Origin of the sequence: Microbacterium sp. MEC084 (assembly GCF_004514465.2) — a bacterium.
Classification (GTDB): domain Bacteria; phylum Actinomycetota; class Actinomycetes; order Actinomycetales; family Microbacteriaceae; genus Microbacterium.
Map to the genome: position 1 here is coordinate 1 of NZ_MYFP02000002.1, position 114,844 is coordinate 114,844.

Here is a 114,844-nt window from a genome sequence, read left to right on the forward strand (position 1 = left end):
TCAGCGGCAGGAACATCGGCGAGTCCCCGGCCTGGCCTGCTGTCAGCAGCGCGACCAGCGGGAGCCCGTTGCCGTCGACGAGCTGGTGGATCTTCGTCGACAGGCCGCCTCGGGAGCGGCCGACCGCGTGATCAGGCGGCTCGACGCCCGGATTCGTGCAATTCGATCCAGCCCCCTGTGAGGCGCTTCGTGTTCGTCGCGTGCTGATGCGCGCGGGCGATCGTGGAGTCCACCGACAGCGACCACTCCACCAGCCCCGCCTCGTCCGCGGCGGCGGTGAGTGTGGCGAGCACCTTGTCCCAGGTGCCTTCCGTGGCCATGCGGTGATGCCAGGTCCATACCGTCTGCCACGGCCCGAACACCTCCGGCAGATCCCGCCACGCGATCCCGCACCGATACCGGTAGACGATGCCCTCGACCATCAACCGCGCGTCCGCGAAGGGCCGTCCCCTGCGCCCGGTCGGACGCGGCAGCATCTCCTCGAGCAACGACCACTGAGCATCCGAGAGCACCTGAAACCGCGTCACGACCTCAGACTCTCAGCGCGCCGCCAAACTATTTGTCAGACACGCCCTAGGCTCGGGCGCATGATGGATCAGCGCCGGCTCCGGCAGATGGCGGATGCGCTCGCCGGCCTCCCGGGGATCGTCGCCGTGTCGCTCGGCGGCAGCCGCGCCCGCGGCACGCATCGCCCCGACTCCGACTTCGACCTCGGCGTGTACTACCGGGCGGGCGGGCTCGACCTCGCCGCCATGGGCGCGCTCGCCGCGCGCTGGACCGGCGAGTCCGTGCCGGTCGCGGGCCCCGGCGGCTGGGGCTCGTGGGTGGACGGCGGCGCCTGGCTCCGCGTCGATGGCACGCGCGTCGACTGGATCCTGCGCGACGTCGCCCGGGTCGATGAGCAGTGCGACCGCGCGGCCCGCGGTGAGTACGCGTTCCATCCGCAGCCGGGGCATCCGCTCGGCTTCCTCGACGTGTCCTACGCGGGCGAGGTGGCCACCGCGATCCCCCTGAGCGACGCCTCCGGCGTGCTGGCCGGGCTCGCCGCCCGTGTGACGCCGTACCCCGAGCCGCTGCGCAAGGCGATGCTCGACGGCCTGTGGCAGGCCGACTTCCTGCTCGAGGCCGCGCAGAAGGGCGCGCGTCGCGCCGACACGACCTACGTGGCGCTGTGCCTGTCGCACGCCGCGATGCTCGTCGCCCACGCCTGGCACGCCGCCGCCGGCGCGTGGGTCATCAACGAGAAGGGCCTCGTCCCGAGCGCCGTGCGCCTCGGTCCCGGCCCCCGCCGCTTCGTGGACGTCGCCACCGCCGCGCTCGCGCGCCCCGGCGCGACGCCCGAGGAGCTCGCCGCGACCATCGACGCGCTCCGCGCCGCGCCGCGCCCTGCCGCCTGAGCCGGACCCGGGCCACGCCCCACCGGTGCGGCGGACATGCGCCGAGGCTCGTCGCATTCCTCGCCTATATTGCATAAGTGGCCCGACGCGGTGATTCCGAGACCCTGAGCGCCGAAGCCCGTGAGCGTCTGCGACACGACATCCTCGCCGGGCGATGGGCGCCGGGAGACAAGCTCCAGCTGATCGCCCTGTCGGAGGATTACGGCACGAGCAGCACCGTCGTGCGAGAAGCGCTCACCCGCCTGACGGCCGTCGGTCTGGTGGAGTTGATACCCAATCGTGGGTTCTTCGTGCCCCGTCTCTCACTCGCGGAGCTTCGCGACTTCAACGAGCTTCGCTGTCGTTCGGAGGAGTTCGGCATCGCGTTGGCCATCGAACGCGGCGACCTCTCCTGGGAATCAGGGATCTTCGGAGCGCATCACACGCTCGAGCGCACGCCGCCGCTCGGTGTGGACGGGACGTTGAACGCGGACTGGGTCGCCGCCCACGCGGAGTTCCATCTGCACCTGATCTCCGCCTGTGGACTGCCCGTCCTGATCGAGCTTTCGCGGAGTCTGACCGACCGAGCGTCGCTGTATCTGCGCTGGTCCAGGGCCGTCACGCGCTCACTCGCCGACGCGACGAAGCGCGATCATCGTGAACTCCTCGATGCCGTGGCCGATCGCGACGGCGAGCGAGCGGGCACGCTGCTGCGCGCCCACTACACGCGGCTCACGGAGCACATCCTCGGCGAGGGCCTCATGCCGGAGGCCGCCGCCGGCTGAGCGGGCCGCGAATCAGTCAGGCGCGGTCGCGCCCGCGCCGCGGCAGCAGGAACGCGAGGCCGAACATCGCCCCGGCGCACACGGCCGATGCCGTGAACACCGCGGTCGACGAGGCGATCACCGTGCCGGCCGCGTGGACGTCGCCGCCGCGCGACGCGGCGATGCCGTTGGCGATCGCGCCCATCGCCGCGGCCAGCACGGCCTGGCCGATCGACCGCGCGAACATCACGGTGCCCGACGCGACGCCGCGCTCCTCCCACGCCACGCTGGACTGCACCGCGACGAGCGAGGGCACGGCCGCGAAGCCGAAACCGAGGCCCGCCGCGAACAGGATGACGGCCACGAGCGGGATGCTGGGCCAGCGCGCGACGAGCGCGATCGCGACGGCCGCCACGAGGACGAGGGCCGTGCCGCCGATGATCACGGGGCGGAACCCGAACCGCAGGTACAGCCGTCCCGACAGCGCGGCGGCCACCGGCCATCCGAGGGTCAGGGTCGCGAGCGCAAGCCCCGCGAGCAGCGGCGTCGCGCCCGCGCTGCCCTCGAGGTAGGTCGGGATGTACGCGGTGTAGCCGATCAGGACGCCGCCCAGGATCAGGTTCAGCAGCGCGGTCGAGGCCACGACAGGCCGCGTGAAGATCCACAGGGGCAGCACGGGCTCGGGCGCCCGGCGCTCGACCAGCACGAACAGCAGCATGAACACCGCTCCCCCGGCGAACACCGCGAGCGAGACCGGCGAGTCCCATGCCCACGCGACGCCGCCCTCGAGCACGCCGAGCAGCAGCAGCGCCAGGCCGACGGTGAGCAGCGCGGCGCCCGCCCAGTCGATGCGGTGATCCCGCCGCTCGAGGCGCTCGTGGTACGCGCGGGCGATGAGGACGTACGCCAGGACGCACAGCGGGACGTTGATGAAGAAGATCCAGCGCCAGATGTCGAACTGCGCGAACAGCCCGCCGAGCGTGGGGCCGATCACCGACGAGGCGCCCCACACGCTCGCGACGTAGCCCTGCACGCGGGCGCGCTCCTCGAGCGTGTAGATGTCGCCCACGATCGTGATGGTCATGGGCAGGATCGCGCCGGCGCCGACGCCCTGCAGCGCGCGGAACACGATGAGCGACGGCATGTCCCACGCGGCCCCGCACAGCACAGAGCTGACGAGGAACACCGCGATGCCGAGCAGCAGCACGGGCTTGCGGCCCAGCTGGTCGGCCAGCTTGGAGTACACGGGCGTCAGGACGGACTGGGCGAGCAGGTAGATCGAGAACAGCCAGGGGAACGCCTCGTAGCCGCCGAGGTCGGCCACAATCGAGGGCACGGCGGTCGCGACGACGGTGGCGTCGATCGCGACCAGCCCGGTCGAGACCATCACGGCGAGAAGGACGGGCCCGCGCTCGCTGCGAAGACCCACGGCGGCGGGGGATGTCACGCGTTCATCGTTTCATCTCGCGGAACCCCCGGGGCCCGTTCGCGCCGAAGTCTTCCGCCGATCCTCACGGCGCCGTGAGGAATCCATGAGGATCGCCCGGCGCCCTCTCGCGTGCGGAGTACGCTCAGCGCGGAGAGTGGAGGACCGGATGAGCGAGCGTGCGGTGAGGCTTCCCCGCGTGAGCACGGGGGCGCTCGGCCGGGGACGAATGACGGCGGGCTTCGCGGTGGCGCTCGCGGTCGGGCCGCTGCTGTCGTGGCTGCTGTTCACGGTCGCGCACGAGGAGACCCTCGCGGTCAACGTGCTCGCCTATCAGCTGCTCGTGGTCGTGGTCGCCCTGATCGGCGGCATCTGGCCCGCCCTGTTCACGGCCGTCCTGTCGGGCTTCACGCTCAACTTCCTGTTCCTGCATCCGCTGTTCACCATCACGATCGCCTCGCCGACGCATGCGCTGTCGCTCGTGTTCTACGTGGCGAGCGCGGTGCTCGTGAGCTGGATCGTCGACCAGGCCGCGCGCCGCGCCCGCGCGGCCGAGCGCGCGGCCGCCGAGGCCGAGCTGCTGGCGAGCATCTCGGGGAGCGTGCTGCGCGGCGAGAGCGCGGCGCAGGCGCTGGTGACCCGCGCGCGCGAGGCGTTCCACGCGACCGGCGCGCGGCTCGTCGACCTGGACGGCCGGATGATCGCGGCCGACGGCGAGCCGCCCCGCGACGGCCGCGCGCCGTACTCCGTCACGGTGGGCGCGGCGCGCACGCCTCGTGCGACGCTCGAGCTGCACGGCACGCGGCTGGGCGAGTCCGAGCGCCGCCTGCTCACCGTGGTCTCGGCCCAGCTGGGCGCCGCGCTCGAGCACCAGCGCCTCACCGAGGCCGCCCGCGAGGCCGACGCCCTGGCCGCGGCCGACTCCGTGCGCACCGCGCTGCTCTCCGCCGTGAGCCACGACCTGCGCCGCCCGCTCGCGTCCGCGGTGGCGGCGGTGGGCGGATTGCGCGCGCCGGGCAGCACGCTGTCCGAGGCCGATCGCACCGAGCTTCTGGCCACGGCCGACGAGAGCCTGCGCACGCTGTCGACCCTGGTCGCCGATCTGCTCGACGTGAGCCGCATCGAGGCGGGCGTGCTGGCGGTGTCGGCCGCGCCGCTCGACGCCGAGGAGGTCGTGCTCGCGGCCGCGGACGAGCTCAAGCTGCCGCCCGAGCGCCTCGACCTGGCGCTCGATCCGCACATGCCGCCGCTGTCCGCCGACCCGGTGCTGCTGCAGCGCGTGATCGTGAACCTGCTCGCGAACGCCGACCGGCACTCCCCCGCCGGCTCACCCGTGCGCATCGAGACGTACGCGTCGGGGCGGTGCGGGCGGATCCGCGTGGTCGACCACGGCCCGGGCGTGCCCGCCGGCAAGCAGGACGAGATGTTCGCGCCGTTCCAGCGGATGGGCGACACCGACAACTCCGCCGGCCTCGGCCTGGGCCTCGCGCTGTCCCGCGGCTTCACCGAGGGGATGGGCGGAACGCTCACGCCGTCGGACACGCCCCGCGGCGGCCTCACGATGACGGTCGAGCTTCCGCTCGCCGAGCCGCGCCCGCGGCACCCCGCGGCCGCGACCGAGCCTGGAGCCGACGAGTGAAGATCCTGATCGCCGACGACGACCCGCAGCTCATCCGCGCGATGCGCATCACGCTGGGCGCGCATGGATACGACGTGGTCACGGCGGCCGACGGCGCCGAGGCGATCGCGGTCGCGGCGCAGACGAAGCCCGACGTCGTGCTGCTCGACCTCGGCATGCCGCGCCTGGACGGCGTCGAGGTGATCCAGGCGCTGCGCGGCTGGAGCGACGTGCCGATCCTGGTCGTGTCCGGCCGCACCGGATCGGGCGACAAGGTCGACGCGCTCGACGCGGGCGCCGACGACTACGTCACCAAGCCGTTCCAGATCGACGAGCTCCTGGCGCGCCTGCGGGCCCTCGCGCGGCGGATGGGCACGCCGACCGGCGAACCGGTGGTGACCTTCGGCGAGGTGGTGGTCGACCTGGTGGCGAAGACCGTGACGCGCGGCGGCGAGCCCGTCCACCTCACGCCGACCGAGTGGCGCATGCTCGAGTTCCTCGCCCGCAACCCCGGCGCGCTCGTGACCCGCCAGACCCTGCTCAAGGACATCTGGGGCACGGATCAGGTCGCCGACTCGGGCTACCTGCGCCTCTACATCTCGCAGCTGCGCAAGAAGCTCGAGGCCGATCCGGCCCGCCCGCGCCACCTCCTCACCGAGCAGGGCATGGGCTACCGCCTCGTCGGCTGACGCTCCGGACGCCCGTGAGCCCTACTCCTTGACGGCGCCGGCAGTCAGGCCGTCGACTCCCGGACGTTGAGCGGAGCGAAGCGGAGTCGCGAAGCGTCGAAGCCGCCGACGGGCTACAGCCGCGCGACCTCGGTCACGCGCACCACGGCCGTGCCGAGCTCGTCGGACTCCGCCAGGTCGACCTCGGCGCGGATGCGCCAGTCGTGGTTCCCCTCGGGGTCGTCGATGACCTGCTCGACGGTCCACGTGCCGGGGGCCTCCGTGATCCGGCACAGCTGCGGCGAGCGCGCGGCGCCCGAGATGCCGATCGAGTCGTGCTCGGCGAAGTACGCGTCCAGCGCCTCGGGCCAGCCGGCATCCGGGTCCAGCTCGACCAGCTCGTCGTCGGCCTCCCGGGCCGCGAACTGCACGCGCCGGAACATCTCGTTGCGCACCAGCACCGTGAACGCGCGGCGGTTCGACGTGAGCGACGGCGGCGCGGGCGGCACCACCGGCTCGTCCGATCCGTGGGCGTCCTGCCCTGACACGAGCGCCTCCCACTCGTCCACGAGGCTCGAGTCGACCTGCCGCACCAGCTCGCCCAGCCACTCGATGATGTCGAGCAGCTCCTCCGTGCGCGCCTCGGCGGGCACGGTCTGCCGGATGGCGCGGTACGCGTCGCTGAGGTAGCGCAGCACGAGCCCCTCGCTGCGGCCGAGCTGGTACCAGGAGACGAACTCCGCGAAGCTCATCGCGCGCTCGAACATGTCGCGCACGACCGACTTGGGCCTCAGCTCGAAGTCGCGCACCCACGGCTGGCTGGTCGCGAACACCTCGAACGCCTGCGCGAGCAGCTCCGCGAGCGGCTTGGGGTACGTCACGTCCTCGAGCAGCGCCATCCGCTCGTCGTACTCGATGCCCTCGCGCTTCATGGCGCCGACGGCCTCGCCGCGCGCCTTGAACTCCTGCTGGGACAGGATGGCGCGGGGGTCGTCGAGCGTCGCCTCGATCACGCTGACCACGTCGAGCGCGTAGTGACCGGTGCCGGCGGATCCGGGCGCGTCCTCGGGATCCAGCAGCTCGATCGCGGCGAGCGCGAACGGCGACAGGGGCTGGTTGAGGGCGAAGTTCGGCTGCAGCTCGACCACGAGCCGGATGTCGCCCGCGCCCGTCACCTCGACGATCCCCGCGTCGCGGAGGGTGCGGAAGATCGCGATCGCGCGTCGGGCGAGCGCGTACTTGCGGGCGCGCGGCTCGTGGTTGTCGAACACCAGCGACCGCACGTTCGCGAACACGTCGCCGCCGCGTCCGATGACGTTGATGATCATGGCCGACGTGATCTGCAGCTGCGGCGTGAGGGGCTCGGGCTCGGCATCGACGAGCTTGTCGAACGTCGCCTCGCTCCACGACACGAAGCCGGCGGGCGCCTTCTTCCGCTGGATCCGCTTGCGCTTGGCCGGGTCGTCGCCGGCCTTGCGCAGCGCCTGCTCGTTCTCGATCTCGTGATCCGGCGCCATCACGACGACGTTGCCGTGCGTGTCGTAGCCGGCACGGCCCGCCCGGCCCGCGATCTGGTGGAACTCTCGCGCCGACAGGCGCCGCATCCGGGTGCCGTCGTACTTGGACAGCGCCGAGATCAGCACGGTGCGGATGGGCACGTTGATGCCGACGCCGAGCGTGTCCGTGCCGCAGATCACACGCAGCAGGCCGCGCTGGGCGAGCGTCTCGACCAGGCGGCGGTAGCGCGGCAGCATACCCGCGTGGTGCACGCCGATGCCCGCGCGCACGAGGCGCGACAGGGTCTTGCCGAAGTTCGTCGTGAAGCGGAAGCCGCCGATCGCCTCGGCGATCGCGTCGCGCTGCTCCCGCGTGGCGACCTTGACGTTCGCGAGCGCCTGAGCGCGCTCCATGGCGGCGGCCTGCGCGAAGTGCACGATGTACACGGGCGTCTCGCGCTCCTCGAGCAGGCTCTCGACCAGCTCGTGCGCGGCGCGCTTCTCGTACGAGAAGTGCAGCGGCACGGGGCGCTCGGCGCCCGCGACGAGGGCGGTCGTCCGGCCGGTGCGGCGGCTGAGGTCGGCGCGGATCTCCGTGGTGTCGCCGAGCGTGGCGCTCATCAGCAGGAACTGCGCGCGGGTCAGGAGCAGCAGCGGAACCTGCCACGCCCATCCGCGGTCCGTGTCGCCGTAGTAGTGGAACTCGTCCATCACGACCTGGTCGACGTCGGCGTCGGCGCCTTGCCGCAGGGCCAGGTTCGCGAGGATCTCGGCCGTGCAGCACACGATGGGCGCATCCGGGTTGACCGACGAGTCGCCCGTCACCATGCCCACGTTCTCGGGTCCGAAGATGTCGACGAGCGCGAAGAACTTCTCGCTCACGAGGGCCTTGATGGGCGCCGTGTAGTACGTCCGGCCGCCGCGCGCGAGCGCCACGGCGTGCGCCGCGATCGCGACCAGCGACTTGCCGGTGCCGGTGGGGGTGGCGAGGATCACGTTCGCCCCCGACACCAGTTCGATCACGGCCTCGTCCTGGGTCGGATAGAGGCTCAGGCCCTCGCCCTCGGCCCACTGCACGAACGCGTCGTAGATCCCGTCGGGGTCGCCGTCCGTCGCGCGCACGGACTCGAGAAGGGTGGAGGGCATCCCGTCGAGTCTGCCTCACGCGCCCCGCGATCGAGAATCGGTGCGGACCGGCCCTTCCGAGCGCTCACAAGGGCCGGACGGCACCGGGACGGCCCGGGTCACCCCTCCAGCGGCACCCCGCCGTTCTGGCACGTGGCGCAGTACTGCGCGTTGCCCTTGGAGCCCGGCACGTCACGCACCTCGTCGCCGCACACGGGGCAAGGCTCGCCCGTGCGCCCGTGCACGCGCATCGCCGCCACCTTCTCGGCCTTCTGCCGGTCGATCGGGATGTCCCGGCGTGCGACGAAGGCGCTGCCGAGCACCTCGCGGATCGCGGCGAAGAGGCGCACGCGCTCGTCCTCGGTGAGCGCCGCGGCGTGCGCCGTGGGGGCGAGCTTCGCGACGTGCAGGATCTCGTCCGAGTACGCGTTGCCGATGCCCGAGAGCGACTCCTGCTCCTGCAGCAGCGCCTTGAGCTGCTTGCGGCGGCGGCCCGTGATCCGGTCGAACGCCTCGCGCGTGAAGGCGTCGCTCACCGGATCAGGTCCGAGCTTCGCGATGGACGCCTCGCTCGTGGGGTCATCGGTCACCGTGAGGCTCAGCGACAGCCACTCCCCCGCGTCGCTCACGGCCAGCTCCGCGCCGTCCTCGAACCCGATCCGGGCGATCGCCGGCGGCGCGTCGTCGGGCTCGGGATCGCCGTCCTCGCGCCAGCGGGCCCAGCCCGCGCGGCCGAACCCGATCAGCAGGCTCGGCCCATCGGTGTCGAGCGCTACATGCTTGCCGAACCGCCGCACGCCGGTGACCCTGCGACCGTGCAGCTGCTCGGGGCGCCTCTCCCGCGACTTCCACGCGCGGAACTCCTCCAGCTCGATCCCGGCGATCACGCGGCCGGTCGCGGTCGCGCGCAGGAACCCGGCGAGCGCATCCACCTCGGGCGATTCGGGCATGCGGCCATCCTGCCCCGCCCGCAGCGCGCGGACCACCCCCGGTCGTCGAGCGGAGCGAGCGCCGGCGCACCGACGTCAGGCGGTGCACTCCCCCGTCGCCACGGGGGCGTCGAACCCGGCCATGCCGTCGAGCACGGGGCCGAGCTCGGTCGTGGTCATGGCGTAGCCGATATCGGCGCGGGCCTCGTCGCGCGCGAAGACCACGCCCGCGACCTCGCCCTCCGGGGTGAGCAGGGGCCCGCCCGAGTTGCCGGGAACGACCTCCGCGGCGAGCGCGTAGATCTCGCGGTCCGATCCGCCGCCGCCGTAGATGTCCTGGGCCGTGATGGTGCCGACCGAGACGACCGACGCGGGCTCGGTCTCGAACGGGCCGCCGTGCGGGTATCCCTGCACGGCGGCCGAGTCGCCCTCAGCGAGCGGGTCGACCACGGGCAGCGCCGCCGCGTCGACGTCGACCGCGATCACCGCGAGGTCGTCGGCCGGGTCGAAGTACACGACCACGCCGTCACGGGCCGGCTCGTTCGGCAGCTCCACGAGCACGGACTCGACGCCCGCGACCACGTGCGCGTTCGTCACGATCCGGTCCTCGGCGACGACGAAGCCCGATCCGGTCGAGCTCACGCCGCACGCGTACGCGACGCCCGAGATGCGGGCGACGGATCCGGATGCCGCGGCGAGCGCGCCGCTTCCCGGATCGACCGTCGGCTCGGGCACGTCCTGCCCCGGGTCCACGAGGCCGCCGATCGTCGGGATCGTGTCGTCCAGCACGACCGAGCGGAACTCGGCGAACGCACTCGCGAGGGCCGGAGGGGTCGCGCGGTCGATCGCGCGCAGCACGCTCGAGGACGCCACGGACGACGAGATCACCGGGATGCCGGCGGTGCCGATCGCGGTCCCCGCCGCTGCGAGCGCGAGCGCGGTCACGAGCACGCCGAGCGCACCGCCGAGCAGGCGCTCGACCGCCTTGAGCTTGATCTTGTCGGCGCCGAGCCGCAGCAGCCGGCCGACCGCGGTGCCGAGCGCCGCGCCGACCACGAGCAGCCCGACCACCGCGACGAGAACGGCCGTGCCGCGCCACTCGCGGTTGGTGACGGCGTCGTTCACGAGGGGCACGACCCAGGGGGTCGCGAGCCCGCCGAGGAACAGGCCTGCGAGCCCGCCGAGGCCCGCGAAGAAGCCGACGCGCGCGCCGACCACGAGCGCGCCGATCAGCAGCGCGATCACGACGATGTCGATCAGGTTCACGCGTCACGTTCCTCTCGCCGGGTGCCTCTCACGCTAGGCGACGCGGTTCGGATCGCGGCGGGAGGTTGCTGGGAACGCGTCAGGACGGATCCGCCGGCGGCGCGAGCAGCTCGTCGAGCAGCGCGAGCGCGGCCTCCTGCGGCGCATCCGGATCCAGCAGCCACTGGGTCTGCAGGCCGTCCGACGCGGCGATCGCGAGCGCCGCGACCGCGACCGGGTCCACGTCGGGCCGGATGCGCCCCTCCGCCTGATTGCGGCGGACCCGCTCGGCGAGGGTCTCGCGCTGCCGCGCGAAGCGCTCGGTCGCGAACTCCCGGGCCGCGGGGTGCTCCTCCTCCAGGGCGGAGGCGACGAGGGTCGAGTAGAGCTGCACGAGCCCGGGGACCTCGCGGTTGCGGGTGGCGGCGTCGCGCATAACCTCGACAGGGGTCGCCCCCTCGGGATGGCGCGGTCGCGCGCCGCCCGTCTCGGATGCCCGGTAGACCTCGACCAGAAGCTCGTCGAGCGAGCCGAAGTAGTGCTTCAGCGCGGCGTGCGTGACGCCGACCTCCTCGGCGATCGCGCGCAGGCTGGTGCGCTTCGAGCCACGCCGCGCGAACACCTCGATCGCCCGGTCCAGGATCTCCCGGCGGCGCGCGATCCCCTTCGGATAGGGGCCGCGCGCGGCGGATGCGGGCTGCTCGTCGGTCACGCCGTCATGCTAGCGAACTCAAATCCTCCATGTGGAGGTTTTTCTGCTACCGTGATGCCATCCGGGTCCCAGGGCCCCTGTCGAAGACGACCCACGAAGGAGCGCGACCGATGCCGGTCCAGACATCCATCCAGCTGTTCACCGTCAACGCCGCGCTCGAGGCCGACCTCGAGGGCACGCTCGCCCGGGTCGCCGCGCGCGGCTTCACGTCGGTCGAGCCCTACGACTTCGTGCGACGCGCCGAGCCGCTCGCCGCGGCGCTGCAGGCCCACGGCCTCGCGGCGCCGACGGGCCACGCTTTCCTGGCCTCGACCTCGTTCGTGAACCCCGACGGCAGCGGCACGACCGTGCCGGTCCCCTCGCCCGAGACGGTCTTCGAGGCCGCGAAGGTGCTCGGCATGCACACGGTCATCGACCCGTACACCGAGCCCGCACGCTGGCAGACCCGCGAGCAGATCGAGGAGACCGCGCGACTGCTCAACGCGGCCGCCGAGATCGGCGCGCAGCACGGCATTCGCGTCGGCTACCACAACCACGCGCACGAGCTCGAGGCGACTATCGACGGCAGGACCGGCCTGGAGGTGCTCGCCGACCTCCTGGACGAGCGCGTCGTGCTCGAGGTCGACCTGTACTGGGTGGCGCGCGCCGGCGTCGACTCCCCCACGCTGCTGCGCACGCTCGGCGACCGCGTGATCGCCGTGCACGTCAAGGACGGCACACTCGACCCCGAGCAGGTCGCCGCCTATCCCCCGGCCGACCAGGTGCCCGCGGGCCAGGGCGCCGTGCCGCTCGCGGAGGCGATCGCCGCCGCGACCGCACTCGAGGTCGCGATCGTCGAGTTCGACCACTACGACGCCTCGGCCCGCGGCGGCGACATCTACGACGCGATCGAGCAGAGCCGGGCGTTCCTGAGCGGTCTCGGTCTCGACGTGAAGGTCGACGCCTGATGGCCGCCCCCGTGGGCGTCGGCATCATCGGCGCCGGCAACATCAGCGACCAGTACCTGACGAACCTCACGAAGTTCCCGGATGTCCGCGTCCTCGCGGTCGGAGACCTCGTCGAGGAGCGCGCCCGCGCGCAGGCCGACAAGTACGGTGTGCCGCGCGCGGGCACGCCCGACCTCGTGCTGAACGACCCCGACATCGAGATCGTCGTCAATCTCACGATCCCGGCCGTGCACGTCGAGGTTTCCGAGGCCATCGTGGCCGCGGGCAAGCACGTCTGGACCGAGAAGCCGATCGGCGTGAACCGCGAAGAGTCGCAGCGCCTGCTCGACGCCGCCGCCGCGGCCGGCAGGCGCGTCGGCGTCGCGCCCGACACCGTGCTCGGCCCGGGCGTGCAGACGGCCAAGCGCGCGATCGCGCGCGGCGACATCGGCCGCCCGCTGTTCGCGCAGACGACGTTCCAGTGGCAGGGGCCGGAGATCTTCCACCCCAACCCCGCGTTCCTGTACGCGAAGGGCGCGGGCCCGCTGCTCGACATGGGTCCGTACTACGTCTCGACGCTCGTGCACGTGTTCGGCCCGGTCGCATCCGTCGCGGCGCTCGGCCTGCAGGGCACCCCGACCCGCTTCGTGCAGGTCGGCGAGTACGCGGGGCACGAGTTTCCGGTCGAGATCCCCTCGACACTGCAGGTGCTGATGGAGTTCGAGCAGGGCGGTCAGGCGCAGAGCCTGTACAGCACCGACTCGCCCCTGCTGCGCCACGGCATCGTCGAGGTCACCGGCACGGAGGGCACCCTGGTGATCCCCGACCCGAACACGTTCGGCGGCCCGATCACGATCACGCGCAAGCTGGAGCGCCACGTCGTGCCGCCCGAGCCCGTCGTGCAGGAGGTCGTCGAGGTGCAGCAGGAGGGCGTCCTGACCGGACGCGGCCTGGGCCTGCTCGACATGGTCCGCGCGATCCGCGACGACCGCCCGCACGTCGCCACGGGCGAGTTCGGCTTGCACGTGCTCGACACGCTGCTGGCGATCGAGGAGTCGGCCGAGGCCCGCGGCTTCGTCCAGGTGCAGAGCACGCTCACCGAGGTCGGCTCGCTCGGCGCCGACTTCGACCCCTTCGCCGCGACGCTGTAGCAGCCGCAACCATGAAAGCGGGCCCCCGCCGGATGGCGGGGGCCCGCTTCTCGTCGCGGCTCGCTCAGCCGATGTCGGACTTGCGGATCTTGCCGTGCACGCCGACCGTGCGGTCGACGACCTGCGACACGACGAAGTCGGCGGCGGCAGACAGGTACGCGTACGCGATCGCGCGGTCCATCCCGAGGTCGTGCTGCAGGAAGTCCAGCGCGTTCACGACCGCGCGGCGCATGGCGATGTCGAGGTCGTTGATCTGCCCGTCGACCGATCCGTTCGGATCCGACAGGCCGATCGGGATCCACAGGTCCTCGGTCTCGGCGAACGGGTATGTGAACGCGACGGACGGCGCGTCGCCCGAACCGGGCTTGCAGACCGTGAGCCGGAAGGTCCCGCGCAGCGATCCCTCCATCGCCGTGAGCGCGACCTCTCCGTCGCCCATCGCCATGTGCGGGTCGCCGACGTAGAACAGGGCGCCCTCGGCGCTCACGGGGACGTAGAACGTGGACCCCGGTCCGAGCAGGCTGATGTCGATGTTGCCGCCGCCGAGCGTCGGCGGGATGGAGTTCGCCTCCGGCGCGGTCGGCTCGGTGTTCTGCGAGAACGCGACGCCCATCATCCCGAAGAACGGGCGCAACGGGAACTTCGCGCGGCTCGCGCCCGAGCCGACCACCGCGCTGGTTCCCTGCACGCTGGCGAGCACCGACACGTTGCCGTACTCGGTCGGGATGCCCGTCGACCGCCCGTCGGTCTCGACCGGCGGCATGACCTCGTCGAGCGTGATGCCGGCGGGCGCCCCGTTCGACGTGACGGCGAGCGATCCCTTTCCGTGCCGGGACGAGATCACGCCGTAGGGCACGCGCGGGCGCGCCTCGAGCGTCTCGATCTTGAGCACGTCGCCCGGCTGGGCGCCCTCCACGAACACCGGCCCGGTGACGACGTGGGGCCCGTCGCGGTCGAAGTCGCGCGGGGTGCGCGTGTACCCGGAGGCGATCGCGACCGCGTCGTCGAGCACCTCGCGGCGCGAGAAGCCGTGCTCCGCGAAGTAGGCGACCGGGTCGCGCCCCTGATCCTCCAGGATGCCCTCGTGCGAGACGGCGTCGATCGTCACGGTCTGCCCCGACCGGATGCGCGCCGTCGGCGACGCGTGCACGGAGGGGACGTAGCCCCACAGCACCTCGTCCGGCTCCGAGCCGAGGTACACGTCCCCGTCGATGCGGCCCCGACCCGGCTGGAGGACGCCGGTGTACGCGTCCGCCCGTCCGGTGACCGGTGCGGCCGCCGCGGGCCGAGTCGCCCCCAGCGCGAGGGCGGTGCCCGCGCCGACGGCCGCCGCCGCCTGCAGGAGCCCGCGCCGGCCGATGCCCCGCTCGATCGTCTCCGCCGCCTGTCGGCCTTCGTGTTCCATCGCAGCTTCCTCTCTGCCGGGTCCCTCGTCGACCCCGACACCCGCGACGCTAGGAGCCGGCCGTTACCCCGGAGTCAGCCGCACGTGTCGGCGCGGTAAAACCGCTCCCACGCCGCCATCCGCCTGCTGAGCGCGCCCACTCGGCGCGCGTCCTACTCGACGGAGGGCGGGGCCGCGGCGCGTGCGACCTCATCCGCGACGCTCGCCGGGCAGCGCGCGGAGAGCGCGTAGCGCAGCAGGACCACGTCGCCGATGGGCCGGGTGTCGAGCAGCCGCGCGCGGTGGCCCTCGTCCCACGGGAACCGGCCGGGCTGCACGAACCGGGGCGCACCGGGCTCGCCCACGAAGAACGGGGCGACCACGAGCTGGAGCTCGTCGGCGAGCCGCTCGACGAGGAACTGGGTGTGGAGCCGCCCGCCCCCCTCGACCATGAGCCGGCCGATGCCCCGCTGCGCGAGGTCCTCCAGCACGAGCGTCATCGACACGTCGGCGCCGACCCCGACCACTGTCGCCCGCGAACCCAGAGTGCGCGAGATGCGCGCCGCCTTTCCGGCCGGGCAGTAGACCAGCTTCTCGACGTCACCCGCCGTGAAGAACGAGGAGTCGGCCGGCAGATCGCCGGTCGCGGTCACGGTGACCTTCACGGGTGACTCCGTCAGGCCGCGCTCGACTCGGGCGCGGCGCCGCTCCTCGCTGCGCACGAGCAGCCGCGGATTGTCCCGCCGCACGGTGGAGGCGCCGACCATGATGGCGTCGCTGTCCGCGCGCAGCTGATCCACGCGATCGAAGTCGGCCTCGTTCGACAGCGCCAGGCGATGCGGCGCGGCGGTGTCGACGCATCCGTCGAGCGACATGGCGCAGCTGAGCGTGACGTAGGGGCGGCTGCGACGGTCCGTCTCGCGCGATCCGGTCATGGTTCCTCCTCCCGGAGGGCGGACGAGATCCGCGTCACCGTGTCCCGCCAGCCGCGCAGGCGCGAGCGCGCGCGGACGGCCGCGTCCTTGAGCCCGCGCCGCAGCGCCGGATCCGACATCCACCGTTCCAGCGCGTCGGCGAGCGCGTCGACGTCGCCCGGCGGCACGAGGATCGCGGCGGCCGGGTCGACGGCCTCCGGGATCCCGCCCGTGCGGCTGGCGACGACGGGGATTCCCCGGCCCTGCGCCTCGGTGATCGCCATGCCGTACGTCTCGGTGCGCGAGGGCGCCACGAGCACGTCGCTGCGCCGGTAGATCCGGTCGAGCCCGGCGGCGGCCTGGACGCCGGCGAACTCGACGCGCGCCTCCACGCGACCTGCGCGCGCCCGCTCCCGTACCGCGCCGGCGAAGTCCGGATCCACGCCGGGCGCGCCCGCCAGCGTGCACCGCCAGCCCTCGACCCCGCCGAGACGCACCAGCGCGTCGACGAGCACATCCTGCCCCTTGTGCGGCGCGAGCACCCCGACGCACAGGAGCTCTCCGCCTCCCGGCGTGCCGGTCGCCACCTCGGCCCGGGCGCCGCCCGGCGCCGCCACGACGACGTCGCGGATCCCGCCCGCGGCGAACTGCGCCGCCGCCCACTCGCTCACGGCGATCACCCGGTGCGCCGCGCGCAGCGCGCGCCACTGACCGTCGACCGCGGCGGGATCGGCGTCGGGGAACGCGTCGACGACCATGTGCGCCAGGATGACCACGCGCACGCGACGGGCCCCGTCGTCGATCGCGCTCGCCGACGCCCCGGCGATCAGGCCGTCCACCAGCGCGACCCCGCCGTCCGGCACCGTCGCGAGGGCGCGACGCACGTCCCGATCCGCGCCCGGCGCGACCTCGGCCATCCGCACGTCCCAGCCCGCGTTCGCCAGACCGTCCCGCACATGGCGGTCGTAGACGTTCCCGCCGCTCACCCGCGCCGGATCGTCGATGCCGGTCGGCACGACGAAGGTCGTGGTCGCCATCACAGCTCCAGTTCGTACGACGCCCACGCGACGTGCGACTCGTGGAGCGTGACCGCGATCCCGTGCAGGTCGCCGGCATCCCTTCCGAGCGTTCCCGTGCGCGCCGCGGTCGCGAGCTGCTCCGCGATGAACTCGCAGAGCCGTTCTGTGGTCGTGTTCACGCCGGCGAAGCGCGGATCGTCGTCGAGGTTGCGGTAGGTGAGCGACGACAGGATGTCGCGCAGCACGTCGGAGGCCCGGCCGATGTCGACGACGACGCCGTTCTCGTCCAGCTCCGCCGCGCGGAAGGCGGCGTCCACGACGAACGTGGCGCCGTGCAGCCGCTGCGCCGGCCCGAACATGTCGCCGGTGAAGCTGTGGGCGACCATCATGTGATCGCGGACCGTGAGCGTGTACATCATCCGTCTCTCCAGTTGATCGTGTGGCACAACCCCGGGATGCCGCCGTCCGCGATGCCGGCCATGACCTCGGGCAGGTCGCGCCACGGCGACTCGCCGGTGAGGAGCGCGTCGAACGCCGGGTCTCGCAGCAGCTCGAGCGCCAGCGCGAGCCGTGTCGCGGGCGTCCGCGTCGCACGGCGGCGCGGGGCCACGAGGCCGACCTGGCTCGAGCGGATGGTGAGCCGTCGCGAGTGGAAGTCCTCGCCGAGCGGCAGGCTCACCTCGCGCGCGCCGAACCAGCTGGCCTCGATGATCTCCCCCTCGGTCGCGGCCGTCCGCAGGGCGAGCCGCAGCCCGTCCTCCGACGCACTGGTGTCGATCACGATGTCGCGCTCCTCAGGGGCGTCGTCCGGGGTCCGGAACGGGACCTCGAGGGCGGCGCAGGCGTCGGCCTTCGCGGTGTCGCGGTCCACCACGACCACGTCGGCGCCCGGGATGCCCTGCGCCAGCCGCGCGACCGCGCAGCCGATCATGCCGGCGCCGATCACCGTGATCCGGTCGCCGACGAGCGGAGCGGCGTCCCACAGCACGTTGACGGCCGTCTCCACGGCGCCCGCAAGCACGGCCCGCCGCGGCGGCACGCCGTCGGGGACGGGCGTGACGGCCGTCTCGGGCACGACGAAGACGGACTGGTGCGGGAAGAGCGTGAACACGGCCCTGCCCCTGAGCGCCGCGGGACCGTGCTCGACGACGCCGACGTTCAGATAGCCGTACTTGACGGGCGCCGGGAAGTCGCCCTCCTGGAACGGCGCGCGCATGCGCTCGCGCTCCCGCGCGGGCACCTCGCCCCGGAACACCGTCGCCTCGGTCCCGCGGCTGATGCCGGTGAACCACGTGCGTACGCGGACCTCGCCGTCGCCGGGTTCGCCCGCCTCGACCGTACGCAGCCCACCCCGCCCGGGCTCCTCGACCCAGAACGATGTCTCGCTCGCCATCTGCCGTCCCTCCGAGCCGGCGAAGGAGCTCCGACTCGCTCCCACTCTGTCCCCGGGACATGGCCTTGGCCAAGGGGTTGCGCGGGAGGGGCGAGGGCTGGCAGTGGCTCGCGGGGCCCGTCCATTGCAGGCCCGGCGTCGGACATCGCATCGATCTGCAGGACGCGGCCGACATGAGGCGAGGAGATCTGCACGGTTCAGCAGATTCGCGTGCGAGATCGTCCTTTGTTCTGCAGATCATGGACCCGGGTAGCGCGCCAACGAGAAAGCCCCGGATGACCGGGGCTTTTCTGCGGAGACGGAGGGATTTGAACCCTCGGTCCCCATTAAGGGGACTCCACCTTAGCAGGGTGGTGCACTAGGCCTGACTATGCGACGTCTCCTGGCCTTCGGGAGATCCCGAAGGACCGCGCGCCCTCGCGGGCGCAGTCCCTCCATAGTAACCGCTCGCCGCACGAGCGCGAAAACGGGGGTCTCAGCCGATGGGGTTGGAGCAGCTGGTGTCCTCGGCGGTGCGGCCCGGGGCGGGCGCGGCCGTGGCGACCGGGGGCTCGCTGACCTCGGGCGTCGGCGTCTCCGACTCGACCGGCGCCTCGGGCTCGGTAGGCTCCGGCGACGCGGCGACCTGCTCGTCCGGGATCACCGACTGGTTGGCCGCAATCAGGCCGAACAGCTGCGCCGCGGCGGTGTCGTCCGAGATCACGCGGTTGCGGTCGAGCGGGTCCTCGAGCACCGGGTACTGGAGGAACTCGATGTCCGACAGCGGCACCGAGCTCGCCGCCATGGCGATCTGGACGAGCGTGATGGGGGTGAGCTGGGCGCTGGGGTCGACGTTGCTCACGGTCGTCCGCGCGAGGCTGAGAAGCGTGCCCGGGTTCGTGAGCGTCTCGGCGCTCATGAGCTTGCGTGCCAGCGAAGACATGTAGACCTGCTGGTTGCTGATGCGCGCGAGGTCGCCGCCGCCGACGCCGTGGCGCGACCGCAGGAAGGCGAGCGCCTGCTCACCGACCAGCGTGTGCGTGCCCGGCTCGAGGTAGAGCATCCCGGCGTCCACGTCGTTGATCGTCTGGTCGACGCAGACCTCCACACCGCCGAGCGCGTTCGTGATCTCGATCACGCCGTTCCACGTCACGGTCGCGGCGTAGTCGATCGCGAGCTCGGGGTCATACTGCGTCGTGATGCTGTCGATCGACTTCGCGACGCACGCGAGGCCGCCGGCCGCGTAGGCCTCGTTGAGCATGCGGCGATCCGACGCGGGCGTGACCTCGCCGGTCTCCGAGTTGGTGCACTCCGGCATGGGGCCCATGAGGTCGCGGGGGAACGCCACGACCGAGACCTTGCGCGGCTCGGGCGAGATGTGCACGAGCAGGTTGACGTCGTTGAGGCCGGCCTCGAGCTGCCGCCCATCGTCGCCGTAGGCCGAGCGCTCGGTCGGGCAGCGGTCGCCGAACTTCTCGTGCGAGTCCCACTCGCAGATGTCGATGCCGGTGAGCAGCAGGTCGACGCCCTCGTCGTTCACGAGCTGGCCGATGTCGGGCGGCGAGGTGTCCTGGCCCTCGAGCTCCTGCGCGTCGGCCGCGAACGTGGCCGAGAAGTCCCAGGCGGCGTAGGCGGCGACGCCGACGCCGGCGACCAGCACGCACGCCATGGCGATGCCGAGCCAGCGCATCACGCGGCTCAGCAGGCTGGGCTGGGAGAGGTGTCCGTGGCGCGCGATGGTGCGCCGGCCGGGGCGCCGCGGGGACGTCTCGCTCACTCGGGTGTTCCTCTCATCGCACCGCTGGGGCGCGGTGATCCTGCCGGCGGCTCCCCCGAGTGCTCGCACCCCGCCGCCGTCATTCCGCGGAGGGTGTGGGATTCGAACCCACGGGACATTGCTGCCCACTGGTTTTCAAGACCAGATCCTTCGGCCGCTCGGACAACCCTCCTGGAGCAGGGTCTCCCCTGCCGAACAGGCGTCGAGTCTATCCGACAGGCCTTCTCGTCATTGTGCCCGCGAGCTCTGGGCGGGCCCTGAACGGCGCACGGGCATCCGCTGTGGACGAGCGGATGCCGGGCGATCACGCGTCGACGCGCAGCAGATCCCGCATCAGCGCCACGAGCAGCGCGGTGCGCTCGGGGATCTCGCCGACCATCACGTGCTCGTGGTCCGCGTGCGAGCCGCCGCCCACGGCGCCGAGCCCGTCGAGCGTCGGCACGCCGATGCCGGCCGTGAAGTTGCCGTCGGAGGCACCGCCCACCACGACCGCCTCGGGCAGATGCAGCCCGAGCCGGTGCGACACCTCGAGCGCCCGCGCCCACACGCCCTCGGCCGACGACCGCTCCATCGGCGGGCGGTTCACGCCGCCGTCCACGTGGATGACGGCGCCCGTCACCGGCGTCAGCGAGCGGATGGCCTCGTCGACGCGGTGCTGCTCGGCGGCCGTGAAGGCGCGCGCGTCCACCTCGAACGAGGCGTGCGCCGCGACGGTGTTGGTCGTGGTGCCGGCCTTGGCGACCGTGGGGACGACCGAGGTGCCGGCCGCCGCATCGGCGATCGCAGTGACGGCGCCGATCTGGTGCGCCATCTCGACGGTCGCGTTGATGCCCTTCTCGGGCTCTAGCCCGGCGTGCGCGGCGCGGCCCGTGATGTCGATGCGGTAGCGCGAGACGCCCTTGCGGCCGATCTTGAGCGCGCGGCCCTCGGCCGACTCGAGCACGAGCGACGCGACGCAGCCCAGCGCCTCCTGCTCGATCAGGTCGCGCGACGACGGCGAACCGATCTCCTCGTCGCCGGTCACGAGCAGCGTCACCGCCGCGTCGTCCATGTGCCCGAGCGCCGCGATGCCGTGCAGGCCCATCACCAGACCCGCGATCATGTCGTAGCACCCGGGGCCGCGCATGACGCCGTCCTGGATCGAGAACGGGTGCGTCTCGATGGATCCGAGCGGCCACACCGTGTCGTGGTGCGCGAGCACGAGCACGCGCGGCGCCTCGGGGGCCGGCGATCCGATGTGCCAGCGCAGGTGGGTGAACCCGTCGATCACGAGACGCTCGGGCCCGAAGCCCAGGATGCGCGTGCCGATCGCCGAGACGAGATCGGCCGATCGCGCGATCGCCTCCCGGTCGCCGGTGGGCGACTCGCACAGGATGAGGTGCTCCATGTCGGTGAGCATCTGCGGCAGGCTGTCGCGCGCCCACTCCAGCAGCCCGTCGACCTCGGCGGGCGCCCGACGGGCGAGGGCGGTGTCGCGATCCGTCATGTGTCGCCTCTCCTCGGTGCGCGTCAGGGTGTCCTACCGACGATATCCGCCGCACGCCGGGCGCGTGAACCGGGGCGGCTCGCAACGTCATGGAGCCAGGGCGGGAGTGGGAAGCTGGGGATATGCATCCGCCCGCCGACGTCGCCGCCGCGGCCCGCGCCCTCGCGGACGAAGCGCTCGCGCGGGCGGGCATCCTGCTCGAGGAGGCGCACGACGCGGCCGCCTGCCGGAGCGTGTCCGAGGTGCTCGGCCGGGTGTGGGGGCGCACGGGCGCCGAGATGCTCGATCCCGCGCTGCTGGTCGCGCTCACCCACGCCGGCAACCCCGTCACGCTGGCGCTGCGCGAGGACGAGCCGGTCGGCGCCGCGATGGGCTTCTGCGGGCCGCCCGGCACGCCGTTCCACTCGCACATCGTGGGCCTGCTCCCCGAGGCCGCCGGCCGCGGGGCGGGCCGCGCGATCAAGCTCGCGCAGCGCGCGTGGTGCCTCGAGTGCGGGATCGACGCCATGACGTGGACGTTCGATCCGCTCGTCCGGCGCAACGCGCACTTCAACATCCGCACGCTCGGCGCACGTCCGGCCGAGTACCTTCCGTCGCTCTACGGCGAGATGCGCGACGCGATCAACGCGGGCCAGGACTCCGACCGCATGCTCGTGCGCTGGGATCTGACGCGCACGCCGCCCGAGCGGGGCGGCGCGGTCGAGGTCGACGGGGCGCACGCGATCGCCGACGAGGGCGACGTCCCGTCCGCCTACGCGCGGCCGAGCGGCGACGGGCCCGCGCTCCTCGCCACGCCCACCGACATCGAGGCGCTGCGGCGCACGGATCCGGAGGCGGCCCGCCGCTGGCGCTCCGAGACCCGCGCCGCGTTCACCGACCTGCTCGCGACCGGATGGGGCGTCGACGGCTTCACCGACGCGGGGCAGTACGTGCTGCGCCGCGCCGACCAGCCCACGGAAGGAACCCCATGAAGCTCCGCTCGCTCCGGCTGCACCACCTCGAGATGCCGCTCGTCGCGCCGTTCACCACGTCGTTCGGCACGCAGACCGTCAAGCACTGCTTCCTGGTCGAGGCGCAGCTCGAGACCGCCTCGGGCGAGCTCGTGACCGGATGGGGCGAGAACGTCGCGCTCGACCGGCCGGTCTACTCCCCCGAGTACCTGGACGGCGCCGCCGACGTCATCGAGCGCTGGCTCGCTCCCCTGCTCGCCGCCGTGGACGACCTCACGGCCGAGACCGTGGCGCATCACCTGCGGCACATCGTGGGGCACCAGATGGCGAAGGCGTCAGTCGAGATGGCGGTGCTCGACGCGCAGCTGCGGGCCGAGGGCCGCTCGCTCGCGTCGTACCTCGGCGCGGTGCGCTCATCCGTGCCGTCGGGTGTCTCGGTGGGCATCCAGGACTCGGTCGACGCGACCGTGCGCGTGATCGGCGGATACATCGAGCAGGGCTATGCGCGCATCAAGCTCAAGATCCGGCCCGGGGCGGATGTCGCGCACGTCGCGGCCGTGCGGCGCGCGTTCGGCGACGACCTGCCCTTCCAGGTCGACGCGAACGCGGCCTACACGCTCGTCGACGCCGCGCACCTGCGCCGGCTCGACGAGTTCGGGCTGCTGCTGATCGAGCAGCCGCTCGGCGAGGCGGACATCCGGCAGCACGCGGAACTGGCGAGGCTGCTGCACACCCCGATCTGCCTCGACGAGTCGGTCGTGTCCGCCGAGGCGGCCGCCGACGCCATCGCGCTGCGCGCCGCCGCCGTCATCAACATCAAGCCGGGGCGCGTGGGCGGCTATCTCGAGGCGCGCCGCATCCACGACCTCGCCCGCGCGCACGGAATCGCGGTGTGGTGCGGCGGCATGCTGGAGACCGGCATCGGCCGCGCCGCGAACGCCGCGCTCGCGGCCCTGCCCGGCTTCACGCTGCCGGGCGACATCTCCGGATCCGACCGCTTCTACGCCGAGGACATCGTCACCGAGCCGATCCGGATGCACGACGGCGTCGTCGACGTGCCGACCGGCGCGGGCTTCGGCGTCGAGATCGACCCTGAGCGCCTCGAGCGCTTCCGCACCCGCCTGGTCGAGATCGCCCTCTGACGCTTGGGTTGCTTCAACGGTTTCGACTCGCTTCGCTCGCTCGAGCAGCACGGGCAGTCCCGCCCACATGTTGGTTGAGCGAGCGCGCCAGCGCGAGTCGAAACCCAGGTAACGTGCCGCCGCTCAGCTCGGCGCGGCCGCCGTCTCGAGCAGCGTGTCGAGCGCCTGCGCGACGCCGCCCTCGTAGACCGTTCCCGTGAGGTCCGTCGAGACGGCGATGACCTCATCCGGGGCCTGCCCCATCGCGAACGCGCGACCGCCGTGTCCCGACGCCCAGCGGAACATCCCAATGTCGTTGCGTCCGTCGCCGATCACCACGACATCCGACGGGGCGACGCCCTCCCACTCGCGCACCTGCTCGAGCGCGGTGCTCTTGTCGACGCCCTGCGGAGCGATGTCCAGCCACGCGGTCCAGCCCACGGAGTACGACACGTGGTGCAGGCCGATCTGCTCGACGAGGCTGATGAACTCGTCCTCGGAGTGCTCCGGCGACACGACCACGACGCGGGCGACCTGGCGACCCTTCATGTCGTCGATCTCGACGTGCTTCGCGGTGTCGCGCTCGAGGCCCCAGTCGTCGACGTAGTGCGTGTAGAGGCGCGATCCGTCGGCGAGCTCGACGAGGTACTTGGCGTCGGGCAGGTGCTTCTCGAGCAGCGTCAGCACCTCGGTCGGGTCGAACGTCTCGGTCGTGTGCCGCGCGTAGCCGGTCTCCTGCGTGGTGTCGCGGGACAGGATGGCCGCCCCGTTCGAGCACACGACGAACTCGGGCAGGATGCCGAGCGCGTGCAGGATGTACGACGTCGCCTCCCAGCTGCGCCCGGTCGCGATCGTCACGATGTGCCCGGCGTCGACCGTGCGGCGCACGGCCTCGCGCACGCGCGGGCTGAACGACTCGTCCTCGAGCAGCACCGTGCCGTCGAGGTCGAGCGCCACGAGGAGCCGGCGACCCGCCACGCGCTCGTCCGTCACGCGATCGGCTCCAGCACGTCGAGGCCGAGGTAGGGGCGGAGCGGCTCGGGCACGACGACCGAGCCGTCGGGGCGCTGGTGCGTCTCGAGCAGCGCGACGATCCAGCGCGTCGTGGCGAGCGTGCCGTTGAGGGTCGCGACGTGCTCGGTCTTCGCGGCGCTCTCCGGGCGGTGCCGGATGTCGAGGCGGCGCGCCTGGAACGTGGTGCAGTTCGAGGTGGACGTGAGCTCGCGGTACGCGCCCTGCGTCGGGACCCACGCCTCGGTGTCGTACTTGCGCGCGGCGCTCGAGCCGAGGTCGCCCGCGGCGGTGTCGATCACGCGGTACGCGAGGCCGAGCGAGCGCAGCATCTCCTCCTCGAGCGCGAGCAGGCGCTCGTGCTCGGCGGCCGCGTCCTCGGGCGTCGTGTAGACGAACATCTCGAGCTTGTTGAACTGGTGCACGCGGATGATGCCGCGGGTGTCCTTGCCGTGCGAACCCGCCTCGCGGCGGTAGCAGGTGGACCATCCGGCGTAGCGCAGCGGACCGTCCGACAGGTCGAGGATCTCGTCCTTGTGGTACCCGGCGAGCGCGACCTCGCTCGTGCCGACCAGGTACATGTCGTCGGCCTCGAGGCGGTAGATCTCGTCGGCGTGCGCGCCGAGGAAGCCGGTGCCGGCCATGATGTCGGGGCGCACCAGCGTGGGCGTGATCATCGGCGTGAAGCCGGCCTCGAGCGCCTTGCTGAGCGCGTAGTTCATGAGCGCGATCTCGAGCCGCGCGCCGACGCCCTTGAGGAAGTAGAACCGCGCGCCCGACACCTTCGCGCCGCGCTCCATGTCGATCGCGCCGAGCTTCTCGCCCAGGGCCAGGTGGTCGAGCGGGCCGTCGGGGAACTCGGCCGGGTCGAACGCCGGCACGTCGCCGACCTCGCGCAGCACGACGTAGTCGTCCTCGCCGCCGGCGGGCACGCCATCCAGCACGATGTTCTCGATCCGGGCGGCCGCATCGGCGAACGCGGCCTCGGCCTCGGTCACGGCCTGCTGCGCATCCTTGACCCGGTTCGCCAGGTCCTTGGCCTGTGCGACGAGCGCGGCCTTCTCGTCCTTCGGGGCCTTCGCGACCTGCTTGCCGAACGCGTTCTGCTCTGCGCGCAGCTCCTCGAACGCGGCGATCGCGGCGCGACGCGCCTTCTCGGCCTCGACCGCGGCGGTCACGGTCTCGGGCGAGTGCCCGCGGGCCACCTGCGAGCGGGTCACGAGGTCGGGGTTGTCGCGGAGCAGAGCGGGATCGATCACCCGCCCAGTCTAGGTCTCGCGGACGCGGGAGCTCCCTCTCCCCCGGTGCTGGTCGAACGACCCTCCTCCTCTGCTGGTTGAGCGAGCGAAGCGAGTCGAAAGCCCCGGAGCCCGGTCACGGCATCCCCCGCCCCACTACCGTCGAACCATGACGCCCGCTGCCGACGACGGGGCCGACCTCCGCCGCCGCATCCGCCGCGCGGTGCTGACGGTCGCGCTGCTGAACCTCGCCTACTTCTTCGTCGAGTTCGTCGTCGCGCTGCAGGCCCGCTCGGTATCGCTGCTCGCGGACAGCGTCGACTTCCTTGAGGACACCTCGATCAACCTCCTGATCTTCATCGCGCTCGGCTGGGCCCTCGCCCGTCGCGCGCTGATGGGCAAGGTCATGGCGGTGCTGATCCTGGCGCCGGCGGGGTTCGCGACGTGGGAGGCCGTGCAGCGCTTCCTTGCGCCCGAGGCTCCCGAGGTGCTGCCTGTGGTGCTCGCCTCGATCGGGGCGATCGTCGTGAACGGGCTGAGCGCCGTCCTGCTCGCCCGGGTCCGGCATCACGGCGGGTCCCTCAGCCGCGCCGCGTTCCTGTCCGCGCGCAACGACGTGCTCGTGAACGTCGCGATCATCGCGATGGCGGCGATCACGGCCTGGACGTCGTCCGGATGGCCCGACCTCATCCTGGGCTGCCTGATCATCCTTCTGGCGCTGCACTCCGCGTGGGAGGTCTGGGAGGTCAGCGAGGAGGAGCGCCTGGCGGCGAAGGTGCTCGCCGGCGAGGCCGTGGACTGATCCGCCTCCCTCCTCGTCTCTGTGCTGGTTGAGCGTGCCCCTCTGTGCTCGTTGAGCGAGCCCTCTGTGCTGGTTGAGCGAGCGAAGCGAGTCGAAACCGACCGAACCTCCCCACAAGATCTCTTGCAACATTCGAACATTCGTTCTATACTGGCTTCATGGCCACCAACCCGTTCGACCAGCGCTGGGATCTCTCAGACGCGCAGCGCGAACAGGTGCTGGCCATCAAGGCGGGCCTCGCTTATGTCGAGAGCGCCAAGGCGGGCCTGGCGGCGATGGAGGCGACCCTCCAAGCGCAGGCCTACGCGATCGCGCAGGACGTGATGTCGGCGATGCCGGGCCGCCCGTCCTCGTACCAGGTGCCGATCCGGTCGATGGCGGCCGATCTCGCGGCCGTCACGCGCGTGCCGGACACCTCGATGCGCGCGAAGATGGACGACGCCGCGATCATGATCGAGCGCTTCCCGGCGACGTTCACGGCCCTGGCGGAGTCCCGGATCACGGCCGCTCAGGCCCGCGTCGTCTGCGACGAGGGAGGCCGGTTCGACGACGGCGAGCTCCGCGCCCGGTATGAGGAGATCGCGCTCCAGTTCACCGACACCACCGCCGGCAGGCTGCGCCCGATCTGCCAGGCGATCGCCGAACGGCTGCAGCCGCAGACGATCGCGGAGCGCCACGAGGCGGCGAACGAGCGCCGGGGGATGTGGGTGACGCCCGAGCAGGACGGCATGGCGCTGATCCAGCTGCTCGTCGACGCGGCGCTCGCGGCCGGCATCGACGACCGGTCGAACGCGATCGCCCGCCAGGTGAAGACGGGCACCGGCGAGGGTGACGAGGATCCGCGCACGCTCGCGCAGATCCGGGCGGACGTCGTCACCGACATGCTCCTGACCGCGACGCCGACCGCGGCGGGCGAGGGCCTCGACGAGATCCGCGCGGTCGTGCACGTGACCGTGCCCGCCGAGGTGATCGCCGGGGCCGACGACCAGCCCGCGCACGCGACGCGCGTCGGCACCGTCGCCCCCGAGACCGCCCGCCGCCTGGCCGGCCGGGCGCACACCTGGGCGAGGCTCTTCCGCGATCCGCAGACCGGCGCCCTCACCGCCGTCGACACCTACACCCCCACGGCCGAGCAGCGCCGGTTCCTCACCGCGCGCGACGAGCACTGCCGCTTCCCCGGCTGCCGCCGCCCGGTCCGGCGATGCGACATCGACCACACGGTCCCCTACAGCGAGGGCGGCGCCACCGACGTCTGCAACCTGGCCGCGCTCTGCCGAGCCCACCACGTGCTCAAGCACCACGGCCGCTGGGGCTGCCGCAACGAGAACGGCGTCATGGTGTGGATCACCCCCACCGGCCAGGTGCTCCACGAACAGCCGCCACCCACGGTCCGCTTCGTCGCCACCGCCGCGGCGGACGGGGATCCGCCGTTCTGACGCAGGGCGCGATGGCGCCTACCCCGCGACGACGACGCAGCGGTAGCGCGCCCGCGTGAGCCCGACGTAGAGCAGGTCGAACCACGACAGTCCGTGCTCCCGCGCGAACGCGATGCCCGCGTCGCCGACGTCGGTCAGGATGACCGCCTCGGCGTCGAGACCCTTGAACTTGCCGATGGATCCCCAGCGCACACGTCCATGCGCGTCGCCGTCCGCCGCGCCCACGAGCGGCCGCAGCTGAGCACGCAGCCACTTCTCGTCCTTCGTGAAGTTCGGCGCGGCGAGCAGGCGGCCGACGAGCGAGTGCCGCTCGCCGAACGGGCTGAGGATCACCACGTCGTGCGCCTGATGATGCTCGAGCAGCTCGCGCAGGGAGCGCGCGAGCTCGGCGCCCGCGTTGTCGGTCCCGACGGGGACGATCGACAGGGCGCCCGTGTCGTTCGTGACGAGGCGGTGGCTGGAGTATCCGAACCGGCGGCTGAGCAGCTCCTCGGCACCGGATGCGAGCGCCGCGACCTGGCGCACGCCCTGGTCCACCGAGACGTGCATCAGTCCCGGGAAGTGCTCGCGCGCGACCGCGAACGGATCGACGTGCGTGGTCGACGGCCGCAGGATCTGCTGTCGCCGATCGCCGGCGAGCACCAGCTTCGCGTCATCCGCGACCAGTTCGTCGAGGAAGGCGAGGACGCCCGGCAGGCCCGCGACATCCTGGAACTCGTCGATGCACACGACGTCGTACGCGTGCCGGTCGGGCGCCGCGCGGAGCGCCTCGATCGCGAGCTGCGGCAGGCGCTCGGTGTACCAGGCGTTGTCCGCGTCGACCGGGTTGGCCTCGAGGCCGGCGATCCGCAGCATGAGCGCGTTCAGGCTCGTGGCGTGGATGGCCGCGTGGCGACCGAGACGGTCGCGCAGCTCGTCGGCCATCAGCTCGTTCCAGCATGCGGCGAGCACGCGCGCGCCGTGCCCCGCGTGGCGCTTCGCGGCGCTCATCACGAGGTGGCTCTTGCCGGTGCCCGCGGGGCCCTCGAAGTAGATCCGGTCGTTGCGGGCGACCGCGTCGAGGATGCGCGCCTGCGACTTCAGCAGTCGCTGCTCGTCGTCGAGCCGCTCGAGCTTGCGGTCGGCGAGCGTGCGCCCGCCCTCGAGGTCGCCGAGCAGGGCCCGCGCGATCGTCGAGACGTGATCGCCGGTCATCACGGCCGGGTCGTGCGCGACCCCGTCGACCGTGCGGTACCAGGCATCGTGCTCGGCGAGCACCTTCTCGATCAGCGCCTCCGGGCGGCGCAGGTCGTCGCGGAACGCGAGCTCCCACTCGAAGAACTGCATGTCGCCGTGCGTCTCGAACTGGTGGCGCCCGAGCGAGGTGAACCACACGAGCCGCGCGATCGGCTCGGATCCGACGAGGATCTCGCGCCGAGCCAGGAACCCGCGCAGGCTCCGGATCGCCCCGTCGACCTGATCGAACGGGCTCTTGCCCGGGTTCGGCACCCGGTCCAGCATCCACTCGCCGTCGCGGTACGAGACGTACTCGGGGCTCTTGGCCTCGATCACCACGATCCCGCGCCCGGGCACGAGGACGAGGAAATCGGCCTCTCCCTGGAACTGCGTGGCATGCCGTCGCAGCTGCAGGCTGTGGATCACGATCCAGTCGTCATGCCCGCGGACCGAGGCGAACGCGTCGAACACCCGCCGCTCGGATCCGTTCGTGCCCTTGCGGGGGCGGGCGGGGATCATGTGGGGAGGCATGACTGTGCCCGGCGCCTCACGCCCGCGAGGCGAGGTAGGACTCGAAGACGGGGAGGAACTCCGCTTCGGTGACGACCGGGATGCCGTGGCGGGCTGCTGTCTTGGCCTTGCCCGACTGGCTCGCGGGGTCCTCGGCGACCAGCACTGCGCAGTTCTTCGTCACGCTGCCCGTGATGAAGCCGGCCTCGGCGATGGCCCGCGCCCACTCCTCGCGGGGCCGGCTCAGCGTGCCTGTGAACACGACACGGCAGCCGGGCGTCAGCTCGAAAGCGGCGCCGGTCGCGGGCGGCTCCTGACCGACGGCGACCAGTGCCCGCGCCTTCGTCGCGATGGGCGCCTCCGTTGAAGTGGCGGAAGCGACTGACACCGTCGCTCCGAGGGCCGGGAGGTCCGGGACGGGCAGATCGAGGACGGTCGCGATCTGCGTGAGCTCGCGACGCTCTGAGTCCGTCACCGCCCCGTCCGCCGCCGCCTCCGCGAGAGCGGCTTCGAGGTAGCTCCGGTGGAGGTCGGGAAGCCGGTGCGAGGGAAGCTGGGCGACCTCGGCGATCGCACCGAGCTGCCAGTACTCCGCCGCGGAGATGAGGCCATCGCTCAGGACGTCCGCGAGCAGTTCCAGGTAGACGCTCGCGCCGGGATCGTGCGCCTCGCCCGCGATCGTCACGCGTTCCCACAGCGGACGATCGGCCGTGTCGAACAGTGCTGACGGAGCCGCGACCTCGGCCGTGGATTCCGAGGTGGCAACGCGCGTGGCGATCCGCATCTCCGCCAGCTCCCCGCGCACGACCAGGGGGAACCCGGCCCCCACGACATGCGAGCGCCACTCCGCGGTGTGCCCGGCCGTGCCGATGAGCGAAGCGAGGACCGCGGCCGCCGCGCGGGCGTCCTCGAGTGCCGAGTGCGCGTTGCGGTGCTCGATCTCCAGGAGGGCGCAGATGTCGGCCAGCTTCGCGGCGCCGAACACGCGCTTCGACCAGAGCATGGTGCACAGCGCCGCGTACGAGCCGTGCAGTTCATGGCCATGGGCGGCCAGCTCGGCCTGGAGGAAGCGCAGGTCGAAGGCCTGGTTGTGCGCGACGAGGGTGCGACCGCTCAGGAGGTCGATGAGCGCACCCGCGATGTCACCGAACGTCGGGGCGCCCACCAGGTCGGATGCGCGGATGCCGTGAACGTGGGTCGGGCCGACGTCGCGCCGGGGGTCGACCAGCGTCGCCCATTCGTCTTCGATGCGTCCGGACTCATCGAGCAGCACCACGCCGACCTCGATGATGCGATCGCCGCGCACGGGCGAGAATCCGGTGGTCTCCAGATCGATGACGGCGTACGGCATGCGCTATTCCTTTTCACAACGGGACGAAGTCACGGCCGCACTGCGAAAGCGCATCCCGCGTGTGGATTCTGGCAGAGGCAGGCGACATTCCGCCCACTTGGCGATGAATTCGCGAGGATCTATTCCGACCACTGGTGACGCACGACATGCTTCCGCCTGAATCAGCGCCGGAGACCGGCTGTCACTCGATCACCTCGAAGGCGGGGAGTTCCGCGATCAGACGCTGCGTCTCGAGGCTCACCGTGACGAGCGAGCGGATCAGGTCGACCACGTAGCGGGGGTTCTCCTGCTCCCGCAGCCAGGCGTTCGGGTCGTTGACGATGCCCGAGGCCTTGTCGGTGCTGAGCTTGTAGCGGTCGATCACCCATTCGAGCGGGCTGCGGCCGCCGACCTTGTACTCGCTCTCGTTCTCGGGGATGCCGGTGATCGTGAGGTGGGCGTTGTACCGGATGGCGGTGTGGTCCTTGCGCGAGACCCACGCGAGCTTGTCGATGCGATAGAGCTCGTAAGGATCCGCCGGCGGGTCGATGGACGTGATCTGCTCGCCGAGCTCGGCGGGAGCCACGCTCTCGTAGTTCACGTGCAGGTCGGCGAGTTCGCGCCCGATGCGCGCGTAGTCAGCGAAGCCCTTCACCACCGGGATCCGCGGGAGCATCTTCTGCAGGTCGGCCGCGAATGACTCGCGGTAGGTCGGGTGGTGCAGAAGCGCGTACACCGAATAGAAGATGTCGTCCTTCGCCCTGGTGTCGTCGTCCAGCAGGACGCCCGGGAGCGCCTCGCGGTAGCGGGCGAGGGTGGCATCGGTGATGTTGTCGACGCGGCGACAGCCGCCGACGACATCGTCCGCGTCTTCATCGAGGGAGTCGAAGTCGAGGCCGCCGCTCGGGTTGCCAACAGGTTCCCAGGTGTAGCGCGGGAATACTTGGTTGCCACCGTTCGGTGTGAGAGCTGGAGCGACATCAGTCATCCAATGCGTGAAGTCGGCGGCGGAAGGACCTTGGGGTGCAACGATTGCGACATTGCGATGGCTCGAGGTCGGCCATGCCCGTGCCGAGATTCCCGGCAACTCGACGATCTGTCGATCGAACGCGAGCACTTGCTTCACAAATGGTCGGTACAGCGCAACTCGCAGATCTGAACCAGGTCTACTCATGCGCTTCCGGGCGCGACGCCTGGCTTCCATGGATCGAGACCAGGCCACCCTTGACGCGTCTATCTCCCTGGACGGATCGTCGACCAACTTGTTGAACTCCTCGACAGTCGCTTGGGCGCTTCGCGCAACCTCGGCAAGCGAGAAGCCGAAGACCCACGCGTCGCGCGTCGATTCCACGCCTCGGGAGTAGTCCCTAAACACTGCCCGCGCCGTTTCCCGCCCCTTGGCCGCCCTGTCACCCATCGGGCAGAAGGATTCAAAGCGCTCGTCCCTCTGATTGATCCAATCGCCCGCCGCATTCGGCGCAATGATTTGGAATCGCCCAGCCCGCTGCGTACCGTCAATGGATCGCTCCGCGACCAGACGGTCCAGCTTCTCCTCGCGGCTCAGATAATCGCCAACGTCGGCATAGTGGATGCGGGCCGGGCCGGTGCGACTGGGGTCCTTCACCAAGATCGTGATTGCTACGCCTGTCTGCGAGCCCTCACCGAATACCTTACCGCCCTCAGCCTGCCAGTTCTTTACCCGCTGGTTACCGCGCAGGTTTAGTACAATGATCTCAGCGAATTCCGAGATCCAACTAGCACGTACACCCGCTGACATATCGCCATCGAGGAAACTATTGTTCGACACCATGGCGATGGCGCCGCCCTCGGCGCGCAAGCGATCCGTCGCCCACCGAATGGCTCGATAATAGGAGTCGTAGAGACCGTTCTTATTTGTGGCTTTCGAGAACTTCGCGTATGTGCCGACAATCCGGCCGTCAACGAGCGAATACTTCGCATTCTGGGCGTTGTCGTTCGCGCTAGCCTGCTTCCCGCGATACGGCGGGTTCATCACGATCACGTCGATCGGCGTCGCGCGCTGCGCCTCGACCCGCGCTGTGTTCTCCGGGAAGACGCCCACGGCGAGCTCGCTCGCGCGCTCGTCCATCGCGAAGGTGTCGGTCAGGGAAATGCCGGGGAATCCGTCAGCCGGAAGCGTCGTCCCCTCGGGCAGCTCACCGGCGGCGACCGCCTGGTCGATGCACTCACGGAAGACGCTCTCGATGTTGACCGCGGCGATGTAGTAGCTCAGCAGCACGATCTCGTTCGCGAAGAGCTCGTGCTGGTACTTGCGTGCGAGATCCTGCGGCTTGATCAGCCCCGTCTGCGCCAGGCGCGTCACGAACGTTCCCGTGCCAGCGAAGGGCTCGAGGATGTTCACCCCCTCGTCGGTGAGGTGCTTGCCGAAGTGCTGCGCGAGCGCGACGTCGGCCGAGCGCAGGATGTAGTCGACGACCTCCACCGGCGTGAAGACGATGCCCATCGCGTCGGCGAGCTTCGGGAACGCCTTCGAGAAGAACTTGTCGTACAGCGTCACGAGCATCCGCTGCTTGGCGGTCACGGAGTCGAGCCCCCGGATGCGCGACGTGACGCTCGCGTAGAAGGCGTCGAGCGGCTCGCGCTCGCGCTCGAAGGCCGCGTTCTCGTGGAAGGCATCGAGGACGCGCTCCATCGACACCGACACGGGGTTGTCTCGCGTGAAGCTCCCCTCGGGGAACATCGCCTCGAACACCGGCTTCGTGATGAGGTGCTGCGCGAGCAGCTCGATCGCCTCGGCCTCCCCGATGCTCGGGGTCACCGTGGCGCGCAGGGCCTTGACGAAGTCCTCGAACGGGGCGCGATCGTTGCCTTCGGCGCCGAGGTGCGCGGTGATCAGCGCGATGAAGCGCTGGGCGATCTGGCCGATGTCACCGGCCCAGTCGTCCCAGTACATGCGGTCGCCGACCTTGGCGACGAGCTTCGCGAAGACCGAGTCCTTCCAGGCCGCGGCGCTGTCGATCAGGCCGGGCAGGGTCGGCTGGATGTGCGCCGGCCCGGCCGGGTCGGTGTCGACCGGCGGATCGCTCGGGGTATCGAAGGGCGACGCCTCGCGCGGCTTGGGCTTCGTCAGGCTGACGCGCTCGATCAACACCTGCTCGGGCAGGTTACCGGTTACTTGTGCCCGCTGGATCGCCGCGTCCAGTCGCTCGTCGTGAGCCCGCAGCGCCTGCAGCACCTGCCACACGACCTTGTAGCGCTCGTTGTCGTTGAGCGCCTCTTCCGGCGAGATGCCCGCCGGGATGGCGATCGGCAGAACGATGTAGCCGAGGCGCTTGCCCTCGGCACGGCGCATCACACGCCCCACCGCCTGCACCACGTCGACCTGGCTCTTGCGAGGGCTCAGGAACAGCACCGCGTCGAGGCTCGGCACGTCGACGCCTTCGCTCAGGCACCGCGCATTCGTGAGCACCCGCGCGACCGGGCGCCCGTACTCGTCCTGCTCTGGCGCCGCCTTCAGCCAGTCCAGCAGCTCCCCTCGCCGAGTCGCGTTCATCGTCCCGTCGACATGCGCGGCCTGGACCGTCAGGTCATCGGTCAGGTCGTCGTTCTCGATGTTCGACAGGTGCCCCTCGACGAGCGCGGTGAAGTCGCCCGCCACGCCCTTCGAGGTCTTGATGTCCTTCGCGAATGCGACCGCGCGCCGCATGGGGGCGACGTCCGATCCGAATCCCTCGGCGATGGCGCCGGCGTTGCGCTTGGCCAGCGCATTCCAGCAGCCGATCAGCTTGGCCACGTCGGTGACGGCGAGCTCGCGGCCCTCGTGTGCGAGCTCCTGCTGCAGGGTTTCGACGATCTCGTCCTCGCTGATCCCGAGCACGACCACCTTGTAGTCGGTCAGCAGCCCCTTGCGGACGGCCTCGTCGAAGCCGATGCGGTAGAGCACGGGACCGTACAGCGACTCGTCGTCCATGGAGACGAGCTCGGCGTCCTTCTGCTTCGCCGCGTTCTTCACCTCCGGCGCGAAGATGCGCGGGGTCGCGGTCATGTAGACGCGCTTGGTCGCGGCGATGAAGTCGTTGTCGTGGATCTTGACGAAGTGCGACTCGTCCTCATCCGTGAGCGTCACGCCCGTCGTGCGGTGCGCCTCGTCGCAGATGACGAGGTCGAACTCGTCGCCGCGGATCCGCTGCGCCTCGGCGACCGCCTCGATCGACTGGTAGGTCGAGAAGACGACCGTGAGACCCTCGTGCTCCTCGTCGGCGTCGCCGAGGAGCTCGGCGAGCCGCTTCCCGTTCGTCGTCGCGGGTGCGCCGAGGTCCTCCATCATCACGCTGGTGAGGTCGTCGTTCTTCCGGCGCCCGATGTTCGTGTCGGATCCGACCGCGAAAGCGCGGAACCCGAGTTCCGGATCCTTCTCGCGCGACCACTCGTCGAGCGTCTGCTGCAGCAGGGCCAGCGACGGCACCATGAACAGCACCGTCGCCGATCCGCCGGCGCGCTCGGCCGTCCAGCGCTCGGCGAGCTTCAGTGCGGTGAAGGTCTTTCCGGTCCCGCAGGCCATGATGAGCTTGCCGCGGTCGGCCCCGCCGTCCGCCGGCAGGCCCTCCATCACCGCACGGATCGCCTCGTGCTGATGCGCACGCAGCGTCTTGCGTTCGTGCAGTTCAGGCGCCCGCTCCGGCTTGAGCAGCTCGTAGCTCGACCAGTCGATCAGGCTGTGACGCAGGTCCTCCCGGCCGATGCGGCGCACCGGCTTGCTGCGGTTCTTGAGCGCCTCGGCCGCGTTCGCCGACCAGTCCCCGACCGTGGTGTCGATGACGAGACCCTCGGTGAACGGCTCACGCCCCAGAGCCTCGAAGAACGAATCCAGGTCACCCTTCTGCATCCTGTGAGTCGCGGCGTAGAACTTCGCCTGCACCGCGAGCAGACCGCCACCCTGGATCTCGGCGACGATGTCGATCCCGGTGTCCGGAAGACCGTTGCGCCCGGGCCAGTCCTTCCACAGCCACACCGCACCCAGCTGATCCGCCCACAGCGGCTCGGCCTTGAGATAGTGCGCGACGAGCTGCTCGAAGTAATTGCCCTTCATGCGGACGCTGTCGGCCAGACGGTCGAATTCACCGAGAAGTGCTTCGAGCGGGAACTCGACTTCGAGATCGGACTGCTCTTCGGACGGCGTGAATGTCAGGGTCACGAGATGACGGTACATGTACCCGGTGACATACGCCCTGGCACGTCCCACCGGGCACATTCAGGCTGTTCCGGTGGCCCGCACTCCGTCCCCCGCTGCAGCCGTCATCGGCGAGAACATCAGGGGTGCACGCGACGCGAAGAACTGGACGCAGGATCAGCTCGCGGCCGCCACGGGAATCGACTCGTCGAACATCCGCGCGTACGAGACGGGACGCTCGCTGACGAACCTGCACTCGCTGATCCGGATCTCCGAAGCCCTCGGCGCGGATCCCGCGGATCTCCTGCGGGATGTCACGTCCGACATGTTCGTCAGCCGCGCCGACGACGGCCGTCGCACGCGCACGCATCGCGCGAGCGGCTCCAGCGCCGCATAGCCGCCCGGTCGTTGCCCCGATCTGTCGATTCGAACCGGCAGCTCGCGGCAAGGACGTCCGACCACCCCGAATACCCTGATCCACGTGGATCCCCTCGACGCCGTCGACTGGCCGCTGCGCACGGAGCGCCTGGCCATCCGGCGCGCCGCACCGGAGGACGCCGAGCCCACGTGGCGGTGGCGCAGGCTGCCTGAGGTGGGCGAATGGATCACCCGCGCCCCGACCGAGTTCGAGACCTACCTCGAGCAGTTCGTCGACCCCGAGCGGCTGCGCATACAGCTCGTGATCGAGCGCGAGGACGAGCTGATCGGCGACGTCATGCTCCGGATCGAGGACGGCTGGGCGCAGGCCGAGGTCGCCGAGCAGGGCCGCGGCGTGCAGGCCGAACTCGGCTGGACCCTCGACCCCGCCCACCAGGGGCGCGGCTACGCCACGGAGGCCCTGCGCGCCGCGATCGGCGCCTGCTTCACGCAGCTCGGGCTGCGCCGCGTCCACGCCGGATGCTTCGCCGCGAACGAGCCGTCGTGGCGGGTCATGGAGCGCCTCGGGATGCGGCGCGAGGAGCACAGCCGCAAGACCGGCCTGCACCGCTCGGGCGAGTGGATGGACGGCATGAACTACGGCCTGCTCGCCGAGGAGTGGCGCGGATGAGCTTCCTCGGCCTCGACTTCGACGGCCACACAGACCGCGGCATGGGCGACCTGACCGTCCGGTCGAACAGGACGTGAGGGACGCGGCCTCCGACTTCACGATCACGCGCGACGAACGCAAGCGGATCACATCCGCCACGGGTGCCATCCCCTTGAAGCGGACATCTACCGACGCCGCCTCGATCCGGCGCAGCTCGTCGCGGAGACCCAGTCGATCGTCGCCGGTTTCCACGCCTACCTCGACGCCCTCCATGAGGTCGGCTGAAGTGGCTACAATGGCCTCATGAATGTGGCCACAGTCGGGATCCGGGAGCTGCGCGACGGACTCAGTCGCCATCTCGCCGAGGTGCGCGAGGGCACTGAGATCACTGTCACGGATCACGGAAGGCCGATCGCCAAGATCGTGCCCATCGGCGACGAGTCCGGGCTCGAACGGCTCATTCGCGAGGGATACGTGCGACTGCCGACGAGCCCCCGGCGTCCGCTGCCGCCGCCGATCAAGGCGAACGGCACCGTCAGCGACCTCATCGCCGACCAGCGTCGCTGACGTGCTCGCGTACTTCGACACATCCGCCGTGGTCCCGCTGCTGATCGACGAACCGGCGAGCGAGCGGTGCGCCAGGGCGTGGGATTCCGCGCACCGGATCGCCAGCACGGCACTCACGTACGTCGAGGTTCATACCGCGCTGGCGCAGGCGCACCGGCGCGATCGTCTCTCCGACCCGCAGCACCTCGCGGCGATCGACGCGTTCGAGGAGCTATGGAGCCAGGTCACATCGATCACCCCGTCGGATGCGCTCATCCGGCACGCGGCTGCGCTGGGCGCCGCGCATGCCCTGCGGGGCTACGACGCGGTGCATTGCGCGACCGCCGTGCTGATCATGAGCGATGACAGTGTCGCGGTCAGCGGGGATCAGGACCTCCTCCGCGCTTGGCACACGGCGGGGCTCCACACGATCGACGTCTCGTCGTCGGCACACTGAGAACGACGCCGCCTCGCGGCCTAGGCTCATCCTCATGACGACCGCGCCGGCGCCGCTCGAGGGCCTCCTCGTCGCCGACTTCTCGCGCGTGCTCGCCGGCCCCCTGGCGACCATGACCCTTGCCGACCTCGGCGCCCGGGTGATCAAGGTCGAGCGGCCCGGCGCGGGCGACGACACCCGCGCGTGGGGCCCGCCCTACAGCCCGCACGCCGCGACCTACTTCGAGGGCGTGAACCGCAACAAGGAGTCCGTCGCGCTCGATCTGAAGGACCCGGCCGATGTGGAGCGCGCGCGGCGCCTCGCGGCGCGCGCCGACGTCGTGATCGAGAACTTCCTTCCGGGCACTCTCGACCGCCTCGGCCTCGGCTACGACGACGTCGCGCGCGACAACCCCCGCGTGATCTACGTGTCGGTCACGGGCTTCGGCTCCGCGGGCGGCGCGCGGATGCCCGGATACGACTTCGTGGTGCAGGCCCTCGGCGGCCTGATGCACATCACGGGCGAGCCCGACGGCGACCCCATGAAGGTCGGCGTCGCCCTCGTGGACGTGCTCACGGGCAAGGACGCCGTGATCGGAACGCTCGCCGCGCTGCGCCGGCGCGACCTCACCGGCACCGGCTCGCGCATCGAGGTGTCGCTGCTCTCGAGCCTGCAGGGCGCGCTCGCGAACCAGGCGTCGGCGTACCTCGGCGCGGGCGTCTCCCCCACCCGCCTGGGCAACGTGCATCCGTCGATCGCGCCGTACGAGCTGCTGCGCTGCGCCGACGGCCCGCTCGCGATCGCGGCGGGCAACGACGCTCAGTTCGCGAAGCTCGTCCAGACGCTCAGGATCCCGGAGCTGGCCCAGGACGACCGCTTCCGCACGAACCCGGATCGCGTCGCCCACCGGGCCGAGATGCGGGACGCCCTTGAGACGGCGCTCGCGACGGCGACCGCGGCCGAGTGGCAGGAGCGCCTCACGGCGGTGGGCGTCCCCGCGGGACAGGCGGGCGACATCGCCGAGGGCCTCGCCTTCGCCGAGCGGATCGGGCTCGAGCCCACGATCGAGGTGGTCGACGACGCGGGCGTCTCGCACGGGCGGCAGGTGCGCCATCCGGTGCTGTGGCACCCGGCGTTCGAACCGCCGCGCCGGGCGGCCCCCGCGCTCGACGAGCACGGCGACGACGTGCGCGCGTGGCTCGACGCCCCCGAAACGGCCGATGGCGACGCCGTCGGATAGCGTGAGATCGACACCCCCGCCACCGAAGGAGATGGCCCCATGAGCGGCCCCGCCGACCTGCTCGACCTCGACGATCTGCTCACCGAGACGGAGCTCGCCACCCGCGATGCCGTCCGTGCGTTCGTCGACGAGCACATCCGTCCGAACATCGCCGACTGGTACGACCGCGCGCACTTCCCGACCGAGATCATCCCCGAGCTCGGCCGTCTCGGCGCGCTCGGCATGATCTACTCCGGCTACGGATGCCCCGGCCGCGGCGCGGTCGAGTACGGCCTCACGGCCCTCGAGCTCGAGGCCGGCGACTCGGGTCTGCGGACGTTCGTGTCGGTGCAGGGATCGCTCGCGATGTCGGCGATCCACAAGTTCGGCTCCGAGGAGCAGAAGAACGAGTACCTGCCGCGGATGGCGAAGGGCGAGCTCGTCGGCTGCTTCGGCCTGACCGAGCCGACCGCCGGATCCGACCCCGGCAGCATGAAGACGTTCGCCCGCCGCGACGGCGACGACTGGGTGCTCAACGGCGCCAAGCGCTGGATCGGGCTCGCCTCGATCGCGGGCGTCGCCGTGATCTGGGCTCAGACCGACGAGGGCGTGCGCGGCTTCGCGGTGCCGACCGACACCCCCGGCTTCACGGCGACGCCGATCGCGCCGAAGATGTCGATGCGGGCGTCGATCCAGTGCGACATCACGCTCGAGGACGTGCGCCTGCCCGAGTCGGCCCGGCTGCCCGAGGCGCGCGGCCTGCGCGCCCCGTTCTCGTGCCTCAACGAGGCCCGCTACGGCATCGCGTGGGGCGTGCTCGGCGCCGCGCGCGACAGCTACCTGACGGCGCTGCACTACGCCCAGGAGCGCCGCCAGTTCGACCGCCCGATCGCGTCGTTCCAGCTCACGCAGGCGAAGCTCACGGACATGGCCGTGAAGATCACGCAGGGGCAGCTCGTCGCCCTGCGCCTGGGCCGCCTCAAGGAGGCCGGCAAGCTCGAGCCGCACCACATCTCGGTCGGCAAGCTCGCCAACACGCGCGACGCGATCGCGATCGCGCGCGAGGCCCGGACGATCCTCGGCGGCAACGGCATCTCGGCCGAGTACTCGCCGCTGCGGCACGCGAACAACCTCGAGTCGGTGCGCACCTACGAGGGCACGGACGAGGTCCACACGCTCGTGCTCGGCCGCCACATCACGGGGCTCGAGGCGTTCCGCTAGGAGCCGCGGCGGGCGTCGGGACGTTTCGACTCGGTCGCTTCGCTCCCTCGCTCAACGACCATAGATTTCATGGTCGTTGAGCGAGCGAAGCGAGTCGAAACGGCAGCGACTCACCCGAACAGGTCGGGCCGCCGGTCGCGGAGGTACGGCTGCGGGGCGCCCGTGAGGTCGGCGATCAGCAGCTCCTCGCCCTCGGCCGCGGCGAGCGCGAGCACCGAACCGTCGGCGCCGCACACCGTGCTGAGGCCCGCGTAGACCTGCTCGCTCCCGCCTTCGAAAGACTCCGTGCCGCAGTAGTTGGCGTAGGCGAGCGCGACGCCGTTCTCGTACGCGCGGGCCCGCACGAGCACGGTCGACACGATCTCGTACGGCACCATGTTCGCGGTCGGCACGAGCACGGCCTCGGCGCCGTCCAGCGCGAGCGAGCGCACGGCCTCGGGGAACTCCACGTCGTAGCAGATCAGCATCCCGATCCGGTGTCCGCGGAACTCGAACGCCGCGGGCCGCTCGGTCGCGGGCGCGAAACGCTCGGTGTCGAGCCCGCCGAACAGGTGCGCCTTGCGGTGAGCGCCGACCACGCGCCCGCCGTCGATCAGCTGCGCGGCGTTGGCCACCGCGCCGTCGGGCAGCAGCTCGGGGTACCCGTACGCGACCGCGACCCCGGTGCGCCGCGTGATCTCGGCGACGGCGGCGGCGATCGGCCCGTCCGCCGGCTCGGCGAGCGCGCGCGTCCGCTCGGCGCCGATGTCGTATCCCGTGACGAACATCTCCGGCGTGACGAGAACGTCCGCGCCCTCGGCCGCCGCACGCTCGCACGCCGCCTCGAGCCGCGCCAGGTTGCCCGCGACGTCTCCCGGCAGCGAGGCGCACTGCCAGACCGCGACGCGCAGCGGGGTCATCCGATCACTCCGGCAGCGCCACGGGCGCGAGCTCGTCGAACCGGTCGCCGGGGCCGGGGTTGTCGGGGTGGCTCGCGCCGCCGAAGTGGCGCATCACGCCCCACACCGCGTTGAGCGCGGTCTGCACCGCGCCCTCGGCCCACGCCGGGGTGAACGACACGTCGTCGCCCGCGATGAAGATGCCGCGCTCGTCCGCGGGCGCGTCATCCTGCATGAAGTGCGTGTACATCCGGTGGTTGTACCGGTAGTGGCCCGGCAGCGCGCCCTTGAACGCCCCAAGGAAGTACGGATCGTCCTCCCACGTGACCGTGACGGGGTCGCCCACGATGTGCGCGCGGATGTCGACATCCGGGTAGATCTTCGTGAGTGCGTTCAGCGCCAGGTCGACGCGGCGGTCGACCGAGTGCGGGAGCATCTTCAGCGAGTCCGACATCCACGAGTACGACAGGCAGATCACCGCGGGGCGGCCCGGTCCGTTGTCGAACAGGTAGGTGCCGCGCGTCAGGCGGTCGGTGAGGGTCATGCTCATGACGTCGCGCCCGGTCTCCGGATCCGTGCGCTTCCAGAACGGCTCGTCGACCATCACGAAGGTCTTGGTGGACTGCATGTAGCGCGTGCGGTCGAGCGCCATCCACATGTCCTGCGAGAACAGGCTCTCGTCGCAGTCGATCTCGGTGGTCAGCAGCCAGCTCTGGCACGTCGCGACGACCGCGTCGTGCGTGCGCTCGGTGCCCCAGCGGTCGCGCACGACGAACCGGCCGTCGTCGGCGCGCGAGATCGCGGCCGCGGCGGGGAGAGTCGCGCCGCCATGCAGCGACGCCAGCGTCGTGCCCTCGGGCCACGGGCTGCCCGCGCGAACGGGCAGGTCCCACAGGCCGCGGGGCAGCTGCTCGACGCCGCCCTCGATCAGGCGCTGGTCGGTGTCGCACTCGAGCACGGCCACCCGCAGGATCTCGAGCATCGAGTTGGGGAAGTCCGAGTCCCAGCCGCCCGTGCCGAACCCGACCTGGCCGAACGCCTCACGGTGCCGGAAGCTCAGCTTCGAGAACGCCTGCGAGCTCGCGATGAAGTCGTAGAACGTGCGGTCGTCCCACGTGGCGACCAGCTCGTCCCAGTGCCTCTTGAGCGCGACGGCGTCGCGCGCGCGGATCGCATCCTGCAGGGCCGTGAAGCCGATCTCCTCGAGCGCCGCGTCCCACGCGTCCGAGACCTCGCGGAAGAACTCGGGCAGGTCGTCGAGCGTGCGGCCGTAGTGGGTCTCGCCCCACAGGTCGATCACGGTGCTGCCCGCGGCGTCGGTGAGCGGGTTCGGGAAGGGAAGGTGCGTCAGCCCCAGTGCGTCGGCGTAGTGGAAGAACCCGCGCCCCGAGATCGGGAAGCGCATGCCGCCCAGCTCGGCGATCGCGCCGTCGCCGCCCTCGAACCGGTGCGTGCGCAGCCGGCCGCCGATGCGCGTGGGCTCGTAGATCACGGGAGCGAGGCCCAGGCTCATGAGCTCGTACGCCGCGACCATGCCGGCCAGGCCGGCGCCGATGACGGCCACCTCGCGGCCGTGGGCCTCCGGCGGGATCTCGCCGAGGCCGGCCGGATGCGAGATCCAGTCGTCGAACGGGAACGGGAAATCCGGGCCGAACATCGTGATGCCGGCGGGTTCGCCGGGTCCGGTCAGGAAGCCTTCGTCGGGTGGCGTCGTCGTCACGTCCGGAGTCTATCCGCCGGCTGTCAACCCGCCGCCGCGACCCGGCCGCGGCCCTAGGCTGGCGGCATGAGCGATGACAGCACCGCCCAGGACCCCGCCCGCCGCCGCGCGGCGCTCGTGTTCAACCCCATCAAGGTCGACGGACCGACGCTGTGCGCCCTCGTGGAGCGCCACTCGGCCGAGGCCGGATGGGAGCCGCCGCTGCTGCTCGAGACGTCGGTCGAGGACCCCGGCCAGCACACCACGCGCGAGGCCCTCGAGGAGGGCGCCACGGCGGTGCTCGTCGCGGGCGGCGACGGCACGGTGCGCGCCGTGACCGAGGCGATGCGCGGCTCCGGCGTGCCCCTCACGATCATCCCGAGCGGGACCGGGAACCTGCTGGCCCGGAACCTGCTGCTGCCGCTCGACGGCCAGGACACCATGGTCGCCGCCACGTTCGACGGCGAGACCGTCGACGTCGACATCTGCGTCGCGACCCTCCGCCGGCCCGACGGCCACTCCGAGGAGCACGCGTTCGTCGTGATGGCGGGCATGGGCCTGGACGCCGCCATGATCGCGAACACCAAGGACGACCTCAAGAAGTCGATGGGCTGGGTCGCCTACGTGGACGGTGCCGCCCGCTCGCTCGCGGGCGCCGAGCCGTTCCGCGTCGTGTACGAGATCGTGCGGGAGAAGACCCGCCAGGGCATCACCCGCGCGGTGCCCACCTCGGCGCGGCTGCATTCCGCGAAGGTGCAGAGCATCCTGTTCGCGAACTGCGGCGAGCTGCCCGGCGGCATCTCGCTCATCCCGGACGGGTCCATCATCGACGGCCAGCTCGACGTGGCCCTGGTGCAGCCGACCGGCCCGTTCGGCTGGCTCGGCGTCTGGCGCAAGGTGTGGTGGGACAACTCGGTCCTGCGGCGCACGCGGGCCGGGCGCGCGGTGCTCGAGCGCCGCGGCCGCAGCACGTCGGTGCACTACCTGCGCGGCGTCGCCGCCGAGGCGGCCACCCCGATCCCGCAGCCGGTCGAGCTCGACGGCGACGAGTTCGGCGAGGCCACGCGCGTGTCGTGCCGGGTCGAGAAGGGCGGCCTGCTGGTCACCGTCCCGAAGGGCCACAAGATCACCGCGATGTGATGCAAGCGCGGCGGTCGGCCTCTACTGCAGCGCGGACGTCAGGCGCGCGAGGTTGTCGAGCACGGTCGAGCGCAGCGGCTGCTGGAGCCACTCCTCGAGCGTGAGCTCCCGGCTGAGCTCGCGGTACTGGGCCTCGAGCTGCCGCATCTGCTGCACGAACTCCTCGCCGCGCACCAGCAGCGAGATCTCGAGATTGAGGCCGAACGAGCGCATGTCCATGTTGCTCGACCCGATCACGGCGATCTCGTCGTCGATCGTGAGGCCCTTCGTGTGCAGGATGTACGGCTTCGGGTAGAGCCGGATCTGCACGCCCGCGCGCAGCAGCGCCTCGTAGTAGCTGCGCTGCGCGTGATACACGACCGCCTGGTCGCCTTCCTCCGACACGAACAGCTCGACGTGCACGCCGCGCTTGGTGGCGGCGGTGATCGCGAGCAGCAGCGCCTCGTCGGGGACGAAGTACGGGCTGATCATGATGATCTTGCGCTGCGCCGCGTACAGCAGCCCGAGGAACAGGCGGAGGTTGTTCTCGAACTCGAAGCCGGGGCCCGAGGGCACGACCTGGCAGTCGAGGTCGCCCGTGCCGGCCTCCATGCACTTGAGGTCGATGCCCTCGGGCACGGAGTCTGCCTCGCTGAACCAGTCGGACAGGAACACCGCGTTGACGCTCGACACGATCGGCCCGTCGAGGCGCACCATGACGTCGACCCACTGCAGCCCGCGCCGGATGTTCGCCTTCAGGTTGTAGCTGCGATCCGTGATGTTCTGCGAGCCGAGGAACGCCACGTCGCCGTCGACCACGACGATCTTGCGGTGGTTGCGCAGATCGGGCCGCTGCCACTGCCCCTTGAGCGGCCGGATGGGCAGCGCGAAGCGCCACTCCGCGCCCATGGCGTCGAGCCGCTTGAGCGTGCGGCGGTGGAACGGCTTGACGAGATTGGCCCAGTGGTCGAGCAGCACGCGCACGGGGATGCCGCGGGCCCGCACCTCCTCGAGCGCGCGGAAGAAGTCGTCGGTCGAGTCGTCGGACTTGAAGATGAAGAACTCGACGTGCACGTACTCGCGCGCCTCGCGGATGGCCGCGGCCATCTCGGCGAGGCTGCCCTGGTAGTCGCTGATGAGGCGGACGCCGTTGTCGCCCGTGAGCGGCATGGCGCCGAGCTCGCGGTTCATGCGCACGAGCGACGTGAACCACGCCGGCTCGTTCGGACGCAGGCTGCCGCGCTCGAGCTGATCGCGCGCGGCGTGGATGTAACGGTTGATCTGCTCCTGGCGGCGCCGCCGGTGACGGGGCAGGCGCGGGTTCCCGATCAGGAGGAACAGCAGCGCGCCCGCGATCGGGAAGAAGAAGACGGCCAGCATCCAGGCCATGCCCGCGGTCGGGCGCCGGTTCGGCGGGATGACGATGATCGCCCCGATCCGGATGGTGATGTCGATGACCGTGAGCACGAGGATCCACCACGGCGTGGCGAGGATCACGTCGATCACGGCATCACCTCTTCCCCCGGTAGGACACCAGCGTAATGCTCCGGGGAGACATGCCCGGGCGGCGATGGGAGCCGGTCAGTCGGCGGTGGTCTGGGCCTGGTCGTCGGCGCGCGGGGGCATGCCGCGACGGGCGCGCTCCTCGGCCTCGATGCGCGCGTAGGCGCGGCGCTCGGTGCGATCGAACCGCAGGATGCTGCGCAGGATGTACCAGAACACGACGCAGATCACGAGGGTCGGCAGGAGCGACCACACGACGGCCGACCAGTAACTGTCCACGCTGCCATGGTACGCGCGCGGCCTGGGAGGCCGCCCGGGCCGGACGGTCGTCCCCAGGCCGGTTCCGGCGTCCGGTTCGTCCCGCCCCCTGCCGCGGCATCGCGCCGGGCCGCGACGATCGGCGCATGACCACCGTGATCCGCACCTCGGAGCCCGCCGACCTCCTGTCCCTCGTGCCGCACCTCGCGGAGTGCACGCCGCGCGAGAGCCTCGTGCTCGTGCCGTTCGCCGCACGGCGCACGCTCGGCGCCATGCGCGTCGACCTGCCGCGAGCCTCGCCCGACGGCGGCGGCGACCTGGCCGAGTACGCCGCCACGGTGGTCGGCATGCTCTGCCGCGTGCAGGAGGCCACGCGCGTCGCGGTCGTGGTCTACACGGACTCCCCCTACCGCGATCCCGACGGCAGAATCGCGCGCGCGTCGCTCGTGCAGGAGGTGATCCGCCGCGCCGACGAGTGCGGGCTCGAGCTGGTCGACGCGCTGTGCGTGGCGGCCGACGGCTGGGGCGCGTACCTCGAGCCCGACGGCCCGTTCGCGGGCCGGCCGCTGTCGGACATCCGCCCCGACGACTTCGAGTTCGACGACGATCGCCCGATCGATGTGAGCCGGGCCCAGTCCGACGGATGCGAGCTGCCGCCCAGCGACCTGGCCGAGCGGGAGCTCGTGGCGCGGGAGCTGAGCCGCATGTCCCTCAGGCTCGGCGACGCCACCCTTCCCGCCGTGATCGAGCACGCCATCGAGGAGGAGGCCGACGACCTGCCGCCCCGCGCGCTCGCGCTGCTGATCCACCTGCTCGACCGCCCGGCGCTGCGCGACGTCGCCCTGACGCAGTGGTGCGGCGGATACGACGAGGGCGTCGCGACGCAGGCATGGCAGCTCGCCTGGTCGCGCGGCGACGTCGCGCTGCCGGACGGGCCGCTGCGGCTGGCCGGCGAGGGCCCGCGCCCGAAGGCCCGGCGGCTCGAGCGCGCGCTGGAGCTCGCCAAGCGCCTCGCGTCCTGCGCGCCGCGCGCGCATCGCGCGGGCCCTCTGGTCGCGGCCGCGTGGCTGTCCTGGGCGCTCGGCCGGTCCACCCACGCGGCGCACTTCACAGGGCTGGTGCGCGAACTGGATCCGGATCACGGGCTGGCCGACATCCTGACGACCATGCTCGCGGCCGGGCACCTGCCCGAGTGGGTGTTCGACCGCCCGGTGCCGCGCGGCCGGGCCCGACGCGCGAAGCGCCGCGGCCGCCGGTGACGGCTACTTGACGAGCGGGAAGAGGATCGTCTCGCGGATGCCGAGGCCGGTGAGCGTCATGAGCAGGCGGTCGATGCCCATGCCCATGCCGCCGGTCGGGGGCATGCCGTGCTCGAGCGCGCGCACGAAGTCCTCGTCGATGCGCATGGCCTCGTCGTCGCCGCGGTCGGCGAGCTTGGCCTGCTCGACGAAGCGCTCGCGCTGGATCACGGGGTCGACGAGCTCGGAGTAGCCCGTGCCCTGCTCGTAGCCGTTGATGTAGAGGTCCCACTTCTCGACCACGCCCGGGATCGAGCGGTGCTCGCGCACCAGCGGGCTGGTGTCGACCGGGAAGTCCATCACGAAGGTCGGCTTGGTGAGGTGCGTCTTGACGAAGTGCTCCCACAGCTCCTCGACGAGCTTGCCGTGCGTGGCGTGCGGCGGCACGTCCACGCCGCTCTTCTCGGCGAGCGCGACGAGCTCCTCGAGCGACGTCTCGGGCGTGACCTCGACGCCCGCGGCCTCCGACAGCGACGGGTACATCGAGATGCGGTCCCACTGGCCGCCCAGGTCGTACTCGGTGCCGTCGGCCCACGTGACCGTGGTGGATCCGGCGACCGCGATCGCGGCGTTCTGGATCAGCTCCTGCGTCAGGTCGGCGATGCCGTTGTAGTCGGTGTAGGCCTGGTAGGCCTCGAGCATCGCGAACTCGGGGCTGTGCGTGGAGTCGGCGCCCTCGTTGCGGAAGTTGCGGTTGATCTCGAACACCCGGTCGATGCCGCCCACGACCGCGCGCTTGAGGTACAGCTCCGGCGCGATGCGCATGTAGAGGTCGATGTCGAACGCGTTCGAGTGTGTGATGAACGGACGCGCGGTCGCGCCGCCCGGCTGCACCTGCAGCATGGGCGTCTCGACCTCGAGGAAGTCGTGCGCCGCGAACGTGGCACGCAGGCTCGCCATCACGGCGGCGCGCGTGCGCACCGTGGTGCGGGCCTGCTCGCGCACGATCAGGTCGAGGTAGCGCTGGCGGACCCGCGTCTCCTCGTTCAGCTCGGTGTACATGTTCGGCAGCGGCAGGACGGCCTTGGCCGCGATCTGCCACTCCGACACCATGATCGACAGCTCGCCGCGGCGGCTGGAGATGATCTCGCCCGACACCGCGACGTGGTCGCCCAGGTCGACGAGCTCCTTCCAGCGCTGGAGCGACTCGTGGCCCACGTTCGCGAGCGAGACCATGGCCTGGATGCGCGATCCGTCGCCGGCCTGCAGCGTCGCGAAGCAGAGCTTGCCGGTGTTGCGGCTGAACACGATGCGGCCCGCGACCGCGGCCTGCTCGCCGGTCTCGGCGCCCGCCTCGAGCTCGCCGTACTGCTCGCGCAGGGCCGGGATCGTGTGGGTGACGGGCACGACCACGGGGTAGGCGCCGCCGGCAGCGCTCTCGCGCTCCGCGATCAGGCGCTCGCGCTTCGCGAGGCGCACCGCCTTCTGCTCGAAGATGTCCTCGTCGGTCGGCTCGGACGGGGTCTCGGCAGGGGTGTCGGTCATGAAGAAGCTCCTCGGAAGTCTGCCCTCAAGTCTATGGGCGCGCCGCGGGCCATCCTGTGCGTCCCGACAGCACTGACCCGGGACCGGTCACTCGTCCGGCGGCGTGAGGGGCGGGTCTCCCTCGGTCAGGGCGTGGTCGACCGTGGAGCGGACGAGCGCGGAGAGGTAGCCGCCCGGGTTGTCGAAGCCGATGCCGCGCAGGATGCCGGTGGCCTGGCGCACGATCTGGCGCGAGAACTCGGATGCGGTCTCGATCGCCTCGGCGTAGGCGGCGCGGTCCTCCTCGGCGACGACGACCGGCTCGCATCCCAGCTCGACCGCGAGCGCCTGCGCGATCGGCAGCACGGCGGCGGGCGCCGTGACCGCGGCGTAGGAGGCCGCGAGCTGACGCAGGTCCATGCTCGTGCCGGTGAACGCGATGGCCGGATGCACCGCGAGCGGGATCGCCCCGCGCTCGGCCGCGGGACGCAGCACCTCGATGCCGTGGGCCGCGTCGGTGTGCAGCACGAGCTGCCCGATCTGCCAGGCCTCGAGATCCGCGAGGCCCGCCACGAGCCCCGCGAGCTCCGCCCGCGGCACCGCGACGATCACGAGCTCGCTGCGGCGCACGACCTCGAGCGCGTCGAGCACGGGCACGCCGGGCAGGATGGCCTCGACGCGCTCGTCGTCCGAGCCGCTCGTGATGCCGGTCAGCGCATGCCCCGCGCCGGCGAGCGCGGCGCCGATCACGGGACCCACCCGCCCGGCGCCGATGATGCCCACGCCGAGCCGTCCGTCGCGCCTCATGCCTCGCGCTCCGGGGCCGCGGCGGCCACGTGCTGCATCCAGCGATGGCTGCGGTCCTCGGCGGCGGCCGCGACCGCGCCACGGCTGACGCTCTGCAGCAGCTCGACCGCGTCGTCGCGCTCGAGGCCCGTGACCCGGCCCGACACGGGGCCCATCACGGTGTGGACCTGCGCCCACGCGAGCCGCTGCAGCCGGTCGACCGGGCCCTGCGCGATCGAGAAGCCCTGCAGGCGCGCGAGCGGGAAGATCGCGAGCCTGCGCCAGATCCGGCCCCGCCGCAGCAGCAGCGCGTACGCCGTGACGAAGGCGCCATGACGCCGCCACGACACGGGCCGCCGCCACCAGCCGCGCGCCGGGATGGTCCGGAACGGGTCGCCGGCGGCGGGGCCGAGCAGGCCGTGCTCCCAGAGCAGGGCGCGGTCGGCGTGCGGCATGTCGGGCAGGATGAGCGCGAGCACGCGCTCGACGTCCTCGCGCGTGCCGACGGGCAGCACCGTGTTGAACTGCTGACCCGCGGACGACTGGTCCTGCATCATGCTCTTGCCGCTCATCCGGTTGATCCGGATGGACCACCAGCCGAAGGGCCGCCACAGCAGGGCCTGCGACACCTCGACCGCGAAGATCCGGCCGGGCGGCAGCGTCTCGGTCACCGTCGTGAACAGGCCGAACGTCACGCGCACGCCGTCGGGCGTCGGCGCGATCGAGTAGCGCAGCGACCGCGCGATCTGCGACCACAGCACCGCGAAGACCGTGAGGACCGCGGGAAGGCCGGTGCCGAGGGCCGTGCCCGCGAGCAGCAGCAGGCCGCCGGGATCGTCGGCGACGTTCGCGGCGGCCACCGCGAGCGCGACCCCGACCGCGAGGAACGCGAAGCCGATCCACGGGAGCGCCGAGAGCGCATGCGCGCCGACGAGGCGGCCGGCCGGGATCTTCACGACGCTCTCGGGCACGAGATCGGCGTGATCGACGCCCTCGATCATCCCGGTCACGCCGCCGTTGAGCGCCTGGATGAGCCGCTCCCGCGGCGCGGGCGCGATCCCCGCGGCGGCGTCGCGCGCGGCCTGCCGCGCGGCGCGGGCGCCCGAGGCGAGGCGCAGGATGTCGCCGCGCACGCGCTCCGCGCGCTCGGTCGCGAGGTACTCGAGCGCGACGTTGGCGTCGGCGCCCGCGCCGACGACCTCGAGCTTGGCCATGCCGATCAGCCGCGCAGGGAACGGCCGCGTGAGGTTGACGCCCTGCACGCGGTCGAGCGGCGCCCTGCGGTGTGAGCGGAAGACCAGGCCGCGACGCACCTCGACGTCGTCGCCCGTGATCCGGAACTGGTGGAACCGCCACTGCACCCAGAACGCCCCGACGAGCACGGCGAGGACGATCAGCAGGGCGAGCAGGGCCCACACGAGCAGGCCGTTCCGGATGATCCAACCGAACGGGTCCGAGCCGGGGTCCGGCTGGTCCTCGCCGAGATCCACCCCGGGCGCGAGCACCGCGACGAACCAGTAGACGAGCTGGTCGCGCAGGTTGCCGATCACGATGCCGACGACGATGATCAGCGCGAGCCCGCCCTTGAACAGCGGGGTGAGCGGATGCATGCGGTGCCACTCGCCGTCCGCGAGCGACGAGGCGCCGCCCCCGCTCGGCAGCGCGCCGGGCGCGGGCGGCTCCGCGAGAGGCCGCGGCGGCAGGGCCGGGTCGGTCACAGCCCGGTCCGCCTCGTCTCGGCGACGTGGATCAGCGTGTCGCGCAGCGCCTCGGAGGCCTCGCGGCCCAGCCCGGGGATCTCCACACCCGTGGTCGCGGCGGCCGTGACCATCTTGAGCTTGGCGATCCCGAACGCGCGGTCGAGCGGGCCGTGCGTGATGTCGACGAGCTGCAGGCGCCCGTAGGGCACCGCGACCATGCGCTGCCACAGGATGCCCTTGCGGAACACGATGTCATCGTCGCGCAGCATGTAGCCGAGGGCCCGCGCCTGTCGCGGCAGCACGAGCTGCGAGATCAGCGTGATCGCCACGAGCACGCCGGCGGGAATCCACGCCCACACCTGGCCGAGCGCGACCGCCGGGACGGCGGCGAGGCCCAGCACCACGACCACGAAGATGGCGTTCTGCAGCGTCTGCGACGCGACGTACCGGGGCGAGATCTGGTGCCACGTGCCGTCGAGCGCGAGACGCGCGGCCGAGCGCGGCTCGCGGATCGCGGTGTACGTTCCCTGGTCCAGGACCTCCGGCGCGGGAGGGGCGGCCGACGGCTCGGGGGCGGGCGGCGCCGCGGGCGGCACGTCAGCGCCCGCGGGCGGCTCCGGGTTCGGCGTCGTCTGGCTCTCGGTCATCCGGATCCTTTGCACCAGCGTCGGGGGGAAGGCTGCAGAACTGCTCGGCGATCAGGGCCGCCACGACCAGCACGACCCCCGCCGCGATCGTCGCGATGGTCGTCGCCATCGAGCCTAGCGGCGGGGTCACCGGCCGCGTCGCGACGTACAGCAGCAGCCCGGCGGCCACGCCGCCGACCGCGGCGCCGACGATGCTCGACGCCTTCGCGAGCATTGCGATGCGAACCGCGCGGAACGGGTCGACGCGGGGCGCGTCCGCACGCCGCACCGAACGCCGCACGGGCCACGCCAGCGCGACGCACAGCGCGCCGAGCAGCACGAGCAGGATGGGCAGCCCGGCGGCCGGGGTGAACGTGGCGCGGCCGCCCATCGTCAGCACGTGGTCGACCAGGAACCCCGCGCCGCCGCCCAGCACGGCGGCGACGATCAGCGCCAGCGGCGAGGTGCGGGTCACCCCTCGCCCTCCCGCAGGGCCCGGAGAAGGTCGGCGACCCGCCCGCGGCCAGGCAGGACGGCGTCGGGATCGACCTCGAGCCAGGGCGCCAGCACGAAGTCGCGCTCGGCGGCGCGCGGGTGCGGGAGCTTCAGCTTCTCGTCGTCCGAGGTCAGCTCGCCGTACGCGATCAGATCGAGATCGAGGGTGCGGGCGCCCCAGCGCTCGCGTCGCTCGCGCCCGTGCCGCGCCTCGATCGCGTGCAGCAGCCCCAGCAGCACGCTCGCATCCAGGCGCGTGCGCACGAGCGCGACGGCGTTCAGGTACGCGGGCTCGGACTCATCCGGGCCGTCCAGCGTCAGGGCGACGGACTCGATCGGGGTCGACGCGACGACGTCCTCCACGAGCGGCAGGCGGCGCAGCTCGGCGAGCGCCTGCGCGATGGTCGCGGCGCGGTCGCCGAGGTTGGCGCCCAGCGCGACCACAGCGGTCACGGGCTCGCGGCGCTCGACCGGCGGCATCCCGTCGAGCGGCCTCGTGAGGTCGCGGCTCATTTGTGCTTCCCCTCGCGGTGCGGCGGAAGGTCGCGCGAGGCGTGGACCGTGACCGACACGTCCTGGAACTGCGCCGCGATCGGCGCCTGTGGCTTGTGGACCGTCACGGCCGCGTGCGAGATGCGCTCGTCCTCCATGACGGCGTCCGCGATGCGGTGCGCGAGGGTCTCGATCAGGTTGACGGGCTCGCCGCCGACGATCGCGACGATCTTCTCGGCGAGCTCGCCGTAGTGCACGGTGTCGGCCACGTCGTCCGTCTCGGCCGCGCGCGCGGTCGACAGACCGAGCCGCACATCGATCACGAAGTCCTGCCCGTTCTCGCGCTCGAAGTCGAAGACCCCGTGCCGCCCGAACGCGCGCAGCCCGGTCAGCTCGATCATGTCCACGAAGTTCACTTCGCCTCGCTCCGCTCGCTCGGCACGCCGCCCTGCCAGGCCTCGACCACGGCGATCGCGTCGCGCGTGGCCTGCACGTCGTGCACCCGCACCGCGTGGATGCCGCGCGCCGCGGCGAGCGCGCTGGTCACGGCCGTCGCGAGGTCCTTGCGCTCGATCCGGGCGTCCTCCCCCAGGGCGGAGGCCAGGAACCGCTTGCGCGACGTCCCGATCAGGACGGGGAATCCCAGTTGCTGAACCGCGTCGAGCTCGCGCAGCAGCGCCCAGTTCTGGTCGCCGGCCTTCGCGAAGCCCACGCCCGGGTCCAGGATGATCCGCTCGCGCGGGATGCCCGCCGCGAGGGCGGCATCGACCCGCTCGGTCAGCTCCGCCGCGACCTCGCGGCCGATGTCGGCGTACTCGGCCTTGGCGTACATGTCCGCGGAGGGCCCGCGCCAGTGCCCCAGCGCGATGAGCCCATCCGACGCGGCCACCACGCGCAGGATCTCGGGGTCGGCGAGTCCGCCCGCCACGTCGTTGACGATCGCGGCGCCCGCCTCGACGGCTGCCCGCGCGGTCTCGGCGCGGTACGTGTCGACGCTGACGACGGCGCCGTCGGCCGCGAGCGCCTCGATCACGGGCAGGACGCGGCGGATCTCCTCCTCCGCGCCGACCGGCTCCGCCCCGGGCCGAGTCGACTCGCCCCCGATGTCGAGCACGTCGGCGCCCTGGGCGCGCAGCAGCCGCCCGTGGGCGATCGCGCGCTCGGGCTCCAAGTACCGGCCGCCGTCGCTGAACGAGTCCGGCGTGACGTTGACGATGCCCCAGACCTGCGTCATCCGTGCACCCCGATCAGGGCGATGGCCTCGGCACGCAGCGCGGCGTCCGTGAGCTCGCCACGGACGGCGACCGTGACGGTCGTGCTCTCGGTCTGCCGGGATCCGCGCATGGTCACGCACTGATGGGAGGCGTCCAGGACGACGAGCACACCGCGGGCATCGATCGACGACGCGATCGTGTCGGCGATCTGCTCGCCGAGCCGCTCCTGCACCTGCGGCCGGGCCGCCAGGATCTCGACCACCTTCGGCAGGGCGCCGAGCCCCACGACCTGCTCCCCGGGCAGGTAGGCGATGTGCGCGTGGCCCGCGAACGGCAGCAGGTGGTGCTCGCACGTCGAGCGGAAGCGCACGTCGCGCAGGATCACCACCCCGGACGGCAGCGTATCGGGAGCCGGCCCGTGCGTCACGCTGATCGTGTGCGACAGCGGCTCGGCCGGATCCTGTCCCACTCCCCCGTACATCTCCACCGCGGCATCCGCGACGCGCTGCGGCGTCTGGCGCAGGCCCGGCCGGTCCGGATCCTCGCCGATCGCGATCAGCAGCTCGCGGGTCAGCGCGGCGATGCGCTCCCTGTCGACGGCCACGGCGCCTCCTACGCGGTGGCCGGGCGCGCCTGGCCGGTCGCCGGGCGGTGCGTCGCGGTCTTCGCGGTCTGCTCGGTGGCGGCCGAGGCGGCGACGCCTGCGGCGTCGGCGCGGCGCGGCACCTGGACGGGCGGCAGCGGCGAGACGGGGCGCTCCTCGCTCGAGAGCCACTGCGGGCGCGGCGGCAGCTTCTTGATGTCCTTGAAGATGTCCTCGAGCTGCGTGTGGTCGAGCGTCTCGTGCTCGAGCAGCTCGAGCGCGAGGCGGTCGAGCACGTCGCGGTTCTCGTTGATCACCTGGTACGCCTCGTTGTGCGCCTGCTCGATCAGTCCGCGCACCTGCTCGTCGATGCGCTCGGCGAGGCGGTCGGAGTAGTCGCGTCCGTGACCCATGTCGCGGCCCATGAACACCTCGCCGCTGGAGGACGCGAGCTTGACCGGGCCGACCTCGGTGGTCATGCCGTACTCGGTGACCATCTTGCGGGCGATCCCGGTGGCCTTCTCGATGTCGTTCGACGCGCCCGTGGTCGGGTCGTGGAACACGATCTCCTCGGCGACGCGGCCGCCCATGGCGTAGGCGAGCTGGTCCTGCAGCTCGTTGCGGGTGACGGAGTACTTGTCCTCGAGCGGCAGCACCATCGTGTAGCCAAGGGCCTTGCCGCGCGGCAGGATCGTGATCTTCGTCACGGGGTCGGTGTGGTTCATCGCCGCCGCGGCGAGCGCGTGGCCGCCCTCGTGGTACGCGGTGATGAGCTTCTCCTTGTCGTTCATCACGCGGGTGCGGCGCTGCGGGCCGGCGATCACGCGGTCGATCGCCTCGTCGAGCGCGCGGTTGTCGATCAGCTGCGCGTTCGAGCGGGCCGTCAGCAGCGCGGCCTCGTTGAGGACGTTCGCCAGGTCCGCGCCCGTGAAGCCGGGGGTCTTGCGCGCGACGACGTCGAGGTCGACGCTGTCCGCCAGCGGCTTGCCGCGGCCGTGCACCTCGAGGATGCGGCGACGGCCGGCGAGGTCCGGTGCGTCCACGCCGATCTGGCGGTCGAAGCGGCCGGGACGCAGCAGCGCCGGGTCGAGGATGTCGGGGCGGTTCGTCGCCGCGATCACGATGACGTTCGCCTTGGGGTCGAAGCCGTCCATCTCGACGAGCATCTGGTTCAGCGTCTGCTCGCGCTCGTCGTGACCGCCGCCCATGCCGGCGCCGCGGTGGCGGCCGACGGCGTCGATCTCGTCGATGAAGATGATGGCCGGCGCGTTCTCCTTGGCCTGGTTGAACAGGTCGCGCACGCGGCTCGCGCCGACGCCGACGAACATCTCGACGAAGTCCGAGCCCGAGATCGAGTAGAACGGCACGCCGGCCTCGCCCGCGACCGCGCGGGCAAGCAGCGTCTTGCCGGTGCCGGGAGGGCCGTACAGCAGCACGCCCTTCGGGATGCGCGCGCCGAGGGCCTGGTACTTGGCCGGGTCCTTCAGGAAGTCCTTGATCTCCTGCAGCTCCTCGAGCGCCTCGTCAGCGCCCGCGACATCCGCGAACGTGACGTCCGGATGCTCCTTGTTCGCGAGCTTGGCGCGCGACTTGCCGAACTGCATGACCTTGCCGCCGCCGCCCTGGGCGTTCGAGATCAGGAACCAGAACAGCACGCCGAGCAGCAGGATGGGCAGCAGCAGCGACAGGAGGCTGTCGAACCAGGTCGCGCGCGGCACGGCGTCGTTGTAGCCGTCGGCGGGCGCGGCCGCGTCGACCGCCTCGACCACCTCGGCCGCGCGAGCCTCGACGTAGTAGAACTGCACGTGACTGGTGCCCTCGTGCGGCTCGGACAGGTGCAGGTCGACCCGCTGGTCGCCGTCGGTGATCAGCACCTCCTGCACGGTGCCGCCGTCGAGCAGTTCGAGGCCCTCCTGCGTCGTCACCTGGCGCGTGCCGGTGAGGCTGGAGATGAGCGAGAACCCGACGACGAGCAGCACGCCGATCAGCAGGACGTAGATCAGCGGGTTGCGGGTGAGCTTCTTGAAGTCCATGGTTCGGGGGTCCTCCCCCTGCCCCTCCTGTCGTGCGCGCTGTCGCTCCGGCGACGTTGCTTCACGTTACCCCGCGCCGCTTATGCGCCGTCTGGGATTCGCCCATGGCGTACGGACGCCCCGGGGGCGGTCACTCACGCATACACATGCGGGGCGAGCACGGCGACGTCGCGGAGGTTGCGGTAGCGCTCGGCGTAGTCGAGGCCGTAGCCGACGACGAACTCGTTGGGGATGTCGAAGCCCAGGTACTTGCAGTCGATCTCGACCTTGGCGGCCTCGGGCTTGCGCAGCAGCGCGAGCACCTCGATGGACTCGGCGCCGCGCGACGCGAAGTTGTCGAGCAGCCAGCTGAGCGTCAGGCCCGAGTCGATGATGTCCTCGACGATCAGCACGTCCCAGCCGCCCAGGTCGGTGTCGAGGTCCTTGCGGATCTGCACGACGCCGCTCGACTTGGTGGAGCTGCCGTAGCTGGAGACGGCCATCCAGTCCATTGCGATGTCCCGCGTGAGGTGGCGCGCGAAGTCGGCCATGACCATGACCGCGCCCTTGAGCACGCCGACCAGCAGCAGCTTGCGCCCGGCGTAGTCGGCCTCGACGCGACGCGCGAGCTCCGCGAGCTTCTCGTTGATCTGCTCCTCGGTGACGAGGACGGAGGTGAGGTCGTTCGGGATGTCTGCCGCGCGCATGGCGGGCAGTCTATCCGCGCACTATCGACGCGCGGTGAAGACGATCAGGCCGCCGCGGCGCGCGGCCGTGCAGACCGGCAGGTCGATCGGCCCCTGGCCCGCCCAGTCGGTCACCAGCCGGGCCACCTCGAGCGTCTGCACGCGGGTCAGCGCGACGCCGAACTCGCTCTGCACGACGTGCCGGATGATCCGGTTCCGCAGCGCGGCCGGGTTCGCGGCGAGCGCGGGCACCGAGACGGCGATGCCGGCCTCGGCGGGCTCGACGATGTCCTCGATGGTCTCGTCGATCATCTCGGCGAACGCCTCGGCGTCCTCGCGCAACTGCTCGGCGGTGCGCGCGAGCGCCTCGGCGATGCCCGGCCCCAGCTCCGCCTCCAGCACCGGCAGCACCCGCTCGCGCACGCGCACGCGCGAGAACCGCTCGTCGGCGTTGTGCGGGTCCTCCCATGCCGCGAGCCCGAGCGCCGCGCACGCCTCGCGCGTGACCGAACGCCGCAGCGCGAGCAGCGGACGCAGCCACAGGATGCCGCGCTCGTCGCGCCGCGCGGGTGCCATGCCCGCCAGGCTCGTGCCGCCGGCGCCGCGCGCGAGGCCGAGCAGCACGGTCTCGGCCTGGTCGTCCAGCGTGTGGCCGAGGAGGACGGCCGCGGCGCCTTCCGCGGCGTCGCGCAGCGCGCCGTACCGGGCATCTCGCGCGGCGGCCTCGGGCCCGCCATCCGTTCCCACCTCGACGCGCACGACGCGGGACTCGATCCCCAGTTCCGCGGCCTGCGCGGACGCGCGCTCCGCGACCCGGGCGGAGCCGTCCTGCAGGCCGTGGTCGACCGTGACGCTCGTCACGCGCATCCCGCGCGGGCGCGCCTCGTGCGCGGCGGCCGCGGCGAGCGCGAGCGAGTCCGCGCCGCCCGAGAGGGCGATCAGCACCGTCGCGCCGTCGTCGAGCGCGGACAGCGCGGTGCGGACGGCGAGACGCACGGCGGCGACGGACGGATCGAGCACGCGTCAACGGTATCGGCCTGAGAACCGCGCCACTCAGCGGCACCCGGAGCGGAACAGTAGGCTTGACGCGGCTACATCCCACTGATTTCAAGGAGCAACCCGCATGGGCGCCTACGACGCAGTCATCGAGATCCCGCGCGGCAGCCGCGTGAAGTACGAGGTCGACCACGGCACGGGCCGCGTCTTCCTCGACCGCGTGCTGTACACGACGTTCGGCTACCCGACCGACTACGGATTCTTCGAGAACACGCTCGGCGAGGACGGCGACCCGCTGGACGTGCTGGTCGTCATGGACCACGCCGTGTACCCGGGCGTGGGCGTCAAGGTGCGCCCCGTCGCGGTCCTGAAGATGAAGGACGAGGCCGGCGGCGACGACAAGGTCATCGCGGTGCTCGCGAAGGACCCGCGCTGGGAGCACATCCAGGACATCGGCGACCTGGCGGAGTACACGAAGAAGGAGATCGAGCACTTCTTCGAGCACTACAAGGACCTCGAGCCCAACAAGTGGGTCAAGGTCGACCAGTGGGGCGACGCCGCCGAGGCCGAGCGCCTGGTGACCGAGGCCTACGAGCGCTTCGAGCAGCACGAGGGCGAGACCCGCACCCAGGGCGAGGGCGAGTTCCCCGACACGCGCGCCTGACGCAGATCCGCACACGCGGAAGGGGCCCGGCCCGCTCGATCGAGCGGCCGGGCCCCTTTCACACTCTGTCGGGGAAGCGCCGGGTCAGACGTAGACGCCGCGGTCGGCCATCCACGGGATCGGGTTGGTCGGCGCCCCGCCGAGGTAGACCTCGAAGTGCAGGTGGCAGCCGAACGAGTTGCCCGTGTTGCCCTCGTACGCGATGACCTGGCCGGCGCGCACGTACTGGCCCCAGCCGACCAGGATGCCGCCGCCCACGATGTGCGCGTAGCCCGTGCCCACGCCGTTGCCGTGGTCGAGACGGATGTAGTTGCCGTAGCCGCCGTTAAGGCCCGCGTAGGTGACGGTGCCGTTCGCGGCCGCGTAGATCGGCGCGCCGCAGCCGGCGGCGAGGTCGACGCCCGCGTGGAAGGTCGATCCGCAGTAGCTCGGGCCGCACATCTTGGGGCGCGAGCCGTAGCCGGAGGTGCGCCATCCGTCGCTCGGGCGGGCCCATCCGGAGCCCTGCGGCGCGCCGCCGCTGCTCGCGGGCGCGGGCGATCCGCCCCCGCCGCTGGGCTTCGCCGCCGCGGCGGCCGCAGCCGCCGCCTCGCGCGCCCGGCGGGCGGCCTCCTCGGCGGCCTTCCTGCGGCGCTCCTCTTCCTTGCGGCGCTGCTCTTCCTCGTAGGCCTTCTTGGCCGCGACGCCCTTCTCGTAGTCGGCGACCGTCTTGCTGGTGGTGTCGCGGAGCGCGGCGAGCTGGGCCTCGAGGGTCACCATGTGCTCCTGCTGCTGCGCGAGCGCCTCCTCGGCGGCGATCTGCGCGTTCTGCGCCGCGATCATCTTCTCTTCGGCGATCTTCTGCAGGCGGTCGCGCTCGGCGCGGGCGACCTCGGCTTGGTCCGAGAGGGACTGGGCGGAGTCGCGGGCCGCGGCCGCCTCGGCGTAGATCGTCTCGCTGCCGGCGATGAGCTTGTCCATCTGGCCGAGCTTGGTGAGCAGCTCGTCGGCGCTCGCGGCCGAGCCGGCGAACAGCACCTCGAGCGACGTGCCGTCGCCGCCCGCGCGCGACAGCTGCGACGCGACGCGCGCTGCGTTGGTGGCGGCGGTGTCGGCGAGCGCGGCCTGCTCGTCGGCCTGCTTCTGCAGCTCCTCGGCGCGGTACGAGGCCTCGAAGAAGGCCTGCTGCGCCTCGTAGTACTCGTTCGCGGCCTGCTGAGCGGCGGCGCGGGTCTCCTCCACGCGGCGCTGCAGCTGCGCGATCATGTCCTCGAGGCGGCGGATCTCGCCTTCCTTGTCGGACTGGTTGCGCTTGGCGCGCTCGACGTCCTCCCACGAGGGGTAGTCGTCGGGGTTGTAGGTCACGGCGAAGGCGCTGCCCGCGCCCGAGAGGCCCACTCCCAGGGTGACCGCTCCGACGCCCGCGAGCGCGAGCGCCGTGCGGCGCGAGAACGGCACCCACAGGCGGCGTCGCTCAGCGGCGGTCGGAGCGCAGTCGCACTCTTCCGCTGTGGACTCCAGGGCGTCCATCGGGCTGGTCACCGCCTGTTTCACATCCGTCACACTAACAACATCCGTCTCACTTGCAACACCCCGGGGCGCGCGGCACCGCGGCTCGGGAGGGCCGGGAGGGCGCGTTCATCCTCGCCGCGAAACGCCCGGGATGCGGGAGGACGCGCCCCGAATTGGAAAATCCGCAGCGCTCCGCTTATGCTTGATCGTCGGCACGTGAGCCCCGGCGGTTCACCCCGGCCCCATCGTTTAGCGGCCTAGGACGCCGCCCTTTCACGGCGGTAGCACGGGTTCGAATCCCGTTGGGGTCACACGAGCTGATACAATTCCATAGTTTGGCCCTGTAGCGCAGTTGGTTAGCGTGCCGCCCTGTCACGGCGGAGGTCGCGGGTTCAAGTCCCGTCAGGGTCGCTCCGAGCGACGGGCCTTCTTTCACAAGGAGGCCTTTCGTCTAGGACGCGACAGGTTCGCCTCTCGCGAGGCTCTGTAGCTCAGTTGGTAGAGCGCACGACTGAAAATCGTGAGGTCACGGGATCGACGCCCGTCGGAGCCACCACCTGAAACCCCCGGTTCGCCGGGGGTTTTCTCGTTGCTGCGGATGGTCCTGGGTTGGACCGGTCCCGGGTTGTGCCGGTTTTGTGCCGGTACAGGGCTCAAGGGATCTGCACCGCGATGACCCCGCGACCTGGGGATAAGGTGCCCCCGTGCCCCGAACCAGGTTCATCATCCCCGGCGAGCAGATCTCACGTGTCCCGCTGCTCAAGCTTGTGCGAGCAAACAAGTTGGCGGCGGAGATCTACCAGGACTTCGTCGCATGGAGCGAATCGGGCTCGCCTCACACCCGTTCAGAGTTCAGCGCAGACCGAAAGACCGCACTCCTCCGCGCCGCACTCCCGTCCGCACCGCCGATTGACGACTGGGCTCTGAGGTACGGTGACGCGTCCACAACTTCCGCGCCGCGCTCGATGGGCTCGCGTGGGAGGTCGCTCATCTCGACGGCGGGCAGCCGAGCCGCAACTCCGCCCGCAAGCTCTACTTCCCGATGGCCAAGACTGAGTCTCGCTGGAACGAGCTGGTCCGCACCACGTTGGCAAGCATCCCCGACGACGTGTTGGAGAGGATCAGGTCGGTGCAGCCGTTCATGGCGTCCGACCCGCAAGCGTTTGCCCTGCCGCTGCTGCACGAACTGGATCTCGATGACAAGCATCGCGCCGCGCTCCAGATCCACTTAACTGCCCGCGACCGACAGACCCTCATGTTGATGATGCGCTTCCAGGCCGGACATCCGATCGAGGGAGATCCGATCATTCAAGATGGCTACGAGTTCCTTGCAGATGGGTTGGAGGTGCGCAACGGCCTAGAGATCGCGAGTGGCTATGTCAACCGGATACGAGACCGTTGTGTCGGTCTGATTCGAGACCACCTCGGGCGCGGCGTTGACCATCATCCGAGTTCATCGAGGTCCCACCGCGGGAGTCAGGCGGCCGGTCGGGTTGCGTCGGGTAGCGCCGACCATGCGGCGTAGCTGCCCTCTAGTTCGGCGATGTCGTAGCCGGCCCGCCGCAGGGCACTCGCGGTGACGCTGTTGCGGACACCGCTCTGGCAGTAAGTCACGATGGTGCCGGTCTCAGGCAGTCCGTCGGTGTGCCACATGACGCGACCGCCGGACATCTGGTCGGCGCCGGGGATGTGGCCGGCGGCGAACTCCGTCCGGTTGCGCACATCCAGCAGAAGCGCGCGATCGATCTGACCGAGCCGATCCGGCGCGACAGTCTTGGGACGCACCAATGAAAGACCCTCGATGGTCGTGATGAAGCCTTGTACGTTGTCGATGCCGACCCGGATGAGGTGGTCGCGGATCCGCTCTGCGGCGGCCTGGGAGTCGGCCAGCAACACGAGGGGCCGGAACTCGGTTTCGGGGTCGTAGACCCACGATCCGTAGGTGGCCGCTTTGGCTTCGCCCGGCACGTTCAGCGAACGCGCGACCGTTCCTTCGTGCACCTGACTGTGATGACGGGTGTCGACGAAGATCACCCGATCCTCTGCCAGGGCGACGAGCAGCTCGGCTGTCGTGTACTCGCTCAGCGTCGGCAACTCTCCGATCACGGCCGGTCCCACACGATTCTGTGTCTTCATCCGCGCGAAGTAGGCGTGGGCATCGGGCTGGTCGCTCAGCAGCGCCTCGACGAAGCCCTGCTCGTCGTCGTTGGCGAGGTACGAACCCCACCAGGAGAAGCGACGCTCGTACCCGACCGTGGAGGCGGCGATCGCTCCCAGCGCCTTTCCGCAGGCGGATCCGGATCCGTGCGCGGGAAGCACCTGCACGTAGTCGGGAAGTGTGAGGAAGTGATCGCGCAGGCTCGCGAACAGTGCGTGGGCGCCTGCGAAGCGGGTGTCTACGCCTCCGGCTGCCTCGTCGAGCAGGTCGGGCCGGCCGACGTCTCCGACGAAGACGAAGTCGCCCGTGAGCATGTAGCCGGGTTCGTTGGTCTGAGCGCCGTCGGTGATGAGGAAGGACAGGTGCTCGGGAGTGTGTCCGGGGGTGTGAACGGCTTCCAGCGTGACGTTCCCCAGCGTGATCTGGTGACCGTGCTTCATGCGCACGGCGGTGTCGAAGCCTGCCCCATACGTCCAGTCCGGGCCGCCCTCGTCGGATACGTACGCGGTCGCGCCGGTGTGCGCAGCGAGCTCGCGCGTGCCGGACAGGTAGTCGGCATGGATGTGCGTCTCGGTCACTGCGACGATGCGCATGCCGTGCTTGCCGGCGAGATCCAGATAAGCGCCGATATCGCGTCGTGGGTCCACCACGACGGCCTCGCCGCTGCGCTGGCAGCCGATCAGGTAGCTGGCCTGTGCGAGGTCTTCGTCGTAGATGCGCTCAAGCAGCATCGCGATCGCTCCTTTCCTCGTGATCCGTGATCAGTTGCATGAGCAGCGCTCGTTCTCGGGGACTCCTGCGAGGGCCTGCTCGATGTGCTGGCCGCAGCCGTCCCACGTGGGCTTGCCGCACGCAGGGCAGATGATTCGTGCGCACATGGCGTTCCTTTCGGGGCTCTTAGTCTGTGTGAGTTGGTTAGGCGGTGCGCTGCGCGAGCTGCCGGTGAACCTCGTCCATGTCGAGTTCACGCGCCTTCTGGATCAGCAGCTCGAGTTGCGGTGTCGGGAGCGCGCCGGGCTGGGAGTACACGAGCACTCCGTCGCGGAACACCATGAGCGTCGGGATCGAGGTGATGCGGTTAGCCGCCGAGAGTTCAGGCTCAGCCTCGGTGTCGACCTTTGCGAACACCACGTCGCGGTGGCGGTTCGAGGCGGACTCGAACACGGGCGCGAAGGCGCGGCACGGGCCGCACCAGGCAGCCCAGAAGTCCACGAGCACGATGCCGGTGGCGGTGACGGTGCTCTCGAACGTCTCAGCAGTCAGGTTCTTTGTAGGCATGCGCGTCCTCCGACCTCAGCGTCCGAACAGGCGTGACCAGAACCCGCCGCGGTTCGCCTGTGCCGCCTCCAGCTCCGCGGCGGTGTGCTGACCACCGCACCAGTCGGAGCTCGCGACGCTGCTCTTCACCGCCGCGACATGCTGGCCGCAGCCGGCCCATGTCGTCTTGCCGCACGTGCGGCACATCACTGCTCGGCACATCTGCGCATCCCTTCGCTATACCCGGGGGAGTATTCGCCGCCGGTAGCCCGACTATACCCCCGGGGGTATGCTGGTTGTCAACTCGGGCTCACGAAAGGACCTCTCATGGCAAGCACACCCACACTCGCGGACGCGGCACCGGAGCACGACCAGGAGGCAAAGCGCAAGGTCGTCAACCGGCTCCGCCGAGCACACGGGCAGCTGGCAGCGGTCATCACCGCCGTCGAACAGGACGCCCACTGCCGCGACGTCGTGCAGCAGCTCGCCGCCGTCTCGAAGGCGCTCGACAGGGCCGGCTTCCTCGTCATCTCAAGCGCCCTCCGCGAGTGCCTCGCCGACCCAGACGCAGAAGATGCCACACGCCCCGAAGAACTCGAGAAACTCTTCCTCTCCCTCGCATAGCCCTAGCGGAAGGAAGGCGTGCTAACGCGCCTCGCGCGTCGCCCTGGTCAGTGGCTGGTTCGCCCCCTGGTGGAGACCAAGTGCGGTCGGATCATCCGGTCTGCGACGATTCCCGTGATGACGGCGAAGACAACCTTGTGAAGCACGTCGACCACCAGCTCGCGTCGGGGCCAGGTGTGCGGTGGGGCGCCGACGCCGGTCGCGTTCTCAACGGTCTGATCGAAGCCGAGGCGCACGAGGCTGTGCCAGGCGTTGGCGTAGACGCCGCGGATGCCGACTGCGGCCCACACGCCGCGAAGCGCGCCGAGGAGCGCGGCGGTGGCGTAGTGCATCAGGTGGTTGGAGATGAAGGGCTTGTCTGCATCGGTCGGCCGCCGGCCGAGCAGAGTCAGCAGCACACGCCCGGGCACGTATGAGTTCGGACGGCGGGTGATCGCTTGCTCTACTTTTTCGCCGACGACCATCGCTGACCCACCGGCCAGTCCGGCGACAGCTCCGATGCCAGCCGCGCGGATCACACCGACCGTAGCCAGCTGTCGACCACCGCGAACGGGATCGGCGCATAGCCGTGCGCGTCGACGCCCACATGGAACTGGCGACCATCCGCGCCGCGATCACGAGCGTGAGTGTGACCATGGATCAGCGGCAGCCCTTCGTCGACGGGACGGTACTTCTGGTGGCGCTCAAGATCCTGCGAATCGCCACGGTATGGATAGTGCGACGCGAGCAGCGGTCGTCCGAAGCGCTCTCCGCGAAGCAGCTCCGGAAGCACTGTCCACCCGGCGGCTTCATAGAGCGGACGAAACCGCTCAATCGCGCGCTTCGTCTGAGTAGCGGAAGACACCCGGTCGTGATTGCCCGGGACGAGATATCGATGCCCGTGGAGCCTCGACGTCAGAGCGAGACTCGTTTCGATGGGCCCGAGTGCGACATCCCCCAGGTGGAGCACGACGGCATCGGGAGCGACCGTCTCGTTCCATCGCCTCAGCAGCTCCTCATCCATGGAACGGACATCTTCGAACGGTCGACCCGCAAGTTCGCTGATCCGCGCGTGCCCGAAATGCGTGTCCGACGTGACGAAATCGATGGCGTCGAAGTCGAACCGGTCACCGTTGATGCTGAGGCTCATGTTCTGACCCTCGCCACATCACTCGCGGCGGAAGGTGCGATCTCACCGGTCGCCAACGTTGCCACCCTCCTCTTCCATGCTCTCCATCGACCGCAGCACTTCGTCAGACTCAAGCGCGTGCGCGTCGGCGCGGTACTGGTCGAGTTGAGCTCTCTTCCGTATCGCGTCGAGCCGGCCTATGCGCGCGTCGCGCATTAAGGCACGAGCATCTGCCGCCGACAGCGGCGCGTAGCTCAGCTCTCGCTCGCCGTAGTAGTCGCGGGCGACGCCACGGTTGCGGTGATATCGGCCGGTATCTGGCACGTAGACGTAGATCTGCCCGACCATCGATTCGTACGCGATCCAGAGCTCCCGGTTGCCCTCCGTCACGAGGTAGAACACTTTCCGCTCCTTCCGCGGCTCCCGTCGTGCAGCTACGCAGCGGACGCACCTGCCCTTCGTCGACCACCGCTATCGTCCGCCGAGCGCCCGCCACACGTCTTCGCGCAGTGCCTGGAGGTCGACGTGTGCGTCGGCGAGCGTGTCGAGCAACGTGCCTAGGCTCCAGATGGCGAGGTGCCCGTATCGGGCCGAATACAGCCCGGCCCGTCGGATCTGGAACGAGTCAGATCGGTCGAAGAGCGCGTACGAGACGACCTGACGGAGCTGCAGCAGGTCGAGCTGGTCCGCTCGTTCACCTGTCCGGCTGTTCTTTGCACCCAGTTTGGTCTTGAGGTCGACCAGGAGGTCCCCCGCAATGAGGTCCGCGTCGGCTGAACAGAGGACGGAACCGTCGAACGTGGGACCGATGACCAACGGGCGATCCAGATGCGGCAGCAGTGCCGAGGCAGCGAACATGTCGAGCTGCGTGAGCTGCCGGAGAGCATCGTCAGAGGCGAGCTCAAGAAGCGCCTGTGCCGTGCACCTCCCGACCTCGAGCATCTCCGCGAGCGGAGAGCCTGGCCAGAGGCCGGCCCGGAATACCTCCTCCAGGAGAGCCAGAGCCCAGGACGCTCGCGCGAGACCTTCGTTGTCCCCTATGCCGCCCGCCACCTGGGCAGTCACGATCACCGCATCGATCTCCGCAACGATCGTCGGCTCACCGAGGAACGCCATCCGCGCGACACCCGCGTCGTGCATGGGTTCCAGTCGGAACCGCGTCATCAGGTCGAAAGCGGTTCCCACCGTGCCGGCATTCGCCGATCCACCGTCGACGAGGAGTGGTCCTGCGCTCGTCCGGTACGCCGACTGGATCTGTCGTGTGTTCGGGAGCCGCTCGTCGAGAAGCTGGCGCAGCGGGGAGTTCCTGTCCTCGAGCGCGGCTTTGAGCTTCGTGTACGGGTAGTCGGTCATGGTGATCTCCTTGGTCGTGTGGTCAGTTGAAGAGTCCGTCGAGTGCGGTGCCAGCTCGCACGGCGACGTCCGATCGCGCTTTGCTGTAGCGCTCGGTCACCTGCAGGGACGAGTGCCCGAGGATCGCCTGCACATCGTTTGCGGCTGTCCCCGCGTCGAACAGCAGGGTTGCGAGGGTGTGCCGTAGGTCATGGATACGCAGGTCCGGGCGGTCGAGGCGTTTCCGGAGCGCGTCCCAGTCCACGCCACGGCGCACATTCGACGTGTTGAGGTGCCCGCCGCGCGGTCCCGTGAAGACCAAGTCGCCGCGGAGCTTGCCCTCGATCAGCCGCTCGATGGTCGGTCGCAGAACCGCGGGCAGCGGCACCGTTCGCTCCTTGTGGCTCTTCGGCGTCTGCTCCACGACCTCCCCATCGAGTCCGCGCGAGAAGCTCCGGCGGACATGGATCACTCGACCTGCGAGGTCCACATCGCCGACGCGCAGCGCACTTGCCTCCCCTGCTCGCATCCCGGTGTAGACGAGTGCGGCGAGATAGTCGCGGTACGGCCCGGCGCTCACGGCGTCGAGCATGACAGCCACCTCCGACACGGTCAGGGCTCGTGATCGAAAGCTCCGGGCGCCCTCTTCTTTCGGACGGCGCGCGAGACGTGCGGGATTCGCGGCGATGATTCCGGCGCGCGCCGCGCCTTCGAGGAGTCGGCCGAGCGCAGACAACGCGTCGTTCCGCGTCGATGCCGAGCCGCCCCATCCCGCGATCGCATGATCGATGTCTCCAACGGTGATCGACTCGAGACGCCGATGACCGAGCCAGGGCTTCACCCGCTTGCGCCAGGCCCGGTCATAAGCTCGGGCAGTCGCCGGCCTCACGCCCGACTCGATAGATGGCCAGTACCGGTCGTACCAGGCGTTGAGGGTCATCGCTCCATCCGGGCGGACCTGTGTTCGCGCCTCACTGCGGAGCTTCTTGGCCTCGCTGAGCGTATCGACGAGGAAGCTGCGCTCACGATCCTCGCCGTTCAGCCCAGTGCCCCAGACGCGTACTTGGTACTTGTTGCGGTCGGCGCGGTAGCGGATACCCTCGGGCAGCACCCTCCGCGTCTTGGGATCGATTCGCGCGTTACCCGCGGCCACGGGTGCCTCCCGAGTCGAGAAAGGCTTCGATCGTCGATGCCTTCCACAGCATGTGCTTGCCCATCTGGGCGTCGGGGAACGGTACCCGAGCCTGCCTGCGCAGCGAGTCGAACGTCGACAGCGGCACACGGCACCTGGCCGCCACTTCCCGCCGGGTCAGGTATTCGTCGACGTCCGAGGCGCCGAGCTCGGCTCGTTCCTCGACGAGCTCCACACCATCACGCATCTTTCTCTCCTTTCGTCGGTTCGAAACGCACACGGCGCGCGTCTCGCCATTCGCGTACGGCTCTCGCCGCCTCTGTCGCCAGCGCGCGGTCACCATCGGTGCGCCAGCCCATGCCTGCGAAGCTCCACGAGCCGATGACGAGCACCTCTTCGAGGTCGTGCCCGTCTGCCCGAGCACGCTCGATGACTCGTTCGAGCCGCCAGCGCCGCCTGGCACCGCGCAGCGAGCCGAGGGTCACTGAGTAGCGCCGCGACTTGGAGGAGAAGTGCCCCCGGAACCCGAGCATGTGTACCCACTTCGACAGCAGCGCATACGGTCCGTCCGCGCCTTCACCGCTCCCGATCAGTTGAGCAGTGGCCTTGATCCGATGGATGTGGATCCGCAGGCCGCCAGCGCCGTCGAGATCCTCTGTCGCCTTAGTGGCGTATTTCGCGATGTACGCGGCGACGGCACGGTCCGACAGCGCGCCGTCGAGTCCCTCGCGCCGCACAATCGGCTGGACGTCGAGCTGTGCCCCCCAGCGGAGGATCCGCCTCGTCTGCTCGCCATTGACGAGCGGCGCTTCGAATGAGACGCTCCGCGCAGCGGCACGCACTGCGTTCGCCAGATGCGTTTCGGTCACTCCGGCCGGCGTCGGCGGGAACTGCTCGGACTCGCTCACTCCGTCGAGGCGGATGATCGCGTGGAAGTGCACGGCACCGCGTCGCTGAAACTCCGCGACCTTCGCAAACTGCACTCGCACAATCTGCGCGGCCTCACGCTGCGTCAGTCCGAGCTCGCGCGCGAGACTCCGGCGGAGCTGGATTGTGAAGCGCCGCCACAGCTCGGGAGCGTGGAACTGCCAGACGAGGTGCCCGACGTAGTCGTAGCAGTCCTCGCAGACTGGATCGCCGAGCACCGCGTCATCAGCCTCGTGTGCGCCCGTGCAACCACGAGGCCGGCCGTGAGCGCAGACGCCACGCAGACGCGACCTAGTTGTCGAGTGCACCGAACCGAACGAGGGCGCCGTCAGGGTCACGAACGCCATCGGGTGATCCCCGACGGTCTCCGGCACGCCTTTCATCCCGCCGGCCGCGCCAGCCGTGATCATGTGCCAGGTGTCCCCTTTGTACTCGTGGCTGCACGACTCGCAGCGTCGGGCCCGACGGTTGCCGCAGCGGGTGTACGTGAGACCGTCCGGCTGCGTCGCTCCGAGGAACTCGCGTATCACCTCCCCGGAGTGGGGATTGAGTGTGGTGGAGGCGCCAGCCAGTCGCACGGGCTTGGTGCAGAACCCGGTCCGTGCGGCGCCGGCCATCCAGTTATCGAAATCGGCGCTCCGCAGCCGCGCGGCCACGGACTCAGCGAGGCTCACCGTCCACCACCTCGCTCGGGTCCGTGCATCCGACGAACATGATGTTGCCCATGGGATCGTCCTGGACGATCGGACGACACACGCGATGGTCAAGCCCCTGCGAGTGACGCGCCTGCTGCCAGAGCAGGATGTGTCCGTCATCACACGACTGATTCGCCAGGCGGCCGTATTCGAGCTCCGTGACGTACGCGGGCTCGGCGTACGACGTCGCGAACATGTTCGCATCGTCGTCCCACTCGATGCCGAGGTTGCACGGGATCGGGCGCGTCTGATCGCTCGGAGCCGCCGCGGCCGAGCGAGGAGCGAGCGTCCAGCCGGCGACGCCCCCGATCGATGCGAGAGCAAGTCCGCCAAGGACGGCCCCCGCGATGATTCGCTTCTTCATAGTCATGATTCCTCCTCGGTCTCGTTCGTTGTTGCTCGACGACCACGCGGCCTCCTCGGCCTGGGTTCCTCATCAGCCGCTGGTAGTACGACAGGTCGGGGATGGGGCGCGAAGTAGGCGAGCGCGGCCTCCTGGATCTGTTCGTCAGATGCAAAGGCTGCGCGGACGCGCTGCGGCGGAGAACCGTCCTCCGGCATGACATAGGCAGTGCCGGGCATCGCCGGTGAGATCTCGTGACACGCCGCACCCGCTGCGACCGCGCCGTCTCCGAGTACCATCGCGGTCTCCACGCGATCACGCAGACGCAGCCCCACCGTCTGTGTGAACAAGCCTCGAGCGGGCAGAGTCTCCTTGCGGGGGTCCTGGAGGCACGCGAATAGAACGAAGCCGACGGCCCTCCCCTGTGATGCCAGGGTCGCGATAGCGGCGTTTGCGCGCCGCAGCAGGTCCCGATCCGTCTCATACGCCGTAAGCGCGGCCAGTTCATCGATCAGCACGATCACGGTCGGGCTCTCAACACTCGGGCGGTGCTGCCGGGTAATGCCGGCGAGAGTTCGCGCGCGCTCCTGCATCGCCGCGACGGCTTCCTCTAGGAGCTGCACAGAATGCGCGGCGTCCGTGGCGAACCGCGTGAGCAGATCGCGCCCCATGGCCAGCTCCATGCCGCCCTTGCGATCGATACCCCAGACTTCGATGAGCCCCGAGTGGATCGGCTCAACCAGACCCAGCAGCAGCCCCCAGACCAGGGACGCCTTTCCACTGCCCGATGAACCCGCGACAAGGGTGTGCGGGCCGAGCGGGAGTCGCCACTCGCCTCCGCCGTCGGTGATCCCCATCGGCACGGACGCGCCGTCCCACGGAATGCCGAGCGGGAAGCTGAACGGTTGCGCGAGCGAGTCGACGTACTCAATGCGAAGCGCAAGCGCTCCGAGCTGATGTCCTACGACAGTCACACGCACAGCGTCGAAAGCCTGAGCGATCCGAGAAGCCGCCGCAACGAGGTCCTCGCGAGCGAGTCCGGGTGGCAGCGAGACCGGAAGCATGCACGTCTGCCCGTGCCACGACGGACGTCCGACACCTGCCACGACCGGATTGCCCGCCAGGTCCCTGACCTCGAGGCGGAGGTTACGAGCGAGAGCGGGCCACGAGGCCAGCACCCACTCCGCCATACGTCGCTGCCACCGCCGAAGGGGCAGGGCGTCGAGTTGGCGGGCGGCAAGTACGCGACGCAGGACCACGAACGCGAGCCCACCGACCAGCAGCCAGTTGATCAGCTCGCGGACAAACGGCACCGCGCCGAAGAGCGCCAGAACGAAGACGAGCGCGAGGAACCACCATCCGCGGCGGAGCAGCAGCGGTACCTCGTGCCCCCAGTACGTGCGCTCAAGGCGCCACGACCAGGTCATCACTCGCCTCCGCGCGGCTTGGCCGCCGGCTTCATGTCACGCGCACGGAGGGAGTACGCGACGCGCGGACGTCCGCCGCTCTCCTTGACGTAAGGAGTGACGGTGAGCCCCTCGAAGAACACCGGGCGGAACGGGAGTCCGTTGACCTCCGGCGGTGCCGTCGGCTCCGCGATGCTCGCGATCTTGACCGTCACCTCGTTCTGACCCTTGCGGGCCTCAGGATCGGCGTCGATCACCCGCACCTGCCAGAGCGGGTGACCCGAGTTCTTGTCGAGATCCTGTCCCTGCCGCTGGCCGTCGTCCGACCACTTCACGACTGCCTCGACCTCCCCCACCATGTACGCGCCACGCGGGAAGTACGCCTCGAAGCTGACCGGGATTCCTGCCTGAAGTGCCATGACTAGTTCCTCTCAGTTAGTGAGCTTTTTGCTCACTTTCTGAGTCTCACACTCACTGGCTGACCTTGTCAACCTTTTTCTTACTGTTTGCTCGCCCGAGTCAGCCACACAGTCGCAGACGGGCGCCGTAAGCTCTTGAGGGGAGGTACTGCAGTGGCCGACAGATTGCCGAACCCCGTATGGGGCCTCGTTCCCGAGCCCGTGAGCGGAGTCCTGCAACGCCTGAAGGAACGCGCGGCCACGGCCGCCGAGGAAATGGACACCTCGGGCATCGCGGGCACGACCCCGCGCAACCACAACGAAGCCTTCATCAACCTGTCGCGCGCCGCGGAGACCGCGGACCAAGCAACGCGCGACTACCGCAGCGTCTTCAACGCCTACGTTCACCGGTTCCACCAGCCGAAGCCGCCCATCGGAAGGATTGCCGCTGCCCAGGGCGTCATCACCCAGGTCTTCGCGAAGCGCTACACATCTAAGACAGTTGCAGCCGTCAAGGCGCTCATTTCTCCGTGGCCGGATCTCGATGCGCTGCGGGCCGGCATCAGTTCTCTAGGATTCGAGGACCTTCGAGGCCTGTCACCCGAACTCGACGCCGCGATGGACGAGGCCGCGGCCAACCCAGATTTCGAGCCCTGGCTACCCAGCGTCGAGAAGGCACGCGAGTAGCCCAATCACGAGATCGCTCCCGACGCTCACCCCTCACCGAGCACCCAGTGGTGCGTACCTGCAACACGTGGTCGTCGGTCTGAGCTGTGAGAACTTTCTTTACTCGTTCAAGGCCGGCCTCCGGCCGGCTGCGCCGGAGCACCCGCGGCCTGCGGTGCGTCCGGTCCTCGCTCCGCTCCGGTCCGGGCGCTCCTCGACCGCGCGCGCTCCGCCCTCGGCGACAGTGTCGAGTCATGTAGATATCGTGGAGGGTGCGCGAATAGCGCCGCGCCGACCCCCTAGGAGACCTAAATGCCAGACGCTCTCGCCACATGCGAGGTCTATTGCGATGAGAGCCGGCCGGAGCTCTTCGTCGGGTCCCACCCCAATGTCGGCAAGTCGGTGATTGGCTCAGTCTGGATGCCGGCCGAGTTCCGAAGCACCTTCAAGCAGGACATCACCGCGCTCCGCGCTCGCCACGACACGTGGGGTGAGTTCAAATGGAACAAGGTGTCGCCTGCACGCCTGGACTTCTATCGCGCGCTCGTCGACTACTTCTTCTCCACCGAGTCACTCAGCTTTCGCGCGATCGTCATTGATGCTGGCCGGCTGAATCACGAGCGGTTCCATCAGTCAGACGCCGAACTCGGCTTCTACAAGTTCTACTATCAACTTCTGACACACTGGATCGCCCCTTCGACGGCGTATGCCATCTTCTGCGATGACAAAGTGAACCGTGATCGAAACCGCTTGCAGACGCTGCACACGGTGCTTCAGAACGCGAACCGTCGATCGATCGTCCGATCGCTGCAAGCTGTCCCGTCCAACCAGTCCACACCCGTCCAGCTGTGCGACGTCCTGATGGGTGCGACCCAGTGGCGAGCGAATGGCAGCACAGGCTCATCGACAGCGAAGTCGACTGTAGTTGCAGACGTCGAGGCACGGCTCGGCCATCGCCTCGGCCCCACGTACGTGGCCGAACGGAAGTTCAATATCTTCGAAATTCGACTCCAGGAGGGGCACGAGTGACCCTCGAACTGCCCGGTGAAGCGGACTACCGCGCGTACTATCTCGAGAATCTCACGCGCGCTCCGCTCCCACTCCGAACCTCCGTCGGAAACGCGCCGGTCTACTTCGACCGCCATCGATTCGATCACGCGTTCTTTGAGAGCACCAATCGGGACGGGGTCAAGAATCAGTTCTCGCTCCCTCGAGCCCGACACATGGATGAGATTGGCGCGATCCTTGCCAGCTCTACAGCTGATCGGAGAGCGGGTTGGGACAGCAAGCGCCGCACACATGACCAGACGAGTTGCGTGAGCATCGCCGTCGACGACTTCGTGGTCATCGTGCGCCTCGGACTGACCAACACTGGCTATCTCCGCGGGCAGTTCATCACTTGCTTTGTCGCAGACAACAGCATCGGAAAGATTCGCACGGCGCCTGCGTGGAACGAAGCACGATGCGTGCAGATCCTCGTACGCAGAAAAGAAAATGGACGCTGATTCGCATACGCGGGCTCAGCGTCCGAAGCCTCGATAGATTCAGTACCGATAGGTAATGAACTCGAGCACAGTCTACACCAGGACACGGGCCTGAGGCAACAGTGGACCACACCTCGAGACCACACCTCGAGACCGGACCTCGAGACCGGACCTCGTGCCGGTCCCGTGCCGGGGACCCTGCTGAAACGACCCGCTACCAGCCGCGACCAACGAGCACAACATCCGCGTCATCACGCGGGAAGTGAGCATGAACGAGCACCCACTGACCCGCGGAATGTAACTGAAAATCGTGCGGTCACGGGATCGACGCCCGTCGGAGCCACCACCTGAAACCCCCGGTTCGCCGGGGGTTTCGTCGTCTCCGGGCCTGCGAGGCGACGCCACCGGAGGAGATATCCACGAGCGAGGATCGGCCGCGCCGGTTCACTCCTCGATCGGGGAGATCTCCTCCTGAGGGGGCGCCGGCAGGACCCGGCGCCTCAGAGCTCGCCGGGGCGCATCGCCTCTTCGTCGATCATCCGGATGATCCGCTGGCCGGCCGTCTCGGTGCCGGGCTCGCGCGGCTTGCGCGGAGCGTAGACCACGAGGGAGTGGAACACGAAGCGGCCGACGAACGCGAGCGCCAGCGTGATCGCGGTGGCCAGCACGCTCGAGATCTGCCACGACTCGACCATGAGCGCGAGCACCGGGATCCGGATGGCCGCCTCGGCGTTGTTGAACGTGAACGACGCCAGGAAGCGACGCCTGAGGCCGGCGGCGCGGCCGCGCATGTCCGCGAAGACGAAGCGCTCGGCGAGCAGGAAGTTGCCGATGATGGTGGCCTCGGCCGCGATGATCGCGGCCCAGATGTAGCCCATGCCGAGCGAAGTGAGCAGCCACACGATCGCGATGTTCGCGACGGCGCCCGTGGCGCCGATCAGCGCGAACAGCGACATCTTGCCGAAGCGCAGCCGCGCGAGGTGCACGAGGAACGTGATGCCCTGGCGCAGGCTCGCCTTGGACTCGCCCTCGACCCGCTGGTGGAAGCGCATCGGCACCTCGGCCGTGCGCAGGTCGCCGCGCACCAGCAGCTCGAGCAGGATCTTGAAGCCGCTGGGCCGCAGCGCCTCGAGGTCGACGCGCGAGCGGTCGACCAGGAAGAAGCCCGTCATGGGGTCGCTCGTGCCGTGCAGCCGGAGCGGGAACATCGCCTTGGTCAGCAGGGTCGCGGCCCGCGAGACGCCGAACCGCAGCGTCGTGCCGAGCCCGGTCGAGTCGCCGCCGCCGATGTAGCGCGAGGCCACCACCACGTCGGCGTCGCCGCGCGCGTGCCGGTCGACCAGGGCGGGCACGAGGGCGGGCGGATGCTGCAGGTCGCCGTCCATCACGACGCACACGTCCGCGGCGGCCGCCTTCATGCCGGCCACGACGGCACCGCCGAGCCCGCCGGCGCGCTGCCCCGCCGCGCGGTGGATGAACCGCACCGGGAGGGGCGCATCCTGCGCGACGCGCTCGATCTCGGCGGTCGTGCCGTCCTCGCTGTCGTCCACGAACAGGATCTCGGCCCGGCGTCCGGCGAGGGCGTCGCCGAGCTGCCGCACCATCTCCGCGACGTTCCCGCGCTCGTTGCGCGTGGGGACGATGACGGTGACGTCCACGCCGGCCCTCTCGTGTGTGCCTCCCCCGCGGCGCGCGGGCTGTCTCCATCGTGTCATGCCCGCGGATGCCGGCCGCCCGGAGCCTGCTGTGCATCACGGCCGTAGGCTGGATGCATGACCTCGCAGGACGCCCCCGCCCCCGGCATCACGATGTTCGGCGCCGAGTGGTGCCGCGACTGCCGCCGCACGAAGGCGCAGCTCGACGGCCTCGGCATCGACTACACCTACATCGACCTGGAAGCCGACCCGGCCGCCGCCGAGGTCGCGAAGGACATCTCGGGCCGCACGAACATCCCCGTCGTGGTCTACCCCGACGCCTCGCACCACGTCGAGCCGAGCAACGCCGACGTCGAGGCGAAGCTGCGCGAGCTGAACCTCATCTGACGCCTGCGCGACGCGCCCGTCAGAGCTGGTCGCCCGCGACCGCGAACGTGTCGCAGGCACGCACGCCGCCCTCGCGGCCCGTGTCGAACCACCGCTGGCGCTGCTCGCTCGAGCCGTGCGTCCAGCTCTCCGGGTTGACCTGGCCGCCCGACTCCCGCTGGATGTGGTCGTCGCCGACGGTCGCGGCGGCGTTCAGCGCATCCGCGATCTGCTCCGGAGTCGGCTCCTTCAGGTAGGGGTCGCCATCCGCATCCACCTGCTTGGTCATCGCCGCCACCCAGGCGCCCGCGAAGCAGTCGGCCTGCAGCTCGGTGCGCACGCCGTTGCTGTCCGGGCCGCTGCCGTTGTTCGGGTACTGCTGGAACACCCCGATCAGGTTCTGCACGTGGTGGCCGTACTCGTGGGCCAGCACGTAGAGCTGCGCGAGGGATCCGGCGGACGCGTCGAACCGCTCGCGCAGGAGCCCGAAGAACGTCGGGTCGATATAGACCGTCTCCTCGGGCGGGCAGTAGAAGGGCCCGGTGGCGTTGGACGCGGTGCCGCACTGGGACGACGTCGCCTGGTCGACGATGATGAGCTGCGGCTCGCGGTAGCCCTCGAGGTTCTCGGCCCAGAACTGGTCGATCGCCTCGGCGCCGAACACCATGCGGCAGGCGTCGTCCTCGTTCGCGTCGGCACCCGTCTGGCAGTCCTCGATGATCGCGCCGCCGCCCTGCTGCTGCGACTGACCGCCACCCGTGACGCCGAGCAGCCCCGTGAGGTCCTGCCCGGTGAAGAGGCTGAACAGCAGCACCGCGATGCCGATGACGCCCACGCCGCCGCCTCCGGCGATCGCCGCCGTGCGGCCACGGCGCCGGGCACGGGTGCTGCCGACATTCGCGTTCTCATTGAACGTCATGGCGACACGCTACTCGCCGGAGCGGCCGAGCAGGCACAATTGACATGGGCACGGGGATGGATTAGGAGGCCGGTATGGCGGACATCGCGCACGACGCACACGCGGAGGCCACCGACACGGCCCCGCTGCACCTGCCGCACGCCGCCGTGGAGTGCCCGAAGTGCTTCACCGAGCTGCAGCGCGACCGCGACTGGTGGCTCGCCCGGCCGGCCGGCTCGCGTCTCGTGGGGCTGGTCGTCGCCCGCGACGACATGCCGTCCGTGGTGCAGCAGCGGGAGGACCTGACCCGCTTCGGCGTGCCGATCGAGGGGTTCCGCCATCCCGCCCCCGACATCCTCGAGTCGTGGGAGCACCGTCTGAACCGCCTGTTCGACACGTTCAAGCCGGGCGACGTGCTCGTCGTGACGAACGTGCAGGCGCTGGGCCGCGACGTCGACGAGGGCACCCGCACGGTCTCGGCGCTGTCGCGCCGCGGCATCGTGGTCAAGGTGCTGTCGCACGGCGCGCGTCACCTGGACGCCGCGCCGACCGTCTGACGGGCCGGGCTCAGCCGCCGCCCGCGCGGATCACTCCGGCGCGCAGATCGTGACGGGCGCGTTCGAGAACGTGCCGTCCTCACGGACGAGCGTGACGTCGATGCAGACCTGACTCTGTCCCTCGGTCGGCATCGTCACGGTGGGGACGTCCGTCTGCTCGGGAGCGCCGGTGCCATCGAGCGTCCGGCGCACCCACTGGTAGTAGTCGCCCTCCTCGGGCTCGGGGTTCCGCCACGTGAAGACCGCGTTCTCTCCCTCGATGACCCCCTGCGCGTCCACGACCAGCGGCACGGCCTCGCCGCCTGTCGGATCCTGCGGGTCCGTGATGGACGACGACTCGGTCGGCGCCGGCTCCGGCGACAGGAAGGACTGGACCGTCGCCGCCGCGATGCCGACGAGCGCCAGCGCGACGATGGACGCCGCGACGATCCAGGGCCAGCGCCGCGGGCGCGCCTCCGGCTCGATCACGGTCTCGGGAGTGTGCGGCGCCGGCGCCGGCCACGGGGCGGCGGGCGTCGAGCCGGGCGCGGGCGGGCGCAGGATCGTGTGATCGTCGATGGGCGCGACCACGCGCGGTCCGCGCACGATGGTCGCGTCGTCGTCCGCGACGGGCGCGGGGGTCGGGCGCGGCGGCGCGACGGGGGCCGTCGTCGCCGAGGGACGGGTGGCGGTCTCGATCGGCGCGATGTCCGTGATGCCGCGCACGCGGGTCATGCCGTCGTCGTCGTCCTCGGGGACGTCGTCGAGGGGGCTCTCCTCGAGGATGTCGATCGGCGTGACCGCGTGGGCGAGCTCGATCTGCACCTTCTGCAGCGCCCGCGCGAACGCGACGGCGCTCGGGTAGCGGTCCGCCGGGTCCTTCGCCATGGCGCGCGCGAGCACGGCGTACAGCGACGAGGGCACATCCGGCCGGTCGATCGCCGGAAGCGGCAGGCGCTCGATGCGGCCGATCAGCTCGGCGCTGCCGTTGCGCTGGCCCGGCATCTCGTACGGAGAGCGCCCCGCGAGCAGCGTGTAGATCGTGGCGCCGAGCTGGTAGATGTCGGTGCGCGGTCCGCTCTGCGGCGGCGACGCGAACGCCTCGGGCGGCGACCACGGGATGGACATGCCCGTCGCCTCGACGTCGGCGTTCGAGGTCGACGCGATGCCGAAGTCGGTCAGCGCGGGCCGGTTGTACTCGGTGACCAGGATGTTGGCGGGCTTGATGTCGCGGTGCAGCACGCCGGCGCGGTGCGCGGTCTCCACCGCGGCGGCGACCTGGATCCCGACGCGCAGCGCCTCCGCGGGCGAGAACGGCTCGCGCCGATAGCGCACCTGCAGGTTGGGCCGCGGGCAGTACTCCATGACGAGGTACGGCCGACCGTCGGTGGACACCCCCGCCTGGTAGATCGTGACGATCGCCGGATGCGTCGACAGCATCGCCATGACGTTCGCCTCGGCGGTGAACTGCGCGGCCGACGCGACGATGCGCTCGGGCAGCAGCACCTTGACGGCGACGCGGCGGCGCGGGAGCTCCTGCTCGTACAGGTACACGTCGGCGAAGCCGCCCGATCCGAGCAGCTCGAGGTGCGTGAAGCCCGGCAGCCGCGGCGGCGGCGCGGGCGGGCGTCGCTGCGTCACGGCAGGTCCTCGAACGCGATCGTCACGCCGTCGCCCAGATCCACGACGTCGCCCGTGACGACCAGGGTCTGCTCGCCGGGGTGCAGCCGCACGGGATCGTTGCCGCCGCGGAGCAGCGTGGTCCCGTTGGTCGTGTGGAGGTCGGTCACCACCACGGTCTCTCCGTCGGACACGATCTCGACGTGGTTGCGCGAGATGTCGTTCTGGGGGCTCTCGACCGCCACCAGGCGCGGCATGTCGGCCCCCGACGTGCGCGACGAGCGGGGGCGCCGGCCGACGATGACCGGACGGTCGAGCTCGAGCACCTCTCCGGTGGACAGGCGCGCACGCCCGAAAGACGGCGCCGGAGCGAACGGCGACGGCAGCGACGGGACGTCGAAGCGCGGCACGGGCGCCGGATCCAGGTGCGGCGGCACCGCGTCGATGGGGCCGTCGGCGATCGGCACCTCGGCCGTGGCCCCGGGGCCGCGCGGCACCTCGGGCAGCTCGCCGCGCTGCCGCAGCCTCTCGGCCTGCGCGGCCGAGATCGTCTCGCCGTCGTGGTCGCCGAGCGGCTGCGGCTCGGCCGGCTCCTCCGCGAACTCGCCGTGCGCGTCCTGCGCCTCGTGCGCCTCCTGCGCCCGCGCGCGGAGCCGCGCGAGCTGCGCGGCCGTGATGGTCTCGCCGTCGTGGTCGCCCAGCGTCTCGGCGTCGCGCAGGGTCTCCTGGGCGCCGAGCGTCTCGTCGCCGGGCTCCTCGCCCGACACGTCGTCCGCGGGTTCGGCCGGGCCCTCCTCGGGCCGCACGGCGAACGCGTCGAACGGCCGCGCCGGCGCCTCGCGCCTCGGCGGCTCCGCCGGAACGAGCCCGATCTCCTGAGGCAGCAGCGTCTCGGCGGACACCGCGCTCCCGTCGTCCACCGCCACGACGTCGTCGGGCACGGGCGCATCCCGCGCATCGTGGCCGTGCGCGCGCGGCGCGACGCGCTCGGCGCCGTCCTCCGGATCGGTCTCGAAGAACACGGCGCGGACGCCGCCCGCGAGCACGGCGCCCGACGCGATCGGCAGCTCCGACGCGATCGCGGGACGCTCGCCCGCCGGGCGGACGTGCACCGACAGGGCGTCCTCGATGAGGTTCACGCTCCACGCGTCGGTGTCGCCGCCGGTCAGCTCGAGCGGGCCGTCCAGCGTCTCCGCCGTGATCCGCAGGTCGCCGCGCACGGCGGTGCGGACCGCGTCGTCCTCGAGCAGCGCGACCGCGAACGGAGGGAGCCCCGCGAGCCCCGTCCCGGACGCCTGGGACAGCGCATCGAGCACGGCGTTCACGCCGTCGCCGGCGTCCAGCCCCACCCACACGTCGTCGATGAGTTCCTGCGGCAGACCGCCGGGAAGCACGGCGATGCCGTCGTCCGCGACGATGGCGAGCATGCCGCCGGGCTCGTAGGTCACCCGCATCAGGCCATCCCTCCCACGGGCTCGCGCGGCAGCGTGTCCGAGTCGACGTCGTCGTCGGCGTCGGCGTCCGCGCCGCCCTCCGGCGACGCGCCCCCGCGCCGGGCGACCGCCACGGCGTCCACGACCACGGCGGTGATGTTGTCGCGACCGCCGTGCAGCACGGCCTCCTGCACGAGGCGGGTGGCGGCGGCCTGCGGGTGCGACTCGACCGCCAGGATGGTCCGGATCCGCTCGGCGGGGAGCTCGCCGGGCAGCCCGTCGGAGCACACCAGGATGCGGTCGCCGCCCGCGGCGGGGATCATCCAGAAGTCCGCCTCGGCGTCGCTTCCCGCGCCGAGCGCCCGCGTGATCACGTTGCGGCGGCGGTCGCGCGCGGCGTCCTCGGCCGTGAGCTCGCCGCTGTCGATGAGCTCCTGCACGACGGAGTGGTCGACGCTGATCTGCTCGAGCCGCCCGCCGGCCAGGCGATAGGTGCGGGAGTCGCCCAGGTTCAGCGCGAGCCAGTAGCCCTCCCCGGCGACGTCGGCGATCACGACGCCCGTGAGGGTGGTTCCCGCCCCGGCGTCCGAGCCGACCGAGAGCCCGTCCACGCGCGCTCGGGCGCGCCCGAGCGCGCCGCGCACGTCGTCGATCGTGAGGCTCGCGCGCCCGGCGAAGGCCCGGAACTCGTCGATCGCGGTCGCCGAGGCGACCTCGCCGCGGTCGTGCCCGCCCATCCCGTCGGCGACGAGGAATACCGGCGACACGGCGAGGAACGAGTCCTCGTTGAGCGAGCGCCGCAGCCCCGGATCGGTGGCCGCGCCGCTCAGGGCGACGATGGGCTCGCTCATCCGGCGGCCTTGAGCGTAGCGATGCGGTCCCCGATCTCGAGCGCATCCTCGGCCTCGAGCGCGACGCGCTCGCCGGGCGTCGCGGGGATGCGCTCGCCGCCGCGCACGACCGTCACGCCGTTGGTCGAGTGACGGTCGACGACGAACACGCCCTCGCCGGTCACGTCGAGCTCGAAGTGGGTCTTCGACAGCGACAGCGTCTCGTCCCGGACCGCGACCGTCTCGACGCCCTCGTCGCCGGCGGGGTTGCGGCCGAACACCGCGCGGCCGGTGACGGTGTGGCGGGTGCCGTCGTCCCACTCCAGCACCGCGGACGGGGCGCGCGCGACGAGCCGGGTGTCCTCGACGTCGGGCTCGTCGCGGCGGACGAGGATGGTGTCGTCCTCGAGCTCGTCCACGGGAGCCGGTGCGGCGGCCGCCGCGGGCGCGGGAGGCGGGTCCTGCGTCACGCCCGGCACGAACGCGATGAGCCCCTCGGAGGGCGCCGCGGCCGACGGGCCGGCCGGCGCGGGAGGCGGCGTGGTCGTGAACAGCGACGACAGGTTGCCCGGGCTCGGGACGCCGCCGCGCGGCGGCAGCGGCGGGCGGGGCGGCAGGTCCGCGGGAGCGGCGGGCGCCGCCGGAGCGGGCGGGACGGGTGCGGCGGAGGCCGCCGGAACGCCCGGGAGCGGCGGGCGCGGGGCCGCGGCGGGGGCGGCCGGCGCGGCGGCGGGCGAGGTCGTGCGCGCGTCCTCGGCGTCGCGCATGAAGGCGTGCGCGACCTTGTCGTGCCATCCCTGCCGGCGTCCGCTGGAGTCGAAGAACACCGAGAAGAAGCCGACCACGATCGCGGTGGCCAGGCCCCAGATGACGTTGCGCAGCAGCGCGCCGCCGAAGCCGAGCGGCTGCCCGGTCTCGATGCGCACGAGCCGCAGCTTCATGAGCCTCATGCCGATCGAGCCGTGCCCGCCCTGCATGTACGTGTAGACGAGGAACCACCCGAGCAGCAGGACGATCGCGGCGGCGCCGACGATGAGGAGCGCGACGTAGCCGAGCGCCTGCGCGAGCAGGTTCGCGACCACGCTCAGCACGAGCCACGCCGCCCCGACGATGGCGGCGTCGATCGCGTACGCGGCGGCGCGGCGCCCGATCGAGGCGGGAGCGCCCGGGGCCGCGATGGGCCCGCCCGCCGGCGCGGCCGGCCGGCCGGCGGGCTGCTGCGGCGCGGCGGGCCACGCCGGCTGCGGCCATCCGGACCCCGCGCCCTGCGGCGGCGCGGGCGGCGCCGGGTGCGACGGGTACGCGGGCGGGCCGGGGACCGAGCCGGGCGCCGGGGGTCCATACGGGTTGGGCGTGGTCATGTCAGCCTTCCTTCCGCCGAGCGGAGACCGTCTCGCGCAGCGACCGCACGCGCGTCGCGAGCGACGAGCCCTTGGCCAGCGACCGCACGTTCAGCCGCGCTTTCAGCCTCGTCCAGAACGAGGCCTTCCTGTTCATCCCCCCGACGACCTCGTCCACCTCGGCCCAGAACGCCTCGATCTCGCCCGGCGTGGGCTCCCCCGGACCGAACACGCTCGCGTCCGCGCGCAGGGCGAGCGTCGTGACGCGCGGCTCCTCGAGCGCGGGCGTGAGGTGCGCCGACTGCTCGTACCGCGTGGCGCCGATCGGCACGGCGCGGCCGAAGTCGGCCGCCCGGTCCGTGAGCTCCTCCCAGCCGCCGCTGATGCGGTCGGCGGGAACGGGCGCCTCGCGCCGCTTCCGACGCCGCGCCGCCTTCAGCCCGCCGATGATGACGAACGGCGCGAGCAGGAGCGCGATGGTGCCGAGGCTGATGCCGCCGATCGCGAGGATCAGTCCGAGGTATCCCGGCAGCGGGTCGGCCTCGTCCTCGGACTCGCGGTCCTCGGGCACGAGCGGCGGCTCATCCGCCTCCTCCTTGGGCGGGGGCGGCGGCTGCAGCGGCATCGGCTGCGGATCCGTCTTGGGCTGGGTGGTCTGGTCCTTGGGCTCCTTGTCCTCGTCCGGGGTCGGATCGAACGCGACCCATCCGGACTCGGCGAAGGCCACCTCGACCCACGCGTGCAGGTTGTCGCCGTTCGCGACGAGCTCGCCGCGCGCGTCCTCGCCGGCGTGGAAGCCCATCACGACGCGCGCCGGGATCCCGACCTCGTTCGCCATCAGGGCCATCAGCGTCGCGTACTGCTCGTCGTCGCCCACCAGCTGATCGGCGCTGACCATGCTCGCCAGGCGCGCGGATCCGTGACCCGAGGGCGAGTACTCGCCCTCCTCGATGCCGTGGCTGAAGTACCCCGACTCGAACAGGAACGTCTCGAGGGCCTTGACCTTCTCGATCGGCGTGCGCGCCTCGGCCTCCGAGATCGCGTCGGACGCGAGCTCGCCCAGCTTCTCGGGCACCGCGTTCGGCCGCGGGATCTCCACGTCGGCGAAGCGGTCCTCGGCGAGCTCGGACTCGCTGGGCTCGTCCGGGATGACCGCCGTCACCGTGTACGCGTCGCCCTCGCTGAGCCCGGTCGTGACGATTCCGGTGCCGGTCGACGGGTTGAAGTAGGTCGCCCGGCGGAGGTCCTCGGCGTCGGCGCCCTCGAACCGCACCGCGTCGACGTGACCGGCGTCGGGCAGCCACACGTCCGAGTACGCGCCGATCTCGACCCGCAGCTCGGCCGTCCGCCCCTCGGCGTCCCCGGCCATGTTGGAGCGCAGCGGCGTGAACGCGCTCGACGATTCGGCGACGTTGTAGACCACGCCCGAGTAGGCGTCCATGGTGCCCAGGCGCACGCGCGCGCCGGCGGGCAGCCCCGTGACCGTGAACAGCGGCGTGTCGGCGAACTTGTCGACGTAGATGCGGAAGTCCTGCAGCGGGCTCGGGAACTGGCGGATGTCGAACGGCGGGATGATCACGTCGCGGATGACGTACCGCACCTCGTTCGGCGGGGCGAGCACCGTGGATGCGCCTCCCGCCGCGCACGCCACGGCGAGCACGCCCGCCGCGGCGCCCACGCGGCGCAGCACGTGGCGGCGGTCCTCCGTGCGCTCGTCCTCGGACGACAGCGAGATCGCACTGCGCGTGGGAGCCCACGCCTCGCGCAGGGCGAGCCACACGATCGCCACGACCGCGAGCATCACGCCCTGCACGATCGGCGCGGCTGGCTCCGAGGTGCCGAGCGCGATCTGCAGGGCCAGGCACGCGCCCGCCGGCAGCAGCGCCCAGGCGGGCGGCCGGACCCGCAGGGCCAGGCTCGCGGCCAGGACGGTGAAGATCAGGATCAGGAGGAACGGCACGATGAGGTGGCCGTCCTCGTACGACACGGGCGCGACCGTGGTGAGCAGCGACTTCCAGGACGTCACGACGCCCACCGCCAGCAGGCGCAGGGTCTCCAGCGTCGGGATGACGCCGAGCAGCGCGGTGTGCGGCAGCGCGAACGCGGCTCCGAAGACGAAGTACGCGACCACGACGGCGGCGGCCAGGAGGAGCACGCCCCAGCGGCGCAGCGTGCCGACGACGGCGATCCCGAGGCCCAGGGCGAGGGCGCCGAGCCCGGCGAGCAGCACCACGGGGCCGCCGAACGTCGGCCAGAAGCCGATCACCGACACGAGAAGCAGCAGCGCGACGGCGCCGAGGTCCAGTGCCCACCGGCGTGCCGGGAGGCGCACCGGTGCGATGCGCGCCGCGCGACGCGACGTCTGCGGCGGCGCGGGCGGCGGGGAGACCGGCGCCTCGGTCGGCGGCGGGAGCAGGGTGGAGGTCATGCGAGCACCCTCCGCAGCGAGGGGGCGAGCTGGTCGAGGTCGCCGACAGTGATCACGTCGGCCTCGCCGATGCGACGCCGGCCCGGCTCCTGCCCGAGCGCCGCGACCACGGCCAGGACGCGCGAGCCGAGCGGCAGACGCGAGATCGCGGCCTGCAGCTCGGCGGCGGTGACGCGGCTGCCGCAGGCCAGCACGACCACGCTCGCCGCGGGGGCGGCGGCGGCGATGGATCCGGCGAGCGCGGTCGTGCCGCCCGCCTTCGGACGCGAGGGCTCGACTCCCGAGAGCGAATCGAGCAGGTGCTTCTGCGACTCGGTGCGCAGGCGCCCGGACTGGGTGCGCACATCCACCTTGTACGAGTCCCGGAGCGCGCGCAGGCCCAGGGAGCCGGCCGCCGAGACGGCGAGCTCCAGTTCGTCCTCGTCCGCGTACTCGGCCGCGTTGGTCGACAGGCCGATCACGAAGTGCGAGCGCCGGGTCTGCTCGTAGGTGCGGACCATGATCGTGCCCGTGCGGGCGGTCGAGCGCCAGTGCACGTGCCGCAGATCGTCGCCCGGCTGGTACTCCGACAGGGCGTGGAAGGCGATGTCGTCGCGCGCCAGCTCCCGCGAGACCATGCCCTCGAGGTCGCGCACGAAGCCCAGCGACTGGCCCTCGAAACGCACCGTTCGCGGGTGGACGTAGAGGTCGACCGGCTCGTCGCGGCTGTCGACGCGCTCGAACAGGCCGAGCGGATCGCCGCGCACGATGCTGACGGGGCCGACGGGGAGCACGGCGCGCTTGACCGTGGGGATCGCGAAGAGCTCCTCGACCTCCTCGCCGGGGGCCAGGTGCTTTACGCCGAACACGCCGCGCCCGGCGCCGACCGGCAGCACCACGCGCGACGGCAGGATGGCCCGGCCGCCCGAGTTGGCCAGGGTCAGGGCGCCGACCGCGCGCTCCCCCACGACCACGCGGGTGCGCGTCAGGTCCAGCGTGACGTCGTAGGTCGTGCGCCCGACCAGGAACAGCAGGCACAGCCCGAGCACCACGGTCACCACGACGGCGGCGACCGTCACCTCGCGCCAGCCCATCCACGGGCCGACGATCCACAGCAGCGCCGCGACCGCGATCAGGACCCAGCCGATGGGCCGGACGACCGCCGCGGCGCGCCGCAGCGCGTGGCCGGCGCGCTCCAGCAGGTACAGCCCGACCTCGCGCCAGCTCGCCTGGGCGGGCTCCGCCGCCGTCGACGCGCGCTCGCCCGACGCCGCGCGGTCGTCCGGAGGGACGGGCGCGGTCGCGGGCTCGGCTGCGGTGGTCATGCGGTCAGATGAGGGTCATCCGTCGGTGTCGTGGCGCTCAGACGGCAGCGGCGCGGGCCTGCGGCGCGGGAACCTTCTCGAGCACTCGGGCGATCACGGACTCGGGCGTGGTCCCCACGAACTCGGCCTCGGGGTCCATCACGAGACGGTGCGCCCAGACCGGCTGCGCGAGCGACTTCACGTCGTCGGGGATCACGTAGTGGCGACCCTGCGCCGCCGCCCACACCTTGGCCAGGCGCACGATCGCGATCGCGCCGCGCACCGAGACGCCCAGGCGCGTGTCCCTGTCCTCGCGCGTCGCCTCGGCGAGCTCCGCGGCGTAGCGCAGCACGGCGGGCTCGACGTGCGCGGTCGAGGCCAGGTCGGCCATGTCGGACACCGCGCTGGTCGTGATGATCGCGCTCAGGTGGGCCGACGGGTTGCGCTCGGCGGATCCCGCCAGGATGCGCTCGGTCACGTCGAGGGTGGGGTAGCCGATCGAGGTCTTGATCAGGAAGCGGTCGAGCTGCGCCTCGGGCAGCTTGTAGGTGCCCGCCTGCTCGATCGGGTTCTGCGTCGCGATCACGAGGAACGGGCGCCCCACCTCGTGCGGGGTGCCGTCGACCGTGACGCGCGACTCCTCCATGACCTCGAGGAGCGCCGACTGCGTCTTGGGCGACGCGCGGTTGATCTCGTCGGCGAGCACGATCGAGGCGAACACGGGGCCGCGGTGGAACTCGAACGTGTGCGACTGCTGGTCGTAGATCGTCACGCCGGTCACGTCGCTCGGCAGCAGGTCGGGCGTGAACTGGATGCGGCTCGACGTGCCCTGCACGGTGGCGGCGAGCGCCTTGGCGAGGCTGGTCTTGCCCGTCCCGGGCGCGTCCTCGAGCAGCACGTGACCCTCGGCGAGCATCGCCGCAAGCACGAGGCCCACGACCTCGCGCTTGCCCATCAGCGCCTTGTCGACGTTGTCGACCAGGCGGCCGAAGGTGCCCTGGAACCAGGCCGCCTGTTCGGGGGTCATCGTCATGTCGTCATCCTTCGTCGTCTGCTATCGCCACGTGATCGAGGGCGTCTTGGCGCTGTACGGGCCTTCCACCTTCAGGTGCACCTGGGTGCCCGTGAAGCCGTAGTAGCACCCCATGTTCTTGCTGCCCGTGCCGGACAGGTATCCCCGCCACGTCGCGTAGTACTGCCCGCTGTTGCCGCTGTAGCACTGCACGGTGTAGTTGCCGGCGGGGAGGTTCTCGTACCCGAGCCACATCCACTGGCAGTTGCCCGAATCGCAGTTCGGCTCGTTGCCCGCGTTGCCCTGCTGGAAGACGCGGACCGACGGCTGCGGGGGGTCGCGGGTCGTCGCCTGCGCGATGGCCTCGCCGCTGACCTGGCCCGCGGAGTCGTACACGCGCACGCCGATCTTGCCGGTGGCGCTGTAGCCGTAGCTGCGGGTCGTCGAGCCGTCGAGCGGCACGTTCTGCCAGCCCTTGCCGTCGTAGAACCGGGCCTCGGCGCGCACGATCAGCCGGCCGTTCGGCGCGGGCGCGTTCCACGTGAATCGGATCTGCGTGCCGTCGCCGACGCGATCCGCCGTGACGCTGGGGTTGCGCGGCGGCCCGTACGGGGTCGCCGGGTCGGACGGCGGGGAGTTCGGGCCGGGCTCCGACGTGGCCCCGTTGGCCACCGCGATCGCGCGCACGACCACGCGATAGGTCGAGCCGTTGTTCAACCCGTTGATCGTCGTCGACGTCGAGTTGCCGACGCCCTGCCACGCTCCGCCGTTGACGCTGTACTGGTAGTGGATCTCGTTCGCGTTCGCGCCCTCGGCCGTCGCGGGCGCCCACGACGCGTCGATCCGCCCGTCGCCCTCGCGCACGCTGGGCTTGCCCGGAGCGGTCGGCGACGTGAACTGGCGCAGCGGCGCGCTGTGAGCGCTCGTGCCGCCCCATCCGGCCTTGTTCTTCGCCTTCACCGTGAACGTGTAGTCGGAGTTGCTGGCCGGCAGGGAGAACACCGCACGCGTGCCGCCCACGGTCTGCGGCGAGCCGTACGGGCTGCCGCCCCGGTATGCCTGCACCTGGTATGCGTCGACCGCGTCGCCGCCCGCCTCGGGACCGGTCACCGCGGGCCACGTCACCTCGACGCCGCCCGGCGTGGGGCCGATGCTGCTCTGACGCTGCGCCACGGGGGTGCCGGGCGCCGCCGGCGGCTTCGCAGGGATGTTCGTGGGCGACTGCGGGCTCCACTCGGACGGGTCCGGCGCACTGTTGTGCGCGCGTACGCGGACCGAGTACGCGGTGCCGTTCTGCAGGCCGTCCCACCAGAGCTGGGTGGTGCCCGCCGGCACGGTCTTGACGTTGATGCCGCTCGGCGGCGTCGGCGTGATCTCGAGCTCGTACTTCGTGATGGGAGAGCCCTCGGTGCGGGGCGCCTTCCACGTCACGAGCAGCCCGCTGTCGCGGAACTCCGGGATCTGCGGCGCGAGCGGGCGCTCGGGCCGCACGTCCGGCCGCGCGTCCTGGCTGACCGGCGAGGTGTCGGACTCGCCCACGCTGTTGATCGCCGTGACCGTGAACGCGTACGTCACGTTGTTCGTCAGGCCTGTGAGCGTGCAGGTCGTCTCGGGGCAGTCGGCCTCGTACTCGCCGCCCTTGACCGCGGTCACCTTGTAGCCCGTGATGTTCGCGCCGTTGTCGGCGGGCGGCAGCCACGTCATTGTGACCTGACGGCTCTGGACGTTGGTCACGCGCGGCTTGCCGGGAGCGTCCGGCCGCCCCTGCACCGTCACGTTGACGCGCGCCTCGGCCGTGCGGTCGGGGTCGCCCGTGGCGTCCTGCACCGTGTAGCGGGCGACGAAACGCCCGTGGTAGTCCTCCGCGGGGGTGACCGTCACGCTGCTGCCGTCGAACTGGACCGTGCCCTCGCCCGTCTCGAGCGAAGCGTCGATCACCTCGAGCGGAGCCTCGCCCTCGAAGGGGTTGAAGTCGTTGGCGAGCACGTCGACCGAGCGCGTCTCGCCCTGGTTCCACGTGTCGAACGTGTCGTCGCTGGCCGTGGGCAGCTCGCGCGTGGACGCCGTGACGGTGACCTCGATCTCGGAGGTGACGGGCTCGGGGCTCGTCGGATTGTCCTGGCCGTCGTCGACGGTCACGGGGATCGACGCGACCGTGCCCTTCTGGTCGGCGTCGGCCCGGACCTCCAGCGTGGATCCTCCGGCGATGGTCGCCTGGAGACCTGCCGGCACCTCGCCCAGCGAGAACGACAGCGGGTCCTCGTCGATGTCGGTCGCGAGGCCGGAGAGCTCGAGCGTGCCGGGCTGCGAGTCGCCCGCGCCGACCGTGACGGCGCCGCCGAGCATCTCGGGCGGCAGGTTGTCGGGCGGCGTGACCGTGATCGGGATGGACAGCGTCGACACGCGCCCGTTCGGGTCGTCGGGTCCGTCGCCGTCCGTCACCTCGAACGTGATCGCGTCCTTGCCCGCGTACCGGTCGGCCGACCGGTAGGTGAGCGTCCGCTCGTCGATCACGAGCGACGAGCCGTCGCTGCGGCCGGCCGAGACCTTCTCGGCCTCCGTGATGCGCACATCCCCGCCGTCCGCCGAGCGGACGTACTCCGCGAGCGGGAGGTCGATGCGCTCGCCGCTCTTGACCTCCACAGGCTCGGTCGAGATCAGGCTCGGACGCAGATCCTCCTGGCCGGGGACGTGGATGAACGCGTGCGCGACCTGGTCGTCCTGGTCCGTGATCGTGTACTTGATCAGGCGGCGGCGCTCCTCGAGCTGGACGCTCACGATCCCGTCCGCGAGCAGCTGGGCCGAGTCGTCGGGCGCGAGCTGGATCCCGAGCGTCTCGGCGGTCGCCGTGCCGTCGGGGTCCTCGTCGTTCAGCAGCAGGTCGATCTGCGCGGTCTGCTCCTCGAGATCGATGTCCTCGAGCAGCACGCGGTCGTCGCGCGCGATCGGCGCCTGCAGCGGCACGTCCTCGTCGACCGTGACCTGCAGCACGCCCTTCGCCTGCGCGCCGTGCTCGTCCTCGATCGTGTACTGCAGCGAGGTCTCGAGCTCGTGGTCCGGCGCCGTCACGACCACGCGCTCGCCGACCGCCTCCGCCTCGACCTGCGGGTTCTCGCCGAGCACGAGCCCGTCCGTCCCCTGCACGATGCCGATGGTGTCGCCGTCGGGGTCGGAGTCGTTCTCCTGGACCGCGGCCGCCACCACGCGGCCGGGACGCATCGCGAGGCTGTCGCGCACCGCGAACGGAGCCTGGTTCTGCGCGGCGGCGGGCGCGACGCCCACCCGGATCGTGGCGGTCGACTCGGCACCGAGGCTGTCGCGCACACGGTACGTGAAGGTGTCCACGCCGGTCGAGCCGCGCGAGGCCTCGTAGTCGAGGTAGTTCGCTCCCCTCTCGAGGATCGTGCCGAGCTTCGGGCCCGAGTCGATGCCGACCAGCTCGACCGAGTCGCCGTCGGGGTCGATGCCGTCGAGCGGGATCGTGATCCTCGTCGTGCTGCCGTCCAGCGCGCGCGACTCGACGTCCTCGGGCCGCGGGGCGTTGTTGTTCTCCTCGTCGAGCGGGAGCACCTGGATCGCGACCGGAGCGGTCGCCCGCTGTCCCGTGCTGTCCACGGCCGTGTAGGTCACGTACGCCGTGCCGGGCTCGTCGCCCGCGTGGAAGCGCACGTCGTCCTCGGCCGCGAAGGCCTCGCCGGCGCCCTCCGTGTCGAGCCGGACCGACTCCGGATCGAGGTGGAACTCGTCGTCGTTCGGGTGGTAGTCGTTGTCGAGCACCGGGATCGTCACGACGTCGCCGACGCGCACGACGGCGGTGTCCTCGTTGACGATCGGCGCACGCAGCTTGGCCGGCGCGGGCATGGCGATCACGACGACCTCGCCCTGGACCGACGGCGCGACGCCGTTCGAGATCGTGTAGCGGATGGTGACCTGACCGCCCTCGCCGGTCATGCCGCGGTCCGTGACGCGCAGCGTCTCATGGCCGATCACCGAGACCGCGAGGCCTGCATCGTCGGGCACGTCCACGGACTGCACCACGAGCACGCCGCCCGCCGGGTCGGAGTCGTTGGCCAGGACGTTCACCAGTGCGTCGCCGCCGACCGGGAGCAGCGCGACGTCGCGCACCGCGACGGGCGGCTCCTCGCTCTCGACGGGCTCGATGACGTCCACCCGCACGAGGCCCGGCACCGGCGTGGTCCCCGACGTCGTCACGAGGTAGTCGACGTAGTAGGTGCCCACCGTGTCCGACTCGAAGGTGAACGTGTCCGATGCGAAGTCGGGGACGATCGTCGCGCCCTGCACCTCGCTCACCTGGGTGAGCTCGAGCGGCTCGTCGCTGGCGCTCAGGTCGTTGGCCAGGGGCGAGACCGTGCCCTGCTGCCCCGCGCGCACGACCAGGTGGTCGGCGGTCGCGAGCGGCGGCGTGGACCCGGGAGCGCGCACGTCGAGCTTCAGCAGCCCCGCCATGCTCGAGCGGCCGTCCGAGACGACGATGTTGACGTCGACCAGGCCCTGGTCGCCCGAGATGGCGCGGTAGGTGATGCGGCCGTCCGCCGTGAACTCCGCCTCGTCGCCCTCGGCGGGCGTGACCGACTCGAGGTAGAGGTTGTCGCCGTCGGGGTCGACCCAGTCCGGCAGCACGTTGTAGGTGACGGAGCTGCCCGACTCGACGGGGATGGCGATCTGCCGCAGCTGCTTCGGCGGCGTGTTCTCGTCCTCGCCTCGGACCTCGACGCGCACCTGCGCCTGAGCCGTGCCGCCGGGGCGGCCGTCGTTCACCTCGTACGTGAAGGAGTCGACGCTCGACACGCCGTCCGGCACGGTGATCTGCAGCGACGTGCCGTCGTTGATCGGCGTCACCGTGACGCCGTCGGGCGCGCCGTCCGGCAGCGTGACGGTGAGCACGTCGCCGTCCGGATCGCTGTCGTTGTCGAGCACGGGCAGGATCGTCGCGGCGTCGGCGCGCACGCCGAACGTGTCGGGGTTGGCGACCGGGGGCGTGTTGTCCTCGCCACGGTCGGGTGGGCTGGGATCCGGCACCTGGACCGTGGTCGGGTCGGGGTTCTCGACGCCGTCGCCCTTCGGGGGCGTCAGGTCGTCCCAGTTGTCGACCTTCTGCAGCTGGTCGCTCGCGAGCCAGGCCGCCCCGCTCAGCACGTTGTTGAGCATCACGACGTCGCGGTTCACGCGGAAGCGCAGCTCGCCCTCGGCCTTGTACTCCGGGATCGGCATCGCGAGGTCGTGCTGCTCGCCGACGCAGTCGCGCACGAACCGTCCCGACTCCATCCACGCGCCGTAAGCGCAGCCGTTGAGCCACACGGGCTCGGCGGGGGTGCCCGTCAGGGCTCCGGCGGGAGCGGCCTCGGGCTCGGAGCCGTCGAGCGGGATGCTCAGCAGCTCGGTGCGCGTCGCGACGACGACCGCGTCCCCGTCGGCCGCGTCCAGCGCGAGGCGCGCGTCCTCGGGCTCCTCGAGCGCGACCGTCGGCCCGTCCGGGATGATGACGGACCCGGTCGTCTCGTCGAGGATCACCGCGCGGCCGGCCACCAAGGTCACGGACAGCTGCGACGACTCGTCGACGCCCTCGAGCGCCCGCTCGGACGGCTTCTCGGCCTCGCCCTGCTCCGTCACGGGGACCGTGTACAGCGTCGCCTCGGACGGCGAGGCGACGTACACGGTGCCGTCACGGCCGACCGTGACGGCCGCGTTCTCCCCCAGCTTCTCGAGCACAGGATCGGCGTCGGCCACGGCGAAGGACGCGAGACCGTCGTAGGGGATGACGAAGAGCTCGCCCTCGGCGGGGTCGAGGACCGCGATCGTGCGGGCGGCGTAGTCGATCTCGGCTCCGCCGGGCAGCTGCACCCGGTCACCCAGGGACACCCCCACGTTGTCGACGGGGCCGAGCGTCCCGTCGCCCAGGTCCTGCATGAGGATCCGGTCGCCGTCCTGCAGGACGTCGAAGTCGGCGGACGGCGTGACGAGGCGCCCGTCCAGGACCTGTGACTCGCTGTTGAAGTGGCCGACCCACTGCTCATCGGCCTTGGTGATCCAGACTGATCCGTCGTGGAGGTCGAGCTCGGTGGTCGGGTTGCCCTCGTACGCGACGGCCATGGTCGTGACGCCGAGCGCGGCGACCGTGACGATTGAGGCGCCCGCGAGCGTGCGCGGACGCACCCGCGCCCAGGACACAGTCTTCATCGCGCACCCCCTCGCCGACTCCTGACCGGTATCCTAATCGGCCCGCTCAGCGCCTCCCCGGCCCCGACCAGGGCACCTCTCCCCCGCACGGACGCGCACGCGGGCCCGGGAACTCCCCGGACCCGCGTGCGCGATGGAAGATCAGCGTCGAGCGGGCTTCTTCTCGCGCGGCGGCTTCTTCTCGCGCGCGGGCGCCTGCCCGGTCGCGACCAGCTCGGCGTAGTGCGCGGCGGCCTCATCCTGGCGGCTCTGCTCGGCACCCGACGCGATGGGAGCCCGCACGTGCTCGGGCGCGAACCCGAACGCGTCGACGAGGTCCTGCGAGTGCGGGCGCAGGCGGCGGCAGAGGCGGTCGATGTAGCGCTGCACGGCCATCGCGCGCTGGTTGGAGAGGCGGCCGTGCATGAGGTACCAGGCGAGGTGCTTCTCGATCAGCGTCAGCCCGAAGAGGTCACGGAGCCAGATCATCACCTGGCGGGTGTCCTCGTCGGGGATCGAGGCCACGGCGTCGGTGAACGCCTCCCACTGCAGGAGCTCGCCGTGGGCGCGGGCCGCCTCGAGCAGCTCGACCTGGTTCTCGTTGAACAGGTCGGCGGCCGCGACCGGGTCGAGCTTGGGCGCGGGACGCAGGCGCGCCGCGAGCTCGCCGACCATGCTCTGCACGCGGTCGGCGAGCAGCTCGTGCTGGTCCTTGGCGCGCAGGCCGAGCTCCACGGATCGCGCCGTGGATCCGAAGTCCGCCACCGCCTGCCCGAGCTGCCGCAGGCCCGCCCCGTGGAACACCTTGCCGGCGGTCTGGCCGACGACGAAGGCGGCGATCTCCTTGGGGTCCTTGCTGCGCAGCTGCTTGGCGTAGTCCGCGAGCAGGCGCTTGCCGACGAGCTGCAGCAGCACGTTGTTGTCGCCCTCGAAGGTGACGTACACGTCGAGGTCCTGACGCAGGGTCACGAGGCGGTTCTCGGCGAGGTAGCCCGCGCCGCCGCAGGCCTCGCGGGCCTCCTGGATGGCGTCCAGCGCGTGCCAGGTCGACAGCGGCTTGAGCGTGGCCGCGAGGGTCTCGAGGTCCTCGCGGTTCTCCTCGGTGTCGGTCTCGCCGCCGAACACGCCGTGGAACTTCTGCAGCAGCTCGTCGTGCGCGAACGCCTGCGCGTACGTGATCGCGAGCCGCGGCAGGAGGCGACGCTGGTGCTTCGCGTAGTCCATCAGGACCGTCTCGGCGCCGGTCGCGCCGGCGAACTGGCGGCGCTGGTTGCCGTAGGTGATCGCGATGTTCAGCGCCAGCGCCGCCGCCGTGGTGGCCGACCCGTCGAGCGAGACGCGGCCCTGCACGAGCGCGCCGAGCATCGTGAAGAAGCGGCGGCCCGGGCTGGCGATCGGGCTCGAGTAAGTGCCGTCCGGCGCGACGTCGCCATAGCGGTTGAGCAGGTTCTCGCGCGGCACGCGCACGTGGTCGAAGTGCAGACGGCCGTTGTCGATGCCGTTGAGGCCGCCCTTGACGCCGTCGTCCTCGCCGCCGACGCCCGGCAGGAACTGCCCGTCCTCGTCGCGAAGGGGCACGAAGAAACAGTGCACGCCGTAGTTCACGCCGCCGCTGATGAGCTGCGCGAACACGGTCGCCGCCCGGCCGTCGACCGCGGCGTTGCCGAGGTAGTCCTTCCAGGCGCCGCGGAACGGCGTGTGGATCACGAACTCCTCGGTCGCCGCGTCGTAGGTCGCGGTGGTCCCGATCGCGGCGACGTCCGAGCCGTGGCCGGTCTCGGTCATGGCGAACGCGCCGGGGATCTTCAGCTCGAAGACGTCGCGCAGCCACTTGTCGTGGTGCTTCTTCGTTCCCAGCTGGTAGATCGCGGAGCCGAACAGGCCCCACTGCACGCCCGCCTTGATCTGAAGACTCGGATCGGCGAGCACGAGCTCCTCGAAGCTCGCGAGGTTGCCGCCGTTGTTGTTCTCGCCGCCGTATTCGACCGGGAGCGCGCGCGAGATGGACCTGTGCTCGACCAGCTTGCCGAGCTGTTCGAAGACGCGCGCGCGGTGCTCGTGGTGGGTGAGCCCGTCGACGCGCCAGAACGCGGAGTCCTTCAGCATCTCGCGCGACGCGCGGCGGACGTCCGCCCACGTGCCGAGCAGCCGGTCGGTGACGAGGGGGACGTCGATGCGGGGCGCCGTCTCGGGCCCGGCCTTGTGGGCGGGCGTCGGGTCGGCGGTCTGGGGGCGAACAGCGGTGTCTGCCATGTCTGCCTCTCACGGGGATCGTGGAATGGGCCGGGCCCGCCTCGACGGGGACGGAGGGGGCGATGTGATCACCGTAGGTCTGCGACAAGCCGGGCGCGAGGACCTTGTCACTGAGCCACAGTCGCGGGCGCCGACGTGCGGCGGGACCATTGTGCGCGCACGACAGCGGCGGCGGACGGGGACAGACGACGGCGGCGGCCCGGATCATCCGGACCGCCGCCGCGTCACGCCTCATGCCGTGGCGTCATCTCACTCCGTGTGAGCCGCCGCCCGGCGCCCACCGTCCACCGGAAGGTGACCTTGCCATCGGCATCCGCGGTCTGGGCACCCAGATCGATCGGCGTCGAGATCGGACTTCCGTCCACCTGGATTCCGGGACACCGGCGTGTCGTTAGCCGACGAAGGGTTCGCGGTCCCGGTTCATGGGCCATATGCCGACTGGGACATCAGCCGCCTGCGCGGTGGCCGGCGGCGCGCGTTCGGGCGGGTCGAGCGCACGGCAGACGTGGGCCCCGCCGGCGCGAGCGGAGGCGGTGTCAGTGCGCGGCGATGACGGCGAGCACGGCGGCGCCGTAGGCTTCGCGCTTGCGCTCGCCGATGCCGCTGATGCCGGACAGTGCCTCGAGGGAGGCGGGGCGGTGCTCGGCGAGCGCGCGCAGAGTGGCGTCGCCGAAGACGATGTAGGCGGGGACGCCCTGCTCGCGCGCCTGGTCCGCGCGCCACGCGCGCAGCGCCTCGAAGAGATCGCGGTGCTCGGGCGCGAGCTGGTCGGCGGCGGACGCCTTGCGAGCGCCGCCGCCCGAGCGGGAGGCCCGCCCGATCACATCGCGGCGCAACGGCACGGGCGTCTCGCCGCGCAGCACGCCGCCGCTCGCCTCGCTCAGCGCGAGGGTGCCGTACTCGCCCTGCGCGACCAGGAGGCCGCGCGCGAGGAGCTGGCGGATGACGCTGCGCCAGTCCTGCTCGGACAGGTCGGCGCCGATGCCGTACGTGGCGAGCGAGTCGTGGCCCAGCTTGCGCACCCGGTCGGTCGACGCGCCGCGCAGGATGTCGATGAGGTGGCCGGCGCCGAACGCCTGGTTGCGTTCGCGCTTGAGCCGGACGACGGTCGACAGCAGCTTCTGCGCGGGAACGAGCCCGTCCCAGGTCTCGGGCGGCGTGAGGCACGTGTCGCAGTTGCCGCAGGGCTCGGACCGCTGCCCGAAGTAACCCAGCAGGTTCTGGCGCCGGCATCCGACCGTCTCGCACAGCGCGAGCATCGCGTCGAGGTGCTGCCCCTGCCGCTGCTGGATCGCGCGGTCGCCGTCGGACTGCTGGATCATCCGCCGCTGCTGGACGACGTCGCCCAGGCCGTAGGCCATCCAGGCCTGCGCGGGCAGGCCGTCGCGGCCCGCGCGCCCGGTCTCCTGGTAGTACCCCTCGACCGACTTGGGAAGGTCGATGTGGGCCACGAACCGGACGTCGGGCTTGTCGATACCCATGCCGAACGCGATGGTCGCCACGACGACGACGCCGTCCTCGCGGAGGAAGCGGGACTGGTGCCGCGCCCGCGTCGCCGCGTCGAGCCCCGCGTGGTACGGGATGGCGTCGATGCCCTGACCGGCGAGGTAGGTCGCGGTCTGCTCCACCGAGTTGCGGCTCAGCGCGTACACGATCCCCGCCGCGCCCTCCGGCTGGGAGCGGATGAAGTCCAGCAGCTGCCTGCGCGGCTCGGTCTTGGCGTCGATCCGGTACCGGATGTTGGGCCGATCGAAGCTCGCCACGAAGTGGCGGGCGGAGGGCAGCCGCAGGCGCTCCGTGATCTCACGGTGCGTCTCGGGCGTCGCGGTCGCCGTGAGGGCCAGGCGCGGCACGCCGGGGAACCGCTCGCCGAGGCCGCCGAGCGCGAGGTAGTCGGGACGGAAGTCGTGGCCCCACTGCGACACGCAGTGGGCCTCGTCGATCGCGATCACGCTCAGCGTGCCACGCTCGAGCAGGCGCAGCGTCTGCTCGCCGTTCAGGCGCTCGGGGGCGACGTACAGCAGGTCGAGCTCGCCGGCGACGTACGCGCGCTCGACGCGCGCGCGCTCGTCCGGCGCCTGCGTCGAGTTGAGGTACGCGGCGCGCACGCCGTTCGCGACGAGCGCGTCGACCTGGTCGTGCATCAGCGCGATGAGCGGCGAGACCACGAGGCCCGTTCCCTCGCGGACGAGCGCGGGCACCTGGTAGCAGACGCTCTTGCCGCCGCCGGTCGGCATCAGGACGACGGCGTCGCCGCCCGAGACGACGTGCTCGACGATCTGCCGCTGATCGCCGCGGAACGCGTCGTAGCCGTAGACGGTCTTGAGCGCCTCGAGGGGCGTCGCGTAGACCGACGGGCGCACACCGCTCGCGACGCCCGGCGCCGCGACGCGGGCCGAGCGGCGGGCCGGGCCCGAGGCATCCGCAGCGGGCGGCGCCCAGTCGTCGGGCGGCGGCGCGTCGAGATACGGGTCGAAGGGCGGCTCGTCGTAGGGCGGCGGCTCGTACGGCATCCAGTCGCCGGGGCCGCCCTGGTCGTCGGGATCCGTCGGCGCCCAGGACCCCCAGCCGGCCGCGCCCGCGCGGGCGCTGCTCGGTTCGGGGGTGCTCGGGGTCACGCGCTCGAGTCTAGGCGCGGGCTCCGACACGTCCCCTGGGCGTCGCCGGCGACCCGGCGCCCTCCGGCCCTGGGGACGAGCCTTCCCCGCGTCGGCGCCACGCCGTAGCGTGGGAGCCCGACGGAAGGAGCCCGCATGGCAGACCTGAAAGTGACCCGCAACGACGACGCGAGCCGGTACGAGCTGCACCTGTCGGACGCGACCCACGAGGACACGGTCGCCGGCTTCATCCGGTTCGAGCAGGGCCAGGGCCGGATCCGGATGATCGCGACCGAGATCGATCCCGCCTTCCGCGGGCAGGGGCTCGGCGACACGCTCGCCTCCGAGGCGCTCGCGGACGTCGCGCGCCGCGGCGACACGATCATCCCCCTGTGCCCGTTCGTGGCGGCGTATCTGCAGAAGAACGAGGTGGCCGGCGCGGTCGTGGAGTGGCCGGGCGGCACCCCGCTCGACGCGGCGACGCAGGGCGAGTCCCCGGCATGACGCGCCTCGACGCCGCGACCGACGAGTGGGACCTCACCGCCGACGCGTGCGACGGCCCTCGTGAGCTGCTGCTCGAGCCCCGCGAGGTGCCGCTCGGCGGCGTCAGGGCCATGGCGGTTCACCGCTCGCTGCCGCAGCGCGACCTGCCGACCGTGGGCGCATGGTGCTTCTTCGACCGCTTCGGGCCGCAGGAGGCGCTGATGCGGGTGGAGCCCCACCCGCACATCGGACTGCAGACCGTGACGTGGCCGCTGGTGGGCGAGGTCCGCCACCGCGACAGCATCGACAGCGACGTCACGATCAGCCGCGGCGTGCTGAACATCATGACGTCGGGCCGGGGCATCTCCCACTCGGAGTATTCGGTCGGCGACGATCCCATCCCGCTCGACGCGCTGCAGCTGTGGATCGCCCTCCCGGAGAGCCGCCGCCACGGCGGTCCGGACTTCGAGCGCCATGCCGACCTGCCGACGCTGAGGCTCCCGGCCCTCGAGGGCGCCGACGCGGACGCCACGGTGGTCGTCGGCGAGCTCGGGGACGTCGTGTCCCCCGCCACCGTCTACACGCCGATCGTGGGCGCGGAGGTCGTGCTGGCGCCGGGATCGCGCGTGCGCATCCCGTTCCGCCGCGACTGGGAGTACGCGATCGCGGGGGTGGAGGGCGACCTCGTCGCGCACGCGGGCCGCACCGGCGAACCGACATCGCTCGGGGCTCTGGACCTGCTCTACCTCGGCGTGAACCGCGACGGCATCGAGGTCTCGACGATCGGCGGCGCGATGTTCTTCCTCCTGGGCGGGGAGCCGTTCGCGGACGACCTCGTGATGTGGTGGAACTTCGTGGGCCGGGACCACGACGAGATCGTCGAGGCGCGTGAGGAGTGGGAGGCCGGGTCCGAGCGGTTCGGCCACGTCGTCACGCACGGCGACGAGCGCATCCCCGCCCCGACCATGCCTCAGGTGCGGCTCACGCCGCGACGCCGCAAGGTGTAGGTCAGCCCGCCGCGATCGCGTCCACGAGCCGCTGGGCGACGTCCTCTGCGCCCGATGCCGCCTCCGCACCGCCGATCGCGCTGCCGGTCACGACGAGCGAGTCGACCAGCGCCGTGACGGTCACGGAGCTCATCGCGCCGGTGCCCTCGATCACGGAGTCGGTCTGCACCCCGTACGCCGAGTCGGCGCCGTCGATCGACACCGGGACCTCGCTGATGGTGCTCGTCACCGACGTCCCGTCGGCCATGGTGATCGTGATCTCGCCGCAGCCGTCGATGTTCGACAGGCCCGACTCCACGGCGCCGTCGGCGATCGACGCCTCCGCGAAGCTCACCACTCCGCCCGACTGGCCGGTCGCCTCGTCGACGCCCACGGCCATGCTGCTCTCGCTCGTCTCGGCGATGGCGAGCCCGCTCTCGACCGCGGCCGCGCACTCGGCAGGCTCGATCTCCGCATCCGCGAAGAGGCCGCTGAGCCCCTCGACCCCACCCATGGCCTCGATGTCGATCGGCTCGAGCCCCGCGGCCACGACGTACCCCTCGAGCACGGCCTCATCGACCACCTCGCCCGACGGCGCCTCGTCCGCGGGCGTCTCCGCGGGCGCGGAGGACTCCGCGGGCGGGGTCGCCCCCTCGGGCGCCTCCTCCTCGCCGCCGGCCGAGCAGCCGGCGATCAGCAGCGATCCGGCCAGGACGATCGGAGCGAGGGTTCGGAGGGCGAGTCGCGCGGTCATGCCCGCAGTCTCGCACGCGCGCACCCGCGCCACCAGGGCCGGATCGCTTCGCACATGTGTTCTGATGTCGCTTGACTTGGCGATAGAACGGGTGTTCGATGAATCCATGCGATGGCAGGGACAGGAGCTCGGCGTCTCGGACCCCGACGCGCTGCCCGGAATGGAGCAGCTCGACGGACTCGTCCGGTCGGTGACGACGCCCGAGTTCGCGGGCGTGACGTTCCACGAGGTCGCCGCCAAGTCGGCCCTCAACCATGTGCCGCGCTCGAGCAGCATGCCGTTCGACTGGACGATCAACCCGTATCGCGGATGCACCCATGCCTGCGTGTACTGCCTCAGCCCAGACACCCTGATCCTGCGGGCCGACGGCCGCCAGGTTCCGCTTCGTGAGATCCGCGTCGGCGACGAGATCGTCGGCACCGAGCGGCACGGTGCCTACCGACGCTACGTGCGCACGACGGTCCGCGCGAAGTGGCCGTCGAGAAAGCGCGCGTATCGCGTCACGCTGGCCGACGGCACCGAGATCACGGCGAGCGGCGACCATCGGTTCCTGACCGACAGGGGCTGGAAGCATGTCCACGGCGCCACCACGGGCCCCGAGCAGCGCCCCCACCTCACCGCCCTCAACCGCTTGATGGGATTCGGCATCGGCGGGCCGCCGCCCGACTCCGCATCGCCGACGCCGCACTACCGACGCGGCTACCTCGCCGGCATGATCCGGGGCGACGGGATGATCTTCCATCGCTCGTATCGGAGCGCGGATCGCATCCGCGACATCCACATGTTCCGCTTGGCGCTCACGGAGACCGACCGCGCCGCCCTGGACCGATCGCGGGACTTCCTCGATCGTTCCGGCGTTCCCACGCGAACGCGAACCTTCAGCGCCGCGGAGGGCGCACGCAAGCAGATGATCGCGATCCACACCGCACGCGTGGAAGACGTCGCGGCGATCGAGCATCTGATCACGATCCCGCGAACGCGGTCCCGCGAATGGCGGGCGGGTTTCCTCGCCGGAATCTTCGATGCGGAGGGGAGCTGCTCGCGAGGCGTCCTGCGGATCAGCAACAAGGATGAAGAACTGCTCTCCCTGACCGCTGAGTCCCTGGAGGCCGTCGGCATCCCGTGCGTCATCGAACCACCCCGGCCCAATGGCGTGCGGTCCGTGCGAGTGACAGGAGGGCTGCCGATGCGGCAGCGGTTCTTCGACGCCACCCGGCCGGCGCTCAGCGGGAAGCAGCAGCTCATCGGCGACGCTGTGAAGACCGCCGCCGATCTGCGTGTCGTGTCCGTGGACGACCTCGGGCACGACATCGACATGGTGGACATCACCACCGGCACGGGGGACTTCGTCGCGAACGGCGTGATCAGCCACAACTGCTTCGCCCGGGGGACGCACGAGTATCTCGACCTGGATGCCGGGCGCGACTTCGACTCGCAGATCGTCGTGAAGGTGAACGTCGACGAGGTGCTGCGGCGGGAGCTCGCGCGCTCGTCGTGGCGCCGTGAGCCGGTCGCCCTCGGCACGAACACCGATCCGTACCAGCGGGCCGAGGGTCGCTACAAGCTCATGCCGGGCATCACGACCGCTCTGGCGGAGTCGGGCACGCCCTTCTCGATCCTGACCAAGGGCTCGCTGCTGAGGCGCGACCTGCCGCTGCTGACGCGGCTGAAGCAGGATGTGCCGATCCAGCTCGCCTTCTCCATCGCGGTCTACGACGACGAGCTGCAGCAGGCGATCGAGCCGGGGACACCGACGGCGCAGGCCCGCCTCGACACGGTGCGCGCGGCGGCCGACGCGGGCTTCGCGGTGTCGGTGTTCCTGATGCCGATCCTCCCCCACCTCTCCGACTCCCCCGAGGCGCTCGACGCCGCGCTCGCCCGGGTGAAGGCCGCGGGCGCGGCCCGGGTCGTGCACGGCGCGCTGCACCTGCGACCCGGGGTGAAGCCGTGGTTCATGCGCTGGCTCGCGCGCGAGCATCCGGAGCTCCTGCCCGCCTACCGCGGCCTGTATCCGGGCGCCTCCGTCAACGCGCCGCAGGCGTACCGGACGATGCTGTCGCAGCGCATCCGACCGCTCATCCGGGCGCACCGGCTCGACGGCCGCTCCGACGGGGATCCGTGGCGCCGGCCCGCGCCGGCGGCCGCCACGGCGTCGCGGGTCGTGACGACCTCGCGCGGGCGGGCCGCGGCGACGAGGGCGACCGAGCGACGCGCGATCCCGGAGGCCGCGACGCTGTTCTGAGCGCTCAGTCGTAGTCCGGCGCGGCAGGCAGGCCGAAGAACTCCTCGAGCGTGTGGAAGCCGCCCGCCTGGTACGCCTCGGCGATGCCCCGGCCCACGTAGCGCAGGTGCCAGGGCTCGGCGTCGTAGCCGGTCGTCACACTGCGCCCGGCCTCGTAGCGGACGATCCATCCGTAGCGCCACGCGTTCTCGGCGAGCCAGCGCCCCTGCGCGGTCCCGCCCACCTCATAGATGTCGCCGCACCCCCACGCGCCGCACGCCACGACGTCGGCGGCCAGCCCCAGCTGATGCTCGCTGTGACCGGGACGGGCGGACAGGGCGTCCGCCCCGCCGCCGCGCGCGCCCACCTGCGCCGCATAGGTCGAGACCTGGGTGTCGTAGGAGCGGTACCCGCTGTACAGCGCGATCCTCCCGGCACCCTCGGCCGCGGCGTCGGCGAGCCGCTCGAAGGCGGCCAGGGCGTCGGCACGAAGACCGACGTCGGCGACGCGCGCCGCGGGCCGGCGCACCTCCCGCGGCGCATAGTCGATCGGATCGAGCGGACGCAGCTTGTTGACGACCACCCACGGCATCGCCGGATCGTCCAGGCGCACGCAGGGCGCCGCGCCGTCGAGCACCGCCTGCCGCAGCGACTCCCCGCCACCGAACGCGGCCACGAGAGCGTCCGCATCGGAGTCGCGGAGCGCGGCGACGACCTCCGGCGCCTCGCAGGGCGCCTCCGATGCCTCGACCTGCTCCACGCGCGGGGCCGGGAGCGCGGCCGCCACCGGCGGCTGGTCGACGAGGGAAGGCACCGCGCTCGCCTTCTCGGCGCCCGCGAGCAGCGGCGAGAGGACGGCGAACGCCCCCATCCCGAGCGCGACGGCGAGGATCAGCAGCGCGACGGCGCGCACTCTGCGCCGCGCGCGCAGCCGACGCCGCGCGGCAGCCCTCCCGGCGTGGCTCATGGTCTCCATTGTCGCCCACCGGGTCCGCCGCATCACCCCGGCGGCGACTGAAAGTTCTGCCCTCCGACCAGGCATATCGATATGCAGGTTTCGGATCTTTCGAACCGCTCGACGGGTGTTGACATGCCGCCCGAGCACTCCCTAGTCTCAGGCATCGCACGGCTGGGGCGGCGTCGAGGTCTCCCCAAACCCGCGGCCGACGAACCCGAGGTCGGCCGGACACCAGGGCCCCGCCGTGCGCGCGGACCAGGTGGCGCGCCCCCAGCGAGCGCCACCCGACCGACGCAGGTCGCCCCCTGATGAGCACCCGGCCCGGGGGGCGACCTGCCAAACCCCCGTCGACTTTCGCTTCTTTCGAGCCGAGCGCTTCGATTGACCGGATCTTACGAGCCTTCTTATCCTCGGGGCACCGCCTACAGCCCCGACGTCGCCGTCCGGTCCGGCGGCGAACGGCCCCCGAAGCCGCCGGTTCGACGAAGACCCATCCCCCGGAAGGAAGGCCCTCCATGGCCAGACGCCCCGCCCTGCGCATCCTGGGCTCCACGGCGGCAGCCGTCGCCCTCATCCTGACCTGCGCGGTCCCCGCCCACGCCGCGGCGCTGACCGTGAAGAACCCGGGCTTCGAGGTCGTGACCGCCTCCGGCGAGCCCGCGGACTGGAGCGTGTGGCGGGCGCGGGGCACCGGCATCAGCGCGCAGTCCGTGGCTGGCGCGGGCCCCGACGGGCACCCTGACCCGCGTCGGCGTCACCTCCGGCACGCACGCCTGGAAGCACGTGCGCGAGTACGTCGAGGTGCCCGCCGGCACGGCGACGCTCGTGATCGAGCCGATGCTCGACAGCGCCTCGGGCCGGCTCTCGATCGACAACGTCGCGGTCGACAGCGTCGAGCACGTCGCGATCACGTCGCCCGCCGTGCAGCCGACGGGCGAGGTCGAGCTGAAGTGGACGTTCGCGGGGCTCTCGGGCACGCCGGCGTCCTACGACATCCACCGCTCGACCGAGGCCGGATTCGAGCCCTCCGGCGACACGCTCGTGCGCTCGGTGCCCGCGATCACCATGGCCGAGGACGCGACCACGCAGCCGGGCACGACCTACCACTACCGCGTGGTCGCGAAGGATGCCGCCGGCGCCGTCCTGGCCACGACCGACGCCGCGGCAGCCGCGACGCCCGCGACGTTCGTCGACCGCCAGCTCAAGGACGTCCTCACGGCGACGGCCGAGGCCGACGGCGTGCGCGTCGCGTGGCGCGTCGCCGCGGGCACGGCCGAGACCTACACGCTGTACTCCGGCCCCGCGACCCTGGCGAGCGGATCGCTGAAGTCGGCCAAGCGGATCGGGTCCGCGACGGTCGAGGCGGGCGCGACCGGCCTCAGCGGCGCCGTCTCCCTTCCGGGATCGGCGCCCGCGGCCTACGCGCTTGTGAACGCCGCGGGCGAGGTCGTCGCCTCGGCCAAGGTCGCCGACCTCGCGCACCCGCGCCTGTGGATCGACGACGACAAGCTCGCCAAGGTGCGCGAGCAGATCGCCGTGCCGGGTGAGCCGCAGGAGATCTGGAACGGCATCCTGGCACGCGTCGCCGGGGGCCTGACCGCCACCCCCAACCCGTACGGCCAGGGCTTCGGCGAGGGTGAGGGCCGCTACGCGGCCGAGGCCGCGCTGGCCTACCAGGTCACGGGCGACGCGTCCTACCCGCAGAAGGCGTACGACGGCATCGTCGCGGCCGAGGCGAAGCTGCCGCTCGGCACCCGGCAGCCGCTCGAGGACGCCAACCCGGCCCCCGTGCTGGCCCAGGCGTACGACTGGGCCTGCAACGGCTGGACCGACGAGCAGCGCGCGAACGCGAACCGCATCCTCGGCCGCCTGGCCGCGGCCATGGAGGTCGCGCACCACTTCAACATGGACGACGACACGCGCGCCTCGAACTGGACCGGCGTCACGCGCGGCGGCGAGCTCGCGCTGCGCCTCGCGACGCGCGGCGACGGCTGGTTCGACGCGGGCGAGACGCGCATCCCGATGCTCGTGAACGAGGTCGGGCTGCACCTCGACGCGGCCTACACCGACACGGGCTGGATGCAGGAGGGCCTGGAGTACGTCAACTACACGCTCCAGATCGCGCTGCCCGGCATCTACGCCGCGCAGGACGCCGGCATCACGGCGCTCGACGCCTCGATCGAGCGGCCGCAGTTCACGAACCTGTACCTGCACAGCCTCGCGAACACCCCCAACCACAAGCGCCTGCAGTGGGGCGCGACGTCGATGCAGGGACGCTTCCCCACCGCGGGCATGATCGCCCGCCTGGTCCCCCAGAGCCAGCGCGACGCCTGGGTGTGGCACTGCGAGCGCTCGGTCGGGTCGCTCGGATCGAAGGAGCACGCCGGTTCTCTCGGCCCGTTCCCGCTCATCGACTGGCCCGAGGACGCGTCCGGATCCGAGCCCATCACGAACCCGGCGCTCACGCAGGCGCTCATGGACGACCACGCGGGGGCGTACCAGTTCCGGAGCCGCTACCAGGACGCGGGCGACGTGCTGGTCGGCCTCACGAACCGCAACTCGTCGCACCTCGGCTGGGAGGGCCTGGAGACCTTCGCGCTGTCGATGACGAGCAGCAACGTGACGTGGGCGCGGCAGCACGCGAAGGCGTACACCGACCTGGCGCAGTACTCGAAGCCGCTGATCGACGGGCGGCCCGAGAACGTGCCGCTCAGCCAGTCCCAGCAGTCGCCGGCAAGGGCGAGACGCTCGCGTCGAAGGCGCTCGCGGGCCAGGGCGGCGGCTACGTCAAGCTGGACGGCTCGGCCAACTTCGGCGTCGACTCGGCGATCCGCGACGCGGCCGTGGACATGGCGGGCGGCGAGGGCGTCGACACGGTCGTGGCGATCCACGACGCGTTCGCCGACGACGGCACCGGCGAGGTGCCCGCCGGCGAGGTCGTGGACGACTCGACCCTCGCGGTCGGAGGCGAGACCTACGACGTGCTCGCCCTCGACGGCCTGAAGTAGTCCCTCGCACACGGAGAGGCCCCGGGAGCTCGCGCTCCGGGGGCCTCTCCGCGTGCCGGCCGCGGGATCAGCCGGAGTACGTCACGCCCCAGCGCGCCGTCCAGGACTCGCCCGGAGCCAGGCGGCGCACGTCGCGGCCCGAGTTGAAGGCGTCGGTCGGCGCCGTCATCGGCTCGATCGCGATCGCGAGCGGGTGGCCGGGGTACGCGTCGGTCGTGAAGACCTGGATGTACCCCCAGTTCTCGTCCTGCCACATCGTGACGGACCGGCCGTCAGGCGCCGTGAGCGTCGAGCGGGCGATGCCGTCGGCGCCGCGCGCCAGCGATCCGAAGCCGGTGTCGAGCTGGACGTCGCCCACGCGGACGCCGCCGCGCAGATCGACCTCGCCCGACACGGGCGCCTCGCCCGTGGGCAGCAGCCGGTCGTCGACCTCGAAGACCGATTCGGCGGGGACGGTGACGACGAGGTCGGCGGTCGGGACGCCGCCGATGCAGAAGAACGGATGCGTGCCGAGCGCGACGGCGGCGTCGCCCTCGCCCACGTTGACCACCTCGTGCGTCACCTCGACGCCGTCGTCGACGAGGGCGTAGGTGACGCTCGTGCGCAGCGTGTACGGGTAGCCGTGCTGCGGGTAGACGATCGCCGTGAGCGTCGCGCGGTCCTCGCTCGTGTCGACGGCGTAGGGCGCGTAGCGCAGCAGCCCGTGGATGGCGTTGTCGCGCGCGGGCTCCGTGATGTCGAGCTGACGCTCGGCGCCGCCGTCGTTCCAGCGGCCGTCGCGGATGCGGTTGGGCCACGGCGCGAGCACGATGCCGCTCCCGAACGGGGTCGGCGCGCCCTCGGGGTACCTCGGCACGAGGTCCACGCCGCCGACCGAGAGGCCGCGCAGCGAGGCTCCCACCTGGGCGATGTGCGCCGTGACCTCGCCGGCGCCGCCCTCGCGGCGGAGGTGGACCTGGTCACCCGTGGGGTCGATGCGGTTCTGTGCGTTCACGGCACGAGCCTATTCGAGCCCGGCCGCCCGCTTGTCAAGCGCCTACCCGCCGGGTGCCCGGCGTGGTGCTGTCGGGAGCATGACGCAGATCGTGCCCTCCCCCTCCCGCGTGACCGGCGTGCCCGACCTGCCCGGATGGGATGCCACGTGGCGGCTCGCCCGCGACGGCTACGTCTTCGGGCAGCGGGGCTTCCGCGACGTGGGCGCCGACGCGTTCCGCACCCGGCTGCTGGCCCGGCCCGTCGTGGTCGCGCGCGGCGCCGAGGCGGCGCACGTGTTCGGCGAGCCGGATGCCTTCGAGAGGCGAGGCGCCATCCCGCGCTCGGTCGTCCACCTCCTGCAGGACGAGGGCAGCGTGCAGCAGCTGGAGGGACCGCGGCACGGCGAGCGGAAGGTGCTCATGCTCGAGCTGGCGCAGGGTGAGCGCGCCGGGCTGGTCGAGGCGTTCCGGGATGCGTGGCCCGAGGTCGTCGCGGAGCATGGGCATGGGGCGGTTCCGGCCGCGGAGGTCGCCGCGCGGGCGCTCACCCGGGCGGCGCTGGAATGGACCGGGATCCGCGTCGACCGCGGCCGCGAGACCGAGCTGTCCGGCGAGCTGACGGAGATGATCGCACGCGCCGGCAGCGTCGGCCCGCTCAACTGGAAGGCGCGCCTCCGCCGTCGGCGCACGGAGGCATGGGCGCGCGACGTCGTGCGCGAGCGCCGCGCCGCGGGAGACCACGAGACCATCGCGGGGCGCCTCGCGCACCACACCGAGGGCGGTCGCCCGCTGGACGAGGACGTCGCCGCCGTCGAGATGCTCAACCTGCTGCGGCCCACGGTCGCCGTCGCCCGCTTCGTGGCCTTCGCCGCCCACGCGCTGCACCGGCATCCGGACTGGGCGTCGCAGACCCGCGGCGGCGACGCGGCGGCCACGCGCTGGACGGCGGACGAGGTCCGCCGGTTCTACCCGTTCTTCCCGATGGTCGGCGGCATCGCGACCGAGCCGTTCGAGCTCCACTGCGAGTGGTTCGAGGAGGGCCAGTGGATGATGCTCGACCTCTACGGCACCGACCACTCCCCCGAGCTCTGGGAGCGGCCGGACGTGTTCAACCCCGGACGGTTCGCGACCGCCTCGCCCCACGCGGTGGTGGCCCAGGGCGTGGGCGAGCACCTCGCCTCCCACCGGTGCCCGGGCGAGCTCGCCACGGTGGACCTGCTCGTCGAGACGCTGCAGCAGCTCACGCAGGGTCCGGCCTACACCGTGCCGGAGCAGGATCTCCGCATCAGCCTGCGACGCATCCCCGCCGAGCCCGAGGACGGCATGATCCTGCAGTTCGCGTGATGCCGCACCCGCAGACGACGGATGCCGCCCTCGTCATGCGAGGGCGGCATCCGGTCGTGCGGGGGGCGGGTCAGGCCAGTTCAGAACCCAACCCTGTCCGCCGCGTATGTGGCATCCGCGGTGGAGAACCCCTCGTACTCCAACTGGTCAATGAGTCCCTGACGCGAGAACGACATGAAGTCCAGATACTGTTGTGCCTTCTTGACCGCCTGGTCGCGCCAGTTCACCTCACCCCTGTTCTCGAGGTAGGACACGGCATACGTCGCATCGGCGGTGGAGAACCCCTCGTACTCGAGCTGACCGATGAGACCGCTCCTGGAGAATGCCGTGAAGTCGAGGTAATCGCGCGCCTTCTCGATCGCCTGCTGCTGCTCGAACGTCGGAGGCGCCGGCGCGACGTATCGGCGCACGCCGAGCGTGTCCCTGCGGTCGCCGTTCCAGTCCCCGACCAGCGTGGTGTCGGATGCACGACCATAGGCCTGAACACGGGATGCGGAGCCGGAGCTCAGCGAATCCGAGATGTAGTACACGTTGCCCCGCCGCACAGCGAGGGTGTCCGCTCCGTCCGCGTTCCAATCGCCGACGAGGACGAGGTCAGAAGACCGACCGTAATTGATGACCGCGCTCGCGCTGCCTCCCGTCAGGCTGTTCGAGATGTAGTACACATTTCCGCGACGAACCGCCAAGGTGTCCCTGCCGTCACCATTCCAGTCACCGACCAGAACGACATCGGATGCCTTGCCGTAGTTGAAGACGACGCTGGCATTGCCGCCGCTGAGACTGTTGGAGATGTAATACGTCTGACCGCGGCGCACCGCGAGCGTGTCCACGCCGTCCCCGTTCCAGTCTCCGACCAGGACGGTGTCCGATGCCTTCCCGTAGTTGATGACCGTGGTCGCATTACCGCCAAGCCTGTTCGAGAAGTAATACGTCCGATCGCGCCGGACCGCCAGGGTGTCCTTTCCGTCGCCGTTCCAGTCGCCGGTGTAGACACGATCCTCGGCCTTGCCGTAGTTGAATTCATGGTTCGCCGTCGCCGACCATGAGTCGTTCAGGTAGTAGCGGGCGCCGTAGCCGCCCACTTCGCGGCCATCGGCCATCGCAGGCGCCTGACCCGCAATTGCGGCGCCGGCGGCCACCGCTATCGCAAGAATGGCCGCCCACATCCGCCGGGGCCTGCGCTCGATGCTGTTCACCGCGATACTCCACTTCTACCGACACAGTCGGTGGCCTCTTCACGCCGACGACGCGTTGGCGCTAAAGGAAGAATATGAGATCGGAGTTCGTGCGCAATACATGACCGGAATTCTCAGGCGCGCCCGAGCCAAAGCCACGAGCGTCATGCCTATTCCGCCCGCAGACGACGGATGCCGCCCTCGTCATGCGAGGGCGGCATCCGGTCGTGCGTGCGGGACGGGTCAGGCCGAGAGCTCGGCCACGGTCGGGCCGCCGGCCAGCTCGTCGAGCAGGTCGTCGCCGGGGCGCACCTCGTCGAACGGGGCGGCGATCTCGGCCCGCTCCAGCATCTCGGTCATGCGGCGGCGACGCTGACGCGGGATCAGCGTGACCACGCGACCCGTGCGGCCCGCGCGACCGGTCCGGCCGGCGCGGTGCAGGTACGTCTTGTACTCGTCCGGCGCGTCGGCCTGGATGACCAGGTCGATGTCGTCGACGTGGATGCCTCGCGCGGCGACGTCCGTGGCGACGAGCACGCGGGCGCGGCCCTTCGAGAAGCGCTCGATGTTGCGCGTGCGCTTGGCCTGGTTCAGGTCGCCGTGCAGCGCGATCGCGTCGACGCCGGCGTCCTCGAACTGCTCGGCGAGCATCTCGGCGTAGGCGCGCGTGCGGGTGAAGACCAGCGTCTTGCCCTCGCGGTCGACCAGGGAGTCGAGGATCTCGGCCTTCGAGCGGTGCTCGATCACGAGCACGCGGTGGTCGATCGTGCCGGTCTCCTGGGTCTCGCCCGCGACCTCGTACACCTGCGGGTCGACGAGGAACTCGTCCACGAGCGCGGCGACCTCGCGGTCGAGCGTCGCCGAGAAGAGCAGCTTCTGGCCCCCCTCGGCGGTCAGGCGCAGGATCTCCTGCACGGGCTCGAGGAAGCCGAGCTCGCACATGTGGTCGGCCTCGTCGAGCACCGAGATCTGGATCTGCGAGAGGTCCAGCTTGCCCTGGCGCTGCAGGTCGCCGATGCGGCCCGGGGTGCCGATGATGATGTCGACGCCCTTCTTGAGCGCACCCACCTGGCGCGCCTGGGGCACGCCGCCGTAGATCTGCGTCGTGAACAGGCCCACGCTGCGCGCGATCGGCTGGATGGTGCGGTCGATCTGGAGCGCGAGCTCGCGGGTCGGGGCCATGATGAGCGCGACGGGCGCACGGCCGAACTCGCGCTTGACGCCCGCCTTGCTGCGCAGCACGCGCTCCACGAGCGGAGCGCCGAAGGCGATGGTCTTGCCCGAGCCGGTGCGGCCGCGGGCGAGGACGTCGCGGCCCTCGATGATCGACGGGGCGGTCGACGCCTGGATCGGGAAGGGCCGCTCGGCGCCCAGCGCGGCGAGCGCGCGGACGATGTTGTCGCCGAAGCCGAGGTCGGCGAAGGTCGTCTCCGTCACCTCTTCGGCCACGACGGCCTGCGCCTCGAGGCGCTCGTGCACGACGTCGATGCGCTGCTCCTGCGCCTGGGTGCGCGCGGGGCGCTCCTCGCGGCGCTCCTGCCAGGCCTGCTCGCCGCGCGGGCGGTCGGAGAAGTCGCGGCGAGGGCGGTCCTCGTCGAACGAACGACGGGGGCGCTCGTCGCGCGCGAAGCGCGGACGCTCCTCGCGCGGCGCGAAGTCGCGACGCTCGCCGCGGTCCTGGCGGTCGAAACGGCGCTCGCCGTCACGGGCCGGACGCGCGTCGCGGTCGAAGCGGCGCTCGCCGTCGCGCGCCGGGCGCGCGTCACGGTCGAAGCGCGGGCGGTCCGAGCGCTCGAAGCGGGGTCGGTCCTCGCGCGGGGCGAAGTCGCGACGCTCGCCACGGTCCTGACGGTCGTAGCGCGGACGGTCGCCCTCACGCGCCGGACGGGCATCGCGGTCGAAGCGGCGCTCGCCGTCGCGGGCGGGACGGGCGTCGCGGTCGAAGCGCGGACGCTCCGAACGCTCGAAACGAGGACGCTCGCCGTCGCGGGCCGGGCGGGCGTCGCGGTCGAAGCGGCGCTCGCCGTCGCGCGCGGGACGCGCATCGCGGTCGAAGCGCGGACGCTCGACCCGGTCGTAGCGGGGACGCTCCTCGCCACGGCCGTAGGCCGGGCGCGCATCGCGACGCTCGCCGTCGCGCGCAGGGCGCGCATCGCGGTCGAAGCGCGGACGCTCGGCGCGCTCGTAGCGCGGGCGGTCGCCGGCGCTGTCGTCGCGGCGCGGCCCGCGCGATCCGCCGTCGATGCCGCGGAACGGGCCGCCGGTCTTCTTCTTGGCGTAGCGCGGATCGAAGTTCTGGGCGGGACGGCCGCCGGCCGGCTTCTTGTTCTTGGGCATGCGAAAAGGAACCTCTCGATAGGTGTCATGCGGCCTGTAAGGACCACACACACCCGCGCACTCTTCGCGCGGCATCCCAAGCCGACCCTTCAGAGTAGCGGGGCCCGCTGGGAGAACGCCTGGCCGGGCGCCGTCCGCACCCCGCTCAGCGGGTGAGCGCCGTCGTCCCGCGGCGCTTGACGGACCAGCGCACGCCCTTGAGCAGCGGGTAGATCACCGAGAAGACCCACATCGGGGCGCGCAGCTTGGCGTCGCGGATGCCGTGCGCGTCGTACGTCCGCTCCCAGCGCATCACGTAGCTGTAGTAGTCGCGCGGGGCGTCGTCGAGGCGGCGGGCGGACATCCCGGCCACCATCGCCGACCGGTACACGGCGCGATGGCCGCGCTCGTGCAGGTGGATCGAGATGTCGATGTCCTCGTGCATCTCGTCGGCCGCGTCGCGGCACACGTGCGGCCGGATGTCCCGCCACGCCTCGGCCCGCAGGGCCATGTTGCTGCCGAAGATGTAGTGGAAGTCGCGGGCCAGGCGGTGCACGGCGCGACGCAGCGCGTCGTCGGCTCGATGGCCCCAGCGACGCAGGGGCATGTCGTAGTAGATCATCGGCCCGGTCGCGGCCGCCACGGTCTCGTCCCGGAAGATGCGGCGCACCTGCTCGACCCAGTCGGGCTCGAGGACGGTGTCGGCGTCGATCCGGCCGAGCACCTGGCCGCTCGCGTAGTCCAGCCCCAGGTTGCGGGTCGGGATCAGGCCCTGCACCTCGTCCTGCGAGAGCAGCACCCGCGGCACGTGCGGATGCTCGCGCTGCAGCGCCCGCACGATGTCGCGCGTCGCGTCGGTCGAGCGGTTGTCGACGACGATGATCTCGTCGGCCGGATCCGTCTGGTCGATCGCCGCGAGCACGCAGGCGCGGATGGTGCTCTGCTCGTTGAAGGCCGGGATCACGATCGAGACCGTCGGACCGGCGTTCATGTCCAGAAGCCTATCGACTTCGTCCGGGCCCGCCATGCCCTCCGTCACGGGGCGTCTCCCTCCCGATCGCGCCGGCGCAGCTGCACGCGCGAGGCGGCGGGCAGGGCGGACGTCGCCGGGACCGTGATCACGGCGGCCGGCGCCGTCGCGGTGACGGATGCGGGAACGACCGGCTCGACCGGCGTCTCCGGCACGGCGGTCGCGTCGGACCCGGCGCGCCGCGCGGCCCGGCGCTCGCGCGCTCCCTCGACGAGGTTGTAGAGGGTCGGCAGCACGATCAGCGTGAGCACGGTGGACGACAGCAGTCCGCCGATGACGACGATCGCCAGCGGCTGCGAGATGAAGCCGCCGTGGCCCGTGATGCCGAGGCCCATCGGGGTGAGCGCGAAGATCGTCGCGAGCGCGGTCATCAGGATCGGACGAAGGCGGTTGGAGGCCCCGGCGATGGTGGCGTCGTGCGCCGTGAGGCCGCGCTCGCGGTACTGGTTCACGAGGTCGACGAGCACGATCGCGTTGGTCACCACGATGCCGATCAGCATCAGCACGCCGATCAGCGACGCGACCCCGAGCGGCACGCCCGTGACGATCTGCAGCAGGATGGCGCCGGTCGCCGCGAACGGCACGGACACGAGCAGCAGCAGCGGCTGCCGCAGCGACTTGAAGGTCGCGACCATGACCACGTACACGATCAGGATGGCCGCGAGCATCGCGAGGCCGAGCTGCTGGAACGACTCGGTCTGCTCCTCCGCGACTCCGCCCACCTCCGCGTCGGCGCCCGCGGGGAGATCGACCTCGGCGAGCACGTCGGCGACGGCGGCGGTGGCGACGTTCAGGTCGTCGGTCGCGGGCGGCACCGTGATCGTGGCCGTGCGGCGGCCCTGCTCGGTCGTGATGGACGTGGGGCTCTCGCGCTCCTCGATCGTCGCGAGGTCGGCGAGCGCGACCATGCCCGCGGCGGTCGGGATGCGCAGATCGCGCAGCTCGTCCACGGTCGCGGGCGGGTCCTGGGCCGCGATGTACACGGTGAGGGACGTGCCGTCGATCTCGACCGTGCCGACCTCGCGGGGCTGCATGGTGCTCGAGACCAGCGATCCCACGGCCACCTCGGACAGA

Annotated in this window: 96 protein-coding genes, 5 tRNA genes and 1 pseudogene (1 of these 102 cut by a window edge); 34 read left to right on the forward strand and 68 right to left on the reverse strand. The window is 71.3% G+C overall.

Features of this window, described 5'->3' with window-relative positions; translation table 11 throughout:
- Positions 1–527: pseudogene (locus tag B5M43_RS02670) on the reverse strand (IS5 family transposase); the annotation flags it as partial.
- 60 nt (positions 528–587) lie between these two features.
- Here B5M43_RS02670 and B5M43_RS02675 point away from each other — a divergent pair.
- Together B5M43_RS02675 and B5M43_RS02680 are read left to right on the forward strand one after the other, a co-directional pair.
- Positions 588–1,397 carry a nucleotidyltransferase domain-containing protein gene (locus tag B5M43_RS02675; RefSeq protein ID WP_134747222.1) on the forward strand — a complete coding sequence of 270 codons (810 nt, stop codon included), beginning with the start codon at positions 588–590 and terminating at the stop codon, positions 1,395–1,397.
- Positions 1,398–1,474: 77 nt separating this feature from the next.
- Positions 1,475–2,161 carry a GntR family transcriptional regulator gene (locus B5M43_RS02680; RefSeq protein ID WP_055988538.1) on the forward strand — a complete coding sequence of 229 codons (687 nt, stop codon included), beginning with the start codon at positions 1,475–1,477 and terminating at the stop codon, positions 2,159–2,161.
- Positions 2,162–2,177: 16 nt separating this feature from the next.
- Here the strand turns inward: B5M43_RS02680 and B5M43_RS02685 are convergent, their stop codons facing one another.
- Complete coding sequence (locus B5M43_RS02685) at positions 2,178–3,587, reverse strand: MFS transporter (RefSeq protein ID WP_055988536.1); 1,410 nt, start codon at positions 3,585–3,587, stop codon at positions 2,178–2,180.
- Between the two features lie 178 nt (positions 3,588–3,765).
- On the opposite strand from B5M43_RS02685, the gene B5M43_RS02690 reads away from it, so the two are divergent.
- A complete protein-coding gene (locus B5M43_RS02690) occupies positions 3,766–5,205 on the forward strand; it encodes an ATP-binding protein (RefSeq protein ID WP_308067704.1) in 1,440 nt (479 codons plus the stop codon).
- The gene (locus tag B5M43_RS02695) at positions 5,202–5,873 is read left to right on the forward strand and encodes a response regulator (protein ID WP_134747226.1); all 672 of its coding nucleotides are present in this window, start codon (positions 5,202–5,204) and stop codon (positions 5,871–5,873) included. The genes B5M43_RS02690 and B5M43_RS02695 overlap by 4 nt, the downstream gene beginning before the upstream one ends.
- 113 nt (positions 5,874–5,986) lie before the next feature.
- On the opposite strand, the gene B5M43_RS02700 is transcribed toward B5M43_RS02695, so the two are convergent.
- From B5M43_RS02700 to B5M43_RS02715, 4 genes are all read right to left on the reverse strand, one after another.
- Complete coding sequence (locus B5M43_RS02700) at positions 5,987–8,494, reverse strand: RNA helicase (RefSeq protein ID WP_230667563.1); 2,508 nt, start codon at positions 8,492–8,494, stop codon at positions 5,987–5,989.
- A gap of 98 nt (positions 8,495–8,592) precedes the next feature.
- Complete coding sequence (locus tag B5M43_RS02705) at positions 8,593–9,423, reverse strand: DNA-formamidopyrimidine glycosylase family protein (RefSeq protein ID WP_134747202.1); 831 nt, start codon at positions 9,421–9,423, stop codon at positions 8,593–8,595.
- 75 nt (positions 9,424–9,498) lie between these two features.
- The gene (locus tag B5M43_RS02710) at positions 9,499–10,668 is read right to left on the reverse strand and encodes a MarP family serine protease (RefSeq protein WP_134747204.1); all 1,170 of its coding nucleotides are present in this window, start codon (positions 10,666–10,668) and stop codon (positions 9,499–9,501) included.
- A 79-nt stretch (positions 10,669–10,747) separates the two neighbouring features.
- The gene (locus B5M43_RS02715) at positions 10,748–11,359 is read right to left on the reverse strand and encodes a TetR/AcrR family transcriptional regulator (protein WP_055988524.1); all 612 of its coding nucleotides are present in this window, start codon (positions 11,357–11,359) and stop codon (positions 10,748–10,750) included.
- A gap of 110 nt (positions 11,360–11,469) precedes the next feature.
- Here B5M43_RS02715 and B5M43_RS02720 point away from each other — a divergent pair, with 110 nt between their 5' ends.
- Both B5M43_RS02720 and B5M43_RS02725 read left to right on the forward strand, forming a co-directional pair.
- A complete protein-coding gene (locus B5M43_RS02720) occupies positions 11,470–12,306 on the forward strand; it encodes a sugar phosphate isomerase/epimerase (protein ID WP_134747206.1) in 837 nt (278 codons plus the stop codon).
- Positions 12,306–13,436, forward strand: a complete 1,131-nt coding sequence (locus B5M43_RS02725) for a Gfo/Idh/MocA family protein (RefSeq protein ID WP_134747208.1) — start codon at positions 12,306–12,308, stop codon at positions 13,434–13,436. Before B5M43_RS02720 ends, B5M43_RS02725 begins: the two co-directional genes overlap by 1 nt.
- 64 nt (positions 13,437–13,500) lie before the next feature.
- Here the strand turns inward: B5M43_RS02725 and B5M43_RS02730 are convergent, their stop codons facing one another.
- The 9 genes from B5M43_RS02730 to B5M43_RS02770 form a co-directional block, all read right to left on the reverse strand.
- Entirely contained in the window at positions 13,501–14,841 is a 1,341-nt protein-coding gene (locus B5M43_RS02730) for an acetamidase/formamidase family protein (protein WP_055988517.1), read from the reverse strand.
- A 152-nt stretch (positions 14,842–14,993) separates the two neighbouring features.
- Positions 14,994–15,755 (reverse strand): dihydrofolate reductase family protein, encoded by a 762-nt coding sequence (locus B5M43_RS02735; protein WP_134745515.1) that lies wholly within the window; start codon positions 15,753–15,755, stop codon positions 14,994–14,996.
- A complete protein-coding gene (locus B5M43_RS02740; protein WP_134745516.1) occupies positions 15,752–16,771 on the reverse strand; it encodes a glycosyltransferase family 4 protein in 1,020 nt (339 codons plus the stop codon). The genes B5M43_RS02735 and B5M43_RS02740 overlap by 4 nt, the downstream gene beginning before the upstream one ends.
- Entirely contained in the window at positions 16,771–17,172 is a 402-nt protein-coding gene (locus tag B5M43_RS02745) for a 6-carboxytetrahydropterin synthase (protein ID WP_230667565.1), read from the reverse strand. Before B5M43_RS02745 ends, B5M43_RS02740 begins: the two co-directional genes overlap by 1 nt.
- On the reverse strand, positions 17,169–18,146 hold the full coding sequence (locus tag B5M43_RS02750) for a zinc-binding alcohol dehydrogenase (RefSeq protein WP_134745517.1): 978 nt from the start codon (positions 18,144–18,146) through the stop codon (positions 17,169–17,171). The genes B5M43_RS02745 and B5M43_RS02750 overlap by 4 nt, the downstream gene beginning before the upstream one ends.
- 293 nt (positions 18,147–18,439) lie before the next feature.
- Positions 18,440–18,529, reverse strand: a tRNA-Ser gene (locus B5M43_RS02755).
- Positions 18,530–18,621: 92 nt separating this feature from the next.
- Positions 18,622–19,902 carry an LCP family protein gene (locus tag B5M43_RS02760; protein ID WP_134745518.1) on the reverse strand — a complete coding sequence of 427 codons (1,281 nt, stop codon included), beginning with the start codon at positions 19,900–19,902 and terminating at the stop codon, positions 18,622–18,624.
- Between the two features lie 87 nt (positions 19,903–19,989).
- Positions 19,990–20,074 (reverse strand) — tRNA-Ser (locus B5M43_RS02765).
- Positions 20,075–20,206: 132 nt separating this feature from the next.
- On the reverse strand, positions 20,207–21,388 hold the full coding sequence (locus tag B5M43_RS02770; protein ID WP_205829472.1) for a M20 family metallopeptidase: 1,182 nt from the start codon (positions 21,386–21,388) through the stop codon (positions 20,207–20,209).
- A 122-nt stretch (positions 21,389–21,510) separates the two neighbouring features.
- On the opposite strand from B5M43_RS02770, the gene B5M43_RS02775 reads away from it, so the two are divergent.
- Complete coding sequence (locus B5M43_RS02775) at positions 21,511–22,359, forward strand: hypothetical protein (RefSeq protein WP_055988506.1); 849 nt, start codon at positions 21,511–21,513, stop codon at positions 22,357–22,359.
- On the forward strand, positions 22,356–23,480 hold the full coding sequence (menC, locus tag B5M43_RS02780) for an o-succinylbenzoate synthase (protein WP_134745519.1): 1,125 nt from the start codon (positions 22,356–22,358) through the stop codon (positions 23,478–23,480). Before B5M43_RS02775 ends, menC begins: the two co-directional genes overlap by 4 nt.
- A gap of 123 nt (positions 23,481–23,603) precedes the next feature.
- Here the strand turns inward: menC and B5M43_RS02785 are convergent, their stop codons facing one another.
- Both B5M43_RS02785 and serS read right to left on the reverse strand, forming a co-directional pair.
- Positions 23,604–24,452 (reverse strand): HAD-IIB family hydrolase, encoded by an 849-nt coding sequence (locus B5M43_RS02785; protein ID WP_134745520.1) that lies wholly within the window; start codon positions 24,450–24,452, stop codon positions 23,604–23,606.
- Complete coding sequence (gene serS, locus B5M43_RS02790; protein WP_134745521.1) at positions 24,449–25,729, reverse strand: serine--tRNA ligase; 1,281 nt, start codon at positions 25,727–25,729, stop codon at positions 24,449–24,451. Before serS ends, B5M43_RS02785 begins: the two co-directional genes overlap by 4 nt.
- Positions 25,730–25,877: 148 nt before the next feature.
- Here serS and B5M43_RS02795 point away from each other — a divergent pair, with 148 nt between their 5' ends.
- A complete protein-coding gene (locus tag B5M43_RS02795; protein WP_055988497.1) occupies positions 25,878–26,510 on the forward strand; it encodes a cation transporter in 633 nt (210 codons plus the stop codon).
- A gap of 158 nt (positions 26,511–26,668) precedes the next feature.
- On the forward strand, positions 26,669–27,946 hold the full coding sequence (locus tag B5M43_RS02800) for an HNH endonuclease signature motif containing protein (RefSeq protein ID WP_055988495.1): 1,278 nt from the start codon (positions 26,669–26,671) through the stop codon (positions 27,944–27,946).
- An 18-nt stretch (positions 27,947–27,964) separates the two neighbouring features.
- On the opposite strand, the gene B5M43_RS02805 is transcribed toward B5M43_RS02800, so the two are convergent.
- From B5M43_RS02805 to B5M43_RS02815, 3 genes are all read right to left on the reverse strand, one after another.
- The gene (locus B5M43_RS02805; RefSeq protein ID WP_167626764.1) at positions 27,965–29,680 is read right to left on the reverse strand and encodes a nuclease-related domain-containing DEAD/DEAH box helicase; all 1,716 of its coding nucleotides are present in this window, start codon (positions 29,678–29,680) and stop codon (positions 27,965–27,967) included.
- A 28-nt stretch (positions 29,681–29,708) separates the two neighbouring features.
- On the reverse strand, positions 29,709–31,022 hold the full coding sequence (locus B5M43_RS02810) for an exonuclease domain-containing protein (RefSeq protein WP_134745523.1): 1,314 nt from the start codon (positions 31,020–31,022) through the stop codon (positions 29,709–29,711).
- Positions 31,023–31,203: 181 nt separating this feature from the next.
- The gene (locus tag B5M43_RS02815; RefSeq protein WP_205829473.1) at positions 31,204–36,174 is read right to left on the reverse strand and encodes a type ISP restriction/modification enzyme; all 4,971 of its coding nucleotides are present in this window, start codon (positions 36,172–36,174) and stop codon (positions 31,204–31,206) included.
- Positions 36,175–36,244: 70 nt separating this feature from the next.
- Here B5M43_RS02815 and B5M43_RS02820 point away from each other — a divergent pair, with 70 nt between their 5' ends.
- The 6 genes from B5M43_RS02820 to B5M43_RS02845 all read left to right on the forward strand — a co-directional run bounded on the left by B5M43_RS02820 (position 36,245) and on the right by B5M43_RS02845 (position 40,599).
- Entirely contained in the window at positions 36,245–36,547 is a 303-nt protein-coding gene (locus B5M43_RS02820) for a helix-turn-helix domain-containing protein (RefSeq protein ID WP_167626765.1), read from the forward strand.
- Between the two features lie 84 nt (positions 36,548–36,631).
- Positions 36,632–37,198, forward strand: coding sequence for a GNAT family N-acetyltransferase (locus tag B5M43_RS02825; protein WP_205829474.1), 567 nt, complete (start codon positions 36,632–36,634; stop codon positions 37,196–37,198).
- A gap of 282 nt (positions 37,199–37,480) precedes the next feature.
- The gene (locus B5M43_RS02830; protein ID WP_134745525.1) at positions 37,481–37,744 is read left to right on the forward strand and encodes a type II toxin-antitoxin system Phd/YefM family antitoxin; all 264 of its coding nucleotides are present in this window, start codon (positions 37,481–37,483) and stop codon (positions 37,742–37,744) included.
- A 1-nt stretch (position 37,745) separates the two neighbouring features.
- Positions 37,746–38,180: a type II toxin-antitoxin system VapC family toxin gene (locus B5M43_RS02835; RefSeq protein WP_055988487.1), complete on the forward strand. Its 435-nt coding sequence runs from the start codon at positions 37,746–37,748 to the stop codon at positions 38,178–38,180.
- A gap of 34 nt (positions 38,181–38,214) precedes the next feature.
- Positions 38,215–39,399, forward strand: coding sequence for a CaiB/BaiF CoA-transferase family protein (locus tag B5M43_RS02840; protein ID WP_134745526.1), 1,185 nt, complete (start codon positions 38,215–38,217; stop codon positions 39,397–39,399).
- A gap of 39 nt (positions 39,400–39,438) precedes the next feature.
- Positions 39,439–40,599 carry an acyl-CoA dehydrogenase family protein gene (locus B5M43_RS02845; protein ID WP_134745527.1) on the forward strand — a complete coding sequence of 387 codons (1,161 nt, stop codon included), beginning with the start codon at positions 39,439–39,441 and terminating at the stop codon, positions 40,597–40,599.
- 110 nt (positions 40,600–40,709) lie between these two features.
- Here B5M43_RS02845 and B5M43_RS02850 read toward each other — a convergent pair whose 3' ends face one another.
- Both B5M43_RS02850 and B5M43_RS02855 read right to left on the reverse strand, forming a co-directional pair.
- Positions 40,710–41,498 (reverse strand): carbon-nitrogen hydrolase family protein, encoded by a 789-nt coding sequence (locus B5M43_RS02850; RefSeq protein WP_205829475.1) that lies wholly within the window; start codon positions 41,496–41,498, stop codon positions 40,710–40,712.
- A gap of 4 nt (positions 41,499–41,502) precedes the next feature.
- Complete coding sequence (locus B5M43_RS02855; protein ID WP_134745560.1) at positions 41,503–43,134, reverse strand: NAD(P)/FAD-dependent oxidoreductase; 1,632 nt, start codon at positions 43,132–43,134, stop codon at positions 41,503–41,505.
- 129 nt (positions 43,135–43,263) lie between these two features.
- On the opposite strand from B5M43_RS02855, the gene B5M43_RS02860 reads away from it, so the two are divergent.
- Positions 43,264–44,316, forward strand: coding sequence for a diacylglycerol kinase family protein (locus B5M43_RS02860; RefSeq protein ID WP_134745528.1), 1,053 nt, complete (start codon positions 43,264–43,266; stop codon positions 44,314–44,316).
- A gap of 21 nt (positions 44,317–44,337) precedes the next feature.
- Here the strand turns inward: B5M43_RS02860 and cls are convergent, their stop codons facing one another.
- A complete protein-coding gene (cls, locus tag B5M43_RS02865; RefSeq protein ID WP_230667649.1) occupies positions 44,338–45,798 on the reverse strand; it encodes a cardiolipin synthase in 1,461 nt (486 codons plus the stop codon).
- A gap of 78 nt (positions 45,799–45,876) precedes the next feature.
- Positions 45,877–46,077: a hypothetical protein gene (locus B5M43_RS02870; RefSeq protein ID WP_134745529.1), complete on the reverse strand. Its 201-nt coding sequence runs from the start codon at positions 46,075–46,077 to the stop codon at positions 45,877–45,879.
- A gap of 125 nt (positions 46,078–46,202) precedes the next feature.
- Between B5M43_RS02870 and B5M43_RS02875 the strand changes: the two genes are divergently transcribed.
- Entirely contained in the window at positions 46,203–47,315 is a 1,113-nt protein-coding gene (locus B5M43_RS02875; protein WP_055988477.1) for a DUF4192 family protein, read from the forward strand.
- Positions 47,316–47,318: 3 nt separating this feature from the next.
- On the opposite strand, the gene lysS is transcribed toward B5M43_RS02875, so the two are convergent.
- The 12 genes from lysS to tilS all read right to left on the reverse strand — a co-directional run bounded on the left by lysS (position 47,319) and on the right by tilS (position 58,432).
- A complete protein-coding gene (lysS, locus tag B5M43_RS02880) occupies positions 47,319–48,839 on the reverse strand; it encodes a lysine--tRNA ligase (RefSeq protein WP_055988476.1) in 1,521 nt (506 codons plus the stop codon).
- Between the two features lie 87 nt (positions 48,840–48,926).
- Positions 48,927–49,625, reverse strand: coding sequence for a DUF2520 domain-containing protein (locus tag B5M43_RS02885; protein WP_055988473.1), 699 nt, complete (start codon positions 49,623–49,625; stop codon positions 48,927–48,929).
- A complete protein-coding gene (locus tag B5M43_RS02890; protein WP_230667570.1) occupies positions 49,622–51,322 on the reverse strand; it encodes a PH domain-containing protein in 1,701 nt (566 codons plus the stop codon). The genes B5M43_RS02885 and B5M43_RS02890 overlap by 4 nt, the downstream gene beginning before the upstream one ends.
- Entirely contained in the window at positions 51,319–51,951 is a 633-nt protein-coding gene (locus tag B5M43_RS02895; RefSeq protein ID WP_134745530.1) for a PH domain-containing protein, read from the reverse strand. Before B5M43_RS02895 ends, B5M43_RS02890 begins: the two co-directional genes overlap by 4 nt.
- Positions 51,902–52,405, reverse strand: a complete 504-nt coding sequence (locus tag B5M43_RS02900) for a DUF3180 domain-containing protein (RefSeq protein ID WP_055988471.1) — start codon at positions 52,403–52,405, stop codon at positions 51,902–51,904. Before B5M43_RS02900 ends, B5M43_RS02895 begins: the two co-directional genes overlap by 50 nt.
- Positions 52,402–52,938: a 2-amino-4-hydroxy-6-hydroxymethyldihydropteridine diphosphokinase gene (folK, locus tag B5M43_RS02905; protein ID WP_134745531.1), complete on the reverse strand. Its 537-nt coding sequence runs from the start codon at positions 52,936–52,938 to the stop codon at positions 52,402–52,404. Before folK ends, B5M43_RS02900 begins: the two co-directional genes overlap by 4 nt.
- The gene (gene folB, locus B5M43_RS02910; protein WP_205829476.1) at positions 52,935–53,333 is read right to left on the reverse strand and encodes a dihydroneopterin aldolase; all 399 of its coding nucleotides are present in this window, start codon (positions 53,331–53,333) and stop codon (positions 52,935–52,937) included. Before folB ends, folK begins: the two co-directional genes overlap by 4 nt.
- The gene (folP, locus tag B5M43_RS02915) at positions 53,330–54,151 is read right to left on the reverse strand and encodes a dihydropteroate synthase (RefSeq protein ID WP_055988467.1); all 822 of its coding nucleotides are present in this window, start codon (positions 54,149–54,151) and stop codon (positions 53,330–53,332) included. The genes folB and folP overlap by 4 nt, the downstream gene beginning before the upstream one ends.
- Positions 54,148–54,735, reverse strand: coding sequence for a GTP cyclohydrolase I (gene folE / locus B5M43_RS02920; protein ID WP_055988465.1), 588 nt, complete (start codon positions 54,733–54,735; stop codon positions 54,148–54,150). The genes folP and folE overlap by 4 nt, the downstream gene beginning before the upstream one ends.
- 8 nt (positions 54,736–54,743) lie before the next feature.
- On the reverse strand, positions 54,744–56,747 hold the full coding sequence (gene ftsH, locus B5M43_RS02925) for an ATP-dependent zinc metalloprotease FtsH (RefSeq protein WP_134745532.1): 2,004 nt from the start codon (positions 56,745–56,747) through the stop codon (positions 54,744–54,746).
- Between the two features lie 134 nt (positions 56,748–56,881).
- Complete coding sequence (hpt, locus tag B5M43_RS02930) at positions 56,882–57,433, reverse strand: hypoxanthine phosphoribosyltransferase (RefSeq protein ID WP_055988462.1); 552 nt, start codon at positions 57,431–57,433, stop codon at positions 56,882–56,884.
- A gap of 21 nt (positions 57,434–57,454) precedes the next feature.
- Positions 57,455–58,432: a tRNA lysidine(34) synthetase TilS gene (tilS, locus tag B5M43_RS02935; RefSeq protein WP_055988460.1), complete on the reverse strand. Its 978-nt coding sequence runs from the start codon at positions 58,430–58,432 to the stop codon at positions 57,455–57,457.
- Positions 58,433–58,535: 103 nt separating this feature from the next.
- Here tilS and B5M43_RS02940 point away from each other — a divergent pair, with 103 nt between their 5' ends.
- Positions 58,536–59,072 carry an inorganic diphosphatase gene (locus B5M43_RS02940; protein WP_055988458.1) on the forward strand — a complete coding sequence of 179 codons (537 nt, stop codon included), beginning with the start codon at positions 58,536–58,538 and terminating at the stop codon, positions 59,070–59,072.
- Positions 59,073–59,156: 84 nt separating this feature from the next.
- On the opposite strand, the gene B5M43_RS02945 is transcribed toward B5M43_RS02940, so the two are convergent.
- Positions 59,157–60,614: a peptidoglycan DD-metalloendopeptidase family protein gene (locus B5M43_RS02945; RefSeq protein ID WP_308067705.1), complete on the reverse strand. Its 1,458-nt coding sequence runs from the start codon at positions 60,612–60,614 to the stop codon at positions 59,157–59,159.
- 187 nt (positions 60,615–60,801) lie between these two features.
- On the opposite strand from B5M43_RS02945, the gene B5M43_RS02950 reads away from it, so the two are divergent.
- The 4 genes from B5M43_RS02950 (at position 60,802) to B5M43_RS02965 (ending at position 62,088) form a co-directional block, all read left to right on the forward strand.
- Positions 60,802–60,874, forward strand: a tRNA-Glu gene (locus tag B5M43_RS02950).
- Between the two features lie 26 nt (positions 60,875–60,900).
- Positions 60,901–60,974 (forward strand) — tRNA-Asp (locus tag B5M43_RS02955).
- 69 nt (positions 60,975–61,043) lie between these two features.
- A tRNA-Phe gene (locus B5M43_RS02960) sits at positions 61,044–61,119 on the forward strand.
- A gap of 486 nt (positions 61,120–61,605) precedes the next feature.
- Entirely contained in the window at positions 61,606–62,088 is a 483-nt protein-coding gene (locus tag B5M43_RS02965) for a hypothetical protein (protein WP_134745533.1), read from the forward strand.
- On the opposite strand, the gene B5M43_RS02970 is transcribed toward B5M43_RS02965, so the two are convergent.
- Together B5M43_RS02970 and trxA are read right to left on the reverse strand one after the other, a co-directional pair.
- The gene (locus B5M43_RS02970; RefSeq protein WP_134745534.1) at positions 62,040–63,452 is read right to left on the reverse strand and encodes a rhodanese-like domain-containing protein; all 1,413 of its coding nucleotides are present in this window, start codon (positions 63,450–63,452) and stop codon (positions 62,040–62,042) included. The genes B5M43_RS02965 and B5M43_RS02970 overlap by 49 nt on opposite strands.
- A gap of 184 nt (positions 63,453–63,636) precedes the next feature.
- Positions 63,637–63,999, reverse strand: a complete 363-nt coding sequence (gene trxA, locus B5M43_RS02975) for a thioredoxin (protein ID WP_055988450.1) — start codon at positions 63,997–63,999, stop codon at positions 63,637–63,639.
- Positions 64,000–64,305: 306 nt separating this feature from the next.
- Here trxA and B5M43_RS02985 point away from each other — a divergent pair, with 306 nt between their 5' ends.
- Positions 64,306–64,602 carry a metal-sensitive transcriptional regulator gene (locus B5M43_RS02985; RefSeq protein WP_055988447.1) on the forward strand — a complete coding sequence of 99 codons (297 nt, stop codon included), beginning with the start codon at positions 64,306–64,308 and terminating at the stop codon, positions 64,600–64,602.
- Between the two features lie 47 nt (positions 64,603–64,649).
- On the opposite strand, the gene B5M43_RS02990 is transcribed toward B5M43_RS02985, so the two are convergent.
- The 10 genes from B5M43_RS02990 to B5M43_RS03035 form a co-directional block, all read right to left on the reverse strand.
- Positions 64,650–65,066: a hypothetical protein gene (locus B5M43_RS02990; RefSeq protein WP_134745535.1), complete on the reverse strand. Its 417-nt coding sequence runs from the start codon at positions 65,064–65,066 to the stop codon at positions 64,650–64,652.
- A 50-nt stretch (positions 65,067–65,116) separates the two neighbouring features.
- Positions 65,117–65,731 (reverse strand): metallophosphoesterase family protein, encoded by a 615-nt coding sequence (locus B5M43_RS02995; protein WP_134745536.1) that lies wholly within the window; start codon positions 65,729–65,731, stop codon positions 65,117–65,119.
- A 42-nt stretch (positions 65,732–65,773) separates the two neighbouring features.
- Positions 65,774–66,112 (reverse strand): hypothetical protein, encoded by a 339-nt coding sequence (locus tag B5M43_RS03000; protein ID WP_134745537.1) that lies wholly within the window; start codon positions 66,110–66,112, stop codon positions 65,774–65,776.
- Positions 66,113–66,181: 69 nt separating this feature from the next.
- Complete coding sequence (locus B5M43_RS03005; RefSeq protein ID WP_134745538.1) at positions 66,182–67,063, reverse strand: hypothetical protein; 882 nt, start codon at positions 67,061–67,063, stop codon at positions 66,182–66,184.
- Positions 67,064–67,085: 22 nt separating this feature from the next.
- Positions 67,086–68,195: a site-specific integrase gene (locus B5M43_RS03010; RefSeq protein WP_134745539.1), complete on the reverse strand. Its 1,110-nt coding sequence runs from the start codon at positions 68,193–68,195 to the stop codon at positions 67,086–67,088.
- Positions 68,182–68,421 (reverse strand): AlpA family transcriptional regulator, encoded by a 240-nt coding sequence (locus B5M43_RS03015; protein WP_134745540.1) that lies wholly within the window; start codon positions 68,419–68,421, stop codon positions 68,182–68,184. The genes B5M43_RS03010 and B5M43_RS03015 overlap by 14 nt, the downstream gene beginning before the upstream one ends.
- Positions 68,414–69,775, reverse strand: coding sequence for a replication initiator (locus B5M43_RS03020; protein WP_134745541.1), 1,362 nt, complete (start codon positions 69,773–69,775; stop codon positions 68,414–68,416). Before B5M43_RS03020 ends, B5M43_RS03015 begins: the two co-directional genes overlap by 8 nt.
- Entirely contained in the window at positions 69,762–70,160 is a 399-nt protein-coding gene (locus B5M43_RS03025; protein ID WP_134745542.1) for a hypothetical protein, read from the reverse strand. The genes B5M43_RS03020 and B5M43_RS03025 overlap by 14 nt, the downstream gene beginning before the upstream one ends.
- A gap of 2 nt (positions 70,161–70,162) precedes the next feature.
- Positions 70,163–71,566 carry an FtsK/SpoIIIE domain-containing protein gene (locus tag B5M43_RS03030; RefSeq protein WP_134745543.1) on the reverse strand — a complete coding sequence of 468 codons (1,404 nt, stop codon included), beginning with the start codon at positions 71,564–71,566 and terminating at the stop codon, positions 70,163–70,165.
- Complete coding sequence (locus B5M43_RS03035) at positions 71,566–71,964, reverse strand: plasmid replication, integration and excision activator (RefSeq protein ID WP_134745544.1); 399 nt, start codon at positions 71,962–71,964, stop codon at positions 71,566–71,568. The genes B5M43_RS03030 and B5M43_RS03035 overlap by 1 nt, the downstream gene beginning before the upstream one ends.
- 153 nt (positions 71,965–72,117) lie before the next feature.
- On the opposite strand from B5M43_RS03035, the gene B5M43_RS03040 reads away from it, so the two are divergent.
- The 3 genes from B5M43_RS03040 to B5M43_RS03050 all read left to right on the forward strand — a co-directional run bounded on the left by B5M43_RS03040 (position 72,118) and on the right by B5M43_RS03050 (position 74,114).
- A complete protein-coding gene (locus B5M43_RS03040) occupies positions 72,118–72,630 on the forward strand; it encodes a hypothetical protein (RefSeq protein ID WP_134745545.1) in 513 nt (170 codons plus the stop codon).
- Positions 72,631–72,921: 291 nt separating this feature from the next.
- Positions 72,922–73,638 (forward strand): DUF3800 domain-containing protein, encoded by a 717-nt coding sequence (locus B5M43_RS03045; RefSeq protein WP_134745546.1) that lies wholly within the window; start codon positions 72,922–72,924, stop codon positions 73,636–73,638.
- Positions 73,635–74,114 (forward strand): hypothetical protein, encoded by a 480-nt coding sequence (locus B5M43_RS03050; protein ID WP_134745547.1) that lies wholly within the window; start codon positions 73,635–73,637, stop codon positions 74,112–74,114. The genes B5M43_RS03045 and B5M43_RS03050 overlap by 4 nt, the downstream gene beginning before the upstream one ends.
- Before the next feature lie 479 nt (positions 74,115–74,593).
- On the opposite strand, the gene B5M43_RS03055 is transcribed toward B5M43_RS03050, so the two are convergent.
- Complete coding sequence (locus tag B5M43_RS03055) at positions 74,594–75,751, reverse strand: glycosyltransferase (protein WP_230667572.1); 1,158 nt, start codon at positions 75,749–75,751, stop codon at positions 74,594–74,596.
- A 114-nt stretch (positions 75,752–75,865) separates the two neighbouring features.
- On the opposite strand from B5M43_RS03055, the gene B5M43_RS03060 reads away from it, so the two are divergent.
- Positions 75,866–76,135: a glutaredoxin domain-containing protein gene (locus tag B5M43_RS03060; protein WP_055988138.1), complete on the forward strand. Its 270-nt coding sequence runs from the start codon at positions 75,866–75,868 to the stop codon at positions 76,133–76,135.
- 19 nt (positions 76,136–76,154) lie between these two features.
- Here the strand turns inward: B5M43_RS03060 and B5M43_RS03065 are convergent, their stop codons facing one another.
- Positions 76,155–77,033: a neutral zinc metallopeptidase gene (locus B5M43_RS03065; RefSeq protein WP_134745549.1), complete on the reverse strand. Its 879-nt coding sequence runs from the start codon at positions 77,031–77,033 to the stop codon at positions 76,155–76,157.
- Between the two features lie 74 nt (positions 77,034–77,107).
- Between B5M43_RS03065 and B5M43_RS03070 the strand changes: the two genes are divergently transcribed.
- A complete protein-coding gene (locus B5M43_RS03070; protein ID WP_134745550.1) occupies positions 77,108–77,569 on the forward strand; it encodes a recombinase family protein in 462 nt (153 codons plus the stop codon).
- Between the two features lie 30 nt (positions 77,570–77,599).
- On the opposite strand, the gene B5M43_RS03075 is transcribed toward B5M43_RS03070, so the two are convergent.
- The 10 genes from B5M43_RS03075 to recQ all read right to left on the reverse strand — a co-directional run bounded on the left by B5M43_RS03075 (position 77,600) and on the right by recQ (position 98,437).
- Positions 77,600–79,189: a serine/threonine-protein kinase gene (locus tag B5M43_RS03075; RefSeq protein WP_134745551.1), complete on the reverse strand. Its 1,590-nt coding sequence runs from the start codon at positions 79,187–79,189 to the stop codon at positions 77,600–77,602.
- On the reverse strand, positions 79,186–80,622 hold the full coding sequence (locus B5M43_RS03080) for an FHA domain-containing protein (protein ID WP_134745552.1): 1,437 nt from the start codon (positions 80,620–80,622) through the stop codon (positions 79,186–79,188). The genes B5M43_RS03075 and B5M43_RS03080 overlap by 4 nt, the downstream gene beginning before the upstream one ends.
- The gene (locus B5M43_RS03085; protein ID WP_134745553.1) at positions 80,622–81,452 is read right to left on the reverse strand and encodes a PP2C family serine/threonine-protein phosphatase; all 831 of its coding nucleotides are present in this window, start codon (positions 81,450–81,452) and stop codon (positions 80,622–80,624) included. Before B5M43_RS03085 ends, B5M43_RS03080 begins: the two co-directional genes overlap by 1 nt.
- Positions 81,449–82,792: an RDD family protein gene (locus tag B5M43_RS03090; RefSeq protein WP_230667574.1), complete on the reverse strand. Its 1,344-nt coding sequence runs from the start codon at positions 82,790–82,792 to the stop codon at positions 81,449–81,451. The genes B5M43_RS03085 and B5M43_RS03090 overlap by 4 nt, the downstream gene beginning before the upstream one ends.
- A 1-nt stretch (position 82,793) precedes the next feature.
- A complete protein-coding gene (locus B5M43_RS03095) occupies positions 82,794–85,199 on the reverse strand; it encodes a transglutaminase family protein (protein ID WP_134745283.1) in 2,406 nt (801 codons plus the stop codon).
- Positions 85,196–86,503, reverse strand: a complete 1,308-nt coding sequence (locus B5M43_RS03100) for a DUF58 domain-containing protein (RefSeq protein ID WP_134745284.1) — start codon at positions 86,501–86,503, stop codon at positions 85,196–85,198. Before B5M43_RS03100 ends, B5M43_RS03095 begins: the two co-directional genes overlap by 4 nt.
- A gap of 37 nt (positions 86,504–86,540) precedes the next feature.
- Entirely contained in the window at positions 86,541–87,515 is a 975-nt protein-coding gene (locus tag B5M43_RS03105) for a MoxR family ATPase (RefSeq protein WP_134745285.1), read from the reverse strand.
- A gap of 21 nt (positions 87,516–87,536) precedes the next feature.
- Complete coding sequence (locus B5M43_RS03110) at positions 87,537–93,692, reverse strand: Ig-like domain-containing protein (RefSeq protein WP_134745286.1); 6,156 nt, start codon at positions 93,690–93,692, stop codon at positions 87,537–87,539.
- A 141-nt stretch (positions 93,693–93,833) separates the two neighbouring features.
- Positions 93,834–95,924: an acyl-CoA dehydrogenase gene (locus B5M43_RS03115; protein WP_134745287.1), complete on the reverse strand. Its 2,091-nt coding sequence runs from the start codon at positions 95,922–95,924 to the stop codon at positions 93,834–93,836.
- 536 nt (positions 95,925–96,460) lie between these two features.
- Positions 96,461–98,437, reverse strand: coding sequence for a DNA helicase RecQ (recQ, locus tag B5M43_RS03120; RefSeq protein ID WP_134745314.1), 1,977 nt, complete (start codon positions 98,435–98,437; stop codon positions 96,461–96,463).
- A gap of 240 nt (positions 98,438–98,677) precedes the next feature.
- Here recQ and B5M43_RS03125 point away from each other — a divergent pair, with 240 nt between their 5' ends.
- Positions 98,678–99,025 (forward strand): GNAT family N-acetyltransferase, encoded by a 348-nt coding sequence (locus B5M43_RS03125; protein WP_134745288.1) that lies wholly within the window; start codon positions 98,678–98,680, stop codon positions 99,023–99,025.
- Positions 99,022–100,011, forward strand: a complete 990-nt coding sequence (locus B5M43_RS03130; RefSeq protein ID WP_134745289.1) for a pirin family protein — start codon at positions 99,022–99,024, stop codon at positions 100,009–100,011. The genes B5M43_RS03125 and B5M43_RS03130 overlap by 4 nt, the downstream gene beginning before the upstream one ends.
- A gap of 1 nt (position 100,012) precedes the next feature.
- Here B5M43_RS03130 and B5M43_RS03135 read toward each other — a convergent pair whose 3' ends face one another.
- A complete protein-coding gene (locus B5M43_RS03135; protein WP_134745290.1) occupies positions 100,013–100,744 on the reverse strand; it encodes a sensor domain-containing protein in 732 nt (243 codons plus the stop codon).
- Between the two features lie 106 nt (positions 100,745–100,850).
- Between B5M43_RS03135 and B5M43_RS03140 the strand changes: the two genes are divergently transcribed.
- Positions 100,851–102,986, forward strand: a complete 2,136-nt coding sequence (locus tag B5M43_RS03140; RefSeq protein ID WP_055988114.1) for an intein-containing Rv2578c family radical SAM protein — start codon at positions 100,851–100,853, stop codon at positions 102,984–102,986.
- 4 nt (positions 102,987–102,990) lie between these two features.
- Here the strand turns inward: B5M43_RS03140 and B5M43_RS03145 are convergent, their stop codons facing one another.
- On the reverse strand, positions 102,991–103,932 hold the full coding sequence (locus B5M43_RS03145; RefSeq protein WP_055988112.1) for a M15 family metallopeptidase: 942 nt from the start codon (positions 103,930–103,932) through the stop codon (positions 102,991–102,993).
- Between the two features lie 774 nt (positions 103,933–104,706).
- Between B5M43_RS03145 and B5M43_RS03150 the strand changes: the two genes are divergently transcribed.
- Positions 104,707–106,926, forward strand: coding sequence for a hypothetical protein (locus tag B5M43_RS03150; RefSeq protein WP_167626746.1), 2,220 nt, complete (start codon positions 104,707–104,709; stop codon positions 106,924–106,926).
- Between the two features lie 72 nt (positions 106,927–106,998).
- Here B5M43_RS03150 and B5M43_RS03155 read toward each other — a convergent pair whose 3' ends face one another.
- Positions 106,999–107,925 (reverse strand): aldose 1-epimerase family protein, encoded by a 927-nt coding sequence (locus B5M43_RS03155; RefSeq protein WP_230667576.1) that lies wholly within the window; start codon positions 107,923–107,925, stop codon positions 106,999–107,001.
- 91 nt (positions 107,926–108,016) lie between these two features.
- Here B5M43_RS03155 and B5M43_RS15260 point away from each other — a divergent pair, with 91 nt between their 5' ends.
- On the forward strand, positions 108,017–109,249 hold the full coding sequence (locus B5M43_RS15260) for a cytochrome P450 (protein WP_167626747.1): 1,233 nt from the start codon (positions 108,017–108,019) through the stop codon (positions 109,247–109,249).
- An 80-nt stretch (positions 109,250–109,329) separates the two neighbouring features.
- On the opposite strand, the gene B5M43_RS03165 is transcribed toward B5M43_RS15260, so the two are convergent.
- From B5M43_RS03165 to B5M43_RS03180, 4 genes are all read right to left on the reverse strand, one after another.
- Positions 109,330–110,445 carry an Ltp family lipoprotein gene (locus B5M43_RS03165; RefSeq protein WP_230667584.1) on the reverse strand — a complete coding sequence of 372 codons (1,116 nt, stop codon included), beginning with the start codon at positions 110,443–110,445 and terminating at the stop codon, positions 109,330–109,332.
- A 222-nt stretch (positions 110,446–110,667) separates the two neighbouring features.
- Positions 110,668–112,761 (reverse strand): DEAD/DEAH box helicase, encoded by a 2,094-nt coding sequence (locus B5M43_RS03170; protein ID WP_134745292.1) that lies wholly within the window; start codon positions 112,759–112,761, stop codon positions 110,668–110,670.
- 145 nt (positions 112,762–112,906) lie between these two features.
- Positions 112,907–113,731 (reverse strand): glycosyltransferase family 2 protein, encoded by an 825-nt coding sequence (locus B5M43_RS03175; protein ID WP_134745293.1) that lies wholly within the window; start codon positions 113,729–113,731, stop codon positions 112,907–112,909.
- 44 nt (positions 113,732–113,775) lie between these two features.
- Positions 113,776–114,844, reverse strand: the final stretch of a protein-coding gene (locus B5M43_RS03180) for an efflux RND transporter permease subunit (protein WP_134745294.1). 2,195 nt of this gene lie beyond the right edge of the window; 1,069 of the gene's 3,264 nt are visible here — the last part of the coding sequence; its start codon lies off the right edge, out of view — the gene reads right to left on this strand; the stop codon is at positions 113,776–113,778.

Bases quoted from the DNA above. Each gene is read 5' to 3' on its own strand.
- B5M43_RS02675 (WP_134747222.1), top strand. From the start codon at position 588: ATGATGGATCAGCGCCGGCTCCGGCAGATGGCGGATGCGCTCGCCGGC.
- B5M43_RS02700 (WP_230667563.1), bottom strand. From the start codon at position 8,494: ATGCCCTCCACCCTTCTCGAGTCCGTGCGCGCGACGGACGGCGACCCC.
- B5M43_RS02705 (WP_134747202.1), bottom strand. From the start codon at position 9,423: ATGCCCGAATCGCCCGAGGTGGATGCGCTCGCCGGGTTCCTGCGCGCG.
- B5M43_RS02720 (WP_134747206.1), top strand. From the start codon at position 11,470: ATGCCGGTCCAGACATCCATCCAGCTGTTCACCGTCAACGCCGCGCTC.
- B5M43_RS02725 (WP_134747208.1), top strand. From the start codon at position 12,306: ATGGCCGCCCCCGTGGGCGTCGGCATCATCGGCGCCGGCAACATCAGC.
- B5M43_RS02730 (WP_055988517.1), bottom strand. From the start codon at position 14,841: ATGGAACACGAAGGCCGACAGGCGGCGGAGACGATCGAGCGGGGCATC.
- B5M43_RS02735 (WP_134745515.1), bottom strand. From the start codon at position 15,755: ATGACCGGATCGCGCGAGACGGACCGTCGCAGCCGCCCCTACGTCACG.
- B5M43_RS02740 (WP_134745516.1), bottom strand. From the start codon at position 16,771: ATGGCGACCACGACCTTCGTCGTGCCGACCGGCATCGACGATCCGGCG.
- B5M43_RS02745 (WP_230667565.1), bottom strand. From the start codon at position 17,172: ATGATGTACACGCTCACGGTCCGCGATCACATGATGGTCGCCCACAGC.
- B5M43_RS02750 (WP_134745517.1), bottom strand. From the start codon at position 18,146: ATGGCGAGCGAGACATCGTTCTGGGTCGAGGAGCCCGGGCGGGGTGGG.
- B5M43_RS02770 (WP_205829472.1), bottom strand. From the start codon at position 21,388: ATGACGGATCGCGACACCGCCCTCGCCCGTCGGGCGCCCGCCGAGGTC.
- B5M43_RS02775 (WP_055988506.1), top strand. From the start codon at position 21,511: ATGCATCCGCCCGCCGACGTCGCCGCCGCGGCCCGCGCCCTCGCGGAC.
- menC (WP_134745519.1), top strand. From the start codon at position 22,356: ATGAAGCTCCGCTCGCTCCGGCTGCACCACCTCGAGATGCCGCTCGTC.
- B5M43_RS02795 (WP_055988497.1), top strand. From the start codon at position 25,878: ATGACGCCCGCTGCCGACGACGGGGCCGACCTCCGCCGCCGCATCCGC.
- B5M43_RS02800 (WP_055988495.1), top strand. From the start codon at position 26,669: ATGGCCACCAACCCGTTCGACCAGCGCTGGGATCTCTCAGACGCGCAG.
- B5M43_RS02805 (WP_167626764.1), bottom strand. From the start codon at position 29,680: ATGATCCCCGCCCGCCCCCGCAAGGGCACGAACGGATCCGAGCGGCGG.
- B5M43_RS02810 (WP_134745523.1), bottom strand. From the start codon at position 31,022: ATGCCGTACGCCGTCATCGATCTGGAGACCACCGGATTCTCGCCCGTG.
- B5M43_RS02830 (WP_134745525.1), top strand. From the start codon at position 37,481: ATGAATGTGGCCACAGTCGGGATCCGGGAGCTGCGCGACGGACTCAGT.
- B5M43_RS02840 (WP_134745526.1), top strand. From the start codon at position 38,215: ATGACGACCGCGCCGGCGCCGCTCGAGGGCCTCCTCGTCGCCGACTTC.
- B5M43_RS02845 (WP_134745527.1), top strand. From the start codon at position 39,439: ATGAGCGGCCCCGCCGACCTGCTCGACCTCGACGATCTGCTCACCGAG.
- B5M43_RS02850 (WP_205829475.1), bottom strand. From the start codon at position 41,498: ATGACCCCGCTGCGCGTCGCGGTCTGGCAGTGCGCCTCGCTGCCGGGA.
- B5M43_RS02855 (WP_134745560.1), bottom strand. From the start codon at position 43,134: ATGTTCGGCCCGGATTTCCCGTTCCCGTTCGACGACTGGATCTCGCAT.
- B5M43_RS02860 (WP_134745528.1), top strand. From the start codon at position 43,264: ATGAGCGATGACAGCACCGCCCAGGACCCCGCCCGCCGCCGCGCGGCG.
- B5M43_RS02875 (WP_055988477.1), top strand. From the start codon at position 46,203: ATGACCACCGTGATCCGCACCTCGGAGCCCGCCGACCTCCTGTCCCTC.
- lysS (WP_055988476.1), bottom strand. From the start codon at position 48,839: ATGACCGACACCCCTGCCGAGACCCCGTCCGAGCCGACCGACGAGGAC.
- B5M43_RS02885 (WP_055988473.1), bottom strand. From the start codon at position 49,625: ATGAGGCGCGACGGACGGCTCGGCGTGGGCATCATCGGCGCCGGGCGG.
- B5M43_RS02895 (WP_134745530.1), bottom strand. From the start codon at position 51,951: ATGACCGAGAGCCAGACGACGCCGAACCCGGAGCCGCCCGCGGGCGCT.
- folK (WP_134745531.1), bottom strand. From the start codon at position 52,938: ATGAGCCGCGACCTCACGAGGCCGCTCGACGGGATGCCGCCGGTCGAG.
- folP (WP_055988467.1), bottom strand. From the start codon at position 54,151: ATGACGCAGGTCTGGGGCATCGTCAACGTCACGCCGGACTCGTTCAGC.
- ftsH (WP_134745532.1), bottom strand. From the start codon at position 56,747: ATGGACTTCAAGAAGCTCACCCGCAACCCGCTGATCTACGTCCTGCTG.
- hpt (WP_055988462.1), bottom strand. From the start codon at position 57,433: ATGCGCGCGGCAGACATCCCGAACGACCTCACCTCCGTCCTCGTCACC.
- B5M43_RS02940 (WP_055988458.1), top strand. From the start codon at position 58,536: ATGGGCGCCTACGACGCAGTCATCGAGATCCCGCGCGGCAGCCGCGTG.
- B5M43_RS02965 (WP_134745533.1), top strand. From the start codon at position 61,606: ATGGCCAAGACTGAGTCTCGCTGGAACGAGCTGGTCCGCACCACGTTG.
- B5M43_RS02970 (WP_134745534.1), bottom strand. From the start codon at position 63,452: ATGCTGCTTGAGCGCATCTACGACGAAGACCTCGCACAGGCCAGCTAC.
- trxA (WP_055988450.1), bottom strand. From the start codon at position 63,999: ATGCCTACAAAGAACCTGACTGCTGAGACGTTCGAGAGCACCGTCACC.
- B5M43_RS02985 (WP_055988447.1), top strand. From the start codon at position 64,306: ATGGCAAGCACACCCACACTCGCGGACGCGGCACCGGAGCACGACCAG.
- B5M43_RS02990 (WP_134745535.1), bottom strand. From the start codon at position 65,066: ATGGTCGTCGGCGAAAAAGTAGAGCAAGCGATCACCCGCCGTCCGAAC.
- B5M43_RS02995 (WP_134745536.1), bottom strand. From the start codon at position 65,731: ATGAGCCTCAGCATCAACGGTGACCGGTTCGACTTCGACGCCATCGAT.
- B5M43_RS03005 (WP_134745538.1), bottom strand. From the start codon at position 67,063: ATGACCGACTACCCGTACACGAAGCTCAAAGCCGCGCTCGAGGACAGG.
- B5M43_RS03015 (WP_134745540.1), bottom strand. From the start codon at position 68,421: ATGCGTGATGGTGTGGAGCTCGTCGAGGAACGAGCCGAGCTCGGCGCC.
- B5M43_RS03025 (WP_134745542.1), bottom strand. From the start codon at position 70,160: ATGAAGAAGCGAATCATCGCGGGGGCCGTCCTTGGCGGACTTGCTCTC.
- B5M43_RS03030 (WP_134745543.1), bottom strand. From the start codon at position 71,566: ATGACCTGGTCGTGGCGCCTTGAGCGCACGTACTGGGGGCACGAGGTA.
- B5M43_RS03035 (WP_134745544.1), bottom strand. From the start codon at position 71,964: ATGGCACTTCAGGCAGGAATCCCGGTCAGCTTCGAGGCGTACTTCCCG.
- B5M43_RS03045 (WP_134745546.1), top strand. From the start codon at position 72,922: ATGCCAGACGCTCTCGCCACATGCGAGGTCTATTGCGATGAGAGCCGG.
- B5M43_RS03060 (WP_055988138.1), top strand. From the start codon at position 75,866: ATGACCTCGCAGGACGCCCCCGCCCCCGGCATCACGATGTTCGGCGCC.
- B5M43_RS03065 (WP_134745549.1), bottom strand. From the start codon at position 77,033: ATGACGTTCAATGAGAACGCGAATGTCGGCAGCACCCGTGCCCGGCGC.
- B5M43_RS03070 (WP_134745550.1), top strand. From the start codon at position 77,108: ATGGCGGACATCGCGCACGACGCACACGCGGAGGCCACCGACACGGCC.
- B5M43_RS03080 (WP_134745552.1), bottom strand. From the start codon at position 80,622: ATGCGGGTGACCTACGAGCCCGGCGGCATGCTCGCCATCGTCGCGGAC.
- B5M43_RS03085 (WP_134745553.1), bottom strand. From the start codon at position 81,452: ATGAGCGAGCCCATCGTCGCCCTGAGCGGCGCGGCCACCGATCCGGGG.
- B5M43_RS03090 (WP_230667574.1), bottom strand. From the start codon at position 82,792: ATGACCACGCCCAACCCGTATGGACCCCCGGCGCCCGGCTCGGTCCCC.
- B5M43_RS03095 (WP_134745283.1), bottom strand. From the start codon at position 85,199: ATGACCTCCACCCTGCTCCCGCCGCCGACCGAGGCGCCGGTCTCCCCG.
- B5M43_RS03100 (WP_134745284.1), bottom strand. From the start codon at position 86,503: ATGACCACCGCAGCCGAGCCCGCGACCGCGCCCGTCCCTCCGGACGAC.
- B5M43_RS03105 (WP_134745285.1), bottom strand. From the start codon at position 87,515: ATGACGATGACCCCCGAACAGGCGGCCTGGTTCCAGGGCACCTTCGGC.
- B5M43_RS03110 (WP_134745286.1), bottom strand. From the start codon at position 93,692: ATGAAGACTGTGTCCTGGGCGCGGGTGCGTCCGCGCACGCTCGCGGGC.
- B5M43_RS03115 (WP_134745287.1), bottom strand. From the start codon at position 95,924: ATGGCAGACACCGCTGTTCGCCCCCAGACCGCCGACCCGACGCCCGCC.
- recQ (WP_134745314.1), bottom strand. From the start codon at position 98,437: ATGCCGTACGAGCCGCCGCCCTACGACGAGCCGCCCTTCGACCCGTAT.
- B5M43_RS03125 (WP_134745288.1), top strand. From the start codon at position 98,678: ATGGCAGACCTGAAAGTGACCCGCAACGACGACGCGAGCCGGTACGAG.
- B5M43_RS03130 (WP_134745289.1), top strand. From the start codon at position 99,022: ATGACGCGCCTCGACGCCGCGACCGACGAGTGGGACCTCACCGCCGAC.
- B5M43_RS03135 (WP_134745290.1), bottom strand. From the start codon at position 100,744: ATGACCGCGCGACTCGCCCTCCGAACCCTCGCTCCGATCGTCCTGGCC.
- B5M43_RS03140 (WP_055988114.1), top strand. From the start codon at position 100,851: ATGCGATGGCAGGGACAGGAGCTCGGCGTCTCGGACCCCGACGCGCTG.
- B5M43_RS03145 (WP_055988112.1), bottom strand. From the start codon at position 103,932: ATGAGCCACGCCGGGAGGGCTGCCGCGCGGCGTCGGCTGCGCGCGCGG.
- B5M43_RS03170 (WP_134745292.1), bottom strand. From the start codon at position 112,761: ATGCCCAAGAACAAGAAGCCGGCCGGCGGCCGTCCCGCCCAGAACTTC.
- B5M43_RS03175 (WP_134745293.1), bottom strand. From the start codon at position 113,731: ATGAACGCCGGTCCGACGGTCTCGATCGTGATCCCGGCCTTCAACGAG.